Source organism: Streptomyces sp. NPDC005485, assembly GCF_040606085.1.
Lineage (GTDB): Bacteria > Actinomycetota > Actinomycetes > Streptomycetales > Streptomycetaceae > Streptomyces.
In genome coordinates this window covers 1-98,378 of the sequence record NZ_JBEXDZ010000011.1, presented here as the reverse complement: position 1 = coordinate 98,378, position 98,378 = coordinate 1, and the positions used below count along the sequence as shown (strand labels likewise).

The following is a 98,378-nucleotide window of genomic DNA, read 5'->3' as shown; positions in this document are numbered from 1 at the left end:
TCAACCGGGTGGGTGTGCACTGTGGTTGGCGTCTACACGCGGACGGGGCCCGGAACCGACGTCGGTTCCGGGCCACTCGCGCGTACGGGGACTACTTCGGCTGCGGCTTGCGCACCGACAGGTGCAGCTCACGCAGACGGGTCTCGTCCAGCTCGGTGGGCGCGCCCATCATCAGGTCCTGCGCGTTGCCGTTGAGCGGGAACGCGATCGTCTCGCGGATGTTCGGCTCGTCCGCGAGCAGCATGACGATGCGGTCGACGCCGGGGGCGATCCCGCCGTGCGGCGGGGCGCCGAGGCGGAACGCGCGGAGCATGCCCGCGAACTGCTCCTCGACGGTGTCACGGTCGTAGCCGGCGATCTCGAAGGCCTTGAGCATGATGTCGGGCTCGTGGTTCCGGATCGCGCCGGAGGACAGCTCCACGCCGTTGCAGACGATGTCGTACTGCCAGCCGAGGATGTCCAGCGGGTCCTGGGTCTCCAGGGCCTCCAGGCCGCCCTGCGGCATCGAGAACGGGTTGTGCGAGAAGTCGATCTTCCCGGTCTCCTCGTCCTTCTCGTACATCGGGAAGTCGACGATCCAGCAGAACCGGAAGACGCCCTCCTCGAAGTGACCGGCACGCTTGGCGGCCTCGACCCGCACCGCGCCCATGATCTTCGAGACCTCGTCGAACTCGCCCGCACCGAAGAAGACGGCGTGCCCGGCGGAGAGGGACAGCCGCTTCGTCAGCTCCGCGACGTTCTCCTCCGTGAGGAACTTCGCGATCGGGCCGGTCAGCGAGCCGTCCTCGGCCACACGCACCCAGGCCAGGCCCTTCGCGCCCTGCTCGACCGCGTAGTCACCGAGGCCGTCGAAGAACTTGCGGGACTGTCCGGCGACGTCCGGGACCGGCAGCGCGCGCACGTGCTTGCCGGCGAAGGCCTTGAACTCCGAGCCCTCGAAGACGTCGGTGATGTCGACGAGCTCCAGCTTGGCGCGCAGGTCCGGCTTGTCGGAGCCGTACTTCAGCATCGACTCACGGAACGGGATCCGCGGGAACGGCGACGTCACGTGACGGCCCTTGCCGAACTCCTCGAAGAGCTCCGTCATGAGCTTCTCGATGGGCTGGAAGACGTCCTCCTGCTCGACGAAGCTCATCTCGACGTCGAGCTGGTAGAACTCGCCCGGCGAACGGTCCGCGCGGGCGTCCTCGTCACGGAAGCAGGGCGCGATCTGGAAGTACCGGTCGAAGCCGGAGATCATCAGCAGCTGCTTGAACTGCTGCGGCGCCTGCGGCAGCGCGTAGAACCTGCCCGGGTTCAGACGGGAGGGCACCACGAAGTCGCGCGCGCCCTCGGGGGAGGTGGCGCTGAGGATCGGGGTCGCCATCTCGTTGAAGCCCAGCGCCGTCATCTTGTGGCGGATCGCGGAGATCACGGCCGTACGCAGCAGGATGTTGCGGTGCATGCGCTCGCGGCGCAGGTCGAGGAAGCGGTACTCCAGACGCCGCTCCTCGTTGACACCGTCCTCCGTGTTGATCGTGAAGGGGAGCGGGGCGGCCGCGCCGAGCAGCTCGACCTCGCTCACCTCGACCTCGATCTCGCCGGTGGGGAGGTCCGCGTTGACGTTCTCGGCGCCACGCGAGACGACCTTGCCGTCGATGCGGACCGTCGACTCCTTGGAGATCTTGTCGAGGGCCTCGTACGCGGGCGTGCCGGGGCGGGCCACCAGCTGCGTGATGCCGTAGTGATCGCGCAGATCGATGAAGAGGATGCCGCCCAGGTCTCGGCGATTGTGCAGCCAGCCGCTCAGCCGGACGTCGCTTTCGACGTCAGAGGCGCGGAGCTCGCCGCAGGTGTGGGACCTGTACCGATGCATCGTCGTTCATCCAGCCTTCGCGGATCGGGGAGTGTTTCACGTGAAACACACCCCAGGGTACCGGCCGCCCCACAGCGCCTCTCCCCATTACCTCGGCGCTCCCTTCGGTGGCAGCTCTCGATCACCTCTCCCTACAGTGGGTCAATGCGCACTGGTGAGCCCCTGCCCGCCGTGGGGGACGTCCTGGCCGCCCTCGCAACCGGTCTGTGGCGTTGGGACAACGCCGCGGGGCAGGTCACGGTCGATGCCGAGGCCGCTCGGCTCCTAGGGCTGCCCGCGGAAACGGCGACGCTCACGGTGGCGGCGGTGCGCGCCCGGCTGCACCCGGTCGACTGGAACGAGATCGTCTCCGTCGTGCAGCTCGCCGTGATGGAGGAGACCCTCGCCGAGGTCCGGGTCCGGATCATGGACGAGCACGGCCGGGTCGTCCGCACGGTGCGCAGCCGCTCCAAGCCCTCCTTCAGCCACGAGGTGAAGGCGTACGAGCTGATCGGCACCATCCAGGAGGTCACCGAACCCCCGCCGGGCGCCGCCGCGCGCAGCCCGGTCACCGGGGACTGGCGCCGCTCGCGCGAGGCGTTCCTGCTGGACGCGGGGCGCGCGCTGGCCGAGGCGCGGTCCACGGAGGAGGTGCTGCGGGTCGCGGCGGGCCTGTCGATGCCGGGGTTCTCACCGGACGGGCTGGCGGTCTTCGGCGCCGAGGGCGACCGGCTGACGGTCATCGGCCACCACGGGCACCAGCCGGGGGCCGAGGGCCCCTTCTCCCACATGGCCCTGGACACGGACTACCCGGCCGCCGAGGTCGTCCGCACGGGCCGGGCCGTCTACCTCTCCACCCCCGAGGACTACAAGGCGCGCTATCCGGCGTCCTGGCCGCTGGCCCAGCACTTCGGGCGGGAGTCCTGGGCTTTTCTGCCGCTGACCGTCGCCGGGCGCACGATGGGCGCGTGGATGGCGGCCTTCACGTATCCCGTCACCTTCACGCCCGACGAGCGCTCGGTGCTGACCACCGTGGCGCGGATGCTCGCGCAGGCCCTCTCGCGCGCCGGCGCCGCCGAGTCGGAGCGGGAGCTGACCGACGGGCTGCAGCGCTCGATGATGCCGACGCTGGGCCCGGAGATCCCCGGCATGGCCGTCGCCGCCCGCTACGTCCCCACGGGCGGCGGGCTCCAGGTCGGCGGCGACTGGTACGACATGATCCCGCTGCCCGGCGGCACCTCCCCCGCGAAGTCCGGAGGCGGCCGTTTCGCGCTGGTCATCGGCGACGTCCAGGGGCACGACGTACGGGCCGCCGGGCTGATGGGCCAGCTGCGGATCGCGCTGCGCGCCTACGCCTCCGAGGGCCACCGCCCCGACGCCGTCCTCTCGCGCGCCTCCCGCTTCCTGTACGGGGTCACGGACTCGGTGACGTACGGCGAGAGCGGCCCCGAGGCGGGCGATGTGCGCTTCGCGACCTGCCTGTACGTCGAGGTCGACCCGGCGACCGGCACGCTCGACATCGCCCGCGCCGGGCATCCCGACCCCGCGATACGGATGGCGGACGGGACGGTGCTGATGCGGCCGACCGCGGGCGGGCTGCCACTCGGCATCGACCCGGACGCCGACTACCCGACGACCCGGCTCGTCCTGGAGCCCGGCGAGACCATGCTGATCTGCACCGACGGGCTGATCGAGACCGGCGGCCACGACCTCGACACCGGCTGGCGGCGCATCCGCCGCACCCTGGAGTCCCACGACGGCGACATGGAGGCCCTCGCCCACGCCCTCGTGCAGGCCGTGCACGGGCCCTCCTCGCACCACACCACCGGACCGCTGGCCGACCGGCGCGAGGACGACATAGCGCTGCTGCTGCTGTGCCGGCTGGGCGAGGGGTGCGGCTGCGACAGCGAGGTGATCACGGCTCCCTCCGTACGCCGCACGATGCTGACCATCGCGCAGGCAGAGCCGGAGCGGATCGCCGGGGCCCGGCAGCAACTGCGGGAACTGCTGCACGACTGGGCGTCCGAGGACCAGGTCGACTCCGCCGTCCTGCTCGTCTCCGAGATGCTCACCAACGTTCTCGTGCACACCGACGCCGACGCGCTGCTCGTCGCCGAGGTGACCGGCGAACCCGGCCTCGTGGGCACCCCGGGCGACCGGCGGATGCGCGTCGAGGTCACCGACGCCAGCGACGACCTCCCGCACCGCCGCCACCCCGGCGAACTCGCCTCCTCCGGACGCGGCCTGGTCCTGACCGAACTCCTCGCGGACGCGTGGGGCGTGGACCCGCGGGGCGAGGGCAAGAGCATCTGGTTCGAGCTCTACGAGTCCGGCGGCGCCGAGGCTCCCGAGGGGGCGGGGGAGTAGCGCGTACGCAGTTCGTGCGCGACCCCGAAGGCGGCCGCCGTCAGCGGCACCGCGAGCAGCATCCCGAGGACCCCGGCCACGGACGCGCCCGCGGTGATCGCGAGCATCACCACCGCGGGATGCATCTGCACGGTCCGGCTCTGGATCATCGGCTGGAGCACGTGCCCCTCAAGCACCTGTACCGCGAGTACGACGCCGAGCACCCACAGCGCGATCACGAACCCCCGGTCCGCGAGCGCGACCAGCACGGCCACGGCCCCGGAGAGGAAGGCGCCGAGGTAGGGGATGTACGCCCCGACGAAGACGAGCGCGCCGAGCCCGACGGCACCCGGCACGTCGAGGACCAGCAGCCCGACGCTGATGCAGAGGGCGTCGATGAGCGCGATGATCGTGGTCCCCCGCATGAAGCCCTCGACGGCCTCGAAGGCGCGGCGGCCCATGGCCTCGACGGTGTCGGCGGTGCCGCGCGGCGCGAGCGACCGCAGGGCGCCGACCGCGTGCTGGGAGTCCCGCAGGAAGAAGAAGACGAGCAGCAGCGCGAGCACGGCCATGGCGATGGTCTCGCCGACGACACTGACCCCGCTGATGACGTTGGACGCGGCGGTCCCGCCGAACTTGGTCAGCAACTCCTTGGCGTTGGACGCGAGGTCGTCGAGCGAGGTCCCCGCCGCCCCGAAGTGCTCGACCAGCGACTGCGCCGCGTCCTTGAGCGACGACACGATCTGATCCCCGGTGTCGATCAGCGCGGCGACCACGATGTACACGGCCCCGCCCACCACCGCCACCACGGCCACACAGGTGAGCCCCGCCGCGACCGACCGGTTGACCTTCACCCTGACGAGCCACCGGTGCAACGGCCCGAGCAACGCCGTCCCGAGCAACGCGAGCAGCACCGGCGTCACCGCCATACGGAACTCACCGCACAGCACGACCCCCACCCACCCGACCGCGGCAACGAGCAGAACGACGACACACCAGGCGGCCAGCCGCCGGACGGGTTCGGGGAGGAGTTGCACGCTTTCACCCGAACACGGCCCGGTCCGGCTGTCCTGCCGGGACGAGCCGCCCGGGTGACGGGGCGTCACATCCGGTGTCAGCTCAGAGAGACCCTCTGGACGTCCTCGCTCACCGCGTCAGCCGACGGGGGTGGGGCGTGACATTCGTGGGCGGCGCCGCTGCCTTGGTCCACAAGGTCCTCGTACACCCCGACCTTGAACCTGATCAGGTCCAGGGACTGGGTGAGCCTGGCGATCTGGCTGGTGACCTGCTCCTGGTGCTCGCGCATGAGCGTGAGCCGTTCTTCCTCGTTGCCGGCGCCCGCTCTGACGAGATCGGTGTATCGCCGCAGCACGGGCAGAGGCATGCCCGAGGCGCGGAGAATGATGCAGATGGTCAGCCAGTCCACGTCGTCCTCGCTGTAGAGGCGGCTCCCGCCGGCTCTGCGCTGCACGGGATTGACGAAGAGGCCCTCGCGCTCGTAGAAGCGCAACGCGTGCACGCTCAAGCCGGTGCGCTCGGCGACCTGTCCGATGCTCAGACTTGCCGTGATCTCAGCCATGCCCGCCAGGCTAACGGGGGTTGACCTAGATCAAGGTCTAGTTCCTAGCGTGCCTCGTGCGACCGACGCCTCTGTCGCTCCGCATCATCGGTTGAATGAGCAAGGGACCATCACCATGCGCTATCGCACCCTCGGCCGAACCGGTATCGAGGTCAGTGCCCACTGCCTCGGGACCATGATGTTCCAGGACGGGAGCAACTCCGACCACGACGATTGCGTCCGCATCATCCACGCCGCCCTCGACCAGGGGATCAACTTCGTCGACACCGCCGACATGTACGGACAGGGTGAGTCCGAGGAGATCGTGGGCAAGGCGCTGCGGGGGCGCCGTGACGACGTCGTACTCGCCACCAAGGTCCACTTCCGGATGGGCGAGGGCCGTAATCGCGGTGGCAACTCACGGCGTTGGATCCTCAAGGCGGTCGAGGACAGCCTCCGGCGCCTGAACACGGACTGGATCGACCTCTACCAGGTCCACTTCCCCGACCACTCCACGGACATCGAGGAGACGCTCTCGGTGCTCAGCGACCTCGTGCGCGAGGGAAAGGTACGCGCCTTCGGCTGCTCGAACTTCCCGGCCGAGGAGATCGCCGAGGCACACCATGTCTCCGAGCGGCGCGGCCTCGGCCGCTTCCGCTCGGCCCAGCCGCCCTACTCGATTCTGGCCCGCGGAATCGAGGCCTCGCTCCTGCCCGTCTGCGAGCGCTACGGAATGGGGGTACTGGTCTGGAGCCCCCTCGCCTTCGGATTCCTCACCGGCAAGCACCGCAAGGACCAGCCCATCGACCTGGCAGCCGGCCGTGCCGCTCTTCGACCGGCATTCTTCGACCCCGCGATCGCCGAAAACGCCGCCAAGCTCGACGCCGTCGAACAGCTCATCGAGCTCGCGGCAAGCATCGGCTGCACCCTCCCGCAGCTCGCCGTGGCCTTCACCGTGGCCCACCCCGCCGTCACCTCGGCGATCATCGGACCGCGGACCATGCCGCAGTTGGAGGACCTGCTCAAAGGCGCCGCGCTCACCCTGGACGATGCGACCCTCGACCGAATCGACGAAATCGTGCCGCCCGGGGTCAACCGGTACAACCCCTGGACCTACTTCCCCCCGCGATCACTGACCGACACCGCGTTGCGCCGCCGCCCACTCACCGAACGCGCCGCGGCCTGAGCGACCCGATCATGGCGAACGGGTTCCGTGGCGGCCTGCCTCGCCCCGTGATCCGGTACGGACCGACGGCCACCGGGTCGCTGCCCTTCAACTGCTCCACGATTCCCCCGAGTTCGATCGCCTACAGGAGAACCTGGAGCCGGCCCGCATCCGGTGTCAGCCGAGAGAGGCCGGAAGGCAGTAGCCCGTGCCGGTCCGCATGACCGCCCCCACCCCGCAGAGAGCCCCCGTCCAGGTCGCGGACGGGGGCTCTTTCTGCACTCGGGGCGGAAGTGGCCTACAGCCCGCCCTCCGACATCCCGTGCACCGCCGGGATCGTGCCCAGGCGGCCCTTCTGGAAGTCCTCGAAGGCTGTCTGGAGTTCGGCCTGGGTGTTCATGACGAACGGGCCGTAGTGGGCCATCGGTTCGCGGATCGGGCGGCCGCCGAGGAGGACGACCTCGAGGTCGGGCTCGTTGGCGTCCTGCTGCTCGTCCGCGCGGACTGTGAGGGAGGAGCCGGCGCCGAAGACGGCCGTCTGACCCTTGTGGACCGGGCGGCGGTCCGTGCCGACGCTGCCGCGCCCGGCGAGGACGTAGACCAGGCCGTTGAAGTCCTCGCGCCACGGCAGCGTGACCTCGGCGCCCGGCCGTACCGTCGCGTGGACCATCGTGATCGGCGTGTGCGTGATGCCGGGGCCCTCGTGGCCGTCGAGCTCACCGGCGATGACGCGGAGCAGGGCGCCGCCGTCGGGGGTGCTCAGGAGCTGGACCTGGCCGCCGCGGATGTCCTGGTAGCGCGGGGCCATCATCTTGTCCCTGGCCGGGAGGTTCACCCACAGCTGCAGGCCGTGGAAGAGGCCGCCGGACATGACGAGCGCCTCCGGCGGGGCCTCGATGTGCAGGAGGCCGGCGCCCGCGGTCATCCACTGGGTGTCGCCGTTGGTGATGGTGCCGCCACCGCCCTGGCTGTCCTGGTGGTCGAAGATGCCGTCGATGATGTAGGTGACGGTCTCGAAGCCGCGGTGCGGGTGCCAGGGGGTGCCCTTCGGCTCTCCCGGCGCGTACTCCACCTCGCCCATCTGATCCATCATGATGAACGGGTCGAGGTGTTTGTAGTTGATCCCGGCGAACGCGCGGCGCACCGGGAAGCCCTCACCCTCGAAGCCGCTGGGAGCGGTCGTCACGGCAAGCACGGGACGGGCCACGGCGTCCACCGACGCGGCCACACGGGGCAGGGTCAGCGGGTTCTCGACGGTCACTGCAGGCATGTCGGGACCTCCTTGTGCTTCGAGTTTAGTTGATTGTTGAACTTTCTGCCACCCATAACGGCGGACGCCCGGAGGGCATTCCCTCCGGGCGTCTCAGGTGAAGAGCCAGCGACAGGACGTCAGCCGTACATCCGCCGCATCGCGAAGTCGACCATCTGTTCGACCGCCTTCGCGTCGAAGACCATGCGGTGCTCGCCCTCCATGTCGAGGACGAAGCCGTAGCCCGTCGGGAGCAGGTCGATCACCTCGGCGCCGGTGATGACGAAGTACTTGGACTCCTTGCCGGCGTAGCGGCGGAGCTCCTTGAGCGACGTGAACATGGGGATGACCGGCTGCTGGGTGTTGTGCAGGGCCAGGAAACCGGGGTTGTCGCCGCGCGGGCAGTAGACCTTCGAGCCCGCGAAGATCTGCTGGAAGTCCTCGGCGGACATGGACCCCGTGGTGAAGGCGCGGACCGCGTCCGCGAGGGACGGCGGGGACGGCTCGGGGTAGAGCGGCGGCTGCTGGCCGTACGCGCCGGGCATCTGCTGCTGCGGCGGGGCGTACTGCTGCTGCTGCGCACCCGCGTTCTGCTCGTAGCCGTACATGGGCGACAGCGTACCGAGCGCGCCGACGGCGGGGCACGCCGTCCCGCCACCCGGCGCACGGGGCGCACGCAGCAGGCAGAGCGCGGGGGCCGCGGAGCACACGTACGGAAGTCGAGGCGGGCTCCGGCGGTACGCGGCAGGGTAGAGCCTGCTCACACTTGGGCGGTTTGGGGTTGCATCTTATTACCGACGGGTAGCATCATCGTAGCTACTAGTTGGTACGTAAACCAGATACGCACCAGCTATCGCACCAGGTACGAGGCATCACCACCTCCCCGATCCCTTACGGAGCCGTCGCCATGGGGCATTACAAGTCGAATCTCCGCGACATCGAGTTCAACCTCTTCGAGGTGCTCGGGCGCGACAAGCTGTACGGCACCGGCCCGTTCGCGGAGATGGACGTCGAGACCGCCAAGAGCATCCTCGAGGAACTGACCCGCCTCTCGGAGAACGAGCTGGCCGAGTCCTTCACGGACGCCGACCGCAACCCGCCGGTCTTCGACCCCGAGACGAACACCGCGCCCGTCCCGGCGTCCTTCAAGAAGAGCTACAAGGCCTTCATGGACTCGGAGTACTGGCGCCTGGGCCTGCCCGAGGGCATCGGCGGCACGACGGCACCCCCGTCCCTGATCTGGTCGTACGCGGAGCTGATCCTCGGTGCGAACCCGGCGGTCTGGATGTACTCCTCCGGCCCCGCGTTCGCCGGGATCCTCTACGACGAGGGCAACGACGTCCAGAAGAAGATCGCCCAGATCGCGGTGGAGAAGACCTGGGGCTCGACCATGGTGCTCACCGAGCCGGACGCCGGTTCGGACGTCGGCGCCGGTCGCACCAAGGCCGTCCAGCAGGACGACGGCTCCTGGCACATCGAGGGCGTGAAGCGCTTCATCACCTCCGGTGAGCACGACATGGAGGAGAACATCCTCCACTACGTCCTCGCCCGCCCCGAGGGCCACGGCCCCGGCACCAAGGGCCTGTCCCTCTTCCTCGTCCCGAAGTACGAGTTCGACTTCGAGACCGGCGAGCTGGGCGAGCGCAACGGCGTGTACGCGACGAACGTCGAGCACAAGATGGGCCTCAAGGCGTCCAACACGTGCGAGATGACCTTCGGCGACCGTCACCCCGCCAAGGGCTGGCTGATCGGCGACAAGCACGACGGCATCCGCCAGATGTTCCGCATCATCGAGTTCGCCCGCATGATGGTCGGCACGAAGGCGATCTCGACCCTGTCGACGGGCTACCTGAACGCCCTTGAGTACGCCAAGGAGCGCGTCCAGGGCCCCGACCTCGCGCAGTTCATGGACAAGGCCGCGCCCAAGGTCACCATCACCCACCACCCGGACGTGCGCCGCTCGCTGATGACGCAGAAGGCGTACGCGGAGGGCATGCGCGCCCTGGTGCTGCACACCGCGTCGGTCCAGGACGAGATCGCCGTGAAGACGGCGGCCGGCGAGGACGTAAGCGCGCTGCACGCGCTCAACGACCTGCTCCTGCCGATCGTGAAGGGCTACGGCTCCGAGAAGGGCTACGAGCAGCTCGCGCAGTCGCTGCAGACCTTCGGCGGCTCCGGGTTCCTCCAGGAGTACCCGATCGAGCAGTACATCCGCGACGCCAAGATCGACACCCTCTACGAGGGCACGACCGCGATCCAGGGCCAGGACTTCTTCTTCCGGAAGATCGTCCGCAACCAGGGCGCCGCGCTGAACTCGCTCGCCGAGGACATCAAGAAGTTCCTGGCGCTCGGCACCGGCGGCGAGGAGCTGTCCGGCGCCCGCGAGCAGCTCGCCAAGGCGGCCGTCGAGCTGGAGGCCATCGTCGGCCTCATGCTCACCGACCTCGCGGCGACCGAGCAGGACGTCAAGAACATCTACAAGGTGGGCCTCAACACCACCCGCCTGCTGCTCGCCTCCGGCGACGTCGTCGTCGGCTACCTGCTGCTGCGCGGTGCCGCTGTCGCCGCGGAGAAGCTGGAGACGGCCTCGGCCAAGGACCGCCCGTTCTACACCGGCAAGATCGCGGCCGCGAAGTTCTTCGCCGCCAACGTCCTGCCCGGCGTCACCGGCGCGCGCAAGCTCGCCGAGGGCGTGGAGCTGGACCTGATGGAGCTCGACGAGGCCGCGTTCTAGGACCTCCGCCGGGCCCCGCCGACCGGGCCGGACGCCGGACGCGACCCCGTCCGTCCGCGTCCGTCCTGTCAGGTGGCCGCCCTTCACATCCTCCTTACGAGGGCCCGTTCCCCATCCCGGGGAGCGGGCCCTCGGGCGTCGTTAAGGTGAACCCCATGCGCACACCCTCCCGCTTCGACCGCGGCCACACCGACGACCTCATGTCCTTCCTGGCGGCGAGCCCTTCGCCGTACCACGCGGTGGCGAACGTCGCCGAGCGGCTGGAGAAGGCCGGATTCCGCCAGGTGGCCGAGACGGACGCGTGGGACGGGACCAAGGGCGGGAAGTACGTGCTGCGCGGGGGTGCCGTCGTCGCCTGGTACGTGCCCGAGAGCGCCGAACCGCACACTCCGTTCCGGATCGTCGGCGGCCACACCGACTCCCCCAACCTGCGCGTCAAGCCGCAGCCCGACAGCGGTGCGCACGGCTGGCGGCAGATCGCGGTCGAGATCTACGGCGGCCCGCTGCTCAACTCCTGGCTCGACCGCGACCTGGGCCTGGCGGGGCGCCTGACACTGCGGGACGGCTCGACGCGGCTGGTGAACATCGACCGCCCCCTGCTGCGCGTGCCCCAACTCGCCGTCCACCTCGACCGGTCCGTCAGCAGCGAGGGCCTCAAGCTCGACAAACAGCGCCACCTGCAGCCCATCTGGGGTCTCGGCGATCCCCGCGAGGGCGACCTGATCTCCTTCCTGGAGGGGGAGTGCGCACTGGCCGCCGGCGAGGTCACCGGCTGGGACCTGATGACCCACTCCATCGAGCCGCCCGCCTACCTGGGCCGCGACAAGGAGCTGGTGGCGGGCCCGCGCATGGACAACCTGCTGTCCGTGCACGCCTGTACGGCCGCCCTCGCCGCCGTGTCGGCCGTGGGCGAGCTGCCGTACATCCCCGTCCTGGTCGCCTTCGACCACGAGGAGAACGGCTCGCAGAGCGACACGGGCGCCGACGGGCCGCTCCTCGGCAACGTGCTGGAGCGCTCGGTGTTCGCACGCGGCGGCTCGCTGGAGGACCGGGCGCGCGCCTTCGCCGGCACCGTCTGCCTCTCCTCCGACACCGGCCACGCGGTGCACCCCAACTACGCGGAGCGGCACGACCCGACGCACCACCCGCGTGCCGGCGGCGGCCCGATCCTCAAGGTCAACGTCAACAACCGCTACGCCACGGACGGTTCGGGCCGCGCGGTCTTCGCCGCCGCCTGCGAGAAGGCCGACGTGCCCTTCCAGTCGTTCGTCTCCAACAACTCCATGCCCTGCGGCACCACCATCGGCCCCATCACCGCGGCCCGGCACGGCATCAAGACCGTCGACATCGGCGTGGCCATCCTCTCGATGCACAGCGCCCGTGAACTCTGCGCCGCCGACGACCCGTTCCTGCTGGCCAACGCGCTGGTCGCGTTTCTGGAGGGCTAGCCGCCGCATGGCTGCGACGGTGCCGGGTACCCGGGCTTCTCCCGGAGCGACTCCGAATCCGTTACAGGGAGGCGGCATCCATGGGTCTGGGCGGGTGCATCATTCTGATCGCCGTAGGGGCGATCCTCACTTTCGCGACCGACTGGGACATGCAGGGGGTCAACCTGCCCCTGGTCGGCGTCATCTTCATGATCGTCGGGCTGATCGGTGTGACGACGTTCAGCAGCATCGCCCGGCGCAGGCGGGTGGTCGTACCGCCCACCACGCCGGTGATCGAGGAGGAACGGCACCACCACCGCGACGGCTACAACGACGGCTACGGGATGTGATTCCGCACACCCGCGCGCCCACTAAGGAGCGAGCGTGTGGCCCGTGGTGGCGTCCACGTGATCGGGGACCTCGTCGTGGCGGTCGCCGACGGTGAGGGTGCCGGTCGGCTCGAAGAGGAGGAGGGCGGCGCCGGCCGGGGCGGCCGGCTTGTGCTCGGTGCCGCGCGGGACGGTGAAGACGGAGCCCCGGGGGAGTACGACGGTTCGCTCGCCCGTGGGCTCGCGCAGCGCGATGTGCAGCTCCCCCTCCACCACCAGGAAGAACTCGTCGGTGTGGTCGTGCACGTGCCAGACGTGCTCGCCCTCGACCTTGGCGACGCGTACGTCGTAGTCGTTGACGGTGGTGACGATGCGGGGGCTCCACAGGTCGTCGAAGGAGGCGAGGGCCTTGGCCAGGGAGAGGGGTTCGCTGCTCATGACGTCATCCTCGGCGGTGGTCCGGCGTCCGCACGAGTGCTAGAAATCGCATATGCCGCAAGGATCCTCTCAGCCGGACCGACCGCACCGGGTCGTTCTCGTCGTCGACGAGAACTCCAACCCCTTCGAGATGAGCTGCGCCATCGAGGTCTTCGGCCTGCGCCGCCCCGAACTCGGCCGGGAGCTCTACGACTTCAGGCTCTGCGCGGCGGACCCGCACACCCGTATGCGGGACGGCTTCTTCACGCTCACCGGCGTCGCGGGCCTCGACGCGGCCAAGGAGGCGGACACGCTGATCGTGCCCAACCGGCCCGACACGCAGACGCCCCGCTCCCCCGAGCTGCTGGCCACCGTGCGCCGGGCGCATGAGCGGGGCGCGCGGCTCATCGGGTTCTGCTCCGGCGCGTTCACGATCGCCGAGGCGGGACTGCTGGACGAGCGCCGGGCGGCCTGTCACTGGATGTGGGCCTCCGCCTTCCGCTCCCGCTTCCCCCGGGTCCGCCTGGAGCCCGACGTCCTCTTCGTCGACGACGGCGACATCCTCACCGCGTCCGGCAGCGCCTCGGCGCTCGACCTCGGTCTGCACGTCGTACGGCGGGACCACGGCGCCGAGATCGCCAACGCGGTCTCGCGCAGACTCGTGTTCGCGGCCCATCGCGACGGCGGGCAGCGCCAGTTCGTCGAGCGGCCCCTCCCCGACGTACCGGACGAGTCCCTCGCCCCGCTGCTGGCGTGGGCCCAGGGGCGGATAGGGGAGCCGCTGACCGTCGCGGACCTCGCCACCCGCGCGGCCGTCTCCCCCGCCACCCTGCACCGCCGTTTCCGCGCCCAGCTCGGCACGACCCCGCTGGCCTGGCTGACGGGCGAGCGGGTGGCGATGGCCTGCCGGCTGATCGAGCGGGGCGAGGAGCGGCTCGGCGTGGTGGCACAGCGCAGCGGTCTGGGCAGCGCCGCGAACCTGCGGGCGCGGCTGCGGCGCGAGACGGGACTCAGCCCGTCGGCCTATCGGCGGCGTTTCGGACCGGCCGCCGGGGAAGGGCTCGCCGTATGAGATTCCTGGTACGCGACCGGCTCCTCGGCTTCGGCGAGGACTACTGGATCGAGGACGACCACGGCGCCAAGGTCTACCTCGTCGACGGCAAGGCGATGCGACTGCGGGACACCTTCGAGCTGAAGGACACGCACGGGCGCGTCCTCATCGACATCCACCGGAAGATGCTCGCGCTGCGCGACACGATGATCATCGAGCGGGACGGCGGCCCGCTGGCCACCATCAAACGCAAACGCCTGTCCCTGCTCCGCAACCACTACCGCGTCTGCCTGGTCGACGGCACCGAACTCGACGTCAGCGGCAAGATCCTCGACCGCGAGTTCGCCGTCGACTACGACGGCGAACTCCTCGCCCAGATCTCCCGGCGCTGGCTGCACGTCCGGGAGACGTACGGCGTCGACGTCGTACGCGACGACGCGGACCCGGCGCTGATGATCGCGGTGGCGGTATGCGTGATCCACCTGGCGGAGAAGGAACGCGGGGAGGACTAGGGGGTGTTTTGCCAGGGCCGCTAGGGCCGGCGCGGTGGGTCCAGCCCCAGCAGGCGGTCCTTCAACGCGGGGAACTGCTCCCGGGTCGTCGCGACCTTGCCGGGGTCGAAGTCGACCGTGAGGATCTCCTCGTCCGGGCCCGCCTCGGCGAGGACCTCGCCCCAAGGGTCGACCACGATCGAGTGCCCGGCCTGGGGAACTCCCGCGTGCGTACCGGCCGTTCCGCAGGCGAGCACGAACGCCTGGTTCTCCACGGCCCGCGCCTGCGCCAGCAGCGTCCAGTGGGCGCGGCGCCGCTCGGGCCAGCCGGCCGACAGGACGAGGGTCTCGGCGCCCGCGTCGACGAGCCCGCGGAAGAGCTCGGGGAAGCGCAGGTCGTAGCAGGTGGCGAGGCCGAGGGTCGTCTCGGGCAGCCGGACGGTCACCAGTTCCGTGCCCGCGCCCATCAGCACGGCCTCGCCCTTGTCGAAGCCGAAGCGGTGGATCTTGCGGTACGCGGCGGCGAGTTCACCGGAGGGCGAGAAGAGGAGCGAGGTGTTGTAGAGGGGGCCTTCGGGGTCCCTCTCCGGGATCGAGCCCGCGTGCAGCCAGACGCCCGCGTCGCTCGCCGCCTTCGCCATCGCCTCGTAGGTGGGCCCTTCCAGCGGCTCGGCCTCGGCGGCGAACGCCTCGTAGGCGAACGCTCCGGTCGTCCACAGTTCGGGCAGGACGACAAGATCCACTCCGCCCTGTTCCCGTACGTGCTCCTGTACGAGAGATGCCACGCGCTGCCTGCGTGAATCGACCGATTCACCCTCGTCTACGGCGATCTGGATGAGAGAGGCGCGCACACTACCACCGTCCTGGCATTCGAGCCGTCCATACAGGCCTACGATCGTCACACGAAAGCACTGCCGGGGTGCCTCACAGCAGCGTAACTTAGCGTTTCAAGACACCCGCTGCCCGTGCACTGCCCGCGTACCAACCGCCCGAGGGGTCCCGTTCCGTGAGTCTGCATCCCAGCCTTCAGTCCTACGCCGACGCCTGGACCCACTCGATCGAAGCGATAACCGAGCTGGTGACACCGCTGGTCGAGGGCGAGTGGAATCGGCGGACGCCCTGCCCCGGCTGGTCGGTGCGCGACATCGTGTCCCATGTCATCGGTCTCGACTGCGAGATGCTCGGCGACCCCCGCCCCATCCACACACTCCCGCGCGACCTCTACCACGTGACCAACGAGCACCAGCGGTACATGGAGATGCAGGTCGACGTCCGCCGTCACCACACGGCGCCGGAGATGACGTCGGAGCTGGAGTACACGGTCATCCGCCGCAACCGCCAGCTGCGGAACGAGTCGCGGCAGCCGGAGACCAAGGTGCGCGGCCCGCTCGGCAGCGAGTGGACCCTCGAAGAGGCCATGCGGGAGCGGGCGTTCGACGTGTGGGTGCACGAGCAGGACCTGCGCGCGGCGCTGGGCCGCCCGGGCAACCTCGACTCGCCGGGCGCGTACGTCACCCGTGACGAGCTGCTGGCCGCGCTGCCCGGTGTCGTCGCCAAGGACGCCGGTGCGCCCGCGAGTTCGGCGGTCGTCTTCGACGTCCACGGTCCCGTCGAGTTCCTGCGCACGGTCCGCATCGACGCCGAGGGCAACGGCACGGTCGACGGCGCGCCCTCCCTCGGACCGGCCGCCACCCTCGCCCTCGACTGGGAGACCTACGTCCGCCTCGCCTGCGGCCGCGTGCGCGCCGACGCCGTGGCGGACCGCATCAAGGCAGAGGGCGACCCGGAACTGACGGCCGCGATCCTGAGAAACTTCGCGGTGACCCGCTAGCGGGTCCGAGCCCGTCCGGCGGCCGGGGAAGAGCGCGGCGGCGCTGTGCAGGGGGTGAAGGGGCGCCGCCCCTACACGGGGACGTGCACCGTCTCCACCCGGCTGGCGACCAACCGCTCCCGCTCACGTCGAGCGGCCTGCCCGCGCAGCCGGAAGATCTGGCTCAGCCCCACCGCCTGAAGAACGAACACGGCGGCGAACGCGACCCGGTAGTTGTCCCCGGTGGCGTCCAGCAGCACCCCGATCGCCAGCAGCGTGGTCATGGAGGCGACGAAGCCCCCCATGTTGGTGATCCCGGACGCCGTCCCCTGCCGCTCCGGCGGATTGGCGGGCCTCGCGAAGTCGAACCCGATCATGGAGGCCGGCCCGCACGCCCCGAGCACCGTGCACAGCACGACCAGCACCCACATCGGCGCGTGCTCCCCGGGATACACCAGCACCCCGGCCCACACGATCGCGGTCGCCGCCACCGTGCCGAGCGCCAGCGGCAGGCGCGCCGCGTGATGCCGGGCGACGACCTGCCCGTACACCAGCCCGACGAGCATGTTGGAGAGGACGACCAGCGTCAGGAGTTCACCGGCGGCAGCCCGCGACAGCCCCTGCGCCTCGACGAGGAACGGCATCCCCCACAGCAGCAGGAACACCATCGCCGGGAACTGCGTCGTGAAGTGCACCCACAGGCCCAGCCGGGTGCCGGGCTCCCGCCAGGACGCGAGGATCTGCCGGCGGACGTAGGCGGCCCCCTGGTGCGGGAACGGCTCGGGCTCGTGGCCCTCGGGATGGTCCTTCAGGAACAGCAGCAGGAGTACGAGGACCACCACGCCGGCGGCCGCGCTGCCCGCGAAGGCCGCCGTCCAGCCCACTCCGTGCAGCAGCCGGGCGATGACGAGCGTCGAGACGAGGTTGCCCGCCATGCCCGCGAGACCGGCGAACTGCGCGACCATCGGCCCGCGCCGGGCGGGGAACCACCGGGTGCCGAGCCGCAGCACGCTGATGAAGGTCATCGCGTCGCCGCAGCCGAGCAGCGCGCGCGAGGCCAGCGCCGTGCCGTACGAGGGGGAGAAGGCGAAGCCCAGCTGCCCGGCCGTGAACAGGACGACGCCGATGGTCAGCACCTTCTTGGTGCCGAGCCGGTCGACCAGCAGGCCGACGGGTATCTGCATGCCCGCGTACACAAGGAGCTGGAGGATGGAGAAGGTGGAGAGCGCGGAGGCGCCCACGTGGAAGCGGTCCACCGCGTCCAGGCCGGCCACGCCCAGGGACGTACGGAAGATGACGGCGACGAAGTAGACGGAGACGCCGATGCTCCAGACGGCGACGGCCCGGCGGCCGCCGGGTGGATCGCCGGGCAGGGAGAGGGCCCCGGCGGAGCTCTTCGGGACGCTCATCGGACCTCGCCCCGCGCCAGGTTGGAGAACCAGCTGACGTGCCGGTGGAGGATGCCGACGACGGCCTCCGCGTCACCGGAGCGCAGCGCGTCGAGGATCTCCTCGTGCTCGGTGAGCGTCTTGGTGATCCGGTCGGGGTGGGCGTGCATGACGGCGACGCCCATCCTCAGCTGCCGGTCGCGGAGCTGGTCGTAGAGCCGCGAGAGGATCTCGTTGCCGCCGCTGCGGACGATCTCGGCGTGGAAGCAGCGGTCGGTGACGGCGGCGCCCGCCAGGTCCCCGGCCGCGGCCTGCTCCTTCTGCCGCGCGAGCAGCTCCTCCAGCCGGGCGATCAGCTGCGGGCCGGCGGGTACGACCTTGCGGGCCGCGTGCTCCTCGACGAGCTGCCTGGTCTCGACGACGTCCGCGATCTCCTGCGCGGAGACGGGCAGGACGAGCGCGCCCTTCTTCGGGTAGAGCTTGATCAGCCCCTCGACCTCCAGCTTCAGCAGCGCCTCGCGCACCGGGGTGCGCGAGACGCCGACCGCCTCGGCCAGCTCCCCTTCGGTGAGCAGTGTCCCGCCCTCGTAGCGGCGCTCCAGGACCCCCTGCTTGACGTGCGCGTAGACGCGCTCGGCGGCGGGGGGCTGCTTCACGGCCGCAGCGGCGGGGACGGCAGGGGCGGCGGGCTTCTCGGGGGCAGGTCCGACGGCCTCGGCGGGAGCAGAGGACACAGGAGTGACGGCAGGCATGCGCACAGCATAGATACAACACGTACGCATCGTGATCCGCGTCCATCATTCGGACCCCGCCCACCAACTACACAACCTTCCGTGCTACTTACGTGTCAGATGTGGTGCGGCACTCCCATGTGGCCGCACTCTTGGGTCATTTGACGCATTCGGGGTACTCGACTTGAAAACTGGCATTATGGGCATGCGTGCGCGCAGGGCTGCCGCCACCGTCATCACCACCGGCGCGGTGGTCGCGGCCGGAACCCTCGGCGCGGCGCCCGCGAACGCCGTCACCAAGCCCACCATCGCGGCCGTCGGCGGCTTCGCGATGAACAACGGCACGGGCAAGACGCTCTACACCAAGGCCGCGGACACCAAGCGTTCCACGGGCTCCACCACCAAGATCATGACGGCCAAGGTGGTACTGGCCCAGACGAACCTGAACCTCGACTCCAAGGTCACGATCCAGAAGGCCTACAGCGACTACGTCGTCGCGAACAACGCGTCGCAGGCCCACCTGATCGTCGGCGACAAGGTCACCGTCCGCCAGCTCCTCTACGGGCTGATGCTGCCGTCCGGCTGCGACGCCGCGTACGCGCTCGCCGACAAGTACGGCTCGGGCACCACGCGTGCCGCCCGCGTGAAGTCGTTCATCGGCAAGATGAACAGCGCTGCGACCAGCCTCGGCCTGACGCACACGCACTTCGACTCGTTCGACGGCATCGGCAACGGCTCCAACTACTCGACGCCGCGCGACCTGACGAAGATCGCCAGCAGCGCGATGAAGAACTCCACGTTCCGCACGGTCGTGAAGACCAAGACCTACCAGGCCAAGACGGTCACGAAGACCGGCAGCATCCGCACGATGGACACGTGGAAGAACACCAACGGTCTGCTCAGCAGCTACAGCGGCGCCATCGGTGTGAAGACGGGCTCCGGCCCCGAGGCCAAGTACTGCCTCGTCTTCGCCGCGACCCGCAACGGCAAGACGGTCATCGGCACCGTCCTCGCCTCCACGTCCATCCCGGCCCGCGAGTCGGACGCGACGAAGATCATGAACTACGGCTTCGCGCTGTAACCCACGCACACAGCAGAAGGGGGCCGGCCGCAACCAGCGGCCGGCCCCCTTCGCCGTTCGGCGCTTCAGGCAGAAAGAGGTACGGGAGCGATCAGGAGGGGTCGCCCGTCGAGACGTTGAGCTCGATCTCGGGCATGTCCTTGGGGTCGACGTCCGTCCCCGCGGAGGGGAACTGGTCCGTGATCGTGCCCTCGCCGTAGACGTTCTCGTCGACGGGCGTTTCCTTCATTTCCCAACCGGCGGCCTGGAAGCAGGACTTGACCGACTTGATGTTCTTGTAGGTGAAGTCGGGCACCTCGATCTTGTCCGGGTCGTTGTACGACTCCTGGGGATCGGTGCACTTCTCCTTCTCGATCGTCTTCGTCAGATCCGGGCCCCGGTGCCCCGATGCCGGCGACGAGGCCGACGCGCTGGAGCTCGCGTTGGTGCCGCCCTTGTCGTCGTCACTGCCGCCGTTGAGCGTGAGGGCGGTGATCAGGCCGCCGATGGCGACCAGGGCGACGAGGATGGAGCCGATGATGACCGGCTTGTTGTTCTTGCCGCCGGAGCCGCCCTGCCCGCCCGAGCCGGTGGAGAGCGGCGTCGTGGGCTGCGGCGTGAGGTTGTACGGAGGCGGCGTCGAGGCGGCCTGCTGGGGGGCGTACGCGGCGGTCTGCGCCGGCGTCTGGTAGCCGCCCTGCTGCGGGTAACCGTACGACGGGGCCGGCGCCGGGGTGGCGGGCGGCGGGGTCTGGTAGCCGTACGGGCCCGGCTGGTACGGCGTCTGCACCGCGCCCGTCGGGCCCTGCGCCGCCTGGTCGACGGGCGGGAACACGGCGGAGCCGACGCCCGCGCCGCTCGACGTCTGGGCGCCCGGCACGATGTTCGGCGCGGCGGGCTGGAAGGACTGGGCCACGCGCAGGCACTCGTCGCGCATCGCCTCGGCGTTCGGGAAGCGCTCGTTCGGGTTCTTCTTCAGCGCGCGGGCGACCAGCGCGTCCACGGCCGGCGGCAGCGACCGGTTGATCGAGGAAGGAGCCACCGGCTCCTCCTGCACATGCGCGTACGCGATGGCCAGCGGCGAGTCCGCCTCGAACGGCAGCCGCCCGGTGACCAGTTGGAACAGCATGATGCCGACCGAGTAGAGGTCGGAGCGGGCGTCCACGCCCCGGCCGAGCGCCTGCTCCGGGGAGAGGTACTGCGGGGTGCCGACGACCATGCCTGTCTGCGTCATCGACGTGACCCCGGACTGCATGGCGCGGGCGATGCCGAAGTCCATCACCTTGACGACGCTGCGCTTCGTCATCATCACGTTGCCCGGCTTGATGTCCCGGTGGACCAGGCCCATCTCGTGGCTGATCTCCAGCGCGGCCAGCACATCCGCGGTGATCTTCAGCGCCTTGTCGGCGGGCATGGCGCCGAACTGCTGCACATCCGCGTCGAGGACCGAGCCGAGCGGCTGGCCCTCGATGTACTCCATGACGATGTACGGCGTCGTCATGCCGTCGAGATCGTCCTCGCCGGTGTCGAAGACCGAGACGATGTTCGTGTGCGTGAGCTTCGCCACGGACTGGGCCTCGCGGCGGAACCGCTCGCGGAAGGCCTGCTCGCGCCCGAGCTCGGTGTGCAGCGTCTTGATCGCGACCTGCCGGTCGAGCACCGAGTCGTACGCGAGATGCACCGAGGCCATACCGCCCTCGCCGAGCAGATCCCGCAGCTGGTAGCGCCCGCCGGCGACCGCACGCCCCGCGTACCGGCCCTGTGCGCCGTCCTGGCTCATCTTCTGCGTCCCCCATCGGCGCGGCGGCAGCGGCTGGTTGCTCCCGCGTTCCGTGATCTCCTGATCAACGGCCAATCGTCCGTGCGCGATTGTCCGCGACCGATTGTCCGTGATCCATTGGCTTATTCCGGCCCAAGTCTGCCCCAGGCCACTGACACGTCAAGCTCGGTGCCCGTTCCGTGACCGTCTGAGAAAGAAGCGTCGCGGAAGCGTTACAGGTGGCGTACGGCCGGTACACAGAATTTGCACGACGGTACCCGAAACGGGTTTGATGGCCGGTCCTTCTCGATTCCAACCCGGACCGGCGCCTTGCGTCGAGCCTGTAGCGTGGCCCGACGGAGACCGTAACAACCACCGCGCAGACCGCGGGCAGAAACGACGGCGAGGACTGATGGCACAGCAGCAGCGCGCTCAGGGCCCGTCCGACCCCGAGGCGACTGGCGGCGGTATGTCAGATGCGCCGGAGATGTGGGGTAACGGCGGACTGGTCGGGGACGGCCGGTATCGGCTCACCCACAGACTCGGCCGGGGCGGCATGGCCGAGGTGTTCGCCGCCGAGGACGTACGTCTCGGCCGCACCGTCGCGGTCAAACTGCTCCGCTCCGACCTCGCCGAGGACCCGGTCTCCAAGGCCCGCTTCACGCGCGAGGCCCAGTCGGTGGCCGGACTCAACCACCACGCGGTCGTCGCCGTGTACGACTCCGGCGAGGACGTGGTCGGCCACGGAGTCGTCCCGTACATCGTGATGGAGCTCGTCGAGGGCCGGACGATCCGCGACCTGCTGCTCAATGCCGAGGCCCCCGGGCCCGAGCAGGCGCTGATCATCGTCTCCGGGGTCCTGGAGGCGCTCGCCTACTCCCACCAGCACGGCATCGTGCACCGCGACATCAAGCCCGCGAACGTGATCATCACGCAGACCGGCGCGGTCAAGGTGATGGACTTCGGCATCGCGCGCGCCCTGCACGGCGCGCAGTCCACGATGACGCAGACCGGCATGGTCATGGGCACGCCGCAGTACCTCTCCCCGGAGCAAGCGCTCGGCAAGGCCGTCGACCACCGCTCCGACCTGTACGCGACGGGCTGCCTGCTCTACGAACTCCTCGCGCTGCGGCCCCCGTTCACCGGCGAGACACCGCTGTCGGTGGTCTACCAGCACGTCCAGGACATGCCGGTGCCGCCGTCCCAGACCTCGGACGGCGTGTCCCCGCCGGAGCTCGACGGCCTCGTCATGCGCTCGCTGGCCAAGGAGCCGGACGACCGCTTCCAGACCGCCGAGGAGATGCGCGGCCTCGTCCAGTACGGGCTGCAGATGCTGTACGACCAGGGCGGCCACACCGGCACCTGGAACACCGGGCCCGTGGCGATGCACGAGGGCCGCAACACCCCGGCGGCGGGCTTCGCCGGCACATCCGCGCTGCCGCACCCCGGCGAGTCCGGCACCACGCAGATCCCGCAGCCGATCCTGCCCACGGGCTACGGCGGCGGGGACGACGGCGGTTTCGAGGGGCACGGCAACAAGGGCGGCGGCCGCGGCAAGCTGTGGATCCTCGCGGTCCTCGCGGTGATCGCCATCGCAGCGGGTGTCGCGCTCGCGCTGAACAACACCGGCAACAAGAAGGACGGGGACACGGGCACGTCGCCGTCACCGTCCACCTCGCAGTCCAGCAAGGACAAGGAGTCCTCCAAGGCTCCGACCGACGAGCCGAGCGACGACTCCACGGAGTCCGGCACCAGCACGGGCAACAGCTCGGACTACTCGTCGCCGTCCTCCACCCCGACCCAGAGCTACAGCAACGAGCCCTCGACGGATCCCACGACGCCGTCGAGCGAGCCGACGAAGTCGACGGCGACCACTCCGCCGCCGACGGACGACCCGACGCCTTCCGAGGACCCGGTCACGCCGTCGGATCCGGCGGACGGCGGCACGGACCCCGGCGGCACGACGGAGGGAGTGACCGGCGGCTGACGCGTCGGCTCACCGAGCGGAGAAGTGAAAGCGGGGTCCACGCGCGCGTGGGCCCCGTTTTTCGTCTCCGCCGCCTTCGCCCGCTCAGCCGGCGAACGCCTCGCACACCGCCTCGTACTCGCGCGTCCACCACACCACCAGCGCCGACGCCGCGGGGAACTGCGGATCGGCTCGGGTGTCTCCGCGCTCGTAGTGCCAGCGCAGTATCCAGAAGTCGTTGAGGCGCTCCCACCAGACGCGGTGCACGGCCGCCGCGAGTTCGGCGGGTCCCGCGCCCGCGGTGCGCCGGTACGCGCGCGCGTAGGCCCGTACTTTCGCCAGGTCGAGCGTGCCGGCGGGGCGGACGAAGAAGATGACCGCGGCGCGTACCGCCTCCTCGGCGCGGGGCTGCACGCCGAGCCGGTCCCAGTCGACGATCGCGGCCGGCTCGCCGTCGCGGTAGAGCAGGTTGAACGGGTGGAAGTCGCCGTGCACCCAGCCCTCCGAGCCGCCCTGCGGGGGCCGACGGTCCACGTGCCGTTCCAGCAGCGCGCGCCGTTCCAGGAGCCGGTGGCGGGCCAGTTCGTCGAAGACGTCGCAGGGGCGGTGGCGGCGCACCTGGGCCAGCAGGTCGTCGATGAGCGCGAAGGTGTCGGTGGGGTCGGCGCCTTCCGGCGGATGCGCGGGCGCACGCTTCCGCTCGGGCGCGCGCCCCTGCGCCGGCATGACGCGCTCCAGGCTGGCGTGCACGACGCCCAGGAGCGCCCCCAGCCGCGTGCACTGCGCTGCCGTGAGCTGTCCGCCGTGCCGGTGCCGGCCGTCGATCCAGGGGTGCAGGGCGTAGGCGTGGCCCCCGATGACGGCGACTGTGCGCCCGTCGGTGCCAGTCAGCGGTGGCGCGACGGGAACGCCCAGGTCGGCGAGGCGCTGGGTGGCCCGGTGCTGGTGGGCGATGGCTGCGGGGTCGGCGGTCTCGGGGTCGAAGTGGTGCTTGAGGAAGTACCGGCCGCGGGTGGTGGCGACCCGGTAGCCGCGGTTCAGCAGCCCCTGGTCGACGGGTTCGCAGGTCAGCGCGGACCCGGCGGCGTACTGCTTGAGAAGGGCGCCCAGCGGGGGCGTGTGGGTCACAGGGGGTGGTACGAGGCGCACAGGGAGTCGTACGCGGAGTGCGGGAGGTGGTACATGGGGCACGGGCGGTGGTACAGATGAGCGCGGCACGCGCCAGATGGTAGGGCACCCCACTCCCGCCGGATTACGAGCTGTGAGTGATCGAGTACTCAAGGGCGCCGTCGGTGGAGTGCACGGTGGCGAGCTCCGGCTCGATGCGCAGATAGACCGGGTCGTAGGGCTCGCCGTCCACGACGCGCGGAGCGGGGCCGAAACGGGCGAGCTCCTCGGCGGACGGCTCGACGCTGTCGCACCGGCCCACGACCTGGACGATCCACAGCCCTTCGCCGGGCCGGGCGGAACTCAGGTTGTCGGAGCCGTAGGCGACGACGCTGCCGACGCACGCCTGGTGGTAGCCCAGACCCCGGTGCATGCGCAGCAGGATGCCGCCGTCCACGGCGATGTGGCGGGCGAACGCGAGGAAGGGCAGCGCGCGCATGCTGGTGGCCACCCGTCCGTGGTCGGTGCGCCTGAGCAGTTCCGCGGCGAGCTGTTCGTCGGTGGGCATGCGACCAATCTGCGCCACCCGGGCCGGGCGAAAAAGAGGAACTTGCCCCCGAAAGGGAGGCCTTAAGTCCCGAGTAATTCACGACGCCCGAATGAGCCGACGCACGAAACGACGCATGAGGCGGCGGACGATACGGCGAGCGACCAGAAGGGCAAGAAGAACGAACAGCAGGACGAGACGGCTGACGAGCCCCAGAACGAGCCGACGAATGAACCGACGGCTCCGATCAGCGACGCTCCTTCTCCGCCTGCCGACGGGCCACATACGCAGCCGCCTGGGAACGGCGCTCCATCCCCAGTTTGGAAAGCAGACTCGATACATAATTCTTGATCGTTTTCTCGGCCAGGTGCAGCCGCTCGCCGATCACGCGGTTGGTGAGCCCCTCGCCGATCAGGTCGAGGATCCTGCGCTCCTGATCGGTGAGGTGCGAGAGCCCGTCGTCGTCCTTGGAGCGGCCGCCGGCACGCAACCGCTCCAGAACGCGGGCAGTGGCCACCGGATCGAGCAGGGACCTCCCGGCGGCGACGTCCCGGACCGCCGAGAGCAGTTCGGCGCCGCGGATGGCCTTCAGGACGTAGCCCGAGGCGCCCGCCATGATCGCGTCGAAGAGAGCCTCATCGTCGGCGAACGAGGTCAGCATCAAACACTTGACGCTCTCGTCCCGGGAGCGGATCTCACGGCACACCTCGACGCCGCTGCCGTCCGGGAGCCGTACGTCCAGCACCGCCACGTCCGGGCGGGTGGCCGGAATTCGCGCCAGCGCGTCTGCCGCCGTACCAGCCTCTCCGACCACCTCGATGTCGTCCTCCACCGAGAGCAGCTCATGGACGCCGCGCCGGACGACCTCATGGTCGTCGAGGAGAAATACAGTGATTTTTCCGTCTTCGCGCACGGGGTCAGTCTCACACAGTGGTCGAAACCCCGCCCCAGGGGAACTCTTCCAATGCCCGGGGTGGCCGGGATAACGTGCCGGTGTTCCGGCCCCCTGCAAGGCTGTAACCAGTGCTGTGACCAGCAACTGTTCCCGACCGGCGCAAGATACTTGGAAACCCTAGTAAAAGTACTTGGAAATCCAAGCAAAAACGCAGGTCAGGAGGGGTTTCACAGAATTGTGGAGCACTGGGTAACGTGAAGGTTGCAGGGCGCTCGCCGGGGCACCTGTCACGCCTGTTCCCGGCCGAGTGCACCCACCCCGTGCACGGATATCGGAAACAGGCGAGCCGCACTGGCCCACCGGCAACCCCGGGGACCGGACCGACGGAGGAGCACACGTGACCGTGGAGAGCACTGCCGCGCGCAAGCCGCGACGCAGCGCCGGTACGAAGAGCGCCGCAGGCGCCGCTGCCAAGCGCGCCGCCGCCAAGAAGTCGCCGAGCACACCGGGCTCCGAGCCCGAACTCGTACAACTGCTGACCCCGGAAGGCACCCGGGTCGAGGACGCCACGTACGACCCGTACGTCGCCGACATCACCCCCGACGAGCTGCGCGGTCTGTACCGGGACATGGTCCTGACCCGCCGCTTCGACGCCGAGGCCACCTCCCTGCAGCGCCAGGGCGAGCTGGGCCTGTGGGCGTCGCTGCTCGGCCAGGAGGCCGCCCAGATCGGCTCCGGCCGCGCCACCCGCGAGGACGACTACGTCTTCCCGACCTACCGCGAGCACGGCGTCGCCTGGTGCCGCGGGGTCGACCCGACCAACCTGCTCGGCATGTTCCGCGGCGTGAACAACGGCGGCTGGGACCCCAACAGCAACAACTTCCACCTCTACACGATCGTCATCGGCTCGCAGACGCTGCACGCCACCGGCTACGCCATGGGCATCGCCAAGGACGGCGCGGACTCGGCCGTGATCGCGTACTTCGGGGACGGCGCCTCCAGCCAGGGCGACGTCGCCGAATCATTCACCTTCTCCGCGGTCTACAACGCCCCCGTGGTGTTCTTCTGCCAGAACAACCAGTGGGCCATCTCCGAGCCGACCGAGAAGCAGACCCGCGTCCCGCTCTACCAGCGCGCGCAGGGCTTCGGCTTCCCGGGCGTCCGCGTCGACGGCAACGACGTCCTCGCCTGCCTCGCCGTCACCAAGTGGGCCCTTGAGCGGGCCCGCCGCGGCGAGGGCCCCACCCTCGTGGAGGCGTACACCTACCGCATGGGCGCGCACACCACCTCCGACGACCCGAGCAAGTACCGGGCCGACGAGGAGCGCGAGGCGTGGGAGGCGAAGGACCCGATCCTGCGTCTGCGCACCTATCTCGAGGCCGCAAACCACGCGGACGAGGGATATTTCGCGGAACTCGAAGCCGAGAGCGAGGCGTTGGGCAAACGAGTGCGTGAAGTGGTGCGTGCCATGCCGGACCCGGACCACTTCGCCATCTTCGAGAACGCGTACGCGGACGGGCACGCGCTCGTCGACGAGGAGCGCGCCCAGTTCGCCGCCTACCAGGCGTCGTTCGCGGCCGAAGAGGAGGGCAAGTAGCGATGGCAGCAGAAAAGATGGCGCTGGCCAAGGCGATCAACGAGTCGCTGCGCACGGCCCTCGACACCGACCCCAAGGTCCTGATCATGGGCGAGGACGTCGGCAAGCTCGGCGGCGTCTTCCGCGTCACCGACGGCCTCCAGAAGGACTTCGGCGAGGACCGGGTCATCGACACCCCGCTCGCCGAGTCGGGCATCGTCGGCACCGCGATCGGCCTCGCCCTGCGCGGCTACCGCCCGGTGGTGGAGATCCAGTTCGACGGCTTCGTCTTCCCGGCCTACGACCAGATCGTCACGCAGCTCGCGAAGATGCACGCGCGGGCGCTCGGCAAGATCAAGCTCCCCGTCGTCATCCGCATTCCGTACGGCGGCGGCATCGGCGCCGTCGAGCACCACTCCGAGTCGCCCGAGGCGCTCTTCGCGCACGTGGCGGGCCTCAAGGTGGTCTCCCCCTCGAACGCCTCCGACGCGTACTGGATGATGCAGCAGGCCATCCAGAGCGACGACCCGGTGATCTTCTTCGAGCCGAAGCGGCGCTACTGGGACAAGGCCGAGGTCAACACGGAGGCGATCCCCGGCCCGCTGCACACCGCGCGCGTGGTCCGCGAGGGCTCCGACCTGACGCTCGCCGCGTACGGCCCGATGGTGAAGGTCTGCCTGGAGGCCGCCGCCGCCGCCCAGGAGGAGGGCAAGTCGCTGGAGGTCCTGGACCTGCGCTCGATGTCCCCCATCGACTTCGACTCCGTCCAGGCCTCGGTCGAGAAGACCCGCCGGCTGGTCGTGGTGCACGAGGCCCCGGTCTTCCTGGGTACGGGCGCGGAGATCGCCGCCCGCATCACGGAGCGGTGCTTCTACCACCTGGAGGCGCCCGTACTGCGGGTCGGCGGCTATCACGCCCCGTATCCGCCGGCGCGCCTGGAGGACGAGTATCTTCCGGGCCTGGACCGGGTGCTCGACGCCGTCGACCGCTCGCTTGCGTACTGAGGAGAGGGTCGTGACGACGATGACTGAGAACGCGTCGGGGCTCCGCGAGTTCAAGATGCCCGACGTGGGCGAGGGACTCACCGAGGCGGAGATCCTCAAGTGGTACGTCCAGCCCGGCGACACCGTCACGGACGGGCAGGTGGTGTGCGAGGTCGAGACGGCCAAGGCCGCCGTCGAGCTGCCCATCCCGTACAACGGGGTCGTCCACGAGCTGCGCTTCCCCGAGGGCACCACGGTCGACGTGGGCACGTCGATCATCGCGGTGAACGTGGGCGGGGGTGCGGTGGCGCCTGCCGCCGACGCTCCCGCTCAAGAGGCTCCCGTCCAGGAGACGCCCGCCGAAGAGGCCAAGCCCCAGGGCCGCACACCGGTGCTCGTGGGGTACGGGGTCGCCGAGTCCTCCACGAAGCGCCGCCCCCGCAAGGGAGCCGAGGTCCCGGCCCAGAAGCCGGAGCCCGAGGCCCCGGCGGGCACGTACTACGCGGCGAGCGCGATCCAGGCCGAGATGAACGGGCACTCCGCGCCCGCCGCCTCCCGCCCCCTCGCCAAGCCGCCGGTGCGCAAGCTGGCCAAGGACCTCGGGGTCGACCTCGCCACGGTCACGCCGTCCGGGCCGGACGGCATCATCACGCGCGAGGACGTGCACGCGGCGGTGGCGCCCCCGGCGCCGCAGCCGACGGTCGTGGAGACCCCGGCGGCTCCCGCCCCGGCACCCGCGCCCGTCAGCACGTACGACGGCGCCCGTGAGACCCGTGTCCCGGTCAAGGGCGTCCGCAAGATGACCGCCCAGGCGATGGTCGGCTCGGCGTTCACCGCGCCGCACGTCACGGAGTTCGTGACGATCGACGTGACGCGCACGATGAAGCTCGTCGAGGAGCTGAGGCAGGACAAGGAGATGCAGGGGCTGCGGGTGAACCCGCTGCTGCTCATCGCCAAGGCCCTGCTGGTCGCGATCAAGCGCAACCCCGACGTCAACGCGTCGTGGGACGAGGCCAACCAGGAGATCGTGCTCAAGCACTACGTGAACCTGGGCATCGCCGCGGCCACCCCGCGCGGCCTGATCGTCCCGAACATCAAGGACGCCCACGACAAGACGCTGCCGCAGCTGGCGCAGGCGCTCGGCGAGCTGGTGTCGACGGCCCGCGAGGGGAAGACCTCCCCGGCGGCGATGCAGGGCGGCACGGTCACGATCACGAACGTCGGCGTCTTCGGCGTGGACACGGGCACGCCGATCCTCAACCCCGGCGAGTCCGCGATCCTCGCGGTCGGTGCGATCAAGCTCCAGCCGTGGGTCCACAAGGGCAAGGTCAAGCCGCGCCAGGTGACGACACTGGCGCTGAGCTTCGACCACCGCCTGGTCGACGGCGAGCTGGGTTCCAAGGTCCTCGCCGACGTGGCGGCGATCCTGGAGCAGCCCAAGCGGCTGATCACCTGGGCCTGATCGGCCACGCGCAGCGGCGTATGGGTGGGGCCCGGCACTTTTCGTGCCGGGCCCCACCCATACGTACTGCCGCTACAGGCCTGCAAGTCAGACCTACGAGTCAGGCCTACAAGTAGGGCCCACCCGAGCGGCCACCCGCGCGCGGGTCGTCGCCATGCTCGTCGCCGACACCCGGCGGCAGGGCGCGGCGCATCTGCTCCAACTGGGCCCGGGCCGCCATCTGCTGGGCGAACAGGGTCGTCTGGATCCCGTGGAAGAGTCCCTCCAGCCAGCCCACCAACTGGGCCTGCGCGATGCGCAGTTCCGCGTCACTGGGGATTTGCTCGTCCGTGAAGGGCAGGGAGAGCCGCTCCAGCTCCTCGACGAGATCGGGGGCCAGGCCGTCCTCCAGCTCCTTCACCGAGCTGGCGTGGATCTCCTTGAGCCGGACCCGGCTCGCCTCGTCCAGAGGAGCCACACGGACCTCCTCCAGCAACTGCTTGATCATGCTTCCGATCCGCATGACCTTCGCCGGTTGCTCCACCATCTCCGTCACCGGAACCTCGCGGGAGTCCTCGTCGCCTCCGCCACCGATGGCCATTCCGTCCTGGCCCACAACCAGAATCTGGGGGTTCTCCGGCGACCGTTCGTTCCTCGGCATCTCCATGCAGCCATTCTCTCGCACGCGTAGTCCACACCACGGTGGTGCCCCCTCCGGAGCCTGATCCACCGTTTACGACGCGGCTGCTTGCGTCCGTACGGCCTCACGGCCGGCCCCCGACCGGCGGCGGCTCGGTCGCGGCGGCCCGGGCGAGCCGCAGCAGCAGCGCCTCGCAGTGGTCGAGCCAGCGGACCTCGGCCTCCGCACGGAAGATCAGCCGCTCGACGACGAGCAGAGCGGCCACCTCGTCACGGTGCCGCGGCGCCGGGGCCAGCGCGCGGGCCCGCAGCCGGGCGTACGTCCGCATCGCCTCCGTCAGATGGTGGCGCTGGACCTCCACCACTTCGCGGACGTCGACGCCGGGCGCCCCGACCGCCATCGCCAGCTTGATGGCCAGTTCGTCGCGCGGCGGGCTCATGCGCTCCACGGGCCGCGCGAACCAGGCCCGCAGCTCGGTGCGGCCGGCCTCGGTCAGGGCGTACAGGACGTGTCCCGCCCGGTCCGCGCCCTGCTGGGCGATCAGGCCGTCCCGTTCCAGACGGCCGAGCGTCGTGTAGACCTGGCCGACGTTCAGCGGCCAGGTGGATCCGGTGCGCGACTCGAACTCGCTCCGCAGCCGCGCACCGTAGCGGGGGCCGCGCTCCAGGAGCGTCAGCAGACCGTGGCGTATCGACATACCCGGTATCTCTAGCGGGCGGCCCGGGGCACGCCAAGGGGCGCCGGGGGGAAGCTGCCGAGATGCCGGAGGCGGGGGGCCGTGTGAGGCTGGTCCCGCCGATCTCGGTGATCTCGGCGAACCGTCCGATGTCGGCACACCGTCCTCGCGCATCCGTCCTCGCGCATCCGCCTTCTGCATCGCACCGGGAGGAGGTCACCGGCGTGACTCCATGGCTTCGCGCCCTGCGCGTGACCGGGCTGCTGCTGGTCCTGGCCACCGGCGCCGTCCCCACCGCGTACGCCCCGTACACCGCGCACGCCGCCGCGCCCGCCCCCGCCCCCGCCGCTTCCCGGGCCGGAAGCCTCCCGGGAGAGGGCCGCGAACGGCCCGGCCGCGAGGACCCGGTGGCGCGGGACGAGGACGAGGACGGGGTGGACGAGGACGGGGTGGACGAGGACGACGACGGGATCGCGGACCAGGAGGACCAGGAGACCGGCCAGGAGGCCAGCCCGGAGGCCACTGTCACGCCCGTGCCGTCGCAGAACGCCGCGATCCCCGTCCGGCAGAGCGTCGTGCCGCCCGTGCCCGCCGAGGAACCCGTCCTGCGGATCGTGTCCCTCGGCAGCGGGCTGATCCTCGTCGGCCTGGGCCTCGGGCTGGCCTTCGTGGCGCTGCGCGTGCGGCGCGGCTGAGGCGGTCCGCCGCGCTACGGCGCGACGAGCAGCACCTTCCCGATGTTGCCGCTCTCCTCCAGCACCCGGTGGGCCGCCGCCGCGTCGCTCATCGGCAGCTCGCGGTCGACGACCGGCCGTACGCGACCGGCCGCGATCAGCGGCCACACGTGCTCGCGTACGGCCGCCACGATGGCCGTCTTCTCGCCGAGCGGCCGGGCGCGCAGCGAGGTCGCGCTGATCGCGGCGCGCTTGCCCAGGAGCGTCGCGATGTTCAGCTCGCCCTTGATGCCGCCCTGCATGCCGATGATCGCGAGGCGTCCGTTGACCGCGAGGGCCCGCACGTTGCGGTCCAGGTACTTGGCGCCCATGTTGTCGAGGATGACGTCCGCGCCCGCGCCGTCCGTGACCCGCTCGATCTCCTCGACGAAGTCCTGCTCGCGGTAGTTGATCAGGATGTCCGCGCCGAGCTCGGAGCAGAAGTCGAGCTTCTCCTTGGTGCCCGCCGTGACGGCGACCTTCGCACCGACGGCCTTGGCGAGCTGGATCGCCATGGTGCCGATGCCACTGGAGCCGCCGTGCACGAGGAGGGTCTCGCCGGGGTGCAGATGGCTGACCATGAACACGTTCGACCACACGGTGCACGTCACCTCGGGCAGCGCCGCCGCCTGCCTGAGGTCGAGGCCCTCGGGCACGGGCAGCAGCTGCCCGGCCGGGACGGCGACCTTCTCGGCGTATCCGCCGCCCGCGAGCAGCGCGCACACCTCGTCGCCGACGGACCAGCCGGTGACGTTCGCACCGAGCTCGGTGATACGGCCCGAGCACTCGAGACCGGGGTACGGGGAGGCGCCGGGGGGCGGGTTGTAGAAGCCCTGCCGCTGCAGCAGGTCGGCGCGGTTGACGGCGCTGGCCACCACCTCGACCAAGACCTCGCCCTCGCCGGGCACGGGGTCCGGGACCTCGTCCCACACCAGCGCCTCGGGCCCACCAGGTTCAGGAATCGTGATCGCGTACATGAGGGGGACGCTACTCCTCGCGGTAATTCGGATGCGGGCGCCCTTCGGGCCGAGGCACGGTGGAGTACGGCGGCCGCGCGCGTCCTTGCGATTCCCCGGGCCGCGAGCGATGAGTTCACGCCTCGGCGGCGGTCTTCCCTCTGGTAGCCGCGTCCACGGATTCCGCAGCCGAGCACACCGAGAACACCGAGTCCGTGGACGACACCGAGTACGCGCACGACGCGGAAGGACCCACGACATGAGCGCACAGACGTCCGGCCCGGCGATCGAGACCGCGGGGCTGGTGAAGACGTTCGGCGAGACCCGGGCCGTCGACGGCGTCGACCTCTCCGTACCCGCCGGCATGGTCTACGGGGTCCTCGGTCCCAACGGCGCGGGCAAGACCACCACCGTCAAGATGCTGGCCACGCTGTTGCGCCCGGACGGCGGCCAGGCACACGTCTTCGGCCGTGACGTCGTACGGGAGGCCGACCATGTGCGCGGCCGGGTCAGCCTCACCGGGCAGTACGCGTCCGTCGACGAGGACCTGACCGGCACCGAGAACCTGGTGCTGCTCGGCAGGCTCCTCGGGTACGGCAAGCGGGCCGCACAGCTCCGTTCGGCGCAGCTGCTGGAGGCGTTCGGGCTGGCCGAAGCGGCGGGCAGGCAGATCAAGCACTACTCGGGCGGTATGCGGCGCCGTATCGACATCGCCGCGTCCATCCTCAACACGCCCGACCTGCTCTTCCTCGACGAGCCGACGACCGGTCTCGACCCGCGCAGCCGCAACCAGGTGTGGGACATCGTGCGCGCGGTGGTCGCCCAGGGCACGACCGTGCTGCTCACCACGCAGTACCTGGACGAGGCCGACCAGCTGGCGTCCCGGATCGCCGTCATCGACAAGGGCCGGGTGATCGCGGAGGGCACCAAGGGCGAGCTGAAGGCGTCCGTCGGCGCCGGTTCCGTCCATCTGCGGCTGCGCGACCCGGCCCAGCGCCCCGAGGCCGAGCAGGTGCTGCGGCTGGCCCTGGACGCCGAGGTGCAGCTGGAGCCCGATCCGGTGGCCCTGACGGCCCGCGTCGGCACGGGCGGGACCAACGGCCAGGGGGCGGCGGAGCAGGCCGCGCGGGCGCTCGCCGAACTGGCCCGCACCGGCGTCGTCGTCGACAACTTCTCGCTGGGCCAGCCCAGCCTGGACGAGGTCTTCCTCGCCCTCACCGGCCATCACACCGAACCCGTCAAGGACGAGGAGGCGGCGGCATGAGCACCGCGACGACCACCGAGAGCCAGGACCTCGCCCCCGTCAGCGCCGAGTCGCTGGCCACGCTGCTCCTGTCCAAGGAACGGCCGCCGCGGCCCAGCGCCCTGTCGACGTCGCTGACCTTCGGCTGGCGGGCGATCCTCAAGATCAAGCACGTACCGGAACAGCTCTTCGACGTCACCGCCTTCCCGATCATGATGGTGCTGATGTACACGTACCTGTTCGGCGGTGCGCTGGCCGGTTCGCCGAAGGAGTACATCCAGTTCCTGCTGCCGGGCATCCTCGTGCTGTCGGTCGTGATGATCACGATGTACACGGGCGTCTCGGTCAACACCGACATCGAGAAGGGCGTCTTCGACCGCTTCCGTACGCTGCCGATCTGGCGGCCGTCGACGATGGTCGGCTATCTCCTCGGCGACGCCCTGCGCTACACGATGGCGTCCGTGGTCATGCTCACCGTCGGAATCATCCTGGGCTACCGCCCCGACGGCGGAGTCCTCGGCGTACTCGCCGGAATCGCGGTGCTGCTGGTCTTCTCGTTCGCGTTCTCGTGGATCTGGACCATGTTCGGCCTGCTGCTGCGCACCGAGAAGTCAGTGATGGGGGTCAGCATGATGGTCATCTTCCCGCTCACGTTCCTGTCCAACGTGTTCGTCGAACCGAAGACCATGCCGGGCTGGCTGCAGGCCTTCGTCAACAACAGCCCGATCACCCATCTGTCGTCCGCCGTGCGCGGCCTGATGGGCGGCGACTGGCCGGGCGCCGAGGTCGCCTGGTCACTGGGCTGGTCCGCGCTGTTCCTGGCGGTCTTCGGCCCGGTCACCATGCGGCTCTACAACCGCAAGTAGCCCGCTCGCCTGCCGCTGCTCCGGTTCAGTCCCGGGGCAGCGGCCGGGTGTCGGGCGCCGTCTGTTTGGCCGCGGTCACCCGCACGATCGTGATCAGCCGGTCCGTCAGCTCCAGGGTCCCGAGGTCCGGATCGTCGTATCCGAGCACCCGATGCCCTCGTACGACGCTCACCACCAGGTCCTCGGTGTCCCGCACCCCGCGCCCCACCTCGGCCTTGGTGACCGGCCTCTCGGTGATGTCCAGGCCGCTGCCCTGCTGGATGAGGTCCTCCATGACCATGCCCGCGCTGGGGCTGAGCACGGAGAGGCCGAGCAGCCGTCCGGCCGCGCTGGCGCTGGTGATCACAGCGTCGGCGCCGGACTGCCGCAGCAGCGGCGCGTTCTCCTCCTCGCGCACGGCCGCGACGATCTTCGCCGTTCGGTTGAGCTGCCGCGCGGTCAGGGTGACCAGCACCGCGGTGTCGTCGCGCTGCGTCGCGATGATGATCTGCCGCGCGTTGCGCACCTCGGCCCGTGCCAGCACATCACTGCGGGTCGCGTCCCCGACGACCCCGGCATACCCCTCGGCGGTCGCCGCCTCGACCACCTTCGCGTCGGGGTCGACCACGATGACCTGGTCCTTCCTCAGCGGCGCCGCTGAGGCCGCACAGACGGTCTCGATGGCCGAACGCCCCTTGGTCCCGAAGCCGATGACAATGGTGTGATCGCGCAAGGCCGCCCTCCAGCGGTTCAGACGCCACTCCTCCCGGGTGCGTTCGGTGAGGACCTCCAGCGTGGTGCCGACCAGGATGATCAGGAACAGCACGCGCAGCGGTGTGATGACGAAGATGTTGGTGATCCGGGCCGCGTCGCTGACCGGTGTGACGTCGCCGTATCCCGTGGTGGAGAGGGTGACCGTCGCGTAGTAGAGGGCGTCGAGCAGGTCGACGGCGCCGTCGGAGTTGTCGTTGTAGCCGTCCCCGTCGAGCCAGACGATGAACGCGGTCGCGACCAGCACCAGCAGGGCCATGGCCAACCGCCTGCCGACCTGCAGGAGCGGACGGGCGACCACCTTTCTCGGGAGGGTCACATGGTGGATCACGAGACGCTCGTCCGGCTGACGCGCGATCGCGTCACGGCCCGGAAGTTTCACGTGAAACACTCCCCGATGCCGGCCATCGCCCAGGGCAGATCGAGCAGTTCGAGCTCCTGACCCGGACGGGCGCCGCCCGGCGGTACGACCGCGAGGGCGTCCGCCGCGGCGATACCGCGCAGCATGGCCGGGCCGTTGAAGTGCAGCGGCACCGCCTCGTCGGCGCGCAGCACCACGGGGATGAGCCGGGTGTCGTACGGATGCCCGTGCACCTCGTCCTTGAGAGGCAGCGTGTACGGTTCCGGGGCCGCGCGGCCCGCCAGGGTGCGCAGGAGGGGCTCGGCGAGCGTGAGCAGCCCGGAGACGGCGGCCAGCGGGTTGCCGGGCAGGCCGACGAGATGCTGATCGTCCCTCGTGCGGGCCAGGAGCATGGGGTGGCCGGGGCGCACCTTGACGCCGTCCACGAGGAGTTCGGCGCCGATGCGGCGCAGGGTGGGGTGGACGTGGTCGACGGGGCCGGCGGCGGTGCCTCCGGTCGTGACGATCAGATCCGCGCCGGAGCCGGTGATCGCCCGGTGCAGTGCCTCGGCGTCGTCGCCCAGCCTGCGCACGGCGACGACCTCGGCGCCGAGCGCCCGCAGCCAGGGCGGCAGCATGGGGCCGAGGGCGTCCCGGATGAGCCCGTCGTGAGGCAGTCCCGCGGTCAGCAACTCGTCGCCCAGTACGAGGACTTCGGCGCGCGGGCGCGGCACGGCGGAGACGGTGTCGTACCCGGCCGCCGCGGCGAGCCCGAGCACCGCCGGTGTGACCACCGTGGCGGTGGGCAGCAGGCGGTCGCCGCTGCGGCACTCCTGGCCGCGCGGCCGGATGTCCTGCCCGTGGGCCGGTTCCCGGGTGGCGTGCAGGCGGCCTCTGCCGTCCGTCTGCCCGTGCTCGCTGCGCAGCACGGACGTGGTGTCCTGCGGGATGCGTGCGCCGGTCGCGATCGGCATCGCCTCGCCGTCGGTGAGCGGCTGCGGCTGCGCGTGGCCGGCGAGCGCCCCCTCCTCCCGTACGTCCCAGGGGCCGGGCCCGGCGACCGCCCAGCCGTCCATGGCGGAGGTGTCGAAGGAGGGGAGGTCGGTGAGCGCGGTGAGGGGAGCGGCGAGGACGAGGCCGAGGGCGGCGTCCAGGGGCACGGAGACGGGGGCCCGGCGCGGTACGGAGCGGGCGGCCCGCTCGGCGGTGACGCGGGCCTCGGGCCACGGGGTGGCTTTGTGATGGGCACCCCCCTTGCCGGGGTGGGCGCCCTGAGAGGAGGGGGCGGGGATGTCGGCGCCGGGGTTCCGAAGGGGGTCTCGTGGGCCCGCCTCCCTCACCAGGGCGAGGGCCTCCTCCACGTCGAGGTCCTGTGCGTCCTGCGCGTCGTGCCGCGGACCGGGCCCCGGCTCCCGCGGCCCTCGGTCGCCCGTGTCCTTCACCAAGGCGAGGGCCTCCTCCACGTCGAGTTCGTCGGCGTCGCGGCCGGCCCGGGCACGCGGCGCGGTCATCCGGCGCCGGGCCGATCGCCGGGACCGGTTCCGGCCTCGGTGCCGGGCTCGGTCTCCGTCACGGGGCCGGGCTCGGCGTCGCTCACCGAGCCGGGCTTGGCGTCGGGAGCGTCCTCGTCGGCCCAGCGCAGCGCCAGCGCCGCGGCCTTGCGGGCGGCCTCGGCCACGGCTTCGGGTCCTCCGCGCGCCTGCGCCGCCGCGTACCCCACGAGGAACGTGGTCAGCGGCGCCGCGGGCCGCGCCACACCGTGCGCGGCATCACGGGCCAGATCGAGCAGGACGCCGGTGTCGACGTCCAGATCGATGCCCAGTTCGTCCTTGACTGCGGAAATCCATTCATCCAACACGTGCCCATGCTCCCTGATACGTGCCCGGGCGACAGCGATGTCGTCCCAGGTGTCGCAGTCGAAGGACGCGACCGGGTCGGAGATACGAGTGAGATCGAGCGCCCCGGTGAGCCGCCGAAGCGGCAGCCCGTCCAGACCGCCGTACTCGGCTACGAGCACCGCCAGTTCACGCCGCAGCGAGGCGACACGGTAGGCGGCCACGAGGGGTTGGTCCCGCCCGTCGGGGTCGGTGAGCATGACGCCGTCGGGGCGGGTGAGCGCGGCGCCTTCGGGGTCGGGCGAGTTGCGGGTGGGGGGCGAGGGCTTGGCGTCCGGGCGGGGCGATTCGCCGTCAGGGCCGACGGGAGCCCCCTCGGGGCCCGTCTCAAGCGCAGCCGTGCGCGGGCGCGGTGGGCCGGAGCCTTGCACGGCCACCGCTGAGTCGTTCGGCCGACTCCCGGGGCCGGAGAGGCCCTCCCCGGAAGCGTCCGCCCGAAGCCCCGCCACCAGGCGCCGGACCGTCGTCCCGGCGAGGAACGGCAGGTCGGCGGAGAGTACGACGACGTACTGCGCCGAGGTGTGCCGCAGGCCGGCGGCGAGAGCGGCGAGGGGGCCGCCGCCGGGTGGGTCCTCGCGGGCCCAGGTCACGGAGCGCGCGGTCGGTCTGGGCTCGGCCACGACGACCGTGACGGCGGCACCCGAGCACGCGGCCAGTACCCGGTCGAGCAACGGACGACCACCCACGCGCACGCCGGGCTTGTCGGCTCCGCCGAGCCGCCGGGCAGCGCCTCCGGCGAGCACGACGGCGTCGTAGTCGGCGGCGCCCGGAGGCTCGTACGCGTTCATCCCCCGAGTATGAGCGCCTGAAGGATCATGTCCACCCCCGTGCACAGCATGTGGACGGGGGCTCGCGGCGGCTACAGCGTGCGCAGCAGCACCGCCGGCTGTTCCACGCAGTCCGCGACATAGCGCAGGAAACCGCCTGCCGTGCCGCCGTCGCACACCCGGTGGTCGAAGGTGAGCGAGAGCTGGACGACCTGACGCACCGCCAGCTCACCCTGGTGCACCCACGGCTTGGGCACGATCCTGCCGACGCCCAGCATGGCGGCCTCGGGGTGGTTGATGATCGGCGTGGAGCCGTCGACGCCGAACACCCCGTAGTTGTTCAACGTGAAGGTGCCGCCCGTGAGTTCCCCGGGCGTCAGCTTCCCGGCGCGCGCCGCCTCGGTGAGCCTGGCGAACTCCCCGCTCAGCGACTCGGCACTGCGCGCGTGCGCGTCCCGTACGACGGGAACGACGAGCCCCCGCTCCGTCTGCGCGGCGAAACCCAGGTGCACCCGGTCGAGCCGTACGACCTCGCGGGCCTCCATGTCGACCGTCGAGTTGAGCTCGGGGAAGCGGAGCAGCGCGGCGGTGGTGATGCGGGCGAGCAGCGCCAGCAGCGAGATCTTCGGGCCACCCGCGGCGTTCATGGCCACGCGCGCGTGCATGAGTTCCGTCGCGTCGGCGTCCACCCAGCAGGTGGCGTCGGGGATCTCCCGGCGGCTGCGGGAGAGCTTGTCGGCGACGGCTCCCCGCACCCCGCGCAGCGGGACACGAACGCCCTCGCCCCGGCCGGCGGGAACGACTGCGGGTGCGGGCAGCGCCTGCACGGACTCCGCGTGCACGGAGCCCGCCGGTGCGGCCGGTGCGTGCATCGGCGCGGCCTGTGGTCCCGCGTGGACCGACCGTCCCTGCGTGGCCGCGGCCCGCAGCGCGTACTCGACGTCCGCCCGCAGGATCAGTCCCTCGGGCCCCGATCCCTCAAGCTCCCGCAGGTCCACCCCGTTTTCCCGGGCGAGCCGACGCACGAGCGGGGAGATCACCGCCACGGGCCCCTCCGGCCGCTCCACCGGGGCGGTGGGGGCCGGGTCGGGCACTGCCCGCTCGGCCGGACGTACCGAAGCCGTGTGCTGGGGCCGCACCCGCCTGCGCCGCGCGGGCGCCGCACCCGTGCCGTATCCCACCAGCACGTTGCCGGAGGTCTCGCCGCTCTCCGCGGACACCGCACCCGAGAGCGCCTCGGCGGGCGCACCCACCGCGACCGTGAGCAGCGGTGATCCCACGGGCAGTTCCGTGCCCTCCTCGCCGAAGCGGGCGGTGACCACACCGCCGTAGGGGCACGGCACCTCGACCATCGCCTTGGCCGTCTCGACCTCGACGACGGGCTGGTCGACGGCGACTACGTCCCCGATCTCCACCAGCCAGCGGACGATCTCCGCCTCGGTGAGGCCCTCGCCGAGGTCGGGGAGCTTGAACTCCAGCACCTGCGCCATCAGTTGTCCGCCTCCCACTGCAGACGCCCCACGGCGTCCAGAATCCGGTCGACGCCGGGCAGGTGGTGCCGCTCCAGCATCGGCGGCGGGTACGGGATGTCGAACCCGGCCACACGCAGCACCGGCGCCTCCAGATGATGGAAGCAGCGCTCCGTGATCCGGGACGCTATCTCCCCGCCCGGTCCGCCGTACCCACCCGACTCGTGCACGACGACCGCGCGTCCGGTCCGTCGTACGGACGCGGCGACCGTCTCGTCGTCGAACGGCACCAGGGAGCGCAGGTCGACGACTTCGAGGTCCCAGCCCTCCGCCCGCGCCGCCTCGGCGGCTTCGAGGCAGACCGGCACCGACGGCCCGTACGTGATGAGCGTGGCGCTCCGGCCCGAGCGCCGCACCACCGCGCGGCCTATCGGCTCAACGGCCGGCGGCTCCTCCGGGTTCCAGGAGTCCTTCGACCAGTACAGCCGCTTGGGCTCCAGGACGACGACCGGGTCGTCGGAGGCGATGGCCGCGCGCAGCAGCCCGTAGGCGTCGGCGACCGTGGCGGGTGTGACGACATGGAGCCCCGGAGTCGCCATGTAGTACGCCTCGGAGGAGTCGCTGTGGTGCTCGACCCCGCCGATGCCACCGCCGTAGGGAACACGGATGGTGATCGGCAGCGGCATCGCGCCGCGGGTGCGGTTGCGCATGCGGGCGACGTGCGAGATGAGCTGCTCGAACGCCGGGTAGGCGAACGCGTCGAACTGCATCTCGACGACCGGCCGCAGCCCGTACATCGCCATGCCGACGGCCGCGCCGAGGATGCCCGCCTCGGCGAGCGGGGTGTCGGTGCAGCGGTCCTCGCCGAACTCCTTGGCGAGCCCGTCGGTGACCCGGAAGACGCCGCCGAGGGTGCCGACGTCCTCGCCCATGACGTGGACCGTCGGGTCCTCGGCCATGGCGTCGCGCAGCGCGCGCCCGAGGGCCTGCGCCATGGTGGCCGGTTTGAGGGCAACGGTGGTCATCGCCCGGCTCCTTCCGGCCCGTGCGCGTGCGTGTGCCCGTGCTCGTGCGATCCGTCCGCCTCGGCGTCGAGCTCGGCCCGCAGCAGGGCCTCCTGCTCGCGCAGTTGCGGTGTGGGCTCGGCATACACATGGGCGAACAGATCCATGGGGTCGAGCACCGGGTCCTGGTTCATGCGCTCACGCAGGTCCGCGGCCATCGCCTCGGCGGCGTCGCGTGCGGTGCGTATGCCGTCCTCGTCGAGCAGACCTCGCTCGGTCAGCTCGTGCTCGAGGAGAGCGATCGGGTCGTGCCCGCGCCAGGTCTCGACCTCGGTGTCGCCGCGGTAGCGGGTCGCGTCGTCGGCGTTGGTGTGGGCGTCGATGCGGTAGGTCACCGCCTCCACGAGCGTCGGACCGCCACCCGCGCGCGCGTGGGCGACGGCTTCGCTCAGCACCTGGTGCACGGCGGCCGCGTCGTTGCCGTCGACCAGGCGGCCCGGCATGCCGTAGCCGACGGCCTTGTGGGCCAGCGACGGCGCCGCGGTCTGCTTGGCGAGCGGGACGGAGATCGCGAAGCCGTTGTTCTGCACGAGGAAGACGACCGGGGCCTGCCAGACGGCGGCGAAGTTCAGTGCCTCGTGGAAGTCGCCCTCACTGGTGCCGCCGTCGCCGACCAGGGCGAGCGCGACCACGTCGTCGCCCTTGAGACGGGCGGCGTGCGCGAGGCCCACGGCGTGCGGGAGCTGCGTCGCGAGGGGGGTGCACAGCGGCGCGATGCGGTGCTCGCGCGGGTCGTAGCCGGTGTGCCAGTCGCCGCGCAGCAGGGTGAGAGCCTGCACGGGGTCGAGGCCGCGGGCGACGGCCGCGAGGGTGTCGCGGTAGCTCGGGAAGAGCCAGTCGTGCTCCTCGAGGACCAGCGCGGCGGCGACCTCGCAGGCCTCCTGGCCGGTGCTGGAGGGGTACACGGCGAGGCGGCCCTGCTTGGTGAGGGCGGTGGCCTGCGTGTTGTAGCGGCGGCCGCGCACCAGCTCCGCGTACAGACGGCGCAGCAGACCCGGGTCGACCTGTCCGGCCGCCTCGGTGCCGAGCACGCGGTACGGCAGCGCGTCGGGCAGCAGCGGCGCGGGGTCGGTACGGGGCTGCCAGGCGGGCGGCGGCGTTGGCCGATATGCGCCTCGCTGCTCCATGACCGTCATGACGGCACCTCCTCGTGGGAGCGGCTGAAGAGACGCGTCGGTTGTGATGCGCCTCACCTACCGATTGTTCGGTCGTCGGCACATTTTGGCTACAGACCCCACCAAGCTGTGGACAAACGGTTCTGCACAGCCTGAGATGGATGCAGTACGTCCATGGCAGGGAGGCGGGGGGACATGGCACCTGAACAAATGGCCGAACCGCCCGAGCCCGGCGGCGTCGAACCGCCCGCCCGGCCGCTCGACGCGATCGATCAGGACATCCTCCAGATGCTCCAGATAGACGGCCGCGCGTCGATACGCTCCGTGGCCGAACGCGTGCACGTCTCCCGGGCCAACGCCTACGCGCGCATCAACCGGCTCATCGAGGACGGCGTGATCCGCGGCTTCGGGGCGCGCGTCGACCACGAACGCGCCGGTCAGGGCACCTCGGCCTACATCACCCTCAAGATCGTGCAGAACACCTGGCGCACGGTCCGCGAACAGCTGCGGATCCTCCCCGGCGCCTCCCACATCGCGCTGGTGGGCGGCGACTTCGACGTACTGCTCCTGGTGCACACCCCCGACAACAGGGCACTACGGGAGCTGGTCCTCACCCGCCTCCAGGCCATCCCGGAAGTGCTCAGCACAAGAACGCTGCTGGTCTTCGAGGAGGAGGACCTGGAGCCGGAGGGCTGAGCTCACTGCTCTCTGCGGAGCCCTGAGAAGACGAGCTGCACCACCGCGTCGGCGACCTCGCGCTCGCCGACGCCTCGCCCGTCGGGCCGGTACCACTCCACGAGCGAGTTGATCATCCCGAAGACGAGCCGGGTGGCGAGCCGGACGTCCACGTCGCCGCGTACGTCCCCGTCGACCGCTGCCGCGTTCAGCAGGTCGGCGACCCGGTGGTCGAAGTCGCGGCGCCGCTCCAGGGCCCACCGCTCGGTCCCCGTGTTGCCCCGCACACGCAGCAGCAGCGTCACGTACGGCAGCTCGGAGGTGAGCACCTCGACCATGCGCCGTACGACGTACTCCAGCCGCTCCACGGCACGCCCCACGCGCGCGTGCTCCTCGTCGAGGATCCCGAAGAGGCCGTCCAGCGCCCGGCTGACGGCGCGCCGCAGCAGCTCCTCCTTGCCCGTGACGTGGTGGTAGATCGACGACTTGGAGATGCCGGCCGCCTTGGAGAGGTGCTCCATGGAGGTGCCGTCGTAGCCGCGTTCGTTGAAGACCCGGACGGCGACGGACAGAAGCGTCTCCGGCGTGTACGTGTCGCGCTTCGCGGTCGTCATGAGGTGCCCTCCCGCTTGTCGGCGGCGTGCCCGTGGCGGTACAGCGCGAGGGAGGGCGCATAGCGGCCCGAGGGTTCGCGCAGGTGCAGCTCCTCCAGGAGGTCGTGCGCCCACGCCCTGCCGAGCCTGCGGCACCATTCGAAGGGCCCCAGCGGGTAGTTGACCCCGAGCCGCATCGCCGTGTCGATGTCCTCCTCGGTGGCCACCCCCTTGGCGACGGCGTCGTGCGCCAGGTCCACGATCCGGGCCACGGTCCGGGCGACGATCATGCCGGGGGCGTCCCCGATGACACTGACGTCCTTGCCGAGCGCCTGGAAGAGGCCGATGGCCTCCGCGACCGTCTGGGGCGCGGTGTCCTGCGAGGCGGACAGCGCGACACGGGTGGCCCTGCGGTAGTCGAGCGCCAGGTCGAAGTAGACGACGTCACGGAACTCGATCGAGGTCTGGCCGTCCGCCAGGACCAGCTGGCCGCCGCTGGGCAGCATCAGCCGGGTGCCGTGGTCCTCCTCTTCCTCTCGGACCTGGACACCCGCCTCGCGGATCAGGGCGAGAAGCTCGCAGGCGGGCCCCAGATCGCCCTCCGCGGTGACGTACGCGGGCGGCTGCTCCCGCTCCGCGGTGTGCGGCTCGGGGCGCTCGGCGTCGTCCCCGTAGTCGTACCAGCCCTGTCCCGTCTTGCGGCCGAGGCGGCCGGACTCGACCAGGCGGCGCTGGGCGAGCGAGGGCGTGAACCGCACGTCCTGGAAGAAGGCCTGCCACACGGAGCGCGTGACGGACTCGTTGACGTCCTGGCCGATCAGGTCGGTCAGTTCGAAGGGACCCATCCGGAAGCCGCCCGACTCACGCAGCACCGCGTCGATGGTCGCGGGGTCGGCGGCCTGCGACTCGTACACCGCGAAGGCCTCGGCGTAGAAGGGCCGCGCGATGCGGTTGACGATGAAGCCGGGCGTGTCGGCGCAGGCGACCGGCGTCTTCCCCCAGGAGCGCGCCGTCTCGTACGCGCGCGTGGCGTACGTGACGTCGGTCGCGAAGCCGGAGACGACCTCCACGAGGGGCAGCAGCGGCGCGGGGTTGAAGAAGTGCAGCCCGACGAAACGGCCGGGGTTGCGCAGGGCCCCGCCGATGGCCGTCACGGACAGGGAGGAGGTGTTGGTGGCGAGCAGGCAGTCGTCCCCGACGACGTCCTCCAGCTCGCGGAACAGCTCCTGCTTCACATCGAGTCGCTCCAGCACCGCCTCGACGACGAGCGCGCAGTCCGCGAGCTCGGCGACGCTGTGCGCCGGGTGCAGCCGGGCCCGGGCGGCGTCCCGGTCGGCGCTCGTGAGGCGGCCCTTGTCGACGAGCCGGTCGAGCCGGGCGCCGATCGCTTCGGCCGCCGCGTCGGCACGGCCCGGGACGGCGTCGTGGAGCCGCACGGGGTGCCCGGCGGCCAACGCGACCTGGGCGATGCCCTGGCCCATGGTGCCGGTACCGACGACGGCCACGGGGCTGCTGAGGTCGAGTGCTGTCATGTGCGCGATCCTCCCGCACGGGGTTTTCCACAGATGCGGCGGACCCCCTTGTCCCGACCGATCGTTCGGTTACTCTAGCCGTGTCTGTCCCTTCCTGCCCAGCTCGCGGGCTCGACGAAGAGCTCAAGAGACGAGGAGTTGGTCCCTGATGGCCGCCGAACTGACCGCGCACCAGCTGATCGCCGAGCACCGGCCCACCCTCGACCAGACGCTGGAAGCGATCCGCACGCGCGCGTACTGGTCCCCGCACCCCGAGCACCCCAAGGCCTACGGCGAGAACGGCAGCCTCGGCATGGCGGAGGGCAAGGCCGCCTTCGACGCCCTCCTGGACACCCGCCTCGACCTCGGCCAGCCCGGCACCGACGACTGGGTGGGCGGCGAGGCCTCGCCGTACGGGATCGAGCTGGGCGTCACGTACCCGCACCCGGACGTCGACGTGCTGCTGCCCGCCATGCGGGCCGGCCAACGCGCCTGGCGCGACGCGGGCGCGGAGATCCGCGCCGTGGTCTGTCTGGAGATCCTCAAGCGGATCAGTGCCCGCACGCACGAGTTCGCGCACGCGGTCATGCACACCAGCGGCCAGGCCTTCATGATGGCTTTCCAGGCGGGCGGCCCGCACGCGCAGGACCGCGGCCTGGAGGCGGTGGCGTATGCCTACGCGGAGCAGGTGCGCACCCCCGACAGCGCGGAGTGGAGCAAGCCCCAGGGCAAGCGGGACCCGCTCGCGCTGAACAAGCAGTTCACCCCCGTGCCGCGCGGCATCGCCCTGCTCATCGGCTGCAACACCTTCCCGACGTGGAACGGCTACCCGGGCCTGTTCGCCTCCCTGGCCACCGGCAACGCGGTGCTCGTGAAGCCCCACCCGCGCGCGGTGCTGCCGCTCGCGCTCACCGTCCAGGTCGCCCGCGAGGTGCTCGCCGAGGCGAGCTTCGACCCGAACCTGGTGGCGCTGGCCGCCGAGCGGCCGGGCGAGGGCATCGCCAAGACCCTCGCCACCCGCCCCGAGATCAGGATCATCGACTACACGGGCTCGACGGCGTTCGGCGACTGGCTGGAGGCCAACGCCCGCCAGGCGCAGGTCTACACGGAGAAGGCCGGCGTCAACACGGTGATCGTGGAGTCGACCGACAACTACAAGGGCATGCTCTCCAACCTGGCCTTCTCGCTGTCCCTCTACAGCGGCCAGATGTGCACCACCCCGCAGAACCTGCTGATCCCCCGCGACGGCATCAGCACGGAGGAGGGCCCCCGGTCCTACGACGAGGTCGTCGCGGACCTCGCCAAGGCCGTCGGCGGACTCCTCGGCGACGACGCCCGCGCCAACGGGCTGCTCGGCGCCCTCGTGAACCCCGACGTGAAGGCACGGCTGGAGGCCGCAGCGGGCCTCGGCGAGGTCGCGCTCGCCTCCCGCGAGGTCGCCAACCCCGAGTTCCCGGGCGCCGTCGTCCGTACGCCGGTGATCGTGAAGCTCGACGGCGCGCCGAAATATTGGGCGGGGGCCGACGACGAGGCCGCCTACATGAGCGAGTGCTTCGGCCCGGTCTCCTTCGCCGTCGCGGTCGACTCGGCGGCGGACGCGGTCGAGCTGCTGCGACGGACCGTCCGGGACAAGGGCGCCATGACCGTCGGCGCGTACACCACCTCGGACGAGGTGACCCGGGCCGTCGAGGAGGCCTGCCTGGAGGAGTGCGCCCAGCTCTCGCTGAACCTCACCGGCGGGGTCTACGTCAACCAGACGGCGGCCTTCTCCGACTTCCACGGCTCGGGCGGCAACCCGGCCGCCAACGCGGCACTGTGCGACAGCGCGTTCGTGGCGAACCGCTTCCGGGTGGTCGAGGTCCGCAGGCAGGCATAGCGCCTCAGCTCGGTGCGCCCCCGGTGGCGCTCCAGTGGTACAGCGTCATGGCCACACTGGTCGCGAGGTTGTAGCTGGAGACCTGGGGGCGCATCGGCAGGGCCACCAAGTGGTCGGTGCGGGCGCGCAGTTCGGCGGAGAGGCCGGTGCGCTCGGACCCGAAGGCCAGCACGGCGTCGTCCGGGAGCTTCAGAGCGCGAATGTCCTCGCCCTCCGGGTCGAGCGCGAACACCGGGCCCGGCGGCAGCTCGTCCACCGCCAGCCGCTCCACCGCGGTCGCGAAGTGCAGGCCCGCACCACCACGTACGACCGTGGGATGCCACGGGTCGAGCGTGCCGGTGGTGACCACCCCCGTCGCGCCGAAGCCCGCCGCCAGCCGGATCACCGCGCCGGCGTTGCCGAGGTTGCGCGGATTGTCGAGCACCACGACGGGCGCGCCCCGGGGCGTGTGCGCCAGCGCCCGCAGGTTGGCCTCGCGGGCGGGCCGTACGGCGAGAGCGGCGACCTCGGTGGGGTGCGGCCGCGAAACCAGCGACTTCAGCGTCTCCTGCGACACCTCGGCCAACAGCCCTTCGAGAGGCGCCCGTACGTCCGGAGCGAGCTCGTCGGCCAGGGCCAGAGCGGCCGCCCGGTCGACGGTGACGGCCACCGGGATGTCCGCCCCGAACCGCACCGCGTGCTTGAGGGCGTGGAAGCCGTCCAGCAGCACGGAGGTGTCGGCGAGCCGGCGCCAGACACGCACGGGGTCCGACGCGGGCCGGGGATCGCCCGCGGCACGTACACGGTCCGAAGCGGGCCGGGGATCGCCCGCAGCACGTACAGGGTCGTTCATGCCGTGAAGCCTACGTGCGTGTGCTCGGCCGGTTCCGGGGTGCGCGGCTGCTGTCCGCGCGGCGCCGGCAGCGTACGGCCGTCGCCCGGAAACAGCCCTCCACGCGCGCGCGTGGCCCACGCGCCGAGGCGCCGCAGGAAGGACGTCGGCAGGAACACCGCGTCGGCGGCGATCATCGCGAGCGAGAAGAACGGCAGCCCCAGCACCACGGCGATCACCGCGTGCTCGGTCATCATCACCGCCAGCAGGACGTTCTTGACCCGCCGGTTGAACAGGGTGAACGGGAAGGCCACCTGAACGACGACCGTCCCGTACGTCACGAGCATCACCATCACGCCATGCCCCGCGAGCAGGTCGGAGAGCGCGGGCCACGGCGAGAAGTAGTCCAGGTGAAGCGGGTAGTAGACCGCGGTGCCGTCCTGCCAGCGCGAGCCCTGGATCTTGTACCAGCCGGCGGTCGAGTAGATCAGACACGCCTCGGCCATGATCACGAACAGGCCCGCGTTGTGCACGACGTTGGCGATGACGTCGAGCAGGATGCGGGGCTCCGCGCGCGGGCCGAGACGACCTGCGCACCACCACAGGGCCTGCACCGCCCACAGACCCCAGAAGACCGCCGCCCAGCCGCCCAGCCACCCGCCGCCGATCTTGCCCGCCCCCGTCGCCACCGCCAGCAGGAGGCCGAGCACGATCCACAACGCGGGACCGACCCGGTCGGGTCCGGGTTCCCGCTCTCCACGCGCGCGTGCCGCTCGCGCGAGCCGCGCCCGGCGGGCGTCCAGCGACCACACCTGAGCGCAGCGTGTCAGCACCAGGTAGATCGCCATCAGGTGGATGACGTTGTCGCCGCCGTCCCCCATGAAGACGCTGCGGTTCTGCAGCGACAGCACGCCGATCATGAAGAGCACGGACATCGCGCGAGTACGCCAGCCCAGCAGCAGCAGGGCGCTCGACAGGACGGCCAGCGCGTAGACGGTCTCGAACCAGAACTGGTTGTCCGACCACAGCAGAACGGTGAAGGCGTGATTGTTCGCGACGAGCTGCTGGGCGAGATCCCAGCTCCACGGCCCGTCGGGCCCGTACATCTCCTGGCGGTGCGGGAACTCGCGCAGCAGGAACAGCAGCCAGGTAGCGGAGAACCCGATACGGATCACGGCACTCTGATACGGGCCCAGTGCCGCGTCGGTGACCCGGGTGACGGCGCGCGAGACACAGAGGGCGAATCGGTTCATCGGGCGCTCGCCTCCGTCCGGGCAACGGTCCTGGTGGCCGTCCGGGCCCCGGTCCCCGTGGCTGTCCGGGCGGCTGTCCGTGCTTCCGAACGGTCGTCGCGCGGCACCGCCCACCAGGGGAGTTCGCGAAGCACGGGCCTGTCCGACACCTTTTCCTCGCTCCACTTGGGGGACGGCACATTGGTCGTACGGGAGCGGACCTGGACACGCTCTACGACGGCTCCCTTGCCGCCGGCCTCCTCGCGGTCCAGGCGCTGCACCACGATGCGGCGCAGGTACTCCTCGGAGAGGGCGCCGCGCAGGGCCGCGGGGCGGTTCTCGTTGTCGTGCGTGGCGACGTAGAAATCCCAGGCCCGGCGCAGTTCGTTCTGCTGGGTGTGGCTTGGCAGCAGGTTTCCGTCGATGGCCGCGCCGTCGAGCGCCGACAGGTCGTACCAGCCGGTCTCACGGCTGCTGCCGTTCACCAGGCGGACCTCGGCGCGCACCTGGACCGCGATGTTCTGCTGCAGCGGGTTGGGCGCGAAGAGCTTCCAGTTCTGCTCGAACTCGGGATAGACCCACTCGTCGATCGCCCGCCCGTGCTGCTTGGTGACCGTGTTCGACGGCGCGACATGCAGAAACACCATCCCGAGATGCACACAGGCGGCAACCGCCACGACCGCGAGCGCCAGGGCCGCGGCGATCTGATACCGGAGCGAGAGGGCGGCGACGCCGGTCGGCGGGGGGACTGCGGGGGCGGCGGGGAGAGGGGGGAAAGAGGGGTCGGTGGGGATGGTGGGGATGGTGGGGATGGTGGGGATGGTGGGGAGGGTGGGAGCGGGGGGGAGGTTGGGAGCGGGGGGCCGGGGGACGGCGGGTTCGGAAGCGGCTGGCTGGGCGGGGTCGGCGGGGTCGGTCAGCTCTTGGGGCTCGGAGAGCTCGGGAGGCTCGGAGAGCTCGGGAGGCTCGGAGAGCTCGGGAGGCTCGGAGAGCTCGGGAGGCTCGGTGGGCTCGGGAGGCTCGGTGGGCTCGGGAGGCTCGGTGGGCTCGGGAGGCTCGGTGGGCTCGGGAGGCTCGGTGGGCTCGGGAGGCTCGGGAGGCTCGGTGGGCTCGGAGTCCTCGGGTTCGGCGGGCTGGGAGGGGTGAAGGTCGGTGGGCTCGGCGGCACGGGCCTCGGTGGGCTCGGGGGCAGGGGAGTCGGTGAGCGCGGGGGCCTGGGGCTCGGTGAGCGCGGAGACAGGAGGCTCGGCGGGCGGCGCGGAGCCGTGTGGCTCGGCGGCCGGTCGCTGCCGGGCGTTCGAGTCCTCGTCGTGCGCGTTCATTCCGCCCCGATTCCGATTCCCGATTCCGATGTCCGTCGGCGGCTTCCGCCGGCGATCTCCGATGCCCTGTATCCGCTGCCTGCTGCCCGCTGCCCGTCCGATTCTCGCCGCGAGCCGCGAGGAGCCCTACCGCCCACACGCACCGCGCCGTGGCATTCGCAGTGGCATTCGCACGGGAACGGTACTCAGGCAGGCCCACCAGGCACAGCCCCGAGAGACACAGAGGTCACTCGGGCAGCGCCATGGTTATCCACAGCGGTTGACACCATACGGCGCCGCGCCCGACCATTGATCTAACAGACCGAACGATCGGTTGGTGGATGCGAGCGGTGGACGGCACGCCAAGGGCCGGCCATTCCCGCCTTCCGGCCGTTCCCGCCTTCCGGTCATTCCCTTCTCCTAGAACCTGTTCTATCTTGACGACCCGTCAGATCTGTCAGGCCGTCGGATCCCGAGATCCGGTCGGTGGGCCGGCGCGCGGGAGGGCAGGAACCGTGGACTTCACCTTCACCGAAGAGCAGCAGGCGGCGCTGGAGGCGGCGAAGGCGGTGTTCGCGGGGGTGGCTCCCGACAGCGTGCCCAGTCCCGCGCTGACCGCGGGCACCGTCGCGGACGACTTCGACCGCGCTCTGTGGGCCAGGCTCGCCGACACCGACCTGTTGAGCCTGCTCCTCGACGCCGAGTACGGCGGGGCCGGGCTGGACGCCATCGCCCTGTGCCTGGTGCTGCGAGAGGCGGGGAAGGTGCTCGCGCGGGTGCCGCTGCTCGAAAGCACCGTGGCTGCCGTGACCGTACAGACCTACGCCGGCCCGGAGTTGAAGGAGGATCTGCTCGCGCGTGCGGGACGGGGCGAGGTCGTCCTGACCGTCGCCGCGAACGGGCGGACCGGACACGACCCGGCCGAACTCGCGGTCACCGCACGGCAGGACGGTGACACCTGGGTACTGGACGGGGTGCAGACGGCGATCCCCTGGGCGCACACCGCCGACTTCACCGTCGTACCCGCCCATGTCACGGGCCCGGACACCAGCGACGAGCAGAGCGAGAGCATCGCCCCGGGACGCGCCGTGCTCGCGCTCGTCCCCCGTGGCGCCGACGGAGCCGTCCTCGGCGAGCAGATCTCCACGACCGGTGAGCGCCTCGGCGAACTCCGCCTGGAGTCCGTACGTATCGCCGCCCGGGACGTCATCGACGCCGAGGGCGCGTGGGAGTGGCTGCGCGAGCTGCTGGTCACCGGGACGTGCGCGCTGGCGCTCGGACTGGGCGCCGGCGTACTCAGGATGACCAGCGACTACACCAGCAAACGGGAGCAGTTCGGGTTCCCCGTCGCCACGTTCCAGGCCGTCGCCGTCCAGGCCGCCGACCGCTACATCGACCTGCGCGCCATGGAGGCGACTCTCTGGCAGGCCGCCTGGCGGATCAGTACGGGAGCGGGCGGCGCGCTCCCGGCGTCCGCGGACGTCGCCGTGGCGAAGATCTGGGCGTCCGAGGGGGTACGACGCGTCGTACAGACCGCGCAGCATCTGCACGGAGGCTTCGGCGCCGACACCGACTATCCGCTGCACCGCTACCACGCCTGGGCCAAGCAGCTGGAACTGTCCCTGGGCCCGGCGGCGGCACACGAGGAGGCCCTCGGGGACCTGCTCGCGGCGCATCCCCTGGCCTGACCCTGCCCTGCCCCCCGCGCCCGCCCGTTCCCGACCGGGAAGCGGGCGCTGGCCAGCCGGCCGGGGTTACAGCACGAAGCCGGGCTGTCCCTTGTCGTCCACGACCGGGCGGCCGGCGGCTTCCCAGATCTGCATGCCGCCGTCGACGTTCACAGCGTCGATGCCCTGCTGGGCCAGATACTGCGTGACCTGCGCCGAACGCCCACCGGAGCGGCAGATCACGTGGATCCGGCCGTCCTGCGGAGCCGCCTCGGTCAACTCGCCGTAGCGTGCCACGAATTCACTGATGGGGATGTGCAACGCCCCTGCGGCATGACCCGACTGCCACTCGTCGTCCTCCCGGACGTCCAGCAGGAAGTCGCCGTCCACGAGATCGCCGACCGCGACCGAGGGCACACCAGATCCAAAAGCCATGCCCCGACGCTACCTGACCGGACCGACACCACAAACGCTGCCGCCCAGGAGACCCCAGCCCGGCCGGCGGATCACCTCATCCGTCTGGTCAGTCCGGTCAGCTCGTCAGCCCGGTCAGCTCCGCCTCGCGCTCGCCGACCTGGGCCAGCAGCTGCTCGGCGATCTCCTCCAGGAGACGGTCGGGGTCCTCCGGGGCCAGCTTGAGCATCGCGCCGATCGCGCTCTCCTCCAGGTCGCGGGCGACCAGGGTGAGCAGCTCCTTGCGCTGGGCGAGCCATTCGAGGCGGGCGTAGAGCTCCTCGGTGCGGCTCGGACGCCACTCCTCGGGAACGGGCCCGGCGGCCCACTCCTGCGCCAGCTCCCGCAGAAGCACCTCGTCGCCCCTGCCGTACGCGGCGTTGACCCGGGCGATGAACTCGTCCCGGCGCGCACGCTCCGCCTCGTCCTGCGCCAGGTCGGGGTGGGCCTTGCGGGCCAGCTCACGGTAGAGCTTGCGGGCCTCGTCGCTGGGGCGCACCCGCTGCGGGGGCCGCACGGGCTGGTCGGTCAGCATCGCCGCCGCCTCCGGGAAGAGTCCCTCGGAGTCCATCCAGCCGTGGAACAGCTCCTCGACGCCCGGCATCGGCATGACCCGCGCCCGAGCCTCGTGCGCCTTGCGAACGTCCTCGGGGTCACCGGTCCGCGCGGCCCGCGCCTCGGCGATCTGCGCCTCCAGCTCGTCGAGGCGGGCGTACATCGGCCCCAGCTTCTGGTGGTGCAGCCGCGAGAAGTTCTCGACCTCGACGCGGAAGGTCTCCACGGCGATCTCGAACTCGATCAACGCCTGCTCGGCCGCCCGCACGGCCCGCTCCAGCCGCTCCTCGGGCCGGTCTTCCTCACCCGTGACATCCCGCGCGCCGTCCGCCTTCTCACCGGCCTCGCTGCTCTCCCCGGCCTCGCTGCTCTCCCCAGCCTCGCTCGGGGCCTCAGCCTCGCTCGGTGCCTCAGCGTCGTTCGCGGCCTCGCTCACGGGCTCGCTCTGGACCTCGTGCTTCGCCTCACCGGCAACCCCACCGGCGGCCTCACCAGCAGCGTCGTCGGCAACGTCACCAGCAGCGTCGCCGACAGCCTCACCGGCCCGCTCGGCTGCGGCGGGCGGCACATCCGTGCCCTCCCGCTCCCGCGGCTCTTCACCAGCAGGCGCGGACTGGGACTGCTCAGCTTCCGGCGTCGTCACCCGCCCAGCGTAGGCCACGGCTCAAACGCCCACGCAGGCTCACTGTCATCCCCCTCCGAGGGCTCCCTCCGGGGGGCCTCCCCCTCCCTCCCACCAACCCCCCACGCCCAACCCCCCACGCCAACCGCGTCAAACCCCCATCTCCGCAGCAACCCGCCCCGCCCGCACCGCACCCACCAACTCCGCGTGGTCCGCCTCGGTGCGGTCGGCGTAGGTGACGGCGAATGTGGCTATCGCCTCGTCCAGTTCCTCGTTCTTGCCGCAGTAGCCGGAGAGGAGGCGGGGGTCGGCGGTGTGGGAGTGGGCTCGGGCCAGAAGGGCGCCGGTCATGCGGCCGTAGTCGTCGATCTGGTCGGCGGACAGCGCGGCGGGGTCGACGCTGCCCTTGCGGTTGCGGAACTGACGTACCTGGAAGGGCCGCCCGTCGGCCGAGGTCCAGCCGAGCAGGATGTCGCTGACGACCTGCATGCGCTTCTGCCCGAGGACCACCCTGCGCCCCTCGTGCTCCACGTCCGGTGCCTCGAACCCGGCGGTCACCAGATGCGGCACCAGCACCGACGGGCGGGCCTCCTTCACCTGGAGGACGAGCGGTTCGCCGCGGTGGTCCAGGAGCAGGACGACGTAGGACCGCGCGCCCACGCTGCCCGTGCCGACCACGCGGAACGCGACGTCGTGCACCGCGTGGCGGGCCAGCAGGGGGAGGCGGTCCTCCGAGAGCGTGCCGAGGTACTGCTCCAGGGAGGATGCCACCGCCGCGGCCTCCTCGTCGGGTATGCGGCGCAGCACCGGCGGTGCGTCGACGAAGCGGTGTCCGCCGTTGTCCGTCACCTCCGTCGACTTGGCCGCGAAGCGTCCGCTCGTGTTGGCGCGCGCCTTCTCCGAGACCCGTTCCAGCGTGCCGAGCAGGTCATGGGCGTCCGTGTGCGAGACGAGTTCCTCGTCGGCGATGGCGTTCCACGCGTCGAGGACCGGGAGTTTGGCGAGCAGCCGCAGGGTGCGCCGGTAGGCACCGACCGCGTCGCGGGCCGCCTTGCGGCAGGTGTCCTCGTCCGCCCCGGCTTCCCGGCCCGCGAGCACGAGCGAGGTGGCGAGCCGCTTGAGGTCCCATTCCCAGGGGCCGTGCACCGTCTCGTCGAAGTCGTTCAGGTCGATGACGAGGCCTCCGCGCGCGTCTCCGTAGAGGCCGAAGTTGGCCGCGTGCGCGTCGCCGCAGATCTGTGCCGCTATCCCGGTCATGGGGGTGCGCGCGAGGTCGTACGCCATGAGGCCGGCCGAGCCGCGAAGGAACGCGAAGGGTGTGGCCGCCATCCTGCCGACGCGTATCGCCGTGAGCTCGGGGATCCTGCCGCGGTTGGACTCCTCCACGGCGGCGACGGCGTCCGGCCGGGCGATGTCGAGCGTCAGCTCGGCGTGGGCGGTGCGGCCCACCCGCTCGCGCAGCGCCTTGCCCTCGTCCTTGGGTGAGCCCTGTACGGGCCACTGCGCGAAGCCGCGTACTCCGGGGACCCGGGTCGCCCGCGCGCCGGGGACCGCCGCCCCGACCGCCTTCGTACCAACCGACGTCGCCACGACCGCCGTACCGAGCTGGGTCACTTCGACCGCCTCCCCCGTGCCTGCACGAACATCAACTCGTGATGACCGTACAGCCGGTCGTCGAGACGCGTCAGACCCTGTGGACAACTCCGCGACTGTGGAAAAACACCGTGGATACGGGCAGCCGCGCACGGGTGCCGGCCAAGCGGGCCGTCGCGCTCCTGGCGGGCTCCCGGCAGGAGCGCGGCAGGCTCCCGGCGGGCTCTACTTTCCGAACTTCTCCGAGCACGGAGCGCTTTCGGGCAGGTGCTGCTCGGCCCAGCTGCCGAGTTCCTTGAGGGCCGGCTCCAGGGCTGAGCCAGCCTGCGTCAGGCGGTAGGAGACGCGCAGCGGGGGGCCCTCGTCGACCTCGCGCACGACGAGGCCGGCCGCGCCGAGTTCGGTGAGCCGGTCCGAGAGCATGCGTTCGCTGATGCCGGGGATCGCCCTGCGCAGGTCGGAGAAGTGCACGGGGTGCTGCATGAGCACGGCCACGATCAGGCCGGTCCAGCGTTTTCCGAGCAGCAGGAAGACCCGGGTCATGCCGTCGTCGACCCGTTGGCACGGGCCCGCCTCGTGCTTCACCTGCTCCGCCATAGGCCCAGGGTACTGCGTTCCCGTAGGGGGCTGAAAAAAAGTAAGCGACTGTGTTATCAATAGTTCAGTACGAAACGTCAGGCATCCCCCTTCCTTTTGCCTCTGGAGACCCCCATGGCCACGCTTCTTCACATCGACTCCTCGGTGTTCCCCGCCGCCGCCTCCGCCTCCCGCGCGGTGACGGACGCCTTCCGCAAGGCCTGGGAGGAGCAGCACCCCGAGGGCACGGTGATCTACCGCGACCTGGCCGCGGACCCCGTTCCGCACATCACCGCCGACTCCCACACCGCCGGCTTCGCCGCTCCGGACACGCACACGCCCGGACAGGCCGAGGCCTTCGCCGAGCGCGTGAAGTTCATAGAGGAGCTGGAGAACGCGGACGCGGTGCTGATCGGCGCCCCGATGTACAACTACACGATCCCCTCGACCCTGAAGGCGTGGCTGGACCACGTGGTCCTCATCGGCCGCACCGCCATGGCCGAGGACTCGAAGACCAAGGGGACCCCGGTCACGGTCGTCGCCAGCCGCGGCGGCTCCTATGCACCGGGCACCCCGCGCGAGGGTTACGAGTACGTGCAGAACTACCTGGAGGCCATCCTCAGCGACACCCTCGGCCTGGAGCTGGAGTTCATCGTCCCGGAGCTCACGATGGCTCCCCACAACCCGGCGATGGCCGAGCTGGTCCCGCTCTTCGAGGCGTCCCGCTCCAAGGCCCTCGACGACGCGGCCACCAAGGCCAAGGAGCTCGCCCAGCGCCTCGCAGGCTGAACACCGCCTCAGCACCGTCCACCCAAAAGCACCGGCCGCCCGCGACCACCGGCCGTTCAAAAGCATGAACACCGCAAACAGCAGGACCCCGGCAGTGAGATACCTCACCGCCGGGGTCCTGCCGTGCACTCCCCACCACCGCGACCACAAGAGCCGCCGGAACCCCGAACCCAAAGCCAGGAGCTGACCCCAGCCCAGAAGCTGGCCCCAGAACAACGAGAAACGGGCCCTCACCGAGACTCTCGTCTCTGGTGAGGACCCGTCCTCATGGTGCGCGAGGGGGGAGTTGAACCCCCACGCCCTTTCGGGCACTGGAACCTGAATCCAGCGCGTCTGCCTATTCCGCCACCCGCGCATTGGGTGTGTCTTCCGTCTCCCACCGAGTGGGTGAGCGCCTTCCGACATGCAGAAGATTAGCACGCTGTCCGGGGTGGAATCACATCCCTTTCCCACCTCCCGCACCGCCCGCGCGCGCCCCTCCCGCCCAGGCCACCTCCCCCGCACCGGGGTCCCCGGCGGCGGCGGGTATCAGTCAGAACCGGTTCACGTATCAACCTCGTACCGGTCCTGCGCATCTCCCCAGTAGCCGGACAGGCAGCACAGCCAGGTGCGGGACACTGGTCGCGGGCCGCCTCTACGATCCTTGGCAGCAGGAGTTCGAAGAGGCGCTTCGGAGGGAACTCCGGGAGGGGACTCCGGGAGGGGCTCGGAGCTCGTCGACACCCGTCGACCGGGCCGACAGGGGGAACCAGCCGATTTCCCGACGCGTGGATACGATCAGTAAGCAGTACCAGGACGGCTACGAAGGAGGAGGTGCCCCATGGGAGTCCTGAAGAAGTTCGAGCAGCGTCTCGAGGGTCTGGTCAACGGCACCTTCGCCAAGGTGTTCAAGTCCGAGGTCCAGCCCGTCGAGATCGCCGGCGCCCTGCAGCGCGAGTGCGACAACAACGCGACGATCTGGAACCGCGACCGGACCGTCGTCCCCAACGACTTCATCGTGGAGCTGAGCACGCCGGACTTCGAGCGGCTCAGCCCCTACTCCGGCCAGCTCGGCGACGAGCTCGCCGGCATGGTCCGCGACTACGCCAAGCAGCAGCGCTACACCTTCATGGGCCCCATCAAGGTCCATCTGGAGAAGGCGGACGACCTCGACACCGGCCTCTACCGGGTCCGCAGCCGTACGCTCGCCTCCTCCACCAACCAGCAGGCTCCCGAGCGCGCCCCCGCGGGCCCGCCGGCCGGACGCGGCGCAGGTGGCGCCGGCGGCTACGGCTATCCGCCCGCCGCCCAGCCCGTGGCCCCCGCCGGAGCACCCCCCATGCCTGCCGCCCCGCCGCCCGGCGGACGTCCCGGCCCCGCACCCATGGGCCAGCGGCCCGGTGCGGCGCCGGCCCCGCAGGCCGGCGGCCGCATGCGGCACTGGATCGAGATCAACGGCACCCGCCATCAGATCTCCCGCCCGACGCTGGTGCTGGGCCGCAGCACCGAAGCCGACGTGCGGATCGACGACCCCGGCGTCTCACGCCGGCACTGTGAGATCCGGACCGGAACGCCCTCGACGATCCAGGATCTCGGGTCCACCAACGGCATCGTGGTGGACGGGCAGCACACCACCCGCGCTACGCTCCGCGACGGCTCGCGGATCGTCGTGGGCAGTTCCACCATCATTTACCGGCAAGCCGAAGGGTGAAGCGGGGGCAATGTCAGAGCTGACCCTCACGGTCATGCGGCTGGGTTTCCTGGCCGTACTGTGGCTGTTCGTGATCGTGGCCGTGCAGGTCATCCGCAGCGACCTGTTCGGAACGCGCGTCACTCAGCGCGGCTCGCGCCGGGAAGCCAACAGGCCGCAGCAGGCCGCGCGCCAAGCGGCCGCACCGCCGCAGCAGCGCCAGCAGGCCGCCGCACCGAGCACCGGCGGCGGCCGGCAGCGCCGCGGCGCCCCCAGCAAGCTGGTCGTGTCCGAGGGCACCCTCACCGGCACAACGGTCGCGCTCCAGGGCCAGACCATCACGCTGGGCCGGGCGCACGATTCCACGATCGTGCTGGACGACGACTACGCGTCCAGCAGGCATGCCAGGATCTATCCGGACCGGGACGGCCAGTGGATCGTCGAGGATCTCGGGTCCACCAACGGCACGTATCTCGACCGGACCCGACTGACGACTCCCACACCGGTTCCGCTGGGCGCGCCGATCCGCATCGGCAAGACCGTCATCGAGCTGCGGAAGTAGTGCTACATCATGAATGAGGGCGAGCGGAGCGAGCACGCAGCGGCGGTCCACACGACGGACCCCGGCGCGCTCCCGACCGGAGGGTGGGCACCGTGCGGATGTACCCGGAGCCGACGGGCGAGGTGCGCATGAGTCTGTCACTGCGCTTCGCCGCCGGATCGCACAAAGGCATGATCCGCGAGGGCAACGAGGACTCCGGTTACGCCGGGCCGCGGCTGCTCGCGATCGCCGACGGCATGGGCGGCCAGGCCGCCGGTGAGGTGGCCTCCTCCGAGGTGATCTCCACCATCGTCTCGCTCGACGACGACGTGCCCGGCTCCGACATCCTCACCTCGCTCGGCACGGCCGTGCAGCGCGCCAACGACCAGCTGCGCTCGATGGTCGACGAGGACCCCCAGCTCGAAGGCATGGGCACCACGCTCACCGCCCTACTGTGGACCGGCCAGCGCCTCGGCCTCGTGCACGTCGGCGACTCCCGCGCCTACCTGCTGCGTGACGGCGTACTGACGCAGATCACCCAGGACCACACCTGGGTGCAGCGCCTCGTCGACGAGGGCCGCATCACCGAGGAAGAAGCCACCACCCACCCGCAGCGCTCCCTGCTGATGCGCGCGCTGGGCAGCGGTGAACACGTCGAGCCGGACCTCTCCATCCGCGAGGTCCGCGCCGGCGACCGGTACCTGATCTGCTCCGACGGCCTCTCCGGCGTCGTCTCCCATCAGACGATGGAGGACACCCTCGCCAGCTACCAGGGCCCGCAGGAGACCGTCCAGAACCTCATCGAGCTCGCGCTGCGCGGCGGCGGCCCCGACAACATCACCGTCATCGTCGCCGACGTCCTCGACATCGACTCCGGCGACACCCTCGCCGGACAGCTCTCCGACACCCCCGTCGTCGTCGGCGCGGTCGCCGAGAACCAGCATCAGCACCAGATGCACGACAACGGCGCCATGCAGACCCCCGCGGGCCGCGCCTCCAGCCTCGGCCGTCCGGTTCCCGGACAGGGCGGCGGTGGCGGCGAGTTCGGCCCGCCCGGCAGCGGCGACACCACCGGATACGTCCCCGCGGGCAACTTCGGCGCCTACTCCGACGAGGACTTCGTCAAGCCCGGCGGACGCAAGTGGCTGAAGAGATCCCTCTACATCGCGCTCGCGCTCGCCGTCATCGGCGGCGGGCTCTACGGCGGCTACCGCTGGACGCAGACGCAGTACTACGTCGGCGCCAAGGGCGAGCACGTCGCGCTCTACCGCGGCATCAGCCAGGACCTGGCCTGGGTCTCGCTCTCGAAGATCGAGAAGGACCACCCCGAGATCGAACTCAAGTACCTGCCGCCGTACCAGCAGAAGCAGGTCAAGGCGACCATCGCCGAAGGCGGCCTCGACGACGCCCAGTCGAAGATCGACGAGCTCGCCGTGCAGGCCTCCGCATGCGAGAAGCAGGCGCAGCGCCGCGCCGCCGAGACCGACAGCAACGCGAAGACCGGTGAGGGCGAGGCAGGTGGGACCACGGGAACCACAACCACCTCGCTGACGTCCAAGGCCACGTCGTCGCCGACACCGAACCCGAGCCCGTCGTCATCGGCGCCTTCGTCCTCCAAGTCCACGACCGCACCCACTCCCACACCCGGCCCCAGCCTCTCCGACGAAGAGCAGAAGCTGGTCTCGCAGTGCGGTAAGCAGTAAGCAGCCGTGAGGGGCCCAGTCACACGATGAGCAGTACAACCAACCCGTCGACGCAGCACACGTCCACGATCGGGGCGATCGGCACACCGAGCCGACGCAACACCGAGCTCGCGCTCCTGGTGTTCGCCGTCGTCATCCCGGTGTTCGCCTACGCCAACGTGGGCCTGGCCATCGACGACAAGGTGCCCACGGGCCTGCTGAGCTACGGCCTCGGCCTCGGCCTGCTGGCAGGCGTCGCCCACCTCGTCGTACGGAAGTTCGCCCCGTACGCGGACCCGCTGCTGCTGCCGCTGGCCACGCTCCTCAACGGGCTCGGCCTGGTCGTCATCTGGCGGCTCGACCAGTCCAAGCGACTGCAGCAGCTAGCAGAGCGCCAGTTCGGCGCTTTCAGCGCGGACGCACCCAAACAGCTGCTCTACTCCGCGCTCGGCATCGCGTTTTTTGCCGTGATCATCGTGTTTCTGAAGGATCACCGCATCCTCCAGCGCTACACGTACATCTCCATGGTCGTCGCGCTTCTTCTACTCGTGGCGCCGGTCTTCTTCCCAGCGGTCAACGGCGCCAAGATCTGGATCAGCATTGGCGGCTTCACCATCCAGCCCGGTGAGTTCGCGAAAATCATCATCTCGATCTTCTTCTCCGGTTACCTCATGGTAAAGAGGGACGCTCTGGCACTCGCCAGTCGCCGCTTCATGGGTTTGTACCTGCCCCGCGGGCGCGATCTCGGGCCGATTCTCGCTGTGTGGGCGATCAGCCTCCTCGTCCTGATCTTCGAGACCGACCTTGGCACCTCACTGCTGTTCTTCGGCATGTTCATCGTCGTCCTGTACGTCGCCACCGAGCGGACCAGTTGGATCGTCTTCGGTCTGCTGATGTCCTCCGTCGGCGCTGTCGGTGTCGCCTCCTTCGAAAGCCATGTCCAGCAACGTGTCCAGGCCTGGCTCGATCCCATGCGCGAGTACACGCTGAGCCAGCAAGGCGCATACGGCCACTCCGAGCAGTCCATGCAGGCTCTGTGGGCTTTCGGCTCCGGCGGCACCCTCGGAACTGGACTCGGCCAGGGTAAATCCGACCTCATCGGCTTCGCCGCCAACTCCGACTTCATCCTCGCCACGTTCGGCGAGGAACTGGGTCTCGCCGGCATCATGGCGATCCTGCTGATCTACGGCCTGATCGTGCAACGCGGCATCCGCACTTCGCTCGCGGCCCGCGACCCCTTCGGCAAGCTCCTCGCCGTGGGCCTCTCCGGCGCCTTCGCCCTCCAGGTCTTCGTCGTCGCGGGCGGCGTCATGGGCCTCATCCCGCTGACCGGTATGACCATGCCGTTCCTGGCGTACGGCGGCTCCTCCGTCATCGCCAACTGGGCCCTGATCGCCATCCTGATCCGCATCAGCGACACCGCACGCCGCCCGGCGCCCGCACCCGCACCCAGCCCCGACGCCGAGATGACCCAGGTGGTCCGCCCGTCATGAACAAGCCCCTGCGCCGGATCGCACTCTTCTGCGGTCTCCTCGTCCTCGCGCTGCTCATCCGGGACAACTGGCTCCAGTACGTCCAGGCCGACACGCTGAAGGAAGACCCCAAGAACCGCCGCGTAGCCATCGCCCGCTACGCCACACCGCGCGGCGACATCATCGTCGACGGCGACCCGATCACCGGCTACGCCAAGTCGGACGACAACAGCCTCAACGACTACAAGTACAAGCGCACGTACAAGAACGGCCCCATGTGGGCGCCCGTCACCGGGTTCGCCTCGCAGGCCTACGACGCCACCCAGCTCGAGAAGCTCGAGGACGGCATCCTCACCGGCAACGACGACCGGCTCTTCTTCCGCAACACCCTCGACATGATCACCGGCAAGCCCAAGCAGGGCGGCAACGTCGTCACCACGCTGAGCCTCGCCGCCCAGAAGGCCGCCTTCAAGGGCCTCGGCAACAAGAAGGGCGCCGTCGCCGCGATCGACCCGCAGACCGGCGCGATCCTGGCCCTGGCCTCCACCCCCTCCTACGACCCCTCCACGATCGCCGGGATGACCGACGAGAAGGAGTGGAAGGCGCTCCAGAAGGAGAACAACCCCGACGAGCCGATGCTCAACCGGGCACTGCGCCAGACCTACCCGCCGGGCTCCACCTTCAAGGTGGTCACCGCGGCCGCGGCCCTGGAGAACGGCCTCTACACGGACGCCGACACCAAGACGGACTCGCCGCTGCCCTACAACCTGCCGACGACCCGGACACCGCTGAAGAACGAGGGGCCCATCCCCTGCAAGGACGCCACCATGCGTGTCGCCCTCAAGGTCTCCTGCAACACCGTCTTCGGCAAGATCGGCGCCGACCTCGGCAGGGACAAGATGCTGGAGGAGGCCGAGAAGTTCGGCTTCAACGACGCCAAGATCGACACCCCGGTGCGTGCCGCCGCCTCCAACTTCTCCAAGACCATGGACAAGCCGCAGACCGCGCTCAGCTCCATCGGCCAGTTCGAGACCGCCGCGACCCCGCTCCAGATGGCCATGGTGGCCTCCGCCGTCGCCAACGACGGCACACTGATGAAGCCGTACATGGTCAGCAAGGTGAGCACCCACAACCTGGACGTCATCGAGCAGACCGAGCCGCAGGAGATGAGCAAGCCGCTCTCCGAGAAGAACGCCCAGATCCTGCAGTCCATGATGGAGACGGTCGTCAACGACCCGCAGGGCACCGGCAACAACGCCCGGATCAGCAACGTCACCGTCGGCGGCAAGACCGGCACCGCCCAGCACGGCGTCGGCAACAGCGAGAAGCCGTACGCCTGGTTCATCTCCTACGCGAAGCTCAGCGACAACAGCTCCCCGGTGGCCGTGGCCGTCGTCGTCGAGGACGGCAGCGCCAACCGCGGCGACATCAGCGGCGGCGGTCTCGCGGCACCGATCGCGAGGAGCGTGATGAAGGCAGTCATCGACAGCAAGAAGTGACCCCGCTCACGTCCCCTTCACATCGGTGCACGTTGCGATACCGGTCCTGTCACGGGTGACGGTCTTGGCCAGGTCACACAAAGCGATCCGGGTACGGTATGCCCGGACAGCACACCGCCGGACCAAACAAAGGTGCGGGCGGGACCGACGGAGAGGGCTGGTAGGTAGCTATGGAAGAGCCGCGTCGCCTCGGCGGCCGGTACGAGCTGGGCCAGGTGCTCGGCCGTGGTGGCATGGCGGAGGTCTACCTCGCGCATGACACCCGGCTCGGCCGCACCGTGGCGGTGAAGACGCTGCGCGCAGACCTCGCGCGCGACCCGTCCTTCCAGGCCCGGTTCCGCCGGGAGGCCCAGTCGGCCGCCTCGCTCAACCATCCCGCGATCGTCGCCGTGTACGACACGGGTGAGGACTACATCGACGGCACCTCCATTCCGTACATCGTGATGGAGTACGTCGACGGGTCCACGCTGCGCGAGCTGCTGCACTCCGGGCGCAAGCTGCTGCCCGAGCGCACCCTGGAGATGACCATCGGGATCCTCCAGGCACTGGAGTACTCCCACCGCGCCGGCATCGTCCACCGCGACATCAAGCCCGCGAACGTCATGCTGACGCGCAACGGGCAGGTCAAGGTCATGGACTTCGGTATCGCCCGCGCCATGGGCGACTCCGGCATGACGATGACGCAGACCGCGGCGGTCATCGGCACGGCCCAGTACCTCTCGCCGGAACAGGCGAAGGGTGAGCAGGTCGACGCCCGCTCCGACCTGTACTCGACCGGCTGCCTGCTCTACGAGCTGCTGACGGTCCGGCCCCCGTTCGTCGGCGACTCCCCGGTGGCGGTGGCCTACCAGCACGTCCGCGAGGAGCCGCAGCCGCCGAGCGTCTTCGACGCCGAGATCACGCCCGAGATGGACGCGATCGTGCTGAAGGCCCTCACCAAGGACCCGGACTACCGCTACCAGTCCGCCGACGAGATGCGCATCGACATCGAGGCCTGTCTCGACGGCCAGCCCGTCGCGGCCACCGCCGCCATGGGCTCCGTCGGCTACGGCGGCTACCCCGACGACCAGCCGACGACGGCCCTGCGCCAGGACGCCGGCGCCACCACCATGCTCCCGCCGATGAACCCGGACGACGGCGGCTACGGCTACGACGACCGCCCCGACCGCCGGCGCCAGAAGAAGAACAACACCTCCACGATCCTGCTGGTCATCGCGGGCGCCCTGGTCCTCGTCGGCGCCATCCTGATCGGCAAGTGGATGGTCGACGGCAGCGGATCGAGTTCCGACACCTTCGACACCCCGAACTTCGTCAACCAGTCGAAGGCGGACGCCAGGAAGCAGGCGGACAACGTCGCGCTGAAGCTGCAGTTCGACCCGAAGCCCTGCGAGAACCAGAAAAAGGGCGTCGTCTGCGACCAGAACCCCAAGCCCAACACCCAGGTCAAGAAGGGCGACACGATCACTCTGGTGGTGTCCACGGGGGCGCCGAAGGTGGCGGTGCCGGACGTCGAGGGCCTCACATTCGAGAAGGCTAAGTCTCAGCTCGAGAACAAGGGTTTCGAAGTCGACAAGAAGACTGAGGAGTCCGACCAGACTGCGGGTGTTGTCACCGCGCAAGACCCCAAGGGAGACACGGAGCGGGAGAAGGGCACCACCGTCACCCTGACAGTGGCTACGGAGAAGAAGCAGTCCGTCGTCCCGGACGTGTCCGGCAAGACCTGTGACGACGCCAAGGCGCAGATGACGGCCAACAAGCTCGTCGGCGAGTGCACCGACGTCGAGACCCAGGACCCCAACCTGGTCGGCAAGGTCATCTCGACCTCCCCGTCGGCCAACTCGACGGCGGACCCCCAGTCCACGGTGACCATCCAGATCGGCAAGGCCGCCGAGGCGGAGAAGGTCACCGTGCCGACGGTGACGCAGCTGTCGCTCAAGGACGCCAAGAAGGCCCTCAACGACGCCGGGCTGAACGTCGGCAACATCGGCGGCTCCCAGGACGACAACGCCATCGTGTTCAACCAGGACCCGGCACCCAACAGCCAGGTCGACAAGGGCACGGCGGTCAACCTGGTCGCCGTCGGCCAGGGCGGCAACAACCAGGGCGGCAACAACAACGGCGGAACCAACATCTTCGGTGGAGTCACGGGCACGGCGGCCCGCACCGAGGACTGACACCCGCGCATACGACGCCCGAGCCCCGGCACCTGAACAAAGGGTGCCGGGGCTTGTCGTTGGAGCCCCGCTGGAGCCAACTGCCTTGCGGAATGGCCGGAGGCCGTCAACTGTCCGGCCTTAGAGCTGACGAGCCGGGTCTGTCCGTTGTCGCGTCACCATTGAGGACGGCGTCCGTGACGCCCATGGCCTTCTCGACCACGTTGCCACGGACGCCGTCCTCGTCCCACTCCGCCGGGTTCCGCCCGCAGACGGCGGTTAAGGGGCCAGAGAGAAGCGCGCCCCGTCCCAGCCTTCGACTAGATTTCGTGGATCCTGGACCAGTCGGTGCAGGAGTTGAGCTTGCTGTCGCCCTCGAATCGCGCCACCTCGACCCCAGTGGTCCAGATGCCGTAGTCGCTCCCCGCGGTGGAGCTGAGTGTGAGGGTGTGACCCGCGCCCGAGGTGAGCGAGTGCCAAGGCCACGTCACGGTCTGGTTGCTCCCTTCCCACTTGGTCAGCAGTCGGACCCGTACGTGATGCCCGTCGGCGGACGTGTCGGTAACCGACAACGCGATCTTGAATTCGCCGTACATCCACCGATCGCCTGAGGGGTAGTCCGCCCCCATGCTGCCTCGCGCCCCTGTCGTCGAGCAGCTGGCGGTCTCCGTAGCCGCAGAAGCCTGGCCGGTGAAGGCGACCGTGACCACAGCCGCGGCGCCAAGGGCCGTGACTACGCGCGCGCGATTTCTCATAATATTTACGCCCCTTTGGTTATCGGTGGCGCCGAAGTCGGAGCCCCCCGTTGATCATCGGCAATGATGAACCAAAGACTTGGTCATGCAAAGTGATTAATCGCACAGTTGATCGATTTTTGGCCAGTCCCCACCTGCCGAGAGTGAGCAGCTCAAGATTCCGCCGTGCACCGGCAGGACCGACCCGGCCGCAAAGGGCCGCGAAGAGATCTGCCAGGGAGATCGAAGAGATTCCCCTGGCCCTGGACGCCACCGAGCGAGGATCCGACGGCTGCGTGGCTGGAGGCGATCAGAAGGCGCTACTCGCGCGGATGAGGAACATCGGCCACTCCGTCACCAGCCCCGCTGAGTGACCGAAAACGATCTATTCGGCCCCTGGCCGTCGAGACGACTTGGGCGCTCTGAAGGAACTTCGCCAAGCCCAAACTCAGGGGCCGGTCAACCTCAGCCCAGTTCCTTCGGCAGCGTCCGTTCGCTGTCGACCTTCACCACGCGCTCCAGCTCCCCCCACACCACGTACCGGTACCGGGAGGTGTACACCGGAGTGCAGGTCGTCAGGGTGATGTAGTGGCCGGGCTTCTTCTTGCCGGACTGCTTGGGGACCGTCTGGAGGACCTTGACGTTGTACTTCGAGGTCTCGGGGAGGATCGAGAAGACCTTGTAGACGTACCAGTCGTCCTTCGTCTCGAAGACGATCGGGTCGCCCTTCTCCACCTTGTCGATGTTGTGGAACTTGGCGCCGTGGCCGTCGCGGTGGGCGGCGAGGGTGAAGTTGCCGTCCTTGCCGGTCATCGGCAGGGACGCCTTGACGGGATCCATGTAGTAGCCGGCGACACCGTTGTTGAGGACCTTGGTCGACGTGCCCTTCTCGACGAGGACCTCGCCGTTCTTCATCGCCGGGACATGCAGGAACCCGATGCCGTTCTTCGTGTCCAGGGCACCCGGACCCTTGTCCTGCGCCCACCCGTCGCGGACCTTGTCGCCCTGCTTGTCCGCCTCACGGTCGGCGATGACGTTCGTCCACCACAGCGAGTAGACGACGAAGAGACCGAGCACCAGGCCCGCGGTGATGAGGAGTTCACCGAAGACACTGACCGCCATCGCGATCCGGCCGTGCCCGCGGCGGCGCCGCACGGGCGCCCCGGCCTCGGGATCGGCGCCGGCACGCTCGTCCTGGTCGGTCGTCGCTGCCACTGTTCATCTGTCCTTACTCGACGAGCGCATCCGGCTTGCCCTTGCTGCGGGGCCGTTCCTCGACCATCTTGCCCCACACGATCATCCGGTACTTGCTGGTGAATTCGGGGGTACAGGTCGTCAGTGTGATGTAGCGGCCCGGCGTCGTGAAACTCGAACCCTTGGGGATCGCGTCGAGCACACTCGTGTTCGACGGACTCGTCACGGGCAGGATCGACGCCATCCTGTAGACGTAGTACGCGTCCTGCGTCTCCACCACGATCGCGTCGCCGGGCTTCAGCCGGTTGATGTACCGAAACGGCTCGCCATGCGTGTTGCGGTGCCCCGCGAGCCCGAAGTTGCCCGTCGCGGCATCCGGCATCGCCGTCTTCGTCGCACCCTCGCCGTAGTGCCCGACCATCCCCCGGTCCAGCACCTTCGTCTTGTTCGTGCCCTCCGCGATCGGCGCGACCACGTCCAGCTTCGGAATGTGCAGGATCGCGAACCCCTGCCCGGGCGCGAACGCCCCCGGCTTGCGCTTCCCGCTCGCCCAGTCCTCCTGGAGGTGGTGCGCCTCACTGCCGGCCTGCTGGTGCGCCCGCACGTTCGACCACCACAACTGGTACGTCACGAACAGCAGCATCAGGACGCCGGTGGTGATGAACACCTCGCCGACCACCCGGCTCACCAGAACGGCCACACCGGGCTTCTGGGCCCGCGCCGCCCTCCGCGCCTCCATCCGCGTACGGGGGGCTCCTGCGGGCGCCTCAGAGGCCTTCTCGGCCGTTTCCGGGGCTCCGCCGTGCCGACCGTGCCGCCGGGCCGCCTTGCGCCGCGCCGCGCGGCCTCCCGGGGCGGGCGCCGCCTGCCTCGCGGCCGCCCTCGCCGCGCGCTCCGCCAGACCCGGCGTATCCGGTATTCGCAGCGCCACGGTCTCGTCGTCGGGCAACCGCGGGATGTACGGCTGCTCCTGCGGCGGCTCGTACGCCGTCTCGGGCGCAGTCGCGGGCGCCGTTACAGGCGCCGCCCCGGGCCAGTCGCTCGCGTATCCCTCCGGGTACCACTCCGCGCCCTGCGCGCCCTCGAACGCTTCAGCGCCCCCGTACGCGGCCTCGCCGCCGTAGGGGGAGCTGTCGCGCTCGGGGCGCAGGGCGGTCACGCCGTGGCCCTGCCCACCACCGGGGCGAGCCCCGAGGAACGCCCGACGGCACCCTGGTCGCCGCACTCCACCAGCCAGTTGGCGAGCATCCGGTGCCCGTGCTCGGTCAGCACCGACTCGGGGTGGAACTGCACGCCCTCGACCGGGAGTTCACGGTGCCTGAGGCCCATGATGATCCCGTCGTGCGTCCTGGCGGTGACCTCCAGCTCGGCCGGGACGGTCGCCGGCTCGGCGGCGAGGGAGTGGTAGCGAGTCGCCGTGAAGGGGGAGGGCAGGCCCGCGAAGACGCCCCTGCCCTCGTGCTCCACGAGCGAGGTCTTGCCGTGCAGCAGCTCCGGCGCCCGGTCCACCACACCGCCGTACGCCACCTGCATCGACTGCATGCCCAGGCAGACGCCGAAGACCGGGACGCCCGTCGCGGCGCAGTGCCGGACCATGTCGATGCAGACACCGGCCTGCTCGGGGGCGCCGGGGCCCGGCGACAGCAGCACGCCGTCGAAGCCGTCCTGGGCGTGCGCCGTCGACACCTCGTCGTTGCGCAGCACCTCGCACTCGGCGCCCAGCTGGTACAGGTACTGGACCAGGTTGAAGACGAAGCTGTCGTAGTTGTCGACGACGAGAATCCGCGCGCTCACTGGTTGTCCACCGTCACATCATTGAAGGGAAGCAGCGGTTCGGCCCACGGAAAGACGTACTGGAACAGCACGTAGACCACCGCGAGGACCAGGACGAGCGAGATCAGCGCCCGTATCCACACATTCCCCGGCAGATGCCGCCAGATCCAGCCGTACATGCCGTCCCTTCCGTCGCACCACGGCACCTGAGTCACGCCATACACCACCGGACTCACGCCGTACCGCACCAGACTAACGGCGCAGGGCCGCCGGTTTCCCGGCGTCCACAGGCTGTGTGGAGTCCAGGTGCGCCCAGACGATCAGCCGGTGGCTGTGGCCCCACTCCGGATCGCACGTGGTCAGCGTCAGATAGCGGCCCGCGCGCGTGTACCCCGACTTACGTGGCACAGGGTTGATCACCTCAACGTCCGTGGGCACGGTTTTGTAGGGGCCTTTGTCGATCCGATACGTGAACCAGGTCGTCCCCTCGGTCAGCACGACCGCGTCGCCGGGGCGCAGCTTCGGAAAGTCCTTGAACGGGTCGCCGTAGGTGCGCCGGTGACCGGCGACCGCGAAGTTGCCCTGCCGGCCCAGCTGCGCGGTGCCCGCGTAGTGACCTAGCCCCTTCTTCAGGGTGCCGACCGCGGTGTTCTCCAGCACGGGCTTGTTCCACGTGAAACCAAGCCGCGGAATGTACATGATCGCGAAGGGTTTGCCCGCGGCGTACGGCGCCGGCTCCTCGGGGGCGGCCGAAGCGCCGGGCGATGCGGTCGCCGTGGGGTGCGCCGTCCGCTTGGCCCACTGGTCGTGGAGCACATCGATCTGATGGTTCATCTCGCCGTCCGCCCGGACGCCGGTCCAGAACAGAACATAGACGACGAAGAGGACGATCAGGGTGCCCACGGTGATGCAGAGTTCGCTGACGGTCCTGACGACGACGCGCACCGGCAGCTCCCGAAACGGCTCAGTTCACTCCACAGGCTTCGCGTAGTGCAGATCAACTGTGCCCGAATAGCCGGGAAGAGTCACCGTGCCGTCCTCCTCGACTTTCCAGCCGAGCCCGTAGACGTTGACGTACACCATGTAGTTCTGGATCGCCGGAGAGGCCGCCAGGGACTTCTGGAGCTTCTCGGGGTCACCCACCGCGGTGATCTTGTACGGGGGCGAGTAGACGCGGCCCTGGAGGATCAGGGTGTTGCCCACACAGCGCACGGCGCTCGTGGAGATCAGCCGCTGGTCCATGACCTTGATGCCCTTGGCGCCGCCCTGCCACAGGGCGTTCACCACCGCCTGCAGGTCCTGCTGGTGGATGACCAGGTAGTCAGGCTGAGGCTCGGGATAGCCGGGCAGCTTGGCCGTGGCGTTCGGCGGGGCGTCGTTCAGGGTGACCGTGACGGCCTTGCCCTTGAGCTTCTGGGTGCCCGCGTTCTTCTCCAGCGCCGCGAGCTTGGCGTCCTCGGCCTTCGAACTTCCGTCCTCGCGGCCCGCGAGCGCCTCGACGTCGTCGCGCAGCGCTCCGTTCGACGAGTCGAGCTGACCGTTCTTGTGGCTGCGCTCCTGAATGAGGTCGGAGAGCTTCAGCAAGGACGTGTCCGTACGGATATTCGTGCCTTTGGCCGTGTTGAAGCTCGTGATGAAGAGGAGTCCGGCGAGGGCGAACACGGCGACAGTGAGCAGACGTACGGGCCGGAAACGGCGCACACCGGCAGGACTGGAACCCGTCCCTGGGGAGTCGGCAGAATTGCTCAACGTACCCTTATCTCCTTCGGCGCCGCGGAAGCACTACGCTAACGGACGCCCGGGGGAGCCTCAGTGTCCCCTTGTACGCTGCCCCGGAGCCAGCCCCCAGTTCCCTGCGCGGCCACGCAGCGCATCGACAGGAGAGACCCTCGTGCCGAAGTCACGTATCCGCAAGAAGGCCGACTACACGCCGCCCGCGGCGAAGCAGGCGACCAATATCAAGCTGACCAACCGCGGCTGGGTGGCCCCGGTCATGCTGGCCATGTTCCTCATCGGTCTCGCGTGGATCGTCGTCTTCTACGTGACGGACGGCTCGCTGCCGATCGATGCGCTCGACAACTGGAACATCGTGGTCGGCTTCGGCTTCATCGCCGCGGGATTCGGTGTTTCCACCCAGTGGAAGTAGCTCTGCCCACGGCTATCCACTGAGTTATCCACAGTGGTTATCCACAGGTGGAAAAGAAAGCTGATCTGTGGATAACCCATCGGGATGTTGACGCCGGTGTGACTGGCCTACCGGCATCCGGAAGCATGTTCGCCCCCTGTTCTACCTGGGAAAACTCAGGTCAGCGACAGGGGGCACTGCTGTTCCCGCACAGCGTGCACAAGATCGCGCACGGTCTGTGGACAACATCCGTTCCTCAGGTGAGCTGAGCGGTCCTGACCAGCGTCGCGACGACGACCACGGCCAGGACCAGGGCGCAGGTGCCGTACTGGATCAGCGTCCGCTTCTCGCGCGGGGCGTGGACCATGGCGTAGCCGATGACGACACCGCCGACGAGGCCGCCGATGTGGGCCTGCCAGGCGATGTTGCTCCAGCCGAAGGTGAAGATCAGGTTGATCACCAGCAGGGCGATGATCGGGCGCATGTCGTAGTTGAGCCGGCGCATGAGGACGGCGGTCGCGCCGAAGAGGCCGAAGATGGCGCCGGATGCGCCGAGCGACGGCTGGTTCTGCGCGGCAAGGAGGTAGGTGAGCCCACTGCCCGCGAGGCCCGAGACGAAGTAGAGGGCGAAGTAGCGGGCGCGGCCGAGGGCCGCTTCCAGGGGGCCGCCGAGCCACCACAGGCTGAGCATGTTGAACAGGATGTGGATGTAGCTGCCGTGCAGGAACATCGACGTCAGCATCCGGTACCACTGGCCTTCGGCGACGCCTTCGAGTGAGCCGAGGCTCGGGACGTACGCGCGGCCGATGAGCTCGAGGCGGTCGGTGAAGCGGTCGCCCAGGCGGAGCTGGGCCAGGAACATGACGACGTTGACCCCGATGAGGATCTTGGTGAGGAGCCTGGTGTCTCTGGTCTGGGTGCCGCCCGCGAGGGTGCGGGGCTGGTTGGCCGTCGGTGCGTGTCCCGTGCCGGAGCCGTCACGGACGCAGTCGGGGCACTGGAAGCCGACAGAGGCGCTGATCATGCACTCGGGGCAGATCGGGCGTTCGCAGCGGGTGCAGCGGATGCCGGTCTCGCGGTCCGGGTGCCGGTAGCAGGTGGGCAGGGATCGGGCGTCCTTCGATCCCTGATCCTGTGGGCCTTGCGGGCCCTGCGGGCTGCCTGGCGCCTGGTCCATGGGTCCCCTCATTCTCCGTACGAAGGCTGTGCGGCGCACGGATGGGCAACGCACCGCCCCGTCCATCCTTACGGATGAACGGGGCGTTTGGTTCCCTGCGGGAACCTCGGGCCGGAGGTGCCGGGCCGTGCGGCTCGGGACGGGTGGATGCGGGTCCGCGAGGTAGGGGTTGTTCAGCCCTGGCGCTTCTCGATGACGACCGACTGGATGACGATGTCGGTGACGGGCCGCTCGGTGTGCGGGTTGATCTCGACGTCCGCGATGTCGTTCACGACCTTCTGGCTGACCTTGTCGGTAACCTCGCCGAAGATGGTGTGCTTGCGCGTCAGCCAGGCCGTCGGGGAGACCGTGATGAAGAACTGCGAGCCGTTGGTGCCGGGTCCGGCGTTGGCCATGGCCAGCAGGTAGGGCTTGTCGAAGCGCAGGTCCGGGTGGAACTCGTCCTCGAACTGGTAGCCGGGGCCGCCGGTGCCGTTGCCCAGGGGGTCACCGCCCTGGATCATGAAGCCGCTGATCACCCGGTGGAAGACCGTGCCGTCATAGAGCTTGTCGGTGGACCTCACGCCGGTTTCCGGGTTGACCCATTCGCGCTCGCCCGCGGCGAGTTCGACGAAGTTGCGGACCGTCTTGGGCGCGTGGTTCGGCAGCAGCCGGATCTCGATGTCGCCTTGGCTGGTCTTGAGAGTGGCGTACAGCTGCTCGGCCACGGTGTGCCTTCCGTTGTCTCCATGTGACCCCCCGATCCTTGCACGGGGCAGGGCGCGCGTCGCCCGGCCGACTCGTCCGAGGGGTTTTCCTTCAGGTCCCTCACAGAAAACCCGTCGAGTCCTTCCCGGACCGGCGCGCGGGGCGGGGATCCGTGGCATTGTCGACGACAAGCTCCCGTTGCCCCGTATTCATCCGCTATTTCATGTGATCGACTGTTGCGAAGCTCTTGATCCGAACTGGTCCGGAGTCGGTCCCCATGACCCGGATGCCCGTCCTCGCATGCCCCGGGGGCTGTTGGCGGGCATGATCTCGAAAAGGGTGGAAAGGTGAACTGTGCCTTTGGGGCACACCCCCGGCCCCTTATGTACGCCACCGAGGAGGAGGAAACCCGTGACCCGCATTGACAGCGTGCGCGCCGCGACCGGCTCGGCGAAGGACAGCGTGCTGCACGCCGCGGAAGTGGTGGCGCCCTACGCCGACACGGCCAAGGACAAGGCCTCGCAGTACGCGCATGAGGCGCGTGTTCGGCTTGCGCCGAAGGTGTCGCAGGCCGCCGACCAGGCCCGTGTGCAGTACGACGCCCATCTCGCGCCGCGTCTTGAACAAGCCCGTACGCATGTTCCGCCGAAGGTCGACCAGGCTGCCCACGAGGCCGCCGTCCGTACACGCAAGGCGGCTCGGCAGGCCGCCGACTACTCCAAGCCGAGGATCGAGCAGGCGGTCGCCGCCGCCCAGCCCGTGCGGGACGAGGCCGCCGCGCGCGGTGCGGCAGCATTGGCCGCGCTGCGTGGGCAGGTCTCGCCCCGGGAGATCCAGAAGCTGGCCCGTAAGCACCAGCGGCGGGCGAGGGCCGGCCGTATCGCCAAGGGGCTGGCCGTTCTCGGGATTGTGGCGGGCGCTGCGTTCGCCGCGTGGAAGTGGTGGGACAAGCAGGCCAACCCCGACTGGCTGGTCGAGCCGCCCGCAGCGACGGAGGTGCCGGAGACGGGACGTCTGACGTCGGTCGACGGCACCGGCCAGTCCGCCCTGGACCCGGAGGTGCAGGCGAAGGAGGCCGAGGAAGAGGCGTCGGAGCACGAAGACCGCCGCTGAGCCAGTCCACCGAAGCCGGTTCACCGAGGCCGCTTCAAGAACGCCGTGGGGCGGAAGACCTGAGGGTCTTCTGCCCCACGGCGTCGTTCGAGGCGATGTTTCACGTGGAACCAGCGATGTTTCACGTGGAACCGGCGGACGGGTCGCGAGTACGGCGCCGTTTGGGGAGCTTCGGAAGTGGGGCTCGCCGGTGTTCGGGCAGGGGCCCGGACCGGCGGCCGCCGCGGCAGACGGTGTCCTGCGGCGGCGGCGCGGCGAGGGCGCGGACGCGTTCGGTGAAGTCGGGGTCGGGTAAGGGGAGGTCCAGGTCGTCATCGACGTAGGCGACGGCGGCGGGTACGTAGTGGAGGACGGCGTTGACGGGGTCGGGCACGGGTGAACCGTCCGGCTTCAGGGCGCGCAGTATGCGCAGGGTGGTGGTGATCTCGGTGTCGGGTTCGTCGGTGTCCCGGTCGGCGACGGCGTCGGTCTGGGTGTGCCACCAGTCGGCGGCGCCGTGTTCGCCGAGTGCGCGGTGGTGGAGGTAGAGGCAGTAGCTGGCGGCGGGGTCTCCGGCTCCGGCGGCGTACTGCCACCAGAAGCGGGCGGACTCCTCGCGTTCGGAGAGCTGGAGCATGCAGCCGAGGACGCGCGCTCCGGGGGGCTCGGGGAGGGCTCCGCGGGCCAGGAAGAGTTCGAGGTCGGCCAGGGCGTCGGTGTGGGTGATGACCGTCTCGCAGAGGGTCTGGAGGTCATCGGCTGCGCAGGCTTCCTCGCCCGGGGAGACGTCCGTTTCGGAGGCGTCGTCTTCGAGGGGGCCGGGGCGGGAGGCGGCGGCCCGGGTGGCGAGGCGTGCGGCTGCCGCGTCGATGTCGGCCTGGGTGTACGGCTCGTGGCGCAGGCGTGCCCGGGCGAGCAGGTCGTCAATGTGCGACGTCATCGGCGTGCCCTTCGTCGTTGGTGGGGGTGGCCTCGTCGCTGGGGCCGTTCTCGTCCGTGCACGCCTCCAGGTCCTCGCACGCCTTCAGGTTCCTTCTGACGCCGTAGGCGTGCCGGAGGCGCCGTTTGGCGTGGCGGACCGTGGAGCGGACACCGGCGGCGGTGATGCCGAGGGCGGCGGCGACCTCGTCGACGCTGTAGCCGTGGCTGAACTGGAGCAGGATGACGTCCATCTGACGGGGCGGGAGCTGTCCGATCGCCTGGTAGAGGTGGAGGCTCTCCTCGAACTGTCCGATGGGGTCGACTGCCCGGCCGAGCGCGACGGTCTCGAAGGCGGCCTCGCCTATGAGTGCCGGGCGGCGGTCGCGTGCCCGGGAGAAGTCGATGGTGCTGTTCCTGAGCACTCGCCAGGCGTACGCCGCCGGGTTCTCCTTGGTCAGGACGGTCTGCCAGACCTTGAGTAACTGCTCGAAGGCGGCGTCGACGGCCTCCTCGGCGTCGGCCCTGCTGCCCAGCCGGGAGGTGGCCCAGCAGACGTAGCGGGGCCGGTACATCTGGTGGAAGGCCTCGAAGTCCAGTGGCAGTTTCTTCATACGCGTGGCGCGAGGTGCGTGCGGGGAGAAGTCCTGGGTCACGCATGCCCCTCGGGGTCCTCGTCGCGGAGCTCCTCGCGGCGCATCTCGCTGATGCCATCGCGCCGGATCTCGCTGATGCCCGCCCGCACCCCGGCCGCGGCGACCCGACGCAGCAGGGTGACCGCGTCGCGGCCGAACACCCGCAGGGCGAGCGCCGCGATGATCACATCGCCGGCAACGTCCATCGTCACGAGCTGTCTTGCCTCTCCTTGTGCAAGGCGAGGCCTGTCAGCGCCCCCGGGCGGCCTCGGGACGGCGTCTGTTTACGCCCTCCGCCCACGATGACGTTTGCAACGGCCCGTGTGTGCAACACCCGTACAGATTTTCTTAACGGAGCGCAGTGTTCTGGTTACGCAGCTGCGTTCACTCCAGCTCACACATGGCGCATGCGCCGGGGCGCGCCACCCCTTTCGCCACCTCGTCGACCTGCGTGGCGACCGTACGACCCCTGCCTTTCGCATCTCTTTGCGCAAAGATCTGCAACGCTCGCAAAGGATACTTCTGTGACGCAGGTCACCGAAGCGACGCAGGGCTGGTTCTGGGGCTCCGGCTGATCACGGGGGTGGCGGCCGGCCGTCGGTCCGGGCCGCCAAGGCATGAAAAAGACCGGCCAGCCGCCGCGAAGGGCGTCTGGCCGGTCCGGGTGTGGAGCCTAGGGGAGTCGAACCCCTGACATCTGCCATGCAAAGACAGCGCTCTACCAACTGAGCTAAGGCCCCGGGAGAGGAGCGTCCGGCCGAAGGAACCGCGTACCGCCGGGCGCCGCAGACCAGAGTACCGGGTCGCCGCCGGGATCTCGCAAAAAGTTGGGGGGTCCCCGTGGACGACCACTCTCCGTAAGATGCTCGGCGTGGTTCGCTACAGCGAACCGCGGTATTTGGGGAAGCGATGGGGAGACGCAATGGACGCCGCACAGCAGGAAGCGACCGCAAGAGCCCGGGAGCTGCAGCGGAACTGGTACGGGGAGCCGTTGGGGGCGCTCTTCCGTAGGCTCATCGACGACCTGGGGCTCAACCAGGCGCGTCTTGCGGGGGTTCTGGGACTGTCCGCGCCGATGCTGTCGCAGCTGATGAGCGGTCAGCGCGCCAAGATCGGCAATCCCGCGGTGGTCCAGCGTGTGCAGCTGCTGCAGGATCTCGCGGGTCAGGTCGCGGACGGCAGCGTCAGCGCCGCCGAGGCGACCGAGCGCATGGACGAGATCAAGAAGTCGCAGGGGGGTTCGGTGCTCAGCAACACCACGCAGTCGACGAGCAGTTCGGGGGCGCCCACGGTCAAGCGGGTGGTTCGCGAGATCCAGTCGCTGCTGCGCTCGGTGGCGGCCGCGGGGGACATCATCGAGGCGGCGGACACTCTCGCCCCGACCCACCCGGAACTGGCAGAGTTCCTCCGGGTGTACGGCGCGGGCCGCACCTCGGACGCGGTCACGCACTACCAGTCGCACCAGAACTGAACGCTCCTCCCGGCCGCCGAAGGGGGTTCGGCGGCCGGGACGAGCGACGAGCGAGGAACCGGTCGCGGTATCGACAGGGGGACTGAAGGGGGAGCGACGCACGGTCATGGGTGAGGTCTTCGCCGGACGGTACGAACTGGTCGACCCGATCGGACGCGGGGGAGTCGGTGCGGTCTGGCGCGCCTGGGACCACCGGCGCCGCCGCTACGTGGCGGCCAAGGTGCTCCAGCAGAGCGACGCGCACTCGCTGCTGCGCTTCGTGCGCGAGCAGGCGCTGCGGATCGATCATCCCCATGTGCTCGCGCCCGCCAGTTGGGCGGCGGACGACGACAAGGTCCTGTTCACCATGGACCTGGTCGCCGGGGGTTCGCTGGTTCACCTCGTCGGTGACTACGGGCCGCTGCCGCCCGCCTTCGTCTGCACGCTGCTCGACCAGCTTCTGGCCGGCGTCGCCGCGGTGCACGCGGAGGGGGTCGTCCACCGTGACATCAAGCCCGCGAACGTCCTGCTCGAAGCGACCGGTGCGGCCAGGCCGCGGCTGCGCCTGTCCGACTTCGGCATCGCCATGCGTCTGGGCGAGCCGCGGCTGACCGAGACCGACTACGTGGTGGGCACCCCCGGTTACATCGCGCCCGAGCAACTGCTGGGCGCCGACCCGGGCTTCCCCGCCGATCTGTTCGGCGTCGGCCTGGTCGCCCTGTACCTCCTGGAGGGCGCCAAGCCCGACGCGAAGGCGCTGATCGAGTACTTCGCGGCGAACGGCACTCCGTCGGCCCCGCGCGGCATACCCGACCCGTTGTGGCAGGTGGTGGCCGCGCTCCTGGAGCCCGACCCGCAGGCCCGATTCCGTACCGCCACCGGTGCCCGCAAGGCCCTCGCCGCAGCCGTCGAACTGTTGCCCGAGCCCGGCCCGGACGACGAGCTGGTGGAGGTGTTCGACCAACTCGGCCCGCTTCCGAAGGGGTTCGGCCCGCAGGGACCGCTCGGCGCCGCGTCGGGAGTGCGCGGCGCCCCGACGTCCGCCCCACGGCAGGACACCGCCCCGGACCCCCGCCCCGGCACCGGCGGCGCAGCACCGGAGCGGGCCGCCGATGCCGTACGACGCGACACCGCCGCCCCTGACGTACGTCAGAACACTGCTGCCCATGCCGTACGACTGGACACCACCACCGAGCACGTACGGCCTGACATCGTGCCCGATGCCGTACCTCCGCAGCCGTCCACGATGTCGGACACCGGCAGCTTCCATCTCCCGCCGCCGCGCGCGGATGCCTCTCTCGAACAGCCGCCGTCGCAGGCGCAGCCACTGCCGCCGCCTCCGCCACCGCTGATGCCGCCTCGTCAGGAGGCGGTGCCCCAACCGGCGTGGCTCGGAGCGCAGTCGCTCGCTTCGCCTGAGCATCCGCCGCGGTATGTGCCCGAACAGCCGTCCACTCCCCCGGCCTCGCCGGTGGTGCAGCAGCAGGTGTACGCCCCCACGGTCTCCTACACGACCCGTTCCCCGCAGGTTCAGGCCCCGGCGGCGCGGCATGCCCCGGTGCGGCGGCCCGGGCCGCCCGCGAAGGTGGCCGTGCCGGTGCTGCTGCTGGCGCTGGCCTGCTTCGCGGTGGGGTTCTGGGCGTTGTCCCGGATCTGAACCTCTGATCCGAAACCCCTGATCCGACCTTCCGAACTACCGTCTGCGCGCCGCCCGGTGGCCCCGGCGAGCGGGCACCGCCGTAGCCGTGTGGGCTGTGGGGGACGCGGCCCCGAGCCCGCCGGGCCGGGGCTCCGGTGCCACGCGCCGCCGTGCGATCGCCGTCCACACGCCGAGGACGAGGACCAGGAAGGTGCCGGTGCCGATGCCTCCCGCGGCGAGGAGCTTCATGGTGGAGCCGCCGCCCCCACCGTCCGAGGTGCCCCCGGTCAGCCCGTCGCCGCCCGGGCCGCGGGCCACCGGGCCGGGGCCCACCACCGTCGCGTCGAACAGGTCACCCGGCTCGGTGCGCCCCGCGTACGCCGGACCGTCCTTCGCCTCGCCTGCCACCCGCACGCGCAGCGTCAGCCCGAACGGGCCGTCGCCGAACCGTTCGGCGACCTGCTCGGCGAGGTGCACGACGAGGTAGTACGAGCCGGCGAAGCGCATGCCGCTCACATGGTCGTTGAGGGCGTAACGGTTGGCGTAGTCGACGGGTGGCAGTGGTTCCAGGGCGGCCGATCCCTGTCGGCCGTAGTAGCCGAGGCCCGCGTCGTCGACGAGTCCGCGGACGGGGTTGTAGAGGGACATGACCAGGGCGGTGCCGACAGAGCCCTTGCCGCTGCCGGAGCTGTCGGAGCTGCCCAGGTCGGCGGTGGCGTAGAACCGCTGTCCCCAGTCGACGGGCACGCGGTAGAAGAGCGTCTGGCCGGGGCTGATCCCGTCCGTCCAGATGCCCTGCCGCAGCGCGGTCGCGTTGCTGAAGCCCGCACCGCCGCGGCAGGCCACGCCCTCGCCCGAAAGGGGGTCGGGCGAGGCGGAGTTCCAGACTTCGGGAGCGCTCGTCGTCCCGGCCTTCTTCAGGCGGGGCTCGGTCGAGGGGCGAAGCTCAAGGTCCCAGTCGCCGCTGTCGCCGCCGCCGGGTGAGCCGGTGCGCTCGACGACCAGGTAGTACGTCCCCGCCGCCCGGCACAGGGCGGAGCCGGCGGAACCGATCTCGCGTGCCGCCGAGGCGGTGATGGGGTGCGGGCTCTGGGTGGCGCCGATGTGGGCGATCCCCGAGCCGGAGCAGCTGCGGCCGTTGCCGTCCCGCAGGGACACCTTGACGCCGTCCGAGAAGGCGACCGTCGTCCCCGGTCCCGGGACGGCCGTGACGGAGACGTACGCGTCGGAGGTGTCGTCGAGTTCGAGGCCGTAGTAGAGCGTGGCGTTCTTCTCGACGGCGCTCTTGTACGTCCGGCCCGGCACCAGTCCTTCGGCGCCGGTGGTGCCTGTGGCGCCCTTGACGGTCGTCGCGTCCTCGGTGAAGGCGTACGGCCGCGGTGTCGGTGCGGACGACGCGGGTGCCGCCACGGCGGTCTGCCCCGGCAGGGCAACGGCCGCGCACAGTACGGCTCCCGCGGCCATGAGCGCCCGGCGGCCGCGCCACGCCTCCGCGGCCGGCTTCGCCATGTCATGGGCCCGCGTCACGCGACACGACCTGACCGTGTGACGGATCGAGGCGCCCCAGACCGCCATGCGCCGGCCCTCTGCGCGCCAGACCGCCGTGCGCCGCCCCATCACGCGCCCCCTCCTCGCAGCTCCGGACCCGCCCATCCTGCCCCGCGCGCCGCCGCGCCACGCGTGCTATCCGCACGAGCGGCCGAAAGGACTCGCCGGAGCGCCTCCGGCCCGGCAGCCCACCGTTCACTTCAGCAATTGATCCCCCGGCCGAAGTGAACGGATCAGGTGCCCGGACAACACAAAACCCCGACCGCGAAGGCGGCCGGGGTCTGCTCTGGGACTGGTGTCGGTACTCACGAACCCGTGGGCACGGAGTCAGTCGCCTCCGTCCACAGATCCTGCTCGGCGCGATCCGCCTGGATCTGGCGGTACACGAGGAGCCCGCCGATGGCGGCCAGTGCGACCAGGAGAAGCTTCTTCACCGCGCTACCTCGTCTTTCCTTGACGTAGGGGACCTCTGGCGCCCGACTATACACACCGACCGATATCGATCGGTGACCTGGATCCGACCCCCAACTCCCGCCCGCTGTGCGCCAGTAGAACTGGACGAGGCCGCTCCGATCGCAGGGTGATCACACCTCACACACTGTGACTTTCAACGCGGTCCCCTTCTTTTGCGGAAGTTTCATCGCTTTTCCCTGCCTTTCCGGCACTCTCCGAGGCCCTTGCGTCCATTCGAGTGGTGTTCATCTGAAGATCGACGCGCCGCGGGCGTCGGTCCACCACTTCGCGGCCCGCATACACATCATGAGGAAAGTACGCAAATCGCCTGACCCGAAAGTGAGGGGCCATGACCCAGAACAAGGTCATGAAGCTGTGGACCGCCGTCATCACCGCTCTGCTCGCGCTGTGCACGACGCTCGGTCTCATCACCACGACCGCGGCAGCCGCCGTACCGCAGGCCGAGACACCGCGCAACAGCACGGCCGCCGCCCCGGCGACGGTGTCGGCGATGTCCCACTGGGCCTGGTCACACAACAAGGCCCTGCCCCCCACGATGAAGCAACGCATCCGCGCCGAGGCCCACGGCTCGTCGCCCAGCTGCCGCCACCGCGCGCCGGCCGACACCGACGCGACCGATGCCGACGCCCTCTGCGACCCCGCGGACGCGCAGCTCCCGGCCGGGAGCGAGCCCGGAGCCCCGCTCCAGCGCTGAGCGCCGGCACACGCCGTCCCCTGCATCGGCACCACCTGCCGTGGGACGACACCACCCTCCTCGGTACTGCACCACCCGCCGTAGGACTGCACCACCTGCCGTACGACGAGACCATCCGTCGTAAGACGACACCACCAGCCGTATCGCAGCACGATCCCCCACGTACCGGCGTCCTTGCGTACACGCCTTACATGGACATAGTCATGGACATGAATATGAACAGGCCTCCGACCAGCACCGGTCGGGGGCCTTCGCTGTCTCGCCTCCTGAGGAGCCGTAACCTGTTGCCCGTTTCCGCATGACGCTGCAAACGTGGTGGGTGCTGCCGTGAGCAGGCGCATCGTCATCGTCACTGCCGTGCACGCCCCCTCGGCCCACTTCCTGCCGGAGGCGTACAAGTCGCTGTGCGAACAGGACTTGCCGGACGGCTGGGAGTGGCGCCGGCTGATCCAGGAGGACGGGCAGACGGACACCGTCGCTCCGCACGTGTCCGAGGACGAACGCGTGACGTTCCGCCAGGGACGGCCGGGCGGCCCCGACGTCGCGCGCACCATCGCACTGGCCCGGGCCGACGGGGAGTACGTCAAGATCCTGGACGCGGACGACCGGTTGGCACCGGGAGCCCTGGCCCGTGACCTGGCGGCTCTGGAAGGCGACCGCACCCTGGGGTGGGCGACCTCGCGCGTGCTCGACTTCCTGCCGGACGCAACCACCGTCCGCTTCCCGGGCGACCCGGACAACGGTCCGATCGAGCGCGCAGCGCTGCTCGACCACTGGAAGGCGCACGGCTTTCGCGCGCAGGTCCACCCGGCGACCCTCTTCGTACGGCGGGATCTGCTGCTCGCCCTCGGCGGGTGGATGGCGCTTCCGGCGTCCGAGGACACCGGGCTGCTGCTCGCCCTGAACTCCGTGAGCCGCGGGTGGTTCTCCGCCGAGGTGGGGCTCCTCCACCGCAAGTGGGACGGCCAGGTCACGGGGCAGGCGCCGCATGTGGACCCGGCCGAGCGCGACGCCCGGATGGCTGTGGTGGAGGCCAGGGCTCGGGCACTGAGCCACAGCGGGTGGGGGTACCCCACCGGCTGACGCCCCGGGGACCGGCACCCGGGAACCGACGACCCACGACCCACGACACCAACTACACGGACTACTCGGCGACGGCGAGGGTGATGGCCTGGGACGGGCACCGCTCCGCCGCTTCCCGGATCAGCGGATCGTCCTCGGTGTCCTCGCGTCCAGGCCTGACCGTGCCGTATCCGTCCTCGAAGGCGAAGACGGACGGCGCCCTGTGGACGCACTCGGCCGAGCCGTAACAGAGGCCGGGGTCGACGGAGACCTTCATACGTACGCACTCCAGCCGCGAGAGGCGCAGGCCCTGCGCGGGCCGGCGGGCAGATCGGAACCCGGGAAACCCCAGGACGTTCACGTCCTGCCCGCCGGAGAATGCGCTGAACCGGCGGCGCGGACCGCTGCGATCACAGCGACGCCCACAGGGGCGTCCACAGCGGCGTCCACAGGTGCATCCATCGTTGCGGACGCGGCCGCCGTCCACAGACGTCCCGCGTCACACCGCCTGATCCCCCTGGTCAAAGGGCAGTTCCAGCATGCGGATGGCGTTCCCGCGCAGCAGCTTGTACGCCACGTCCGCGGGCAGACCGCCGACGTGTTCCTCCGCCACCTTCTTCGTCTCCGGCCAGGTCGAGTCGACGTGCGGGTAGTCCGTCTCGAAGGTCGCGTTGTTCACGCCCACGGTCTCGATCGCCTCGATGCCGTGCTTGTCCCGGAAGAAGCAGCAGAAGATCTGCCGGTAGTAGTACGTCGACGGCGGCTCCGGGATGAGGTCCTTGACCCCGCCCCACGCCCGGTGCTCCTCCCACACGTCGTCGGCGCGTTCGAGGGCGTAGGGGATCCAGCCCATCTGGCCCTCGCTGTAGGCGAGCTTCAGCCGGGGAAACTTCACCAGTACGCCGCTGAACAGGAAGTCCATCATCGAGGCCATCGCATTGTTGAAGCTCAGCGACGCCTGTACGGCGGGCGGCGCGTCCGGCGACGCGGCCGGCATCTGCGAGGACGACCCGATGTGCATGTTGACCACGGTCCCGGTCTCCTCGCACGCCGCGAAGAACGGGTCCCAGTAGCCGGAGTGGATCGACGGAAGCCCCAGGTACGTGGGAATCTCGCTGAAGGTGACCGCCCGCACGCCACGGGCCGCGTTGCGCCGGATCTCCGCGACCGCGAGGTCGATGTCCCACAGGGGGATCAGGCACAGCGGGATCAGCCGCCCGCCGCTGTCGCCGCACCACTCCTCGACCATCCAGTCGTTGTACGCGCGCACACAGGCCAGCCCGACCTCCTTGTCCTTGGCCTCCGCGAACGTCTGCCCGCAAAAGCGCGGGAACGTCGGGAAGCAGAGCGAGGCCTCCACATGGTTGATGTCCATGTCCGCCAGCCGGGCCTTCGGATCCCAGCAGCCGCGCCGCATCTGCTCCCGCGTGATGCCGTCGAGCGTCATCTCGTCCCGGGAGAAGCCGACGGCCGCGATGATGCGCTTGTACGGGAAGATCTCGTCCTCGTACCTCCACCAGTCGGTGGGCTGCCCGTCCGGATCGGTGGTGAACCGGTACTTCCCGCCGATGTACTGCAGATCGCCGATACCGGCCGTGAAGGGCTTCGGGCCCCTGTCGCGGTACTTGGCCGGGAGCCACGTCTCGAAGAGGTGCGCGGGTTCGATCACGTGATCGTCCACGCTGATGACCTTGGGCAGATCCTTGGTGCCACTCTCGGTGCTGACCACGTCGTGCCCCCTGCCTGTCCGACTCCTGCCCGACACCTGCCCGACTCCTGTCGGAGCTCTTGCCGGAGCCCTTGCCGGAGCCCTTGTCGGATCTCGTGTCGGAATCTCTTGCCGGAATCTCTTGTTCGGCCGTTATCTGACGACCCATCAGATTTGAGGCTAGGGGACCGCCCTTTCGACAGCAAGGGTCAGCGACGCGCCTCCCCCGCGATCCGGAACAAGGCCCGCGCCCAGGAAACACAACACCGCGCCGTTCGGTACCGGTCCCTCCCCTCGTGGGGACCGGTACCGAGCGACGCGGCGGCGTCGATCCGTGCCGTATCGGCGTCTCGGCGCGGATCAAGAAAAGGGCGGACTCGGGGTCGGGCGACGGCGGTCCGGGCGGAAAGCGGCTCTACGGAGCTCTCGGGCTCCTGGGCTCACGCGTCGAGGGCGTGGCGACCCTCTCGTGACTTCGGCAGAAGATGACCGAGAACATGCGGCGTCATAAGTGGTCTCTCCGAGCACTGAGCTGGTGGCCAGGCTGGGCGGGGCCCAGGCGATGCGCTGCTGGGTCGTGATCCTGCCAGTTGCGGACCCCGCCGAGGAGGCTTCGATATCCGGCCAAGGCCTTAGTCGCAGGTCAGCCATATAAAGTGGGTTTTCCGGTCCGGATGTCCAGCGCGGAGGAAGTAAGGGGTGGAGACCTTGAGTTCCGCCTCAGGGGCACGCACGGCCTTCGCGGAACGTCTCGCGCTGCTGTACAGAGAGGCCGGCAACCCTCCCCTCAAGACCGTCGCCGAGGCCGTCGTCCGGCTGCAGCGGGTCGACGAACGCGGGCGGCCCGTGCGGGTGTCCGCCCAGCGGATCAGCGACTGGCGCCGGGCCAAGAACGTTCCCGCCCAGTTCGCCGCCCTCGCCGCGGTGCTGCACACCCTGATCCCCGAGGCTCGGCGGCAGCGGCCCGCGCCCGTGTCCACGGGACTGTACGACCTGGCCCAGTGGCAGCGCCTGTGGGAGCGCGCGGTGGCGGACCCGGTCGGCGACCGCCCCGCATCCGGATCGGGGTCCGGGACAGGGCCCGGATCCGTGGACGGAGAGGAGCGGGCCTCAGGCGAAGCCGCGACCGTCCCCGGCGGTGTGTGCCCCTACCGAGGGCTGGCTCCCTACCGGCAGCAGGACGTCCGGTGGTTCTTCGGCCGGGAGCGGAGCACGGACGCCCTCGTCGCGCAGCTTCGCGCCGCGGAGAAGTCGGGCGGCCTGGTCATGCTGGTGGGCGCGTCGGGCGCGGGAAAGTCCTCCCTGCTCAACGCCGGCCTCGTACCCACCCTGCAGAAGGGCGCACTCGGCGAGGACAGCGGCCACGCGGCTGACGTCCTCCAACTCGTGCCGGGCGCCGACCCTCTCGCGGAGCTGACCCGCCGTATCCCGGAACTCGCACCCCTCGTATCCGTGGTGCGGGAACGGGCGGCGCGGGAACCGGCGGCGGCAGAGCGGGAACGGCCGGCCGCGCCGGCGGAGCGGGAACCCATGGCCACGGACCCCGGGACTCCGCAGTTCGCGCAGGCGGTACGGGATGCCATCGCGGCCTGGGCGGTACGCGGCGGGACCTCCGCCGCCCTTCCGGTCGTCATCGTGGACCAGTTCGAGGAGGCGTTCACCCTCTGCTCCGACGAGGCGGACCGGCGTGCCTTCGTCCGGATCCTGCACGCCGCGTGCTCGTCTCCCGGCCCCGGCGAGCCGGCCCCCGTCCTAGTCGTCCTCGGCATCCGCGCCGACTTCTACGAGCAGTGCCTCGGCCATCCCGAACTGGCCGACGCGCTCCAGCACCGGCACATGGTGCTCGGGCCGCTGACCACCACGGAGCTGCGCGAGGCGGTGACGGGCCCGGCGAAGGCCGTGGGCCTGGAGCTGGAACCGGGACTGGCGGAGCTGATCATCAGGGAGGTGAGCACGGACGGCCCGCGCGGGGCGCACGACGCGGGCGTGTTGCCCCTTCTCTCGCACGCCCTGCTCGCCACCTGGCAGCGGCGCAAGTCGGGACGGCTGACACTGGCCGGCTACCGCGCGGCGGGCGGCATCCAGGGCGCGGTGGCGGCGACGGCCGAGCGGGCCTGGTCCGGTCTCGACCCGGCGGCACGTACGGCCGCTCGGCTGCTCCTGCTCAGGCTGGTCCGGCTGGGCGAGGACACCCAGGCCACCCGCAGACGAGGGACCCGACGCCAACTGGCGGAGGAGTCCACGGACCCCGGCAAGACGGAGGAGTCCCTCGAAGCGCTGGTCCACGCCCGCCTGGTGACGCTCGACGCGGAGACCGTCGAGATCACCCACGAGGCGCTGCTGCACGCCTGGCCACGGCTGCGCGAGTGGATCGACGAGGACCGCGGCGACCATCTTCTGCGCCAGCGGCTGGAGGAGGACGGCAGGTCCTGGGAGGGCGCGGAACGCGACACGTCGCTGCTCTACCGCGGCTCCCGCCTGGAGCAGGCCCGCACCTGGGCGAAGTCCGCCGGGGACACCTTCCTGACCCGCAGCGCGGTGGAGTTCCTGGCTGCTTCGGTCAGACTGCGCAGGCGTACGGTCCTGATCCGCCGCGGCGCGGTGTCGGCCCTGGTCGTCCTCGCGCTGATCGCCGTCGGCTCGGCGGTGGTCGCGTGGCAGCAGCGGGACGACGCCGTGTTCGCGCAGGTGCTCGCCGAGGCGGACCGCGTCCAGTACACGGACCCGTCGCTGTCCGCCCAGCTCGATCTGGTCGCCCATCGCCTGCGGTCGGACGACGAGGGCACGAACAACCGTCTGATTTCGATCGTCAACGCACCGCTGGCCACACCGCTCCTCGGCCACACCGGCGCCGTCTACCTCACCTCGTTCAGCCCGAACGGCCGGATCCTGGCCACCGCCAGCTCCGACCGCACCATCCGCCTGTGGAACGTGACGGACCCGACCCGGCCAAAGCCCCTGGGCAAACCCCTCACCGGGCACAGCAGCTGGGTGAGCAGCGCGGTCTTCAGCCCGGACGGACACACCCTCGCCAGCGCCTCGGACGACGGCACGATCCGGCTGTGGAACGTACGGGACCCCGGCCACCCGCACCCGCTCGGCGCTCCCCTGACCGGCCACGCCGGCACGATCTACCTGCTCGCCTTCAGCCCGGACGGACACACGCTGGCCTCCGCCGGCGAGGACCGCACCGTTCGCCTGTGGAACATGGCCGACCCGACCCGGCCAAAGCCCCTGGGCAAGCCCCTCACCGGGCACAGCGCCGCCGTACGCTCCGTGGCGTTCAGCCCCGACGGACGGACGCTGGCGGCCGGTGGTGACGACAACACGATCCGGCTGTGGAACATGACCGATCCGCGCCGTCCGGTGCGGATCGGCACGCCGCTCACCGGTCACACGGGCACCGTGCACTCCGTGGCGTTCAGCCCCGACGGCAGGACGCTCGCCAGCGGCAGCGTGGACGACACCGTCCGGCTCTGGGACGTGGCCGACCCGCGCCACGCGAAACCGATCGGCACCCCGCTGACCGGCCACACCGGCCCCATCTGGTCGGTCGCCTTCAGCCCGGACGGAGACATGCTCGCCGCCGCCAGCGCGGACAGCACGGCGAGCCTGTGGAACATCAGCGATCCGGCGTACCCCTCGCAGGTCGGCGAGCCGCTCGCGGGAAGCAGCGGCGAGATGTACGCCCTGGGCTTCAGCCCCGACGGCCGGACCCTCGCCACCGGCAGCGGTGACAACAAGGTCCGGCTGTGGTCGATACCCACCTCCGACATGATCGGCCGCAGCGGCGCGTTCCGCCCGGACGGTCAGGTGCTCGCCACGGCCGCGCGCGACGGCCGGATCCGGCTGTGGGACGTGCGGACACCCGACCGGCCCGTGTCCCTGGGCCGGCCCTTCATGCCTGGGGACGGCGGCGACCGTTCGCTGGCGTTCTCCCCCGACGGCCGCACCCTCGCGGTGCTCACCGGGAATCGTGCGGTGTACCTGTGGAAGGTCGCCGACCCGACCCGGCCGGTCTCCGCCGGGCCGCGCATCGCCCTGCGGACCCGGTTCATGGGACCCGAGGCGCTGGCCTACAGCCCGGACGGACGCACCCTGGCAACCGCCTACGACGACCGCACCATCCAACTGTGGGACGTCAGCGCCCCGTCCCGCGTCGCCCCGCTCGGCGCGCCGCTCACCGGCCACAAGGGCTTCGTCGACTCCCTGGTCTTCAGCCCGGACGGTCACACGCTGGCCAGCGGCAGCGCGGACGCCACCATCCGGCTGTGGAACGTGGCCGACCCGCGCCACGCGACCCTGCTCGGCACGCCTCTCAAGGGACATTCCGGGCCCATCAACACCCTCGCCTTCAGCCCGGACGGCCGTACGCTGGCCAGTGGCAGCGACGACGACACGGTACGGCTCTGGGACATCACCGACCCGGTCAGGGCGACCCGGCTGGGCTCGCCCCTCACCGGCCACACCGAGGCCGTCGTCTCACTGACCTTCCGTCAGGACGGCCACACCCTGGCGAGCGGCGGCAACGACAACACGGTCCGGCTCTGGAATGTCAGCGACCCGTCCAAGGCCTCGCCCATCGGTCAGTCGATGAGCCCCAACGCCAAGACCGGCAACTTCCTCTCCTTCAGCCCCAACAGCCACATGCTCGGCGTATCGAGCGGCGCCGACACCGTCCGGCTGTGGAACCTCGACTCCGACGAGGCGATCCGGCGTATCTGCTCGGTCACCCGAGGCGTTCTGACACCGGAGAAGTGGCACGAGTACCTTCCACGGCTCTCGTACGATCCGCCGTGCGGTCGGTAAGGCCCTTCCCCGTTCTCCGTCCCCCTCCCCGTTTGAATCCCTTGCACTTCTTGCACTTCTTTCAGACAGCGCTTACGTGATCCCGCTCACAACGCCCCATCACGGCTGATCAGTCCACTCCCGCCGCCCAAACAGCCTTGTTACTGTTGGCCGCAGCCCGATCGCTGGTGCATCCCCCGTCGCCAGCGATCGGGCGCTCGCATGTCTCTGGCCTGTTGCGCGACAACGTGTCACCCTGCCGTCGTTCTGACGGAGGTTTGGCCGGACAGGGGTTCTTGATGAGCGAACCGGACCACGAACAGCGCGCGGCGACCGCCGCAACCCTCAGGGCGATCCATGCCACCCGCGCCGGGAGCGCCGCGGCAAGGGCAGCCGTCCTCAGCCGCTACGTCGAGCGGCACGCCACCGGTGCGGAGGCGGCGGATGCCGGGGCCGAGGCCGCAGCCGAGGCCGTCTGGAAGGCCGCGCACGCGGCCCGTGTCGCCGCACAGGCTCTCGCGGTGCTCTCCGAGGGCCCGCCCGATCCCGCGGCGGACTCCCGGTGCGCGAGAAACGCCGCCGCCTCAGCCGCGCAGGCCTCCCGGATGGCCCGGCTCGTCGACGGCGACACCGAACTCTCCGAAGCCGCCTTCAAAGCCTCGCTCAGGGCCTCCCGGACGGCCGCCACCGCGGCTGCGGCCCAGCACCTGGGCACGGACCAGGAGTTGAACACCGAGGCGGACACGGCGGAGGCAGCAGCCGTCACAGCGGCCGAGCAGGCCGGCTGGGTCCACCCGGGAGAGCCCGTCCCCACCGTGTCGACGGGCGTGCGAAGCCCCGAGCTGATGTCGATGATGCACTTCTGAGAGCGCCCGGTGTGAAGCCGATGTCAGCCGTAAATGCCGAAGACCCCCGGCCCAAATGGACCGGGGGTCTTCGTGCTGGTGGGGCTAACAGGATTTGAACCTGTGGCCTCATCCTTATCAGGGATGCGCTCTAACCAACTGAGCTATAGCCCCGCCGCGCTCTGCGGTGTGTGTCCCGCGCGCTGACCTCTGAAGATTAGCGCACGACGTGGCCAGTCCCAAAATCGATAGGTGCGGGACGTTTGGGAGGGCGCTTACTCGTCCTCGGCGAGCGTGAGCTCGACGCCGCCGACGAAGCCGGCGGAGAGGTTGTAGATGAACGCGCCGAGCGTGGCGAGAGCGGTGGCGAGGACGACGTCGATCACCGCGATGATCGACGTGAACATCAGGACGTGCGGCAGCGAGAGGAAGGACTGGAGGTCGAATCCGTTGGATTCGTTCGAGCCCGTCGCCTCGGAGATCGTGCCGCCGACCGTCGAGAAGACGCCCATCGCGTCCATGACCATCCACAGCACCGCGGCTGCCACGATCGTGCAGATGCCGAGCGCGATGGAGAGCAGGAAGCTGACCTTCATCACCGACCACGGGTCGGCCTTGGCCACGCGCAGCCGGGCCTTGCGGGTACGGGGCGTGGTGCGCGCGCCGGTGCGGGGGCGGCGTACCGCGCCCGCCATCGGCTGCTGAGCCTGATACGCCTGCGGCGGGTGATACGGCTGCTGCACCTGTTGCGGCTGCCGTTCCCCCGGCAGCGGCGAACCCGGGGCAGGTGCGCCCGGCGCGGGTGAGCCGGGCAACGGCGCGCCAGGCGCCGGCGGCGTCCCCGGAGGGGCCTGCCCGCCCGCGTACTGCTGCGTCTGCGGGCCTCGGGTGTCCGTCACAGTTCCCCCCTGGGATCCATGAGAGTCATGGGAGTCGGTCTTCTCCGTGGCGGAGCCACGGCCGCCGTCCGTTTCCGTACCGGTGGATGTACCGGTCGCTCCGGCGCCCGTGGCTCCGCTCACGATGACTCACTCCTCGTGCTACTCGGCCGAGGGCGCCTCACCCTCGTCCGTACCGTCGGTCGTGACGACCTCGGCCAACTCGTCCACGGCGTCCTCGCCGTCGACCTCCTCGGCCTCACGTCCCGCCTCGGCGTTACGTGCGATGCCGACTACGGCATCGCGCTTGCCCAGGTTGATCAGTTGGACGCCCATGGTGTCACGGCCTGTCTCCCTGACCTCGTTGACTCGCGTACGAATCACACCGCCCGACAGCGTGATGGCGAGGATCTCGTCGGTCTCCTCGACCACCAGCGCGCCGACGAGTGACCCGCGGTCCTCAACGATCTTGGCGGCCTTGATTCCCAGGCCACCGCGACCCTGGACGCGGTACTCGTCGACGTTGGTCCGCTTCGCGTACCCACCGTCCGTAGCAGTGAACACGAACGTACCGGGTCGAACAACATTCATCGAGAGCAGCTCGTCTCCCTCACGGAAACTCATGCCCTTGACGCCCGAGGTCGCACGGCCCATCGGTCGCAAAGCGTCATCCGTGGCAGTGAACCTGATCGATTGTGCCTTCTTGCTGATCAGAAGCAGATCGTCTTCTGCCGAGACCAGCTCAGCTCCGATCATTTCGTCATCGGAACCGTCCTCCGTCTCACGGAGGTTGATCGCGATGACGCCGCCCGCGCGCGGGGAGTCGTAATCCTTGAGGGGTGTCTTCTTCACGAGGCCGCCCTTGGTGGCCAGCACCAGGTAGGGCGCCGCTTCGTAGTCGCGGATCGCGAGGATCTCGGCGATCGCCTCGTCCGGCTGGAAGGCCAGCAGGTTGGCGACGTGCTGGCCGCGCGCGTCACGCCCCGCGTCGGGCAGCTCGTACGCCTTCGCGCGGTAGACGCGGCCCTTGTTGGTGAAGAACAGCAGCCAGTGGTGCGTCGTCGACACGAAGAAGTGGTCGACGATGTCGTCCTGCTTCAGCTTCGTGCCGCGCACGCCCTTGCCGCCGCGCTTCTGCGAGCGGTAGTCCTCGGTCTTGGTCCGCTTGATGTAGCCGCCGCGCGTGATGGTGACGACGATGTCCTCTTCGGCGATCAGGTCCTCCATGGACATGTCGCCGTCGAAGGGAACCAGCTTGGAGCGGCGGTCGTCGCCGAACTTCTCGACGATCGCGGCGAGTTCCTCGCTGATGATCTCGCGCTGGCGCACCGGCGAGGCGAGGATCGCGTTGTACTCGCGGATCTTGGCCTGGAGCTCGTCGTGCTCCTGGATGATCTTCTGGCGCTCCAGGGCCGCGAGTCGGCGAAGCTGCATCTCAAGGATGGCGTTCGCCTGGATCTCGTCGATCTCCAGGAGGCTCATCAGGCCCTCGCGCGCGATCTCGACGGTGTCGCTGCGCCGGATCAGCGCGATGACCTCGTCGATGGCGTCCAGGGCCTTCAGCAGGCCGCGCAGGATGTGCGCCCGCTCCTCGGCCTTGCGCAGCCGGAACTTCGTACGGCGGACGATGACCTCGATCTGGTGCGCCACCCAGTGCCGGATGAACGCGTCCAGGGAGAGGGTGCGCGGCACGCCGTCGACGAGCGCCAGCATGTTGGCGCCGAAGTTCGTCTGCAGGTCGGTGTGCTTGTAGAGGTTGTTCAGTACGACCTTGGCGACCGCGTCCCGCTTCAGGACGATGACCAGGCGCTGGCCCGTACGGGACGACGTCTCGTCGCGGACGTCCGCGATGCCGCCGATCTTGCCGTCCTTCACGAGGTCGGCGATCTTCTGCGCGAGGTTGTCCGGGTTGACCTGGTACGGCAGTTCCGTGACCACCAGGCACTGGCGGTTCTGGATCTCCTCGACCTCGACGACCGCGCGCATCGTGATGGAGCCGCGGCCCGTGCGGTACGCCTCCTCGATGCCCTTGCGGCCCACCACGAGGGCGCCGCTCGGGAAGTCGGGGCCCTTGATGCGCTCGATCAGCGCGTCCAGGAGCTCCTCGTGCGAGGCCTCGGGATTCTCCAGGTACCACTGGGCACCGGCCGCCACCTCACGCAGGTTGTGCGGCGGGATGTTGGTGGCCATGCCGACCGCGATGCCCGCCGAGCCGTTGATCAGCAGGTTCGGGAAGCGGGCCGGCAGGACGGTCGGCTCCTGGGAGCGGCCGTCGTAGTTGTCCGTGAAGTCGACGGTCTCCTCGTCGATGTCGCGGACCATCTCCATGGACTGCGGCATCAACTTGCACTCGGTGTACCGCATGGCGGCGGCCGGGTCGTTGCCCGGGGAACCGAAGTTGCCGTTGGAGTCCACCAGCGGCATCCGCATCGACCACGGCTGCGCGAGGCGGACCAGCGCGTCGTAGATCGAGGAGTCGCCGTGCGGGTGGTAGTTGCCCATGACGTCGCCGACGACACGGGCGCACTTGTAGAAGCCCTTCTCGGGCCGGTAGCCGCCGTCGTACATGGCGTACAGGACGCGGCGGTGGACGGGCTTGAGACCGTCCCGTACGTCGGGCAGCGCGCGCGACACGATGACGGACATCGCGTAGTCGAGGTAGGAGCGCTGCATCTCCGTCTCGAGCCCGACGGGCTCGACGCGCAGAGTGATCTCGCCGCCTTCTTCAGGCGTGACAGGTGTGTTCTCGTCGGCCATTGCTGGTGAAGATCCTTTCTGGTGCGGTCAGCTGAGACCGACTCAGATGTCGAGGAAGCGGACGTCCTTGGCATTGCGCTGGATGAACGCGCGGCGCGCCTCGACGTCCTCGCCCATGAGGACCGAGAAGAGGTCGTCGGCCTGGGCGGCGTCGTCGAGGGTGACCTGGCCGAGGACGCGGTGCTCCTGGTCCATGGTCGTGATGCGCAGCTCCTCGGCGTTCATCTCGCCGAGACCCTTGAAGCGCTGGACCGAGTCGTCGCGGATGCGCTTTCCGGCCTGCTTGCCCAGCTCGATCAAGGCGTCGCGCTCACGGTCCGAGTACGCGTACTCGAAGTCCTCACGGCCCCACTTGATCTTGTAGAGCGGGGGGCGGGACAGGAACACGTGTCCGGCCTCGACCAGCGGCCGCATGAAGCGGAACAGGAAGGTCAGCAGCAGGGTGTTGATGTGCTGGCCGTCGACGTCGGCGTCCGCCATCAGGATGATCTTGTGATAGCGGAGCTTCTCGATGTCGAAGTCCTCGTGGACTCCGGTGCCGAAGGCGGAGATCAGCGCCTGGATCTCCTGGTTCTGCAGGATCTTGTCGATCCTGGCCTTCTCGACGTTGAGGATCTTTCCCCGGATCGGGAGGATCGCCTGGTACTGCGGGTTTCGGCCGGACTTGGCCGAGCCGCCGGCGGAGTCACCCTCGACGATGAAGATCTCGCACTTGGTGGGATCGTTCGACTGGCAGTCGGAGAGCTTGCCCGGCAGGGACGCCGACTCCAGGAGGCCCTTGCGGCGGGTGAGGTCGCGGGCCTTGCGGGCCGCCACGCGCGCGGTGGCCGCCTGGATGGACTTGCGGATGATGTCCGAAGCCTCGTTGGGGTTGCGGTCCAGCCAGTCGTTGAGGTGTTCGTAGACGGCCTTCTGCACGAAGGTCTTCGCCTCCGTGTTGCCCAGCTTGGTCTTCGTCTGGCCCTCGAACTGCGGCTCGCTGAGCTTGATCGAGATGATCGCCGTCAGACCCTCGCGGATGTCGTCACCCGTGAGGTTGTCGTCCTTCTCGCGCAGCAGCTTCTTGTCGCGCGCGTACTTGTTGATCAGCGAGGTCAGCGCGGCACGGAAGCCCTCTTCGTGCGTACCGCCCTCGTGGGTGTGGATGATGTTGGCGAAGGAGTACACGCCCTCGCTGTAACCGCTGTTCCACTGCATCGCGACTTCGAGGGAGAGCTTTCGCTCCTTGTCCTCGGCCTCAAGGTCGATCACGGTGGGGTGGACGACCTCTCCCTTGCGGGAGTTGAGGTGCCGCACATAGTCGAGGATGCCGCCGTCGTAGCGGTATGTGACGGACCTGACCTCGTCCTTCTCGTCGGCGCCCGCCTCGTCCGCCCCGACGGTCGCCTTCGCCACCTCGCGCTCATCAGTGAGTTTGATCGTCAAACCCTTGTTGAGGAACGCCATCTCCTGGAAGCGCCGCGACAGCGTCTCGAAGGAGTACTCGGTGGTCTCGAAGATGTCGCCGTCCGCCCAGAACGTGACCGTGGTGCCGGTCTCGTCGGTGGCCTCGTTGCGCGCCAGGGGAGCGGTGGGGACGCCCAGCTTGTAGTCCTGGGTCCAGCGGTAGCCGTCCGTCCTGACTTCGACCGACACCTTGGACGACAGCGCGTTCACGACGGAGACGCCCACGCCGTGCAGACCGCCGGAGACCGCGTAGCCGCCGCCGCCGAACTTGCCGCCCGCGTGCAGCACGGTCAGCACGACCTCGACGGCCGGCTTCCCCTCGGAGGGGACGATGCCCACCGGAATGCCACGGCCGTTGTCCACGACGCGCACGCCACCGTCGGGAAGGATCGTGACGTCGATCGTGTCGGCGTGCCCGGCCAGCGCCTCGTCGACGGAGTTGTCGACGACTTCCTGCACCAGGTGGTGCAGGCCACGCTCACCGGTCGAGCCGATGTACATGCCGGGTCGCTTGCGGACCGCGTCCAGACCCTCGAGGACTGTGATGGCGCTGGCGTCGTACGCCGTGGCTGAGCCCTCGGCCGTACCGGCCGGGGCCTCGGTGGACGGGATGTTCTCGTTGGGGTTGCCGGAATCGGCCACGAAGCGCCCTTTCTGGCACAGCACAAGCCAAGCTCCATGCGGATGGCCGGAGCGGCTGCGGCGTGTTGCGTTGGTAAGCCTTGGTCAGCGGTGCACACCATTTTCCCGACGGTCCCCACTAGCGGGGCGGGATTAGCTTCCAGTCTACCGGTAGCGCCGACAGTGATGGGGGTTTGCCGGTACCTGAGTCCGCATGTGCCGCCCCAAAACCGTCTCGCCCGACTCCCCATATGCGGACCCGGGCTCAAAGAGGCTCACAGCGGCACTCAGCGCTTCCGGGTGTCAACCCTTGGCTACTGCGGAGTCAGGTCGGTGTTCGCAAACGCGTCGGGTCGGCCGCGGGCATGGGCCACGGCCGGCCTCCAGGACGCGGCGGGTGTCGATCACGACAGGTCACGTCGCTGCGCCGACCACCGGAAGCCGGGCGCTCCGGCCCACCCGTGACGTACCGCCCGGCTCCCCTGAAAGCGGGGCCGGCTCACCCGTAGGTGTCGCCCGGGCCCGTGCTCCCTGGGGCGCGCAGAGGGCCGAAACGGCGCGCGGGGCCGGCCGGGCCCTGGACCTTGAGCAACCGCACCGTGCCGTGCCCGAGGTCCTCGTTCAGCCGCGCGACCAGCTGCGGAGCGAGCAGACGCAGGTTCGTCGCCCACGCCGTCGAGTCGCAGCGCACGGTCAGGACGCGCTCGTCCTCGTCGTACCGCTCAGGCTCGCAGTGCTTGGCCAGGTCCTCGCCGACGATCTGCGGCCAGCGGCCCATCACCCCGCCCACCGCCGCCGGGGTCTCCCAACCACGTTCGTTGATGAGGCGGTTGATCGCCGAGCCCAGCGCCATCGGGTCGCGTCCGTCGGCGCGCGCGCCGGAGCGCAGGCCACCGCGACGCGCCTGCTTCTTCTGCTGCGCCGCGTCGCCACGCGCGCGTGCCTGTTCCTTCGCGGCGCGCAGAGCCACGCGCGCGAGGTCGACGCCGGACGGCTCGGGCACCTTCTCCGCGGGCTTCCCGGACGCTGCCGCCCCGGACGCGGAATCGGGGGATGTGTTCTCCGTCATACGCGCTCCACCGCCCCCTCGGAGACGACATACCGGGTCCCGGTCAGTACGTGCGGTACGTCGTCGTCGACCGCCGCCGTCACCAGCACCTGTTCCCCGGGCGCGACAAGCTCCGCGAGGCGCTCCCTGCGGCGCGTGTCCAGCTCGGCGAACACGTCGTCCAGGACCAGCACCGGCTCGTTGCCCTCGGCTCGCAGAAGGTCGTACGACGCCAGGCGCAGCGCCAGGGCGTAGGACCAGGACTCGCCGTGGGACGCGTACCCCTTGGCGGGCAGCTGACCGAGTTTGAGAACCAAATCGTCCCGATGGGGTCCTACGAGGGTGACGCCACGCTCGATCTCCTGCTTGCGGGCCTCGGCGATCGCGGCCATCAGCTGCTCGTAGAGGTCCTCGCGCGTATGCGCCTCGCCCGGCGCGGACGGCTTGTAGTCCAGGGCGATCGGGCCGCCGCCGGGTGCCAGCTGCTCGTACGCCTTGTCGGCCAGCGGCTGGATCGTGGCGATCAGGTCGAGGCGCTGGGCGAGCAGTTCGGCGCCCACGCGCGCGAGGTGCTGGTCCCAGACGTCGAGGGTGGACAGGTCCATGGTGCGGCCGCCGTGCCGACGGGCCAGCGCGGCCGACTTGAGGAGGGTGTTGCGCTGCTTGAGGACCCGGTCGTAGTCGGAGCGGACGCCCGCCATGCGCGGGGAGCGGGCGGTGATCAGCTCGTCGAGGAAGCGGCGCCGCTCGCCGGGGTCGCCCTTGACCAGGGCGAGGTCCTCGGGTGCGAAGAGGACGGTGCGGACGATACCGAGCACGTCACGGGGTCTGACCTGCGAGGACCTGTTGATACGGGCACGGTTCGCCTTGCCGGGGTTCAGCTCCAGCTCGACGAGCTGCGTGCGCTCGCCCTGCTTGACCTGGGCCCGGATGATCGCTCTGTCGGCGCCCATCCGGACCAGGGGTGCGTCGGAGGAGACGCGGTGGCTGCCGAGGCTGGCGAGATAGCCGACGGCCTCGACGAGGTTCGTCTTGCCCTGTCCGTTGGGCCCCACGAACGCGGTGACGCCCGGGTCGAGCGGAACCTCGACCCGGGCGTACGAGCGGAAGTCGGCCAGCGACAGATGCGTGACGTGCATGGTCGTTCGCCGACCTCCCCCAGGTTGTGGACCGCCGGGCGGTCCTGTGGATTACTTCTTCTCGACGGCGTGGCCGCCGAACTGGTTGCGCAGTGCCGCGATCATCTTCATCTGCGGCGAGTCGTCCTGCCGGGAGGCGAAGCGCGCGAACAGCGACGCGGTGATCGCGGGCAGCGGCACGGCGTTGTCGATGGCCGCCTCCACGGTCCAGCGGCCCTCGCCCGAGTCCTCGGCGAAGCCGCGCAGCTTGTCGAGGTGCTCGTCGTCGTCCAGGGCGTTGACCGCGAGGTCGAGCAGCCAGGAACGGATGACGGTGCC

At 70.1% G+C, this 98,378-nt stretch carries 87 protein-coding genes, 3 tRNA genes and 1 pseudogene; 35 read left to right on the top strand and 56 right to left on the bottom strand.

What is annotated here, in order from left to right; genetic code table 11:
* Nucleotides 1-91: 91 nt before the first annotated feature.
* Nucleotides 92-1,855 carry an aspartate--tRNA ligase gene (gene aspS / locus ABZS97_RS06680; protein WP_356134316.1) on the bottom strand — a complete coding sequence of 588 codons (1,764 nt, stop codon included), beginning with the start codon at nt 1,853-1,855 and terminating at the stop codon, nt 92-94.
* A 144-nt stretch (nt 1,856-1,999) separates the two neighbouring features.
* On the opposite strand from aspS, the gene ABZS97_RS06675 reads away from it, so the two are divergent.
* Nucleotides 2,000-4,201 carry a SpoIIE family protein phosphatase gene (locus ABZS97_RS06675; protein WP_356134314.1) on the top strand — a complete coding sequence of 734 codons (2,202 nt, stop codon included), beginning with the start codon at nt 2,000-2,002 and terminating at the stop codon, nt 4,199-4,201.
* Here ABZS97_RS06675 and ABZS97_RS06670 read toward each other — a convergent pair.
* Together ABZS97_RS06670 and ABZS97_RS06665 are read right to left on the bottom strand one after the other, a co-directional pair.
* Nucleotides 4,156-5,217, bottom strand: coding sequence for an AI-2E family transporter (locus ABZS97_RS06670; protein WP_356134312.1), 1,062 nt, complete (start codon nt 5,215-5,217; stop codon nt 4,156-4,158). The genes ABZS97_RS06675 and ABZS97_RS06670 overlap by 46 nt on opposite strands.
* Nucleotides 5,218-5,294: 77 nt before the next feature.
* Nucleotides 5,295-5,759, bottom strand: a complete 465-nt coding sequence (locus ABZS97_RS06665) for a MerR family transcriptional regulator (RefSeq protein ID WP_356134310.1) — start codon at nt 5,757-5,759, stop codon at nt 5,295-5,297.
* Nucleotides 5,760-5,874: 115 nt separating this feature from the next.
* Between ABZS97_RS06665 and ABZS97_RS06660 the strand changes: the two genes are divergently transcribed.
* Entirely contained in the window at nt 5,875-6,924 is a 1,050-nt protein-coding gene (locus ABZS97_RS06660) for an aldo/keto reductase (protein ID WP_356134308.1), read from the top strand.
* 277 nt (nt 6,925-7,201) lie between these two features.
* Here the strand turns inward: ABZS97_RS06660 and ABZS97_RS06655 are convergent, their stop codons facing one another.
* The gene (locus tag ABZS97_RS06655) at nt 7,202-8,173 is read right to left on the bottom strand and encodes a pirin family protein (RefSeq protein WP_356134306.1); all 972 of its coding nucleotides are present in this window, start codon (nt 8,171-8,173) and stop codon (nt 7,202-7,204) included.
* Nucleotides 8,174-8,292: 119 nt separating this feature from the next.
* A complete protein-coding gene (locus tag ABZS97_RS06650) occupies nt 8,293-8,760 on the bottom strand; it encodes an SseB family protein (protein ID WP_356134304.1) in 468 nt (155 codons plus the stop codon).
* A gap of 299 nt (nt 8,761-9,059) precedes the next feature.
* Between ABZS97_RS06650 and ABZS97_RS06645 the strand changes: the two genes are divergently transcribed.
* From ABZS97_RS06645 to ABZS97_RS06635, 3 genes are all read left to right on the top strand, one after another.
* Nucleotides 9,060-10,886, top strand: coding sequence for an acyl-CoA dehydrogenase (locus tag ABZS97_RS06645; RefSeq protein ID WP_356134302.1), 1,827 nt, complete (start codon nt 9,060-9,062; stop codon nt 10,884-10,886).
* Nucleotides 10,887-11,041: 155 nt separating this feature from the next.
* Nucleotides 11,042-12,334, top strand: coding sequence for a M18 family aminopeptidase (locus ABZS97_RS06640; protein WP_356134300.1), 1,293 nt, complete (start codon nt 11,042-11,044; stop codon nt 12,332-12,334).
* A gap of 80 nt (nt 12,335-12,414) precedes the next feature.
* The gene (locus ABZS97_RS06635) at nt 12,415-12,663 is read left to right on the top strand and encodes a DUF6458 family protein (protein WP_356134298.1); all 249 of its coding nucleotides are present in this window, start codon (nt 12,415-12,417) and stop codon (nt 12,661-12,663) included.
* A gap of 21 nt (nt 12,664-12,684) precedes the next feature.
* On the opposite strand, the gene ABZS97_RS06630 is transcribed toward ABZS97_RS06635, so the two are convergent.
* Nucleotides 12,685-13,080: a cupin domain-containing protein gene (locus ABZS97_RS06630; protein ID WP_356134296.1), complete on the bottom strand. Its 396-nt coding sequence runs from the start codon at nt 13,078-13,080 to the stop codon at nt 12,685-12,687.
* A 52-nt stretch (nt 13,081-13,132) separates the two neighbouring features.
* On the opposite strand from ABZS97_RS06630, the gene ABZS97_RS06625 reads away from it, so the two are divergent.
* Complete coding sequence (locus ABZS97_RS06625) at nt 13,133-14,131, top strand: helix-turn-helix domain-containing protein (RefSeq protein WP_356134294.1); 999 nt, start codon at nt 13,133-13,135, stop codon at nt 14,129-14,131.
* Nucleotides 14,128-14,622, top strand: a complete 495-nt coding sequence (locus ABZS97_RS06620; RefSeq protein WP_356134292.1) for an LURP-one-related family protein — start codon at nt 14,128-14,130, stop codon at nt 14,620-14,622. Before ABZS97_RS06625 ends, ABZS97_RS06620 begins: the two co-directional genes overlap by 4 nt.
* A 20-nt stretch (nt 14,623-14,642) precedes the next feature.
* Here ABZS97_RS06620 and ABZS97_RS06615 read toward each other — a convergent pair whose 3' ends face one another.
* Complete coding sequence (locus ABZS97_RS06615) at nt 14,643-15,452, bottom strand: carbon-nitrogen family hydrolase (protein ID WP_356134289.1); 810 nt, start codon at nt 15,450-15,452, stop codon at nt 14,643-14,645.
* A gap of 155 nt (nt 15,453-15,607) precedes the next feature.
* Between ABZS97_RS06615 and ABZS97_RS06610 the strand changes: the two genes are divergently transcribed.
* Nucleotides 15,608-16,432 (top strand): maleylpyruvate isomerase family mycothiol-dependent enzyme, encoded by an 825-nt coding sequence (locus tag ABZS97_RS06610; protein ID WP_356134287.1) that lies wholly within the window; start codon nt 15,608-15,610, stop codon nt 16,430-16,432.
* A gap of 71 nt (nt 16,433-16,503) precedes the next feature.
* Here ABZS97_RS06610 and ABZS97_RS06605 read toward each other — a convergent pair whose 3' ends face one another.
* Together ABZS97_RS06605 and ABZS97_RS06600 are read right to left on the bottom strand one after the other, a co-directional pair.
* Nucleotides 16,504-17,820: an MFS transporter gene (locus tag ABZS97_RS06605; protein WP_356134285.1), complete on the bottom strand. Its 1,317-nt coding sequence runs from the start codon at nt 17,818-17,820 to the stop codon at nt 16,504-16,506.
* A complete protein-coding gene (locus tag ABZS97_RS06600; RefSeq protein WP_356134283.1) occupies nt 17,817-18,551 on the bottom strand; it encodes a GntR family transcriptional regulator in 735 nt (244 codons plus the stop codon). Before ABZS97_RS06600 ends, ABZS97_RS06605 begins: the two co-directional genes overlap by 4 nt.
* 163 nt (nt 18,552-18,714) lie before the next feature.
* On the opposite strand from ABZS97_RS06600, the gene ABZS97_RS06595 reads away from it, so the two are divergent.
* On the top strand, nt 18,715-19,611 hold the full coding sequence (locus ABZS97_RS06595; RefSeq protein ID WP_356134281.1) for a D-alanyl-D-alanine carboxypeptidase: 897 nt from the start codon (nt 18,715-18,717) through the stop codon (nt 19,609-19,611).
* A gap of 91 nt (nt 19,612-19,702) precedes the next feature.
* On the opposite strand, the gene ABZS97_RS06590 is transcribed toward ABZS97_RS06595, so the two are convergent.
* Nucleotides 19,703-21,370 (bottom strand): protein kinase, encoded by a 1,668-nt coding sequence (locus ABZS97_RS06590; RefSeq protein ID WP_356134331.1) that lies wholly within the window; start codon nt 21,368-21,370, stop codon nt 19,703-19,705.
* Between the two features lie 391 nt (nt 21,371-21,761).
* Between ABZS97_RS06590 and ABZS97_RS06585 the strand changes: the two genes are divergently transcribed.
* On the top strand, nt 21,762-23,336 hold the full coding sequence (locus ABZS97_RS06585; RefSeq protein WP_356134279.1) for a protein kinase: 1,575 nt from the start codon (nt 21,762-21,764) through the stop codon (nt 23,334-23,336).
* A gap of 84 nt (nt 23,337-23,420) precedes the next feature.
* On the opposite strand, the gene ABZS97_RS06580 is transcribed toward ABZS97_RS06585, so the two are convergent.
* From ABZS97_RS06580 to ABZS97_RS06570, 3 genes are all read right to left on the bottom strand, one after another.
* Entirely contained in the window at nt 23,421-24,443 is a 1,023-nt protein-coding gene (locus tag ABZS97_RS06580; protein WP_356134276.1) for a phosphotransferase, read from the bottom strand.
* Nucleotides 24,444-24,567: 124 nt separating this feature from the next.
* Entirely contained in the window at nt 24,568-24,990 is a 423-nt protein-coding gene (locus ABZS97_RS06575) for a pyridoxamine 5'-phosphate oxidase family protein (RefSeq protein WP_356134274.1), read from the bottom strand.
* A 226-nt stretch (nt 24,991-25,216) separates the two neighbouring features.
* On the bottom strand, nt 25,217-25,882 hold the full coding sequence (locus ABZS97_RS06570) for a response regulator transcription factor (protein WP_356134271.1): 666 nt from the start codon (nt 25,880-25,882) through the stop codon (nt 25,217-25,219).
* Between the two features lie 379 nt (nt 25,883-26,261).
* Between ABZS97_RS06570 and pdhA (ABZS97_RS06565) the strand changes: the two genes are divergently transcribed.
* From pdhA (ABZS97_RS06565) to ABZS97_RS06555, 3 genes are read left to right on the top strand one after another with little or no spacing between them, the layout of a single operon-like run.
* Entirely contained in the window at nt 26,262-27,461 is a 1,200-nt protein-coding gene (gene pdhA, locus ABZS97_RS06565) for a pyruvate dehydrogenase (acetyl-transferring) E1 component subunit alpha (protein ID WP_356134269.1), read from the top strand.
* 2 nt (nt 27,462-27,463) lie between these two features.
* The gene (locus tag ABZS97_RS06560; RefSeq protein WP_356134267.1) at nt 27,464-28,444 is read left to right on the top strand and encodes an alpha-ketoacid dehydrogenase subunit beta; all 981 of its coding nucleotides are present in this window, start codon (nt 27,464-27,466) and stop codon (nt 28,442-28,444) included.
* Between the two features lie 10 nt (nt 28,445-28,454).
* Nucleotides 28,455-29,885 (top strand): dihydrolipoamide acetyltransferase family protein, encoded by a 1,431-nt coding sequence (locus tag ABZS97_RS06555; protein WP_356134264.1) that lies wholly within the window; start codon nt 28,455-28,457, stop codon nt 29,883-29,885.
* A 106-nt stretch (nt 29,886-29,991) separates the two neighbouring features.
* Here the strand turns inward: ABZS97_RS06555 and ABZS97_RS06550 are convergent, their stop codons facing one another.
* Together ABZS97_RS06550 and ABZS97_RS06545 are read right to left on the bottom strand one after the other, a co-directional pair.
* Nucleotides 29,992-30,531, bottom strand: coding sequence for a bacterial proteasome activator family protein (locus ABZS97_RS06550; protein ID WP_356134262.1), 540 nt, complete (start codon nt 30,529-30,531; stop codon nt 29,992-29,994).
* 97 nt (nt 30,532-30,628) lie between these two features.
* Nucleotides 30,629-31,201, bottom strand: a complete 573-nt coding sequence (locus ABZS97_RS06545; protein WP_356134260.1) for a PadR family transcriptional regulator — start codon at nt 31,199-31,201, stop codon at nt 30,629-30,631.
* A gap of 203 nt (nt 31,202-31,404) precedes the next feature.
* Between ABZS97_RS06545 and ABZS97_RS06540 the strand changes: the two genes are divergently transcribed.
* Nucleotides 31,405-31,875: a hypothetical protein gene (locus tag ABZS97_RS06540; RefSeq protein WP_356134258.1), complete on the top strand. Its 471-nt coding sequence runs from the start codon at nt 31,405-31,407 to the stop codon at nt 31,873-31,875.
* A gap of 14 nt (nt 31,876-31,889) precedes the next feature.
* Here ABZS97_RS06540 and ABZS97_RS06535 read toward each other — a convergent pair whose 3' ends face one another.
* Nucleotides 31,890-32,870 (bottom strand): NAD(P)H-quinone oxidoreductase, encoded by a 981-nt coding sequence (locus tag ABZS97_RS06535; protein ID WP_356134256.1) that lies wholly within the window; start codon nt 32,868-32,870, stop codon nt 31,890-31,892.
* 238 nt (nt 32,871-33,108) lie between these two features.
* Between ABZS97_RS06535 and ABZS97_RS06530 the strand changes: the two genes are divergently transcribed.
* Together ABZS97_RS06530 and ABZS97_RS06525 are read left to right on the top strand one after the other, a co-directional pair.
* Nucleotides 33,109-34,113: an ATP-binding cassette domain-containing protein gene (locus ABZS97_RS06530; RefSeq protein WP_356134254.1), complete on the top strand. Its 1,005-nt coding sequence runs from the start codon at nt 33,109-33,111 to the stop codon at nt 34,111-34,113.
* Nucleotides 34,110-34,958, top strand: coding sequence for an ABC transporter permease (locus ABZS97_RS06525; protein WP_356134251.1), 849 nt, complete (start codon nt 34,110-34,112; stop codon nt 34,956-34,958). Before ABZS97_RS06530 ends, ABZS97_RS06525 begins: the two co-directional genes overlap by 4 nt.
* Nucleotides 34,959-34,983: 25 nt before the next feature.
* Here ABZS97_RS06525 and ABZS97_RS06520 read toward each other — a convergent pair whose 3' ends face one another.
* The 6 genes from ABZS97_RS06520 to pdhA (ABZS97_RS06495) form a co-directional block, all read right to left on the bottom strand.
* A complete protein-coding gene (locus ABZS97_RS06520; protein WP_356134249.1) occupies nt 34,984-36,090 on the bottom strand; it encodes a potassium channel family protein in 1,107 nt (368 codons plus the stop codon).
* Nucleotides 36,087-37,559, bottom strand: a complete 1,473-nt coding sequence (locus tag ABZS97_RS06515) for a molybdopterin molybdotransferase MoeA (protein ID WP_356134247.1) — start codon at nt 37,557-37,559, stop codon at nt 36,087-36,089. The genes ABZS97_RS06520 and ABZS97_RS06515 overlap by 4 nt, the downstream gene beginning before the upstream one ends.
* Nucleotides 37,556-38,731: an NTP transferase domain-containing protein gene (locus tag ABZS97_RS06510; protein WP_356134245.1), complete on the bottom strand. Its 1,176-nt coding sequence runs from the start codon at nt 38,729-38,731 to the stop codon at nt 37,556-37,558. Before ABZS97_RS06510 ends, ABZS97_RS06515 begins: the two co-directional genes overlap by 4 nt.
* Nucleotides 38,732-38,802: 71 nt before the next feature.
* A complete protein-coding gene (locus ABZS97_RS06505; protein WP_356134243.1) occupies nt 38,803-40,200 on the bottom strand; it encodes a dihydrolipoamide acetyltransferase family protein in 1,398 nt (465 codons plus the stop codon).
* Nucleotides 40,200-41,204 carry an alpha-ketoacid dehydrogenase subunit beta gene (locus ABZS97_RS06500; protein WP_356134241.1) on the bottom strand — a complete coding sequence of 335 codons (1,005 nt, stop codon included), beginning with the start codon at nt 41,202-41,204 and terminating at the stop codon, nt 40,200-40,202. Before ABZS97_RS06500 ends, ABZS97_RS06505 begins: the two co-directional genes overlap by 1 nt.
* Entirely contained in the window at nt 41,201-42,379 is a 1,179-nt protein-coding gene (pdhA, locus tag ABZS97_RS06495; protein ID WP_356134239.1) for a pyruvate dehydrogenase (acetyl-transferring) E1 component subunit alpha, read from the bottom strand. The genes ABZS97_RS06500 and pdhA (ABZS97_RS06495) overlap by 4 nt, the downstream gene beginning before the upstream one ends.
* Nucleotides 42,380-42,553: 174 nt before the next feature.
* Here pdhA (ABZS97_RS06495) and ABZS97_RS06490 point away from each other — a divergent pair, with 174 nt between their 5' ends.
* Nucleotides 42,554-43,054, top strand: a complete 501-nt coding sequence (locus ABZS97_RS06490) for an Lrp/AsnC family transcriptional regulator (RefSeq protein ID WP_356134237.1) — start codon at nt 42,554-42,556, stop codon at nt 43,052-43,054.
* Between the two features lie 2 nt (nt 43,055-43,056).
* Here ABZS97_RS06490 and ABZS97_RS06485 read toward each other — a convergent pair whose 3' ends face one another.
* Together ABZS97_RS06485 and ABZS97_RS06480 are read right to left on the bottom strand one after the other, a co-directional pair.
* A complete protein-coding gene (locus ABZS97_RS06485; RefSeq protein ID WP_356134235.1) occupies nt 43,057-43,647 on the bottom strand; it encodes a TetR/AcrR family transcriptional regulator in 591 nt (196 codons plus the stop codon).
* The gene (locus tag ABZS97_RS06480; RefSeq protein WP_356134233.1) at nt 43,644-45,158 is read right to left on the bottom strand and encodes a 3-hydroxyacyl-CoA dehydrogenase; all 1,515 of its coding nucleotides are present in this window, start codon (nt 45,156-45,158) and stop codon (nt 43,644-43,646) included. The genes ABZS97_RS06485 and ABZS97_RS06480 overlap by 4 nt, the downstream gene beginning before the upstream one ends.
* 148 nt (nt 45,159-45,306) lie before the next feature.
* Here ABZS97_RS06480 and paaN point away from each other — a divergent pair, with 148 nt between their 5' ends.
* Entirely contained in the window at nt 45,307-47,013 is a 1,707-nt protein-coding gene (paaN, locus tag ABZS97_RS06475; RefSeq protein WP_356134231.1) for a phenylacetic acid degradation protein PaaN, read from the top strand.
* 4 nt (nt 47,014-47,017) lie between these two features.
* On the opposite strand, the gene ABZS97_RS06470 is transcribed toward paaN, so the two are convergent.
* The 3 genes from ABZS97_RS06470 to ABZS97_RS06460 are packed head-to-tail and all read right to left on the bottom strand — an operon-like array spanning nt 47,018 to nt 49,850.
* Nucleotides 47,018-47,845, bottom strand: coding sequence for a TrmH family RNA methyltransferase (locus tag ABZS97_RS06470; RefSeq protein WP_356134229.1), 828 nt, complete (start codon nt 47,843-47,845; stop codon nt 47,018-47,020).
* A complete protein-coding gene (locus ABZS97_RS06465) occupies nt 47,842-49,077 on the bottom strand; it encodes an HTTM domain-containing protein (RefSeq protein ID WP_356134227.1) in 1,236 nt (411 codons plus the stop codon). Before ABZS97_RS06465 ends, ABZS97_RS06470 begins: the two co-directional genes overlap by 4 nt.
* The gene (locus tag ABZS97_RS06460; RefSeq protein WP_356134329.1) at nt 49,074-49,850 is read right to left on the bottom strand and encodes a DUF5819 family protein; all 777 of its coding nucleotides are present in this window, start codon (nt 49,848-49,850) and stop codon (nt 49,074-49,076) included. Before ABZS97_RS06460 ends, ABZS97_RS06465 begins: the two co-directional genes overlap by 4 nt.
* Before the next feature lie 1,022 nt (nt 49,851-50,872).
* On the opposite strand from ABZS97_RS06460, the gene ABZS97_RS06455 reads away from it, so the two are divergent.
* Nucleotides 50,873-52,045, top strand: a complete 1,173-nt coding sequence (locus ABZS97_RS06455) for an acyl-CoA dehydrogenase family protein (RefSeq protein WP_356134225.1) — start codon at nt 50,873-50,875, stop codon at nt 52,043-52,045.
* Nucleotides 52,046-52,111: 66 nt separating this feature from the next.
* Here ABZS97_RS06455 and ABZS97_RS06450 read toward each other — a convergent pair whose 3' ends face one another.
* The 4 genes from ABZS97_RS06450 to ABZS97_RS06435 all read right to left on the bottom strand — a co-directional run bounded on the left by ABZS97_RS06450 (nt 52,112) and on the right by ABZS97_RS06435 (nt 55,844).
* Complete coding sequence (locus tag ABZS97_RS06450; RefSeq protein WP_356134326.1) at nt 52,112-52,441, bottom strand: rhodanese-like domain-containing protein; 330 nt, start codon at nt 52,439-52,441, stop codon at nt 52,112-52,114.
* A gap of 115 nt (nt 52,442-52,556) precedes the next feature.
* The gene (locus ABZS97_RS06445; RefSeq protein WP_356134324.1) at nt 52,557-53,468 is read right to left on the bottom strand and encodes a hypothetical protein; all 912 of its coding nucleotides are present in this window, start codon (nt 53,466-53,468) and stop codon (nt 52,557-52,559) included.
* 336 nt (nt 53,469-53,804) lie between these two features.
* Nucleotides 53,805-55,244 (bottom strand): DUF2252 domain-containing protein, encoded by a 1,440-nt coding sequence (locus ABZS97_RS06440; protein WP_356134322.1) that lies wholly within the window; start codon nt 55,242-55,244, stop codon nt 53,805-53,807.
* Between the two features lie 228 nt (nt 55,245-55,472).
* Nucleotides 55,473-55,844 carry a helix-turn-helix domain-containing protein gene (locus tag ABZS97_RS06435; RefSeq protein ID WP_356134223.1) on the bottom strand — a complete coding sequence of 124 codons (372 nt, stop codon included), beginning with the start codon at nt 55,842-55,844 and terminating at the stop codon, nt 55,473-55,475.
* Nucleotides 55,845-55,958: 114 nt separating this feature from the next.
* Between ABZS97_RS06435 and ABZS97_RS06430 the strand changes: the two genes are divergently transcribed.
* The gene (locus ABZS97_RS06430; RefSeq protein WP_356134221.1) at nt 55,959-56,612 is read left to right on the top strand and encodes an NAD(P)H-dependent oxidoreductase; all 654 of its coding nucleotides are present in this window, start codon (nt 55,959-55,961) and stop codon (nt 56,610-56,612) included.
* Nucleotides 56,613-56,880: 268 nt separating this feature from the next.
* Here ABZS97_RS06430 and ABZS97_RS06425 read toward each other — a convergent pair.
* A tRNA-Leu gene (locus tag ABZS97_RS06425) sits at nt 56,881-56,967 on the bottom strand.
* Nucleotides 56,968-57,432: 465 nt separating this feature from the next.
* Here ABZS97_RS06425 and ABZS97_RS06420 point away from each other — a divergent pair.
* The 6 genes from ABZS97_RS06420 to pknB all read left to right on the top strand — a co-directional run bounded on the left by ABZS97_RS06420 (nt 57,433) and on the right by pknB (nt 65,649).
* Nucleotides 57,433-58,302, top strand: a complete 870-nt coding sequence (locus tag ABZS97_RS06420) for a DUF3662 and FHA domain-containing protein (RefSeq protein WP_356134219.1) — start codon at nt 57,433-57,435, stop codon at nt 58,300-58,302.
* A gap of 10 nt (nt 58,303-58,312) precedes the next feature.
* Entirely contained in the window at nt 58,313-58,843 is a 531-nt protein-coding gene (locus tag ABZS97_RS06415) for an FHA domain-containing protein (protein WP_356134217.1), read from the top strand.
* Between the two features lie 98 nt (nt 58,844-58,941).
* Nucleotides 58,942-60,525: a Stp1/IreP family PP2C-type Ser/Thr phosphatase gene (locus tag ABZS97_RS06410; RefSeq protein ID WP_356134320.1), complete on the top strand. Its 1,584-nt coding sequence runs from the start codon at nt 58,942-58,944 to the stop codon at nt 60,523-60,525.
* Nucleotides 60,526-60,551: 26 nt separating this feature from the next.
* Nucleotides 60,552-61,997 (top strand): FtsW/RodA/SpoVE family cell cycle protein, encoded by a 1,446-nt coding sequence (locus tag ABZS97_RS06405; RefSeq protein ID WP_356134215.1) that lies wholly within the window; start codon nt 60,552-60,554, stop codon nt 61,995-61,997.
* Entirely contained in the window at nt 61,994-63,475 is a 1,482-nt protein-coding gene (locus ABZS97_RS06400) for a penicillin-binding transpeptidase domain-containing protein (protein ID WP_356134213.1), read from the top strand. Before ABZS97_RS06405 ends, ABZS97_RS06400 begins: the two co-directional genes overlap by 4 nt.
* Nucleotides 63,476-63,645: 170 nt before the next feature.
* Nucleotides 63,646-65,649, top strand: coding sequence for a Stk1 family PASTA domain-containing Ser/Thr kinase (pknB, locus tag ABZS97_RS06395; RefSeq protein WP_356134210.1), 2,004 nt, complete (start codon nt 63,646-63,648; stop codon nt 65,647-65,649).
* A 299-nt stretch (nt 65,650-65,948) separates the two neighbouring features.
* Here pknB and ABZS97_RS06390 read toward each other — a convergent pair whose 3' ends face one another.
* The 7 genes from ABZS97_RS06390 to ABZS97_RS06360 all read right to left on the bottom strand — a co-directional run bounded on the left by ABZS97_RS06390 (nt 65,949) and on the right by ABZS97_RS06360 (nt 71,078).
* The gene (locus tag ABZS97_RS06390) at nt 65,949-66,224 is read right to left on the bottom strand and encodes a hypothetical protein (RefSeq protein WP_356134208.1); all 276 of its coding nucleotides are present in this window, start codon (nt 66,222-66,224) and stop codon (nt 65,949-65,951) included.
* 603 nt (nt 66,225-66,827) lie between these two features.
* Nucleotides 66,828-67,577, bottom strand: coding sequence for a class E sortase (locus ABZS97_RS06385; protein ID WP_356134207.1), 750 nt, complete (start codon nt 67,575-67,577; stop codon nt 66,828-66,830).
* Between the two features lie 13 nt (nt 67,578-67,590).
* Nucleotides 67,591-68,715 (bottom strand): class E sortase, encoded by a 1,125-nt coding sequence (locus tag ABZS97_RS06380; protein WP_356134205.1) that lies wholly within the window; start codon nt 68,713-68,715, stop codon nt 67,591-67,593.
* On the bottom strand, nt 68,712-69,350 hold the full coding sequence (locus ABZS97_RS06375) for an aminodeoxychorismate/anthranilate synthase component II (protein ID WP_356134203.1): 639 nt from the start codon (nt 69,348-69,350) through the stop codon (nt 68,712-68,714). The genes ABZS97_RS06380 and ABZS97_RS06375 overlap by 4 nt, the downstream gene beginning before the upstream one ends.
* Nucleotides 69,347-69,544, bottom strand: a complete 198-nt coding sequence (locus ABZS97_RS06370; RefSeq protein ID WP_356134200.1) for a hypothetical protein — start codon at nt 69,542-69,544, stop codon at nt 69,347-69,349. Before ABZS97_RS06370 ends, ABZS97_RS06375 begins: the two co-directional genes overlap by 4 nt.
* Before the next feature lie 37 nt (nt 69,545-69,581).
* The gene (locus tag ABZS97_RS06365) at nt 69,582-70,274 is read right to left on the bottom strand and encodes a class E sortase (RefSeq protein WP_356134197.1); all 693 of its coding nucleotides are present in this window, start codon (nt 70,272-70,274) and stop codon (nt 69,582-69,584) included.
* A gap of 24 nt (nt 70,275-70,298) precedes the next feature.
* Nucleotides 70,299-71,078 (bottom strand): DUF881 domain-containing protein, encoded by a 780-nt coding sequence (locus ABZS97_RS06360; RefSeq protein ID WP_356134194.1) that lies wholly within the window; start codon nt 71,076-71,078, stop codon nt 70,299-70,301.
* 142 nt (nt 71,079-71,220) lie between these two features.
* Here ABZS97_RS06360 and crgA point away from each other — a divergent pair, with 142 nt between their 5' ends.
* Entirely contained in the window at nt 71,221-71,475 is a 255-nt protein-coding gene (gene crgA / locus ABZS97_RS06355) for a cell division protein CrgA (RefSeq protein WP_356134192.1), read from the top strand.
* Between the two features lie 235 nt (nt 71,476-71,710).
* Here the strand turns inward: crgA and ABZS97_RS06350 are convergent, their stop codons facing one another.
* Both ABZS97_RS06350 and ABZS97_RS06345 read right to left on the bottom strand, forming a co-directional pair.
* On the bottom strand, nt 71,711-72,631 hold the full coding sequence (locus tag ABZS97_RS06350) for a rhomboid family intramembrane serine protease (RefSeq protein ID WP_356134190.1): 921 nt from the start codon (nt 72,629-72,631) through the stop codon (nt 71,711-71,713).
* A 173-nt stretch (nt 72,632-72,804) separates the two neighbouring features.
* Complete coding sequence (locus ABZS97_RS06345) at nt 72,805-73,338, bottom strand: peptidylprolyl isomerase (protein ID WP_356134188.1); 534 nt, start codon at nt 73,336-73,338, stop codon at nt 72,805-72,807.
* Between the two features lie 391 nt (nt 73,339-73,729).
* On the opposite strand from ABZS97_RS06345, the gene ABZS97_RS06340 reads away from it, so the two are divergent.
* Nucleotides 73,730-74,431, top strand: coding sequence for a DUF5324 family protein (locus ABZS97_RS06340; RefSeq protein ID WP_356134186.1), 702 nt, complete (start codon nt 73,730-73,732; stop codon nt 74,429-74,431).
* A gap of 121 nt (nt 74,432-74,552) precedes the next feature.
* Here ABZS97_RS06340 and ABZS97_RS06335 read toward each other — a convergent pair whose 3' ends face one another.
* From ABZS97_RS06335 to ABZS97_RS06320, 4 genes are all read right to left on the bottom strand, one after another.
* On the bottom strand, nt 74,553-75,350 hold the full coding sequence (locus ABZS97_RS06335; protein ID WP_356134184.1) for a hypothetical protein: 798 nt from the start codon (nt 75,348-75,350) through the stop codon (nt 74,553-74,555).
* Nucleotides 75,334-75,984: a sigma-70 family RNA polymerase sigma factor gene (locus tag ABZS97_RS06330; RefSeq protein ID WP_356134182.1), complete on the bottom strand. Its 651-nt coding sequence runs from the start codon at nt 75,982-75,984 to the stop codon at nt 75,334-75,336. The genes ABZS97_RS06335 and ABZS97_RS06330 overlap by 17 nt, the downstream gene beginning before the upstream one ends.
* Nucleotides 75,981-76,169, bottom strand: a complete 189-nt coding sequence (locus tag ABZS97_RS06325; RefSeq protein ID WP_356134318.1) for a hypothetical protein — start codon at nt 76,167-76,169, stop codon at nt 75,981-75,983. Before ABZS97_RS06325 ends, ABZS97_RS06330 begins: the two co-directional genes overlap by 4 nt.
* 461 nt (nt 76,170-76,630) lie before the next feature.
* Nucleotides 76,631-76,703, bottom strand: a tRNA-Ala gene (locus ABZS97_RS06320).
* Nucleotides 76,704-76,885: 182 nt separating this feature from the next.
* Between ABZS97_RS06320 and ABZS97_RS06315 the strand changes: the two genes are divergently transcribed.
* A complete protein-coding gene (locus tag ABZS97_RS06315) occupies nt 76,886-77,434 on the top strand; it encodes a DNA-binding protein (RefSeq protein ID WP_356134180.1) in 549 nt (182 codons plus the stop codon).
* Nucleotides 77,435-77,540: 106 nt separating this feature from the next.
* Nucleotides 77,541-79,070: a protein kinase gene (locus ABZS97_RS06310; RefSeq protein ID WP_356134178.1), complete on the top strand. Its 1,530-nt coding sequence runs from the start codon at nt 77,541-77,543 to the stop codon at nt 79,068-79,070.
* 36 nt (nt 79,071-79,106) lie between these two features.
* Here the strand turns inward: ABZS97_RS06310 and ABZS97_RS06305 are convergent, their stop codons facing one another.
* Complete coding sequence (locus tag ABZS97_RS06305; protein ID WP_356134176.1) at nt 79,107-80,579, bottom strand: hypothetical protein; 1,473 nt, start codon at nt 80,577-80,579, stop codon at nt 79,107-79,109.
* 326 nt (nt 80,580-80,905) lie between these two features.
* Nucleotides 80,906-81,034 (bottom strand): DLW-39 family protein, encoded by a 129-nt coding sequence (locus tag ABZS97_RS06300; RefSeq protein WP_003999697.1) that lies wholly within the window; start codon nt 81,032-81,034, stop codon nt 80,906-80,908.
* Between the two features lie 368 nt (nt 81,035-81,402).
* Between ABZS97_RS06300 and ABZS97_RS06295 the strand changes: the two genes are divergently transcribed.
* Nucleotides 81,403-81,768: a DUF6344 domain-containing protein gene (locus ABZS97_RS06295; protein WP_356134174.1), complete on the top strand. Its 366-nt coding sequence runs from the start codon at nt 81,403-81,405 to the stop codon at nt 81,766-81,768.
* Between the two features lie 327 nt (nt 81,769-82,095).
* A complete protein-coding gene (locus ABZS97_RS06290; RefSeq protein ID WP_356134172.1) occupies nt 82,096-82,851 on the top strand; it encodes a glycosyltransferase family 2 protein in 756 nt (251 codons plus the stop codon).
* A gap of 61 nt (nt 82,852-82,912) precedes the next feature.
* Here ABZS97_RS06290 and ABZS97_RS06285 read toward each other — a convergent pair whose 3' ends face one another.
* Nucleotides 82,913-83,107 carry a ferredoxin gene (locus tag ABZS97_RS06285; protein ID WP_356134170.1) on the bottom strand — a complete coding sequence of 65 codons (195 nt, stop codon included), beginning with the start codon at nt 83,105-83,107 and terminating at the stop codon, nt 82,913-82,915.
* Nucleotides 83,108-83,329: 222 nt separating this feature from the next.
* Complete coding sequence (locus ABZS97_RS06280) at nt 83,330-84,559, bottom strand: amidohydrolase family protein (protein WP_356134168.1); 1,230 nt, start codon at nt 84,557-84,559, stop codon at nt 83,330-83,332.
* A 275-nt stretch (nt 84,560-84,834) separates the two neighbouring features.
* Between ABZS97_RS06280 and ABZS97_RS06275 the strand changes: the two genes are divergently transcribed.
* From ABZS97_RS06275 to ABZS97_RS06265, 3 genes are all read left to right on the top strand, one after another.
* Nucleotides 84,835-85,011, top strand: coding sequence for a hypothetical protein (locus ABZS97_RS06275; protein WP_356134166.1), 177 nt, complete (start codon nt 84,835-84,837; stop codon nt 85,009-85,011).
* Nucleotides 85,012-85,237: 226 nt separating this feature from the next.
* A complete protein-coding gene (locus ABZS97_RS06270) occupies nt 85,238-89,347 on the top strand; it encodes a WD40 repeat domain-containing protein (RefSeq protein WP_356134164.1) in 4,110 nt (1,369 codons plus the stop codon).
* Nucleotides 89,348-89,625: 278 nt separating this feature from the next.
* On the top strand, nt 89,626-90,192 hold the full coding sequence (locus ABZS97_RS06265) for a hypothetical protein (RefSeq protein WP_356134163.1): 567 nt from the start codon (nt 89,626-89,628) through the stop codon (nt 90,190-90,192).
* Nucleotides 90,193-90,268: 76 nt separating this feature from the next.
* On the opposite strand, the gene ABZS97_RS06260 is transcribed toward ABZS97_RS06265, so the two are convergent.
* The 7 genes and pseudogenes from ABZS97_RS06260 to ABZS97_RS06230 all read right to left on the bottom strand — a co-directional run.
* Nucleotides 90,269-90,345: transfer RNA gene (locus ABZS97_RS06260), tRNA-Ile, on the bottom strand.
* 101 nt (nt 90,346-90,446) lie between these two features.
* Entirely contained in the window at nt 90,447-91,193 is a 747-nt protein-coding gene (locus tag ABZS97_RS06255) for a DUF3566 domain-containing protein (protein WP_356134162.1), read from the bottom strand.
* Nucleotides 91,194-91,211: 18 nt separating this feature from the next.
* A complete protein-coding gene (gene gyrA / locus ABZS97_RS06250; protein ID WP_356134160.1) occupies nt 91,212-93,806 on the bottom strand; it encodes a DNA gyrase subunit A in 2,595 nt (864 codons plus the stop codon).
* 42 nt (nt 93,807-93,848) lie between these two features.
* A complete protein-coding gene (gyrB, locus tag ABZS97_RS06245; RefSeq protein ID WP_356134158.1) occupies nt 93,849-95,918 on the bottom strand; it encodes a DNA topoisomerase (ATP-hydrolyzing) subunit B in 2,070 nt (689 codons plus the stop codon).
* Nucleotides 95,919-96,372: 454 nt separating this feature from the next.
* Nucleotides 96,373-96,942 carry a DciA family protein gene (locus tag ABZS97_RS06240; RefSeq protein WP_356134156.1) on the bottom strand — a complete coding sequence of 190 codons (570 nt, stop codon included), beginning with the start codon at nt 96,940-96,942 and terminating at the stop codon, nt 96,373-96,375.
* Nucleotides 96,939-98,060, bottom strand: a complete 1,122-nt coding sequence (recF, locus tag ABZS97_RS06235; protein ID WP_356134153.1) for a DNA replication/repair protein RecF — start codon at nt 98,058-98,060, stop codon at nt 96,939-96,941. The genes ABZS97_RS06240 and recF overlap by 4 nt, the downstream gene beginning before the upstream one ends.
* Nucleotides 98,061-98,111: 51 nt before the next feature.
* Nucleotides 98,112-98,378, bottom strand: a pseudogene (locus ABZS97_RS06230) (6-phosphogluconate dehydrogenase); the annotation flags it as partial.

Excerpts from the sequence above, each read along its gene's own strand:
- ABZS97_RS06585 (WP_356134279.1), top strand. The coding sequence starts at position 21,762 with ATGGCACAGCAGCAGCGCGCTCAGGGCCCGTCCGACCCCGAGGCGACT.
- ABZS97_RS06550 (WP_356134262.1), bottom strand. The coding sequence starts at position 30,531 with ATGGAGATGCCGAGGAACGAACGGTCGCCGGAGAACCCCCAGATTCTG.
- ABZS97_RS06660 (WP_356134308.1), top strand. The coding sequence starts at position 5,875 with ATGCGCTATCGCACCCTCGGCCGAACCGGTATCGAGGTCAGTGCCCAC.
- ABZS97_RS06435 (WP_356134223.1), bottom strand. The coding sequence starts at position 55,844 with ATGGCGGAGCAGGTGAAGCACGAGGCGGGCCCGTGCCAACGGGTCGAC.
- ABZS97_RS06470 (WP_356134229.1), bottom strand. The coding sequence starts at position 47,845 with ATGAACGACCCTGTACGTGCTGCGGGCGATCCCCGGCCCGCTTCGGAC.
- aspS (WP_356134316.1), bottom strand. The coding sequence starts at position 1,855 with ATGCATCGGTACAGGTCCCACACCTGCGGCGAGCTCCGCGCCTCTGAC.
- ABZS97_RS06630 (WP_356134296.1), bottom strand. The coding sequence starts at position 13,080 with ATGAGCAGCGAACCCCTCTCCCTGGCCAAGGCCCTCGCCTCCTTCGAC.
- ABZS97_RS06560 (WP_356134267.1), top strand. The coding sequence starts at position 27,464 with ATGGCAGCAGAAAAGATGGCGCTGGCCAAGGCGATCAACGAGTCGCTG.
- ABZS97_RS06635 (WP_356134298.1), top strand. The coding sequence starts at position 12,415 with ATGGGTCTGGGCGGGTGCATCATTCTGATCGCCGTAGGGGCGATCCTC.
- pdhA (WP_356134239.1), bottom strand. The coding sequence starts at position 42,379 with ATGACGGTCATGGAGCAGCGAGGCGCATATCGGCCAACGCCGCCGCCC.
- ABZS97_RS06390 (WP_356134208.1), bottom strand. The coding sequence starts at position 66,224 with ATGTACGGCGAATTCAAGATCGCGTTGTCGGTTACCGACACGTCCGCC.
- paaN (WP_356134231.1), top strand. The coding sequence starts at position 45,307 with ATGGCCGCCGAACTGACCGCGCACCAGCTGATCGCCGAGCACCGGCCC.
- ABZS97_RS06500 (WP_356134241.1), bottom strand. The coding sequence starts at position 41,204 with ATGACCACCGTTGCCCTCAAACCGGCCACCATGGCGCAGGCCCTCGGG.
- ABZS97_RS06505 (WP_356134243.1), bottom strand. The coding sequence starts at position 40,200 with ATGGCGCAGGTGCTGGAGTTCAAGCTCCCCGACCTCGGCGAGGGCCTC.
- ABZS97_RS06620 (WP_356134292.1), top strand. The coding sequence starts at position 14,128 with ATGAGATTCCTGGTACGCGACCGGCTCCTCGGCTTCGGCGAGGACTAC.
- ABZS97_RS06315 (WP_356134180.1), top strand. The coding sequence starts at position 76,886 with ATGGACGCCGCACAGCAGGAAGCGACCGCAAGAGCCCGGGAGCTGCAG.
- ABZS97_RS06325 (WP_356134318.1), bottom strand. The coding sequence starts at position 76,169 with ATGGACGTTGCCGGCGATGTGATCATCGCGGCGCTCGCCCTGCGGGTG.
- pknB (WP_356134210.1), top strand. The coding sequence starts at position 63,646 with ATGGAAGAGCCGCGTCGCCTCGGCGGCCGGTACGAGCTGGGCCAGGTG.
- ABZS97_RS06310 (WP_356134178.1), top strand. The coding sequence starts at position 77,541 with ATGGGTGAGGTCTTCGCCGGACGGTACGAACTGGTCGACCCGATCGGA.
- ABZS97_RS06285 (WP_356134170.1), bottom strand. The coding sequence starts at position 83,107 with ATGAAGGTCTCCGTCGACCCCGGCCTCTGTTACGGCTCGGCCGAGTGC.
- ABZS97_RS06665 (WP_356134310.1), bottom strand. The coding sequence starts at position 5,759 with ATGGCTGAGATCACGGCAAGTCTGAGCATCGGACAGGTCGCCGAGCGC.
- ABZS97_RS06590 (WP_356134331.1), bottom strand. The coding sequence starts at position 21,370 with ATGAGCCAGGACGGCGCACAGGGCCGGTACGCGGGGCGTGCGGTCGCC.
- ABZS97_RS06240 (WP_356134156.1), bottom strand. The coding sequence starts at position 96,942 with ATGACGGAGAACACATCCCCCGATTCCGCGTCCGGGGCGGCAGCGTCC.
- ABZS97_RS06430 (WP_356134221.1), top strand. The coding sequence starts at position 55,959 with ATGGCCACGCTTCTTCACATCGACTCCTCGGTGTTCCCCGCCGCCGCC.
- ABZS97_RS06545 (WP_356134260.1), bottom strand. The coding sequence starts at position 31,201 with ATGTCGATACGCCACGGTCTGCTGACGCTCCTGGAGCGCGGCCCCCGC.
- ABZS97_RS06410 (WP_356134320.1), top strand. The coding sequence starts at position 58,942 with ATGTACCCGGAGCCGACGGGCGAGGTGCGCATGAGTCTGTCACTGCGC.
- ABZS97_RS06655 (WP_356134306.1), bottom strand. The coding sequence starts at position 8,173 with ATGCCTGCAGTGACCGTCGAGAACCCGCTGACCCTGCCCCGTGTGGCC.
- ABZS97_RS06645 (WP_356134302.1), top strand. The coding sequence starts at position 9,060 with ATGGGGCATTACAAGTCGAATCTCCGCGACATCGAGTTCAACCTCTTC.
- ABZS97_RS06675 (WP_356134314.1), top strand. The coding sequence starts at position 2,000 with ATGCGCACTGGTGAGCCCCTGCCCGCCGTGGGGGACGTCCTGGCCGCC.
- ABZS97_RS06605 (WP_356134285.1), bottom strand. The coding sequence starts at position 17,820 with ATGAGCGTCCCGAAGAGCTCCGCCGGGGCCCTCTCCCTGCCCGGCGAT.
- ABZS97_RS06350 (WP_356134190.1), bottom strand. The coding sequence starts at position 72,631 with ATGGACCAGGCGCCAGGCAGCCCGCAGGGCCCGCAAGGCCCACAGGAT.
- ABZS97_RS06465 (WP_356134227.1), bottom strand. The coding sequence starts at position 49,077 with ATGAACCGATTCGCCCTCTGTGTCTCGCGCGCCGTCACCCGGGTCACC.
- ABZS97_RS06525 (WP_356134251.1), top strand. The coding sequence starts at position 34,110 with ATGAGCACCGCGACGACCACCGAGAGCCAGGACCTCGCCCCCGTCAGC.
- ABZS97_RS06490 (WP_356134237.1), top strand. The coding sequence starts at position 42,554 with ATGGCACCTGAACAAATGGCCGAACCGCCCGAGCCCGGCGGCGTCGAA.
- ABZS97_RS06415 (WP_356134217.1), top strand. The coding sequence starts at position 58,313 with ATGTCAGAGCTGACCCTCACGGTCATGCGGCTGGGTTTCCTGGCCGTA.
- ABZS97_RS06400 (WP_356134213.1), top strand. The coding sequence starts at position 61,994 with ATGAACAAGCCCCTGCGCCGGATCGCACTCTTCTGCGGTCTCCTCGTC.
- ABZS97_RS06530 (WP_356134254.1), top strand. The coding sequence starts at position 33,109 with ATGAGCGCACAGACGTCCGGCCCGGCGATCGAGACCGCGGGGCTGGTG.
- ABZS97_RS06640 (WP_356134300.1), top strand. The coding sequence starts at position 11,042 with ATGCGCACACCCTCCCGCTTCGACCGCGGCCACACCGACGACCTCATG.
- ABZS97_RS06405 (WP_356134215.1), top strand. The coding sequence starts at position 60,552 with ATGAGCAGTACAACCAACCCGTCGACGCAGCACACGTCCACGATCGGG.
- ABZS97_RS06600 (WP_356134283.1), bottom strand. The coding sequence starts at position 18,551 with ATGCCTGCCGTCACTCCTGTGTCCTCTGCTCCCGCCGAGGCCGTCGGA.
- ABZS97_RS06335 (WP_356134184.1), bottom strand. The coding sequence starts at position 75,350 with ATGACGTCGCACATTGACGACCTGCTCGCCCGGGCACGCCTGCGCCAC.
- ABZS97_RS06265 (WP_356134163.1), top strand. The coding sequence starts at position 89,626 with ATGAGCGAACCGGACCACGAACAGCGCGCGGCGACCGCCGCAACCCTC.
- gyrA (WP_356134160.1), bottom strand. The coding sequence starts at position 93,806 with ATGGCCGACGAGAACACACCTGTCACGCCTGAAGAAGGCGGCGAGATC.
- ABZS97_RS06575 (WP_356134274.1), bottom strand. The coding sequence starts at position 24,990 with ATGCCCACCGACGAACAGCTCGCCGCGGAACTGCTCAGGCGCACCGAC.
- ABZS97_RS06535 (WP_356134256.1), bottom strand. The coding sequence starts at position 32,870 with ATGTACGCGATCACGATTCCTGAACCTGGTGGGCCCGAGGCGCTGGTG.
- ABZS97_RS06480 (WP_356134233.1), bottom strand. The coding sequence starts at position 45,158 with ATGACAGCACTCGACCTCAGCAGCCCCGTGGCCGTCGTCGGTACCGGC.
- ABZS97_RS06420 (WP_356134219.1), top strand. The coding sequence starts at position 57,433 with ATGGGAGTCCTGAAGAAGTTCGAGCAGCGTCTCGAGGGTCTGGTCAAC.
- ABZS97_RS06650 (WP_356134304.1), bottom strand. The coding sequence starts at position 8,760 with ATGTACGGCTACGAGCAGAACGCGGGTGCGCAGCAGCAGCAGTACGCC.
- ABZS97_RS06485 (WP_356134235.1), bottom strand. The coding sequence starts at position 43,647 with ATGACGACCGCGAAGCGCGACACGTACACGCCGGAGACGCTTCTGTCC.
- ABZS97_RS06510 (WP_356134245.1), bottom strand. The coding sequence starts at position 38,731 with ATGAACGCGTACGAGCCTCCGGGCGCCGCCGACTACGACGCCGTCGTG.
- ABZS97_RS06625 (WP_356134294.1), top strand. The coding sequence starts at position 13,133 with ATGCCGCAAGGATCCTCTCAGCCGGACCGACCGCACCGGGTCGTTCTC.
- ABZS97_RS06515 (WP_356134247.1), bottom strand. The coding sequence starts at position 37,559 with ATGACCGCGCCGCGTGCCCGGGCCGGCCGCGACGCCGACGAACTCGAC.
- ABZS97_RS06295 (WP_356134174.1), top strand. The coding sequence starts at position 81,403 with ATGACCCAGAACAAGGTCATGAAGCTGTGGACCGCCGTCATCACCGCT.
- recF (WP_356134153.1), bottom strand. The coding sequence starts at position 98,060 with ATGCACGTCACGCATCTGTCGCTGGCCGACTTCCGCTCGTACGCCCGG.